Source organism: Geobacillus thermocatenulatus (assembly GCF_002217655.1).
Lineage (GTDB): Bacteria > Bacillota > Bacilli > Bacillales > Anoxybacillaceae > Geobacillus > Geobacillus thermocatenulatus.
This window is the reverse complement of record NZ_NEWK01000002.1, coordinates 576,271-691,613: the sequence shown is the minus strand read 5'-3', so window position 1 is coordinate 691,613 and position 115,343 is coordinate 576,271. Positions and strand designations below refer to the sequence as shown.

The 115,343-nt window shown below is 54.2% G+C and carries 105 protein-coding genes and 2 pseudogenes (1 of these 107 running past the window's edge); 102 read left to right on the top strand and 5 right to left on the bottom strand.

The genetic code is table 11. From position 1 onward, the window contains the following. The 37 genes from fliQ to B9L19_RS12110 all read left to right on the top strand — a co-directional run. Positions 1-183: the 3' portion of a flagellar biosynthesis protein FliQ gene (gene fliQ, locus B9L19_RS12290; protein WP_025951095.1), read on the top strand. Its footprint begins 87 nt before the window's first position; only the last 183 of its 270 coding nucleotides appear in the window; its start codon lies off the left edge, out of view; the stop codon is at positions 181-183. A gap of 6 nt (positions 184-189) precedes the next feature. Beyond that, positions 190-963 carry a flagellar biosynthetic protein FliR gene (gene fliR / locus B9L19_RS12285; RefSeq protein ID WP_025951096.1) on the top strand — a complete coding sequence of 258 codons (774 nt, stop codon included), beginning with the start codon at positions 190-192 and terminating at the stop codon, positions 961-963. Between the two features lies 1 nt (position 964). Further along, entirely contained in the window at positions 965-2,047 is a 1,083-nt protein-coding gene (flhB, locus tag B9L19_RS12280; protein ID WP_047753352.1) for a flagellar biosynthesis protein FlhB, read from the top strand. A gap of 18 nt (positions 2,048-2,065) precedes the next feature. Further along, a complete protein-coding gene (flhA, locus tag B9L19_RS12275; RefSeq protein ID WP_047753351.1) occupies positions 2,066-4,111 on the top strand; it encodes a flagellar biosynthesis protein FlhA in 2,046 nt (681 codons plus the stop codon). Next, a complete protein-coding gene (gene flhF / locus B9L19_RS12270) occupies positions 4,108-5,250 on the top strand; it encodes a flagellar biosynthesis GTPase FlhF (protein WP_025951099.1) in 1,143 nt (380 codons plus the stop codon). The genes flhA and flhF overlap by 4 nt, the downstream gene beginning before the upstream one ends. Continuing rightward, on the top strand, positions 5,244-6,110 hold the full coding sequence (locus B9L19_RS12265; RefSeq protein WP_033024375.1) for a MinD/ParA family protein: 867 nt from the start codon (positions 5,244-5,246) through the stop codon (positions 6,108-6,110). The genes flhF and B9L19_RS12265 overlap by 7 nt, the downstream gene beginning before the upstream one ends. A gap of 9 nt (positions 6,111-6,119) precedes the next feature. After that, positions 6,120-7,019: a protein-glutamate methylesterase/protein-glutamine glutaminase gene (locus B9L19_RS12260; RefSeq protein WP_089113950.1), complete on the top strand. Its 900-nt coding sequence runs from the start codon at positions 6,120-6,122 to the stop codon at positions 7,017-7,019. Between the two features lie 12 nt (positions 7,020-7,031). Continuing rightward, entirely contained in the window at positions 7,032-9,032 is a 2,001-nt protein-coding gene (locus B9L19_RS12255; RefSeq protein WP_047753350.1) for a chemotaxis protein CheA, read from the top strand. 82 nt (positions 9,033-9,114) lie between these two features. Further along, complete coding sequence (locus B9L19_RS12250; RefSeq protein WP_015374420.1) at positions 9,115-9,552, top strand: chemotaxis protein CheW; 438 nt, start codon at positions 9,115-9,117, stop codon at positions 9,550-9,552. Positions 9,553-9,574: 22 nt separating this feature from the next. After that, on the top strand, positions 9,575-10,207 hold the full coding sequence (locus B9L19_RS12245; protein ID WP_047753349.1) for a chemotaxis protein CheC: 633 nt from the start codon (positions 9,575-9,577) through the stop codon (positions 10,205-10,207). Further along, on the top strand, positions 10,204-10,701 hold the full coding sequence (locus B9L19_RS12240; RefSeq protein WP_014195468.1) for a chemotaxis protein CheD: 498 nt from the start codon (positions 10,204-10,206) through the stop codon (positions 10,699-10,701). The genes B9L19_RS12245 and B9L19_RS12240 overlap by 4 nt, the downstream gene beginning before the upstream one ends. Before the next feature lie 38 nt (positions 10,702-10,739). Beyond that, a complete protein-coding gene (locus B9L19_RS12235; protein WP_025951103.1) occupies positions 10,740-11,495 on the top strand; it encodes a FliA/WhiG family RNA polymerase sigma factor in 756 nt (251 codons plus the stop codon). Positions 11,496-11,511: 16 nt separating this feature from the next. Further along, on the top strand, positions 11,512-11,757 hold the full coding sequence (locus tag B9L19_RS12230) for a hypothetical protein (RefSeq protein WP_025951104.1): 246 nt from the start codon (positions 11,512-11,514) through the stop codon (positions 11,755-11,757). Positions 11,758-11,765: 8 nt separating this feature from the next. Beyond that, positions 11,766-12,383, top strand: coding sequence for a hypothetical protein (locus B9L19_RS12225; protein WP_025951105.1), 618 nt, complete (start codon positions 11,766-11,768; stop codon positions 12,381-12,383). Positions 12,384-12,545: 162 nt separating this feature from the next. After that, positions 12,546-13,253 (top strand): 30S ribosomal protein S2, encoded by a 708-nt coding sequence (gene rpsB, locus B9L19_RS12220; RefSeq protein ID WP_013145737.1) that lies wholly within the window; start codon positions 12,546-12,548, stop codon positions 13,251-13,253. Positions 13,254-13,410: 157 nt separating this feature from the next. Then, positions 13,411-14,295, top strand: coding sequence for a translation elongation factor Ts (tsf, locus tag B9L19_RS12215; RefSeq protein ID WP_025951106.1), 885 nt, complete (start codon positions 13,411-13,413; stop codon positions 14,293-14,295). Positions 14,296-14,363: 68 nt separating this feature from the next. Continuing rightward, a complete protein-coding gene (gene pyrH / locus B9L19_RS12210; protein ID WP_011230751.1) occupies positions 14,364-15,086 on the top strand; it encodes a UMP kinase in 723 nt (240 codons plus the stop codon). 2 nt (positions 15,087-15,088) lie between these two features. Beyond that, positions 15,089-15,646, top strand: a complete 558-nt coding sequence (gene frr / locus B9L19_RS12205; protein ID WP_011230752.1) for a ribosome recycling factor — start codon at positions 15,089-15,091, stop codon at positions 15,644-15,646. An 82-nt stretch (positions 15,647-15,728) separates the two neighbouring features. Further along, complete coding sequence (gene uppS, locus B9L19_RS12200) at positions 15,729-16,502, top strand: undecaprenyl pyrophosphate synthase (protein WP_047753348.1); 774 nt, start codon at positions 15,729-15,731, stop codon at positions 16,500-16,502. After that, positions 16,499-17,293 carry a phosphatidate cytidylyltransferase gene (locus tag B9L19_RS12195; RefSeq protein ID WP_025951108.1) on the top strand — a complete coding sequence of 265 codons (795 nt, stop codon included), beginning with the start codon at positions 16,499-16,501 and terminating at the stop codon, positions 17,291-17,293. The genes uppS and B9L19_RS12195 overlap by 4 nt, the downstream gene beginning before the upstream one ends. A 20-nt stretch (positions 17,294-17,313) precedes the next feature. Then, positions 17,314-18,462 carry a 1-deoxy-D-xylulose-5-phosphate reductoisomerase gene (gene dxr / locus B9L19_RS12190; RefSeq protein ID WP_025951109.1) on the top strand — a complete coding sequence of 383 codons (1,149 nt, stop codon included), beginning with the start codon at positions 17,314-17,316 and terminating at the stop codon, positions 18,460-18,462. A 2-nt stretch (positions 18,463-18,464) separates the two neighbouring features. After that, positions 18,465-19,730, top strand: coding sequence for an RIP metalloprotease RseP (gene rseP, locus B9L19_RS12185; RefSeq protein ID WP_198527173.1), 1,266 nt, complete (start codon positions 18,465-18,467; stop codon positions 19,728-19,730). A gap of 23 nt (positions 19,731-19,753) precedes the next feature. After that, complete coding sequence (locus B9L19_RS12180; RefSeq protein WP_025951111.1) at positions 19,754-21,457, top strand: proline--tRNA ligase; 1,704 nt, start codon at positions 19,754-19,756, stop codon at positions 21,455-21,457. Between the two features lie 102 nt (positions 21,458-21,559). Beyond that, positions 21,560-25,864: a PolC-type DNA polymerase III gene (locus B9L19_RS12175; RefSeq protein ID WP_033024384.1), complete on the top strand. Its 4,305-nt coding sequence runs from the start codon at positions 21,560-21,562 to the stop codon at positions 25,862-25,864. Between the two features lie 244 nt (positions 25,865-26,108). After that, complete coding sequence (rimP, locus tag B9L19_RS12170; RefSeq protein WP_025951113.1) at positions 26,109-26,582, top strand: ribosome maturation factor RimP; 474 nt, start codon at positions 26,109-26,111, stop codon at positions 26,580-26,582. Between the two features lie 24 nt (positions 26,583-26,606). After that, a complete protein-coding gene (gene nusA, locus B9L19_RS12165) occupies positions 26,607-27,758 on the top strand; it encodes a transcription termination factor NusA (protein WP_025951114.1) in 1,152 nt (383 codons plus the stop codon). Positions 27,759-27,771: 13 nt separating this feature from the next. Further along, the gene (gene rnpM / locus B9L19_RS12160) at positions 27,772-28,062 is read left to right on the top strand and encodes an RNase P modulator RnpM (protein WP_011230761.1); all 291 of its coding nucleotides are present in this window, start codon (positions 27,772-27,774) and stop codon (positions 28,060-28,062) included. Beyond that, a complete protein-coding gene (locus B9L19_RS12155; RefSeq protein WP_011230762.1) occupies positions 28,052-28,360 on the top strand; it encodes a YlxQ family RNA-binding protein in 309 nt (102 codons plus the stop codon). Before rnpM ends, B9L19_RS12155 begins: the two co-directional genes overlap by 11 nt. Positions 28,361-28,373: 13 nt before the next feature. Continuing rightward, the gene (gene infB, locus B9L19_RS12150) at positions 28,374-30,593 is read left to right on the top strand and encodes a translation initiation factor IF-2 (protein ID WP_047753346.1); all 2,220 of its coding nucleotides are present in this window, start codon (positions 28,374-28,376) and stop codon (positions 30,591-30,593) included. After that, positions 30,590-30,868 (top strand): DUF503 domain-containing protein, encoded by a 279-nt coding sequence (locus B9L19_RS12145; RefSeq protein ID WP_015374431.1) that lies wholly within the window; start codon positions 30,590-30,592, stop codon positions 30,866-30,868. Before infB ends, B9L19_RS12145 begins: the two co-directional genes overlap by 4 nt. 15 nt (positions 30,869-30,883) lie before the next feature. Further along, positions 30,884-31,267, top strand: coding sequence for a 30S ribosome-binding factor RbfA (rbfA, locus tag B9L19_RS12140; RefSeq protein WP_025951116.1), 384 nt, complete (start codon positions 30,884-30,886; stop codon positions 31,265-31,267). Positions 31,268-31,321: 54 nt separating this feature from the next. Then, on the top strand, positions 31,322-32,230 hold the full coding sequence (gene truB / locus B9L19_RS12135) for a tRNA pseudouridine(55) synthase TruB (RefSeq protein WP_025951117.1): 909 nt from the start codon (positions 31,322-31,324) through the stop codon (positions 32,228-32,230). A gap of 43 nt (positions 32,231-32,273) precedes the next feature. After that, complete coding sequence (gene ribF, locus B9L19_RS12130; protein WP_025951118.1) at positions 32,274-33,254, top strand: bifunctional riboflavin kinase/FAD synthetase; 981 nt, start codon at positions 32,274-32,276, stop codon at positions 33,252-33,254. An 87-nt stretch (positions 33,255-33,341) separates the two neighbouring features. Further along, the gene (gene rpsO / locus B9L19_RS12125; RefSeq protein ID WP_011230768.1) at positions 33,342-33,611 is read left to right on the top strand and encodes a 30S ribosomal protein S15; all 270 of its coding nucleotides are present in this window, start codon (positions 33,342-33,344) and stop codon (positions 33,609-33,611) included. Between the two features lie 140 nt (positions 33,612-33,751). Then, positions 33,752-35,923 carry a polyribonucleotide nucleotidyltransferase gene (pnp, locus tag B9L19_RS12120; RefSeq protein WP_011230769.1) on the top strand — a complete coding sequence of 724 codons (2,172 nt, stop codon included), beginning with the start codon at positions 33,752-33,754 and terminating at the stop codon, positions 35,921-35,923. 87 nt (positions 35,924-36,010) lie between these two features. Beyond that, positions 36,011-36,994, top strand: a complete 984-nt coding sequence (locus B9L19_RS12115; protein WP_047753342.1) for a polysaccharide deacetylase family protein — start codon at positions 36,011-36,013, stop codon at positions 36,992-36,994. After that, positions 36,981-38,228, top strand: coding sequence for a M16 family metallopeptidase (locus B9L19_RS12110; RefSeq protein ID WP_033024377.1), 1,248 nt, complete (start codon positions 36,981-36,983; stop codon positions 38,226-38,228). Before B9L19_RS12115 ends, B9L19_RS12110 begins: the two co-directional genes overlap by 14 nt. Positions 38,229-38,290: 62 nt before the next feature. On the opposite strand, the gene B9L19_RS12105 is transcribed toward B9L19_RS12110, so the two are convergent. After that, on the bottom strand, positions 38,291-38,533 hold the full coding sequence (locus B9L19_RS12105; protein ID WP_025951122.1) for a YlmC/YmxH family sporulation protein: 243 nt from the start codon (positions 38,531-38,533) through the stop codon (positions 38,291-38,293). 193 nt (positions 38,534-38,726) lie between these two features. Between B9L19_RS12105 and dpaA the strand changes: the two genes are divergently transcribed. The 50 genes and pseudogenes from dpaA to B9L19_RS11850 all read left to right on the top strand — a co-directional run bounded on the left by dpaA (position 38,727) and on the right by B9L19_RS11850 (position 98,107). After that, positions 38,727-39,632: a dipicolinic acid synthetase subunit A gene (gene dpaA, locus B9L19_RS12100; RefSeq protein ID WP_013145722.1), complete on the top strand. Its 906-nt coding sequence runs from the start codon at positions 38,727-38,729 to the stop codon at positions 39,630-39,632. Continuing rightward, the gene (locus tag B9L19_RS12095) at positions 39,629-40,234 is read left to right on the top strand and encodes a dipicolinate synthase subunit B (RefSeq protein WP_013145721.1); all 606 of its coding nucleotides are present in this window, start codon (positions 39,629-39,631) and stop codon (positions 40,232-40,234) included. The genes dpaA and B9L19_RS12095 overlap by 4 nt, the downstream gene beginning before the upstream one ends. Before the next feature lie 111 nt (positions 40,235-40,345). After that, a complete protein-coding gene (asd, locus tag B9L19_RS12090) occupies positions 40,346-41,389 on the top strand; it encodes an aspartate-semialdehyde dehydrogenase (protein WP_047753341.1) in 1,044 nt (347 codons plus the stop codon). Between the two features lie 20 nt (positions 41,390-41,409). Continuing rightward, positions 41,410-42,663 carry an aspartate kinase gene (gene dapG / locus B9L19_RS12085; RefSeq protein WP_047753340.1) on the top strand — a complete coding sequence of 418 codons (1,254 nt, stop codon included), beginning with the start codon at positions 41,410-41,412 and terminating at the stop codon, positions 42,661-42,663. 5 nt (positions 42,664-42,668) lie between these two features. Beyond that, positions 42,669-43,544, top strand: a complete 876-nt coding sequence (gene dapA, locus B9L19_RS12080) for a 4-hydroxy-tetrahydrodipicolinate synthase (protein WP_025951126.1) — start codon at positions 42,669-42,671, stop codon at positions 43,542-43,544. A gap of 167 nt (positions 43,545-43,711) precedes the next feature. After that, on the top strand, positions 43,712-45,382 hold the full coding sequence (locus B9L19_RS12075; protein WP_047753338.1) for a ribonuclease J: 1,671 nt from the start codon (positions 43,712-43,714) through the stop codon (positions 45,380-45,382). Positions 45,383-45,499: 117 nt separating this feature from the next. Further along, positions 45,500-46,240, top strand: a complete 741-nt coding sequence (locus B9L19_RS12070) for a ClpP family protease (RefSeq protein WP_025951128.1) — start codon at positions 45,500-45,502, stop codon at positions 46,238-46,240. After that, positions 46,237-46,461, top strand: a complete 225-nt coding sequence (locus B9L19_RS12065; protein ID WP_023634155.1) for a YlzJ-like family protein — start codon at positions 46,237-46,239, stop codon at positions 46,459-46,461. Before B9L19_RS12070 ends, B9L19_RS12065 begins: the two co-directional genes overlap by 4 nt. 108 nt (positions 46,462-46,569) lie before the next feature. After that, positions 46,570-48,900, top strand: a complete 2,331-nt coding sequence (locus tag B9L19_RS12055) for an FtsK/SpoIIIE family DNA translocase (RefSeq protein WP_047753337.1) — start codon at positions 46,570-46,572, stop codon at positions 48,898-48,900. Between the two features lie 209 nt (positions 48,901-49,109). Continuing rightward, a complete protein-coding gene (locus tag B9L19_RS12050; RefSeq protein WP_011230782.1) occupies positions 49,110-49,841 on the top strand; it encodes a GntR family transcriptional regulator in 732 nt (243 codons plus the stop codon). 84 nt (positions 49,842-49,925) lie between these two features. Next, positions 49,926-51,014 (top strand): BMP family lipoprotein, encoded by a 1,089-nt coding sequence (locus B9L19_RS12045; RefSeq protein WP_025951130.1) that lies wholly within the window; start codon positions 49,926-49,928, stop codon positions 51,012-51,014. 127 nt (positions 51,015-51,141) lie between these two features. After that, positions 51,142-52,668, top strand: a complete 1,527-nt coding sequence (locus B9L19_RS12040) for an ABC transporter ATP-binding protein (RefSeq protein WP_047753336.1) — start codon at positions 51,142-51,144, stop codon at positions 52,666-52,668. After that, positions 52,668-53,714 carry an ABC transporter permease gene (locus tag B9L19_RS12035; RefSeq protein ID WP_025951132.1) on the top strand — a complete coding sequence of 349 codons (1,047 nt, stop codon included), beginning with the start codon at positions 52,668-52,670 and terminating at the stop codon, positions 53,712-53,714. The genes B9L19_RS12040 and B9L19_RS12035 overlap by 1 nt, the downstream gene beginning before the upstream one ends. After that, on the top strand, positions 53,715-54,674 hold the full coding sequence (locus tag B9L19_RS12030; protein ID WP_011230786.1) for an ABC transporter permease: 960 nt from the start codon (positions 53,715-53,717) through the stop codon (positions 54,672-54,674). Positions 54,675-54,829: 155 nt separating this feature from the next. Then, a complete protein-coding gene (gene yfmF / locus B9L19_RS12025) occupies positions 54,830-56,125 on the top strand; it encodes an EF-P 5-aminopentanol modification-associated protein YfmF (protein WP_025951133.1) in 1,296 nt (431 codons plus the stop codon). Beyond that, positions 56,106-57,395 carry an EF-P 5-aminopentanol modification-associated protein YfmH gene (gene yfmH / locus B9L19_RS12020; protein ID WP_025951134.1) on the top strand — a complete coding sequence of 430 codons (1,290 nt, stop codon included), beginning with the start codon at positions 56,106-56,108 and terminating at the stop codon, positions 57,393-57,395. Before yfmF ends, yfmH begins: the two co-directional genes overlap by 20 nt. A gap of 60 nt (positions 57,396-57,455) precedes the next feature. Then, positions 57,456-58,172, top strand: a complete 717-nt coding sequence (ymfI, locus tag B9L19_RS12015) for an elongation factor P 5-aminopentanone reductase (protein ID WP_025951135.1) — start codon at positions 57,456-57,458, stop codon at positions 58,170-58,172. A 62-nt stretch (positions 58,173-58,234) separates the two neighbouring features. Beyond that, a complete protein-coding gene (locus B9L19_RS12010) occupies positions 58,235-58,483 on the top strand; it encodes a DUF3243 domain-containing protein (protein WP_011230790.1) in 249 nt (82 codons plus the stop codon). A gap of 131 nt (positions 58,484-58,614) precedes the next feature. Beyond that, on the top strand, positions 58,615-59,406 hold the full coding sequence (locus B9L19_RS12005; protein WP_015374447.1) for a DUF3388 domain-containing protein: 792 nt from the start codon (positions 58,615-58,617) through the stop codon (positions 59,404-59,406). A 26-nt stretch (positions 59,407-59,432) separates the two neighbouring features. Beyond that, complete coding sequence (locus B9L19_RS12000; protein ID WP_025951136.1) at positions 59,433-60,326, top strand: helix-turn-helix domain-containing protein; 894 nt, start codon at positions 59,433-59,435, stop codon at positions 60,324-60,326. A 77-nt stretch (positions 60,327-60,403) separates the two neighbouring features. Further along, a complete protein-coding gene (gene pgsA / locus B9L19_RS11995; RefSeq protein WP_305809646.1) occupies positions 60,404-60,985 on the top strand; it encodes a CDP-diacylglycerol--glycerol-3-phosphate 3-phosphatidyltransferase in 582 nt (193 codons plus the stop codon). Positions 60,986-61,012: 27 nt separating this feature from the next. Next, positions 61,013-62,257, top strand: a complete 1,245-nt coding sequence (locus B9L19_RS11990) for a competence/damage-inducible protein A (protein ID WP_047753335.1) — start codon at positions 61,013-61,015, stop codon at positions 62,255-62,257. A 177-nt stretch (positions 62,258-62,434) separates the two neighbouring features. Then, positions 62,435-62,722 (top strand): annotated as a pseudogene (locus tag B9L19_RS11985) (recombinase RecA); the annotation flags it as partial. Between the two features lie 836 nt (positions 62,723-63,558). Beyond that, positions 63,559-65,373, top strand: coding sequence for a group II intron reverse transcriptase/maturase (gene ltrA, locus B9L19_RS11980; RefSeq protein WP_020278219.1), 1,815 nt, complete (start codon positions 63,559-63,561; stop codon positions 65,371-65,373). Positions 65,374-65,505: 132 nt separating this feature from the next. Further along, a pseudogene (gene recA, locus B9L19_RS11975) lies at positions 65,506-66,261 on the top strand (recombinase RecA); the annotation flags it as partial. Between the two features lie 372 nt (positions 66,262-66,633). Next, positions 66,634-68,190: a ribonuclease Y gene (rny, locus tag B9L19_RS11970; protein ID WP_011230797.1), complete on the top strand. Its 1,557-nt coding sequence runs from the start codon at positions 66,634-66,636 to the stop codon at positions 68,188-68,190. A gap of 101 nt (positions 68,191-68,291) precedes the next feature. Beyond that, positions 68,292-69,086, top strand: a complete 795-nt coding sequence (locus B9L19_RS11965; RefSeq protein ID WP_025951141.1) for a TIGR00282 family metallophosphoesterase — start codon at positions 68,292-68,294, stop codon at positions 69,084-69,086. A 128-nt stretch (positions 69,087-69,214) separates the two neighbouring features. Beyond that, the gene (spoVS, locus tag B9L19_RS11960; protein ID WP_003251598.1) at positions 69,215-69,475 is read left to right on the top strand and encodes a stage V sporulation protein SpoVS; all 261 of its coding nucleotides are present in this window, start codon (positions 69,215-69,217) and stop codon (positions 69,473-69,475) included. 92 nt (positions 69,476-69,567) lie between these two features. Next, positions 69,568-70,491 (top strand): dipeptidase, encoded by a 924-nt coding sequence (locus tag B9L19_RS11955; RefSeq protein WP_015374450.1) that lies wholly within the window; start codon positions 69,568-69,570, stop codon positions 70,489-70,491. 155 nt (positions 70,492-70,646) lie between these two features. After that, on the top strand, positions 70,647-72,419 hold the full coding sequence (locus B9L19_RS11950) for a 2-oxoacid:acceptor oxidoreductase subunit alpha (RefSeq protein WP_047753334.1): 1,773 nt from the start codon (positions 70,647-70,649) through the stop codon (positions 72,417-72,419). After that, entirely contained in the window at positions 72,386-73,252 is an 867-nt protein-coding gene (locus B9L19_RS11945) for a 2-oxoacid:ferredoxin oxidoreductase subunit beta (protein ID WP_025951144.1), read from the top strand. The genes B9L19_RS11950 and B9L19_RS11945 overlap by 34 nt, the downstream gene beginning before the upstream one ends. Before the next feature lie 226 nt (positions 73,253-73,478). After that, the gene (miaB, locus tag B9L19_RS11940; protein WP_025951145.1) at positions 73,479-75,074 is read left to right on the top strand and encodes a tRNA (N6-isopentenyl adenosine(37)-C2)-methylthiotransferase MiaB; all 1,596 of its coding nucleotides are present in this window, start codon (positions 73,479-73,481) and stop codon (positions 75,072-75,074) included. Continuing rightward, a complete protein-coding gene (locus tag B9L19_RS11935; RefSeq protein WP_025951146.1) occupies positions 75,052-75,483 on the top strand; it encodes a YlbF/YmcA family competence regulator in 432 nt (143 codons plus the stop codon). Before miaB ends, B9L19_RS11935 begins: the two co-directional genes overlap by 23 nt. A gap of 222 nt (positions 75,484-75,705) precedes the next feature. Continuing rightward, on the top strand, positions 75,706-76,254 hold the full coding sequence (locus B9L19_RS11930; RefSeq protein WP_015374452.1) for an outer spore coat protein CotE: 549 nt from the start codon (positions 75,706-75,708) through the stop codon (positions 76,252-76,254). Between the two features lie 96 nt (positions 76,255-76,350). Beyond that, positions 76,351-79,062: a DNA mismatch repair protein MutS gene (mutS, locus tag B9L19_RS11925; protein ID WP_025951147.1), complete on the top strand. Its 2,712-nt coding sequence runs from the start codon at positions 76,351-76,353 to the stop codon at positions 79,060-79,062. 14 nt (positions 79,063-79,076) lie between these two features. Further along, positions 79,077-80,969: a DNA mismatch repair endonuclease MutL gene (gene mutL / locus B9L19_RS11920; RefSeq protein ID WP_025951148.1), complete on the top strand. Its 1,893-nt coding sequence runs from the start codon at positions 79,077-79,079 to the stop codon at positions 80,967-80,969. A gap of 209 nt (positions 80,970-81,178) precedes the next feature. After that, positions 81,179-82,204, top strand: coding sequence for a C40 family peptidase (locus B9L19_RS11915; RefSeq protein ID WP_025951149.1), 1,026 nt, complete (start codon positions 81,179-81,181; stop codon positions 82,202-82,204). 388 nt (positions 82,205-82,592) lie between these two features. Next, positions 82,593-83,942, top strand: coding sequence for an MDR family MFS transporter (locus B9L19_RS11910; RefSeq protein ID WP_047753333.1), 1,350 nt, complete (start codon positions 82,593-82,595; stop codon positions 83,940-83,942). Positions 83,943-84,154: 212 nt separating this feature from the next. Then, positions 84,155-85,852, top strand: a complete 1,698-nt coding sequence (locus B9L19_RS11905; RefSeq protein ID WP_025951151.1) for a methyl-accepting chemotaxis protein — start codon at positions 84,155-84,157, stop codon at positions 85,850-85,852. Positions 85,853-86,050: 198 nt separating this feature from the next. Next, the gene (gene miaA / locus B9L19_RS11900; protein ID WP_025951152.1) at positions 86,051-86,995 is read left to right on the top strand and encodes a tRNA (adenosine(37)-N6)-dimethylallyltransferase MiaA; all 945 of its coding nucleotides are present in this window, start codon (positions 86,051-86,053) and stop codon (positions 86,993-86,995) included. A 34-nt stretch (positions 86,996-87,029) separates the two neighbouring features. Then, positions 87,030-87,257 carry an RNA chaperone Hfq gene (gene hfq / locus B9L19_RS11895; RefSeq protein WP_011230812.1) on the top strand — a complete coding sequence of 76 codons (228 nt, stop codon included), beginning with the start codon at positions 87,030-87,032 and terminating at the stop codon, positions 87,255-87,257. 336 nt (positions 87,258-87,593) lie between these two features. Further along, a complete protein-coding gene (spoVK, locus tag B9L19_RS11890; protein WP_025951153.1) occupies positions 87,594-88,526 on the top strand; it encodes a stage V sporulation protein K in 933 nt (310 codons plus the stop codon). A gap of 260 nt (positions 88,527-88,786) precedes the next feature. Then, the gene (locus B9L19_RS11885) at positions 88,787-90,361 is read left to right on the top strand and encodes a fatty acid--CoA ligase (protein ID WP_025951154.1); all 1,575 of its coding nucleotides are present in this window, start codon (positions 88,787-88,789) and stop codon (positions 90,359-90,361) included. A 25-nt stretch (positions 90,362-90,386) separates the two neighbouring features. Further along, positions 90,387-91,532, top strand: a complete 1,146-nt coding sequence (locus B9L19_RS11880; protein WP_047753332.1) for an acyl-CoA dehydrogenase family protein — start codon at positions 90,387-90,389, stop codon at positions 91,530-91,532. 14 nt (positions 91,533-91,546) lie between these two features. Further along, a complete protein-coding gene (locus B9L19_RS11875) occupies positions 91,547-92,620 on the top strand; it encodes a CaiB/BaiF CoA transferase family protein (protein WP_047753331.1) in 1,074 nt (357 codons plus the stop codon). 3 nt (positions 92,621-92,623) lie between these two features. Next, positions 92,624-94,243 (top strand): long-chain fatty acid--CoA ligase, encoded by a 1,620-nt coding sequence (locus tag B9L19_RS11870; RefSeq protein WP_047753330.1) that lies wholly within the window; start codon positions 92,624-92,626, stop codon positions 94,241-94,243. Between the two features lie 14 nt (positions 94,244-94,257). Continuing rightward, complete coding sequence (locus B9L19_RS11865; RefSeq protein ID WP_025951158.1) at positions 94,258-95,109, top strand: 3-hydroxyacyl-CoA dehydrogenase family protein; 852 nt, start codon at positions 94,258-94,260, stop codon at positions 95,107-95,109. A gap of 151 nt (positions 95,110-95,260) precedes the next feature. Then, positions 95,261-96,412: a thiolase family protein gene (locus B9L19_RS11860; RefSeq protein ID WP_198527172.1), complete on the top strand. Its 1,152-nt coding sequence runs from the start codon at positions 95,261-95,263 to the stop codon at positions 96,410-96,412. 148 nt (positions 96,413-96,560) lie between these two features. Continuing rightward, positions 96,561-97,130, top strand: coding sequence for a Uma2 family endonuclease (locus tag B9L19_RS11855; RefSeq protein ID WP_047753329.1), 570 nt, complete (start codon positions 96,561-96,563; stop codon positions 97,128-97,130). Between the two features lie 98 nt (positions 97,131-97,228). Then, entirely contained in the window at positions 97,229-98,107 is an 879-nt protein-coding gene (locus B9L19_RS11850; protein ID WP_053915135.1) for a DMT family transporter, read from the top strand. A gap of 132 nt (positions 98,108-98,239) precedes the next feature. Here the strand turns inward: B9L19_RS11850 and B9L19_RS11840 are convergent, their stop codons facing one another. Beyond that, complete coding sequence (locus B9L19_RS11840; protein WP_047753326.1) at positions 98,240-98,857, bottom strand: trimeric intracellular cation channel family protein; 618 nt, start codon at positions 98,855-98,857, stop codon at positions 98,240-98,242. 160 nt (positions 98,858-99,017) lie between these two features. Between B9L19_RS11840 and hflX the strand changes: the two genes are divergently transcribed. The 4 genes from hflX to glnA all read left to right on the top strand — a co-directional run bounded on the left by hflX (position 99,018) and on the right by glnA (position 103,402). Beyond that, complete coding sequence (hflX, locus tag B9L19_RS11835) at positions 99,018-100,265, top strand: GTPase HflX (protein ID WP_089113949.1); 1,248 nt, start codon at positions 99,018-99,020, stop codon at positions 100,263-100,265. Positions 100,266-100,278: 13 nt separating this feature from the next. Further along, the gene (locus B9L19_RS11830) at positions 100,279-101,550 is read left to right on the top strand and encodes a methionine gamma-lyase family protein (RefSeq protein WP_025951164.1); all 1,272 of its coding nucleotides are present in this window, start codon (positions 100,279-100,281) and stop codon (positions 101,548-101,550) included. Between the two features lie 76 nt (positions 101,551-101,626). Next, positions 101,627-102,028 (top strand): MerR family transcriptional regulator, encoded by a 402-nt coding sequence (locus B9L19_RS11825; RefSeq protein ID WP_025951165.1) that lies wholly within the window; start codon positions 101,627-101,629, stop codon positions 102,026-102,028. A 39-nt stretch (positions 102,029-102,067) separates the two neighbouring features. Continuing rightward, entirely contained in the window at positions 102,068-103,402 is a 1,335-nt protein-coding gene (gene glnA / locus B9L19_RS11820; RefSeq protein WP_025951166.1) for a type I glutamate--ammonia ligase, read from the top strand. A gap of 64 nt (positions 103,403-103,466) precedes the next feature. Here glnA and lexA read toward each other — a convergent pair whose 3' ends face one another. Beyond that, a complete protein-coding gene (gene lexA, locus B9L19_RS11815; protein WP_025951167.1) occupies positions 103,467-104,084 on the bottom strand; it encodes a transcriptional repressor LexA in 618 nt (205 codons plus the stop codon). A gap of 152 nt (positions 104,085-104,236) precedes the next feature. On the opposite strand from lexA, the gene yneA reads away from it, so the two are divergent. The 8 genes from yneA to B9L19_RS11775 all read left to right on the top strand — a co-directional run bounded on the left by yneA (position 104,237) and on the right by B9L19_RS11775 (position 112,406). Then, entirely contained in the window at positions 104,237-104,542 is a 306-nt protein-coding gene (gene yneA / locus B9L19_RS11810) for a cell division suppressor protein YneA (RefSeq protein WP_025951168.1), read from the top strand. Positions 104,543-104,561: 19 nt separating this feature from the next. Beyond that, positions 104,562-105,215, top strand: coding sequence for a YneB family resolvase-like protein (locus B9L19_RS11805; protein ID WP_025951169.1), 654 nt, complete (start codon positions 104,562-104,564; stop codon positions 105,213-105,215). A gap of 129 nt (positions 105,216-105,344) precedes the next feature. Next, positions 105,345-105,575: a DUF896 domain-containing protein gene (locus tag B9L19_RS11800; RefSeq protein WP_025951170.1), complete on the top strand. Its 231-nt coding sequence runs from the start codon at positions 105,345-105,347 to the stop codon at positions 105,573-105,575. A 100-nt stretch (positions 105,576-105,675) separates the two neighbouring features. Continuing rightward, complete coding sequence (gene tkt / locus B9L19_RS11795) at positions 105,676-107,682, top strand: transketolase (protein ID WP_047753324.1); 2,007 nt, start codon at positions 105,676-105,678, stop codon at positions 107,680-107,682. Positions 107,683-107,934: 252 nt separating this feature from the next. Continuing rightward, entirely contained in the window at positions 107,935-108,372 is a 438-nt protein-coding gene (gene sirA / locus B9L19_RS11790; RefSeq protein WP_025951172.1) for a sporulation inhibitor of replication protein SirA, read from the top strand. Positions 108,373-108,461: 89 nt separating this feature from the next. Then, positions 108,462-108,674, top strand: a complete 213-nt coding sequence (locus B9L19_RS11785) for a YneF family protein (RefSeq protein ID WP_011230833.1) — start codon at positions 108,462-108,464, stop codon at positions 108,672-108,674. 124 nt (positions 108,675-108,798) lie between these two features. Further along, the gene (locus B9L19_RS11780; RefSeq protein ID WP_047753323.1) at positions 108,799-110,538 is read left to right on the top strand and encodes an ABC transporter transmembrane domain-containing protein; all 1,740 of its coding nucleotides are present in this window, start codon (positions 108,799-108,801) and stop codon (positions 110,536-110,538) included. 89 nt (positions 110,539-110,627) lie between these two features. Beyond that, complete coding sequence (locus B9L19_RS11775; RefSeq protein ID WP_047753322.1) at positions 110,628-112,406, top strand: ABC transporter ATP-binding protein; 1,779 nt, start codon at positions 110,628-110,630, stop codon at positions 112,404-112,406. 54 nt (positions 112,407-112,460) lie between these two features. On the opposite strand, the gene B9L19_RS11770 is transcribed toward B9L19_RS11775, so the two are convergent. Then, positions 112,461-112,640: an aspartyl-phosphate phosphatase Spo0E family protein gene (locus B9L19_RS11770; RefSeq protein WP_025951175.1), complete on the bottom strand. Its 180-nt coding sequence runs from the start codon at positions 112,638-112,640 to the stop codon at positions 112,461-112,463. A gap of 168 nt (positions 112,641-112,808) precedes the next feature. Here B9L19_RS11770 and B9L19_RS11765 point away from each other — a divergent pair, with 168 nt between their 5' ends. The 3 genes from B9L19_RS11765 (at position 112,809) to B9L19_RS11750 (ending at position 114,599) form a co-directional block, all read left to right on the top strand. Beyond that, a complete protein-coding gene (locus tag B9L19_RS11765) occupies positions 112,809-113,516 on the top strand; it encodes a cytochrome c biogenesis protein CcdA (RefSeq protein ID WP_025951176.1) in 708 nt (235 codons plus the stop codon). 45 nt (positions 113,517-113,561) lie between these two features. After that, a complete protein-coding gene (locus B9L19_RS11760; protein WP_047753320.1) occupies positions 113,562-113,918 on the top strand; it encodes a response regulator in 357 nt (118 codons plus the stop codon). Between the two features lie 201 nt (positions 113,919-114,119). After that, a complete protein-coding gene (locus B9L19_RS11750; RefSeq protein WP_371198483.1) occupies positions 114,120-114,599 on the top strand; it encodes a CcdC family protein in 480 nt (159 codons plus the stop codon). Positions 114,600-114,819: 220 nt separating this feature from the next. On the opposite strand, the gene B9L19_RS11745 is transcribed toward B9L19_RS11750, so the two are convergent. Next, positions 114,820-115,254, bottom strand: a complete 435-nt coding sequence (locus B9L19_RS11745; protein ID WP_025951178.1) for a DUF2621 domain-containing protein — start codon at positions 115,252-115,254, stop codon at positions 114,820-114,822. Between the last annotated feature and the right edge of the window lie 89 nt (positions 115,255-115,343).

Here is a 115,343-nt window from a genome sequence, read left to right as displayed (position 1 = left end):
GCCGTCGGGCTTGTCGTCAGCATTTTTCAGGCGGCGACGCAAATTCAAGAGCAGACGCTCGCGTTTGTGCCGAAAATCGTCGCTGTTTTGCTTGGGCTTGTATTTTTTGGGCCGTGGATGCTTACGAAAATGGTGTCATACGCGCACGATATTTTCAACAATCTTGCCTCGTTTATAGGCTGATCGGCGATGGAACAAGCATGGACTTATTTTCCAGCGTTTTTGCTCGTCTTTGTCCGCACTGCTTCGTTTTTTGCAGCGATGCCATTGTTTTCCTATCGGACCGTGCCGGCTTCGTATAAAGTTGGTTTGGCGTTTCTGTCCAGCTGGCTGTTGTTTTTGGCGATGCCCAAACCCGTGTTGGCGCTTGACGGTGTGTACGTTTTGCTCGTCGTGAAGGAAGCGCTCGTCGGCCTGGCGCTTGGACTGTTGGCAGCGATTCTCATGGCGGCGGTGCAAATTGCTGGCGGCTTGATCGATTTTCAAATTGGGTTTGCCATCGCCAATGTCATCGATCCGCAAACAGGAGCGCAAAGCCCGCTGCTTGGCGAATATCTTCATTTGCTCGCCCTGCTGCTTTTGCTCGCTCTCGATGGCCACCATTTGTTGCTTGCCGGCATGTTTGACAGCTATCATTGGCTGCCGATTGACCGTTTGCCGCATATTGCTGATGGGCGGGCGGTGGAATATGCCGTTCGGGCATTTGCAGCCATGTTCGCCGCTGCGTTCCAAATGGCGGCCCCGCTTGTCGGATCACTCTTTTTAGTGGATGTGGCGCTTGGCATCATCGCTCGGGCGGTGCCGCAAATGAACATTTTCGCGGTCGGCTTTTCAGTTAAAACGGCAGCGGCGTTTTTGCTCCTGTTGGCGGGGATTGGGACGATATTGCTTGCGGCGCGCAGTGTATTTCACTTCATGTTTGCCTCGTTGCGCGAGTTGATGCGGCTGTTGGGGGGCGGATAAGATGGGCGAGTGGCGGCTCGATTTGCAATTTTTTGCTGGGGAAAAAACGGAAAAGGCGACGCCTCGCAAACGGCAAGAAGTGCGGGAAAAAGGACAGGTGGCCAAAAGCGGCGATGTCGTCTCCGCTTCTGTGTTGCTTGCTTCATTTCTTGCTTTGTTTTTGGCCGGGGAGTATGAACGGGACGGCCTGTTGCGATTGTTCACCCGCGCCTTGTCCGATTCTGCCTCCCCTTCGCTGACGATTGATTCGCTTCACCGGCTGTTTCTTGACTGGCTTTCTCATGCCGCTTTGCTTTTGGCGCCGCTGTTCGCCGCCGCCGTGCTGGCGGCTGGGTTGGCCAACTTTTTGCAAATCGGTGCTTTGTTTACCGTTGAACCGTTAAAAATGGATGGGAACCGCCTCAATCCCGTGCAAGGAATGAAACGGCTGTTTTCGTTGCGCGCCTTGGTTGAGCTGTTGAAATCTGTGTTAAAAGCTGGAATCATCGGTGCGGTCGTGTTCGCGGCGCTGTTGGCCGAACGAAGCGAACTTGCGGCGCTCGTTTCCAAGACGCCGGGTGAGGCTTTGACTGTCATCGGCGGGCTGACGGTGAAAATGGGGCTGTACGCTGCGGGGGCGCTCTTGTGTTTAGCGCTGTTTGATTATTGGTATCAGCGGTTTGAATTTGAAAAAAGCATCCGCATGTCCAAACAGGACATTAAAGATGAATACAAAAAGACGGAAGGCGATCCGCTCATTAAATCGCGCATCAAGCAAAAACAGCGCGAGATGGCAATGAGGCGGATGATGCAGGAAGTGCCGAACGCGGATGTCGTCATTACGAACCCGACGCATTACGCTGTCGCCCTCAAGTATGAAGACGGCAAGATGGAAGCGCCGGTCGTCATCGCGAAAGGGGCGGATTATATGGCGTTGAAAATCAAGGAAGTGGCCAAAACCCATGGCGTCGTGACGGTCGAAAATCGCCCGCTTGCGCAGGCGCTCTATCGCCAGACGGAAGTCGGCGACATGATTCCAGAGGCGTTTTTTAAGGCAGTGGCGGAAATTTTGGCGTACGTCTATCGGCTCAAAGGAAACGTGTAGCAACAAGGAGAGAAAACCATGCAAGCGCAAATCAAAGATTTATCCGTATTGTTTCTTGTCGTGCTCATCGTCGCCATGCTCGTCATTCCGCTGCAGACATGGCTGTTGAGCGTATTGATCATCATCAATATTTCTCTTGCCTTGCTTGTCTTGCTGACGGCGATGAACACGAAAGAGCCGCTTGAGTTTTCTATTTTTCCGTCATTGCTTTTAGTGCTGACGCTGTTTCGGCTTGGGCTGAACGTGTCCACCACCCGCTCGATTTTAAGCAAAGGGGAGGCGGGTGGCGTCGTGGAAACGTTCGGAACGTTCGTCGTTGGCGGCGATGTCGTCGTGGGGTTTGTCGTGTTTTTGATTTTGGTCATCATCCAGTTTGTTGTCATCACCAAAGGGGCCGAGCGCGTCTCGGAAGTGGCGGCCCGTTTTACGCTCGATGCGATGCCCGGCAAACAGATGAGCATTGACGCCGATTTGAACGCCGGCATGATTTCGGAGCAAGAAGCGCGCAAGCGGCGGGAAAAAGTGGCGCAAGAAGCCGACTTTTACGGAGCGATGGACGGGGCAAGCAAATTTGTGAAAGGCGACGCCATCGCCGGCATCATTATCGTCGTCATCAACATGTTGTTTGGCATGGTGATCGGCGTTGTGGAGAAAGGAATGGATATAGCGGAGGCGGCAAAGCGCTACACGCTTTTGACGGTGGGCGATGGAATCGTCAGCCAAATTCCCGCGCTGCTCATTTCTACGGCCACTGGCATCATCGTCACTCGAGCGGCGTCGGACAGCAACTTGAGCGGCGATATTATGCGCCAGCTGTTCGCGTTTCCGAAAATGTTGTACGTCACGGCAGGAACGATTTTCCTGCTCGGCTTGTTCACGCCGATCAACGACTTGCTGACGATGCCGATTGCCGGGCTGCTGGCGCTTGGCGGCTACCGATTTATCGAGCGGCAAAAGCAAGAAGAAGCGGCATTGGCCGCTCCGGAAGAGGAGGCGGCGGCTGCCGATGAATTGAAAAGTCCGGAGAGCGTCATCCAACTGCTGCATATTGATCCGATTGAATTTGAGTTCGGCTATGCGCTCATTCCGCTTGCTGACGCCAATCAAGGCGGAGATTTGCTCGACCGAATCGTCATGATTCGCCGTCAACTCGCGCTCGAGCTCGGCATTGTCATCCCGGTTGTGCGCATCCGCGACAACATCCAGCTGCAGCCGAATGAATACCGGATCAAAGTGAAAGGCGAGGAAGTGGCGCGCGGCGAGCTGCTGCTTGACCATTATTTGGCGATGAGCCCCGGAGTTGACGATGATTCGATTGATGGCATTGACATCATCGAGCCGGCGTTTGGTCTGCCGGCGAAATGGATTTCCGAGACCGTAAAAGACCGGGCGGAAATGCTTGGCTATACAGTCGTCGACCCGCCATCGGTTGTCTCGACACACTTAACGGAGGTGCTGAAAGCCCATGCTCACGAACTGCTGGGGCGTCAGGAAACAAAACAGCTGATCGATCATTTAAAAGAATCGTATCCGGTGCTTGTTGACGATGTGACGCCGAATCCGTTGTCTGTCGGGGACGTGCAAAAAGTGCTCGCCAAGCTGCTGAAAGAGAAAGTGTCGATCCGCAACTTGCCGCTCATTTTTGAGGCGCTTGCCGATTTTGCCCGCCTGACCAGCGACACCGATTTGTTGACGGAATACGTCCGCCAAGCGTTGGCGCGGCAAATCACCTCGCAGTACGCCGTGCCGGGCGAGCCGCTGCGCGTCATTACGCTGTCGGGCAGGGCGGAAAAAACGATCGCCGACGCCGTGCAACAAACCGAACACGGCCGCTATTTGGCGCTCGAGCCGGCGCGGGCGCAGGCGTTTGTGGAAGCGGTCGCCGCGGCGCTTGAACGCTATCCGTTCGCCGGCCAGACGCCGATTTTGCTCTGCTCCCCGGCGGTGCGCATGTACGTCCGCCAATTGACCGAGCGCCATTTTCCGACTGTTCCGGTGTTGTCGTACAACGAGCTTGAAGCGGATGTCGAAGTTCAAAGCGTGGGGATGGTGGAAATCGAATGAAAGTGAAAAAATTTGTCGCCCCGTCCATGAACGAAGCGATGAAAATGGTTCGCGCCGAACTTGGCCGCGACGCCGTCATTTTGCACTCGAAAGTGGTGCAGACCGGCGGATTTTTCGGTCTGTTTGCGAAAAAAAAGATCGAAGTGTTGGCCGGCGTTGATCCAGATCCGCTGCCGCGGCGCCAGCCGAGTGCCGCCGCGTCTTTGACGCGTCAGCCGAGTGCCGCCGCGTCTTTTGCCCCTTTGCCGGCGGCCGAGCGGGAGGGAGACGGCTCGCTTGTCAGTGAACTCGAGGAAGTCAAGGCGCTCATCCGTCAGTTCAACGCCCGCTCGTCTTCGCTTTTGTATCCTCCGCCGCTTGCGGAAGCGGAACGGCGCCTCGTTCGGCAAGGGATGGCGGAGGTGTACGTCCGCCAAGTGATGGATCGCCTGCTTGAACGGTGGTATGCCGACAAAGACGGCCGGTCGCCCGCTGCGGTTGCCGCTTGGACGAAAGAAGCGGTGCGCGATCTATTGTCGCCGCTTCCGTTTGTCAAAACGGCGGAGCAAAAAAAGTATACGATTTTGCTTGGTCCGACCGGGGTTGGAAAAACGACGACGCTCGCCAAAATGGCAGGGCGGGCCGTCCTCGAACAAGGGAAAAAAGTCGGGTTCATCACGGCCGACACGTACCGGATCGCCGCCATCGACCAACTGAAGACGTATGCCGACATTTTGCACGCTCCGTTGGAAGTATGCTACAATGCCGACGATTTTCGGATGGCGAAGCGGAATTTGGCCGGCTGCGATCTCGTGTTCATCGATACGGCTGGCCGCAACTTCCGCAATCCGCAATACGTGGATGAACTGCAGCAAACGCTCGAGTTTGACAGTGAAACGGAAACGTTTCTTGTATTCGCCGCCACGGGAAAGTATGACGATATGAAAACGGTTTACAACCACTTTTCCCGCCTGCCGATCGATCGGCTGATCGTGACGAAGCTTGATGAGACGGACTCGTTTGGAACGATCGTCAATATGTTGCTTGACAGCAGGCTTGCCGCCGCCTATTTCACGAACGGACAAAATGTGCCGGACGACATGGTGGAAGCGTCCGCAGACCGGCTCGTTCATCTGCTGTTTGGGGCGGAGCGATGGTGAGCGATCAAGCGGAACGGCTGCGCTATGAGCTGGGCCGCCGGCGCCAGCCGGCGGCGGGGCCGCGGACCATCGCGGTGACGAGCGGGAAAGGCGGAGTCGGCAAGTCAAACCTTTCGCTCAATTTTTCGCTGTCGCTCTCGAAGCTCGGGTTTCGCGTCTTGCTGCTTGATATGGACATCGGCATGGGCAACATCGACATTTTGCTCGGTCAGTCGTCGCCATTGACGCTTTCGGATTGGTTTTCCGCGCGGCTGCCGCTTTCCGAGCTGGTAAAAAGCGGACCGGAGCATCTATCGTATATTGCTGGAGGGACGGGCGCCGCGCAATGGTTGAGTCTCAATCGATCTGCGATCGACTATTTGTTGGACGAGCTGCAGACGGTGTCGTTGCGATATGATTACCTCATTTTTGATATGGGGGCGGGTGCCTCAGAAGAACGATTGTATTTTTTAAAGTCCGTCGACGATGTGTTTATTGTCACGACGCCGGAGCCGACCGCGATGACGGATGCCTACGCCATGATGAAATATATGCACACCGCTGGCAGCGAGGCGCCGTTTTCCGTCATCGTCAACCGCGCCGGCAGCGAGCGGGAAGGATATGGCGTCTTTTCGCGTCTGCAGCATGCCGCCAGTCGGTTTTTCCATAAAGACATCGCCTTGCTTGGCGTCGTTCCTGAAGACCGGACGGTGGCGCGCTGTGTCGTCCGGCAAACGCCGTTTGTTCTCTTTGATCCGGCGGCGAAGGCGAGCCGGGCCGTGCGTCAAATGGCATGCCGCTATGCGGCGGGAGGAGAAAAAGAGCCGGAGCGGGCTCCCCGCTTTTTTGCGAAGCTGCGTCAACTTTTGCTAGAAAGGTAGAGACGGAACATGAAGACGATCAAGGTGCTTGTCGTCGATGACTCGGCGTTTATGCGCAAATGGATCAGTGATTTTTTGTCCGAGCATCCGCGCCTCGAAGTCATCGGAACAGCTCGCAACGGCCGGGAGGCGCTCGAGAAAATCGCCGCCCTAAGGCCGGATGTCGTGACGCTTGATGTGGAAATGCCGGTCATGAACGGACTCGAAACGTTGCAGCGCATCATGCGGGATCATCCCGTGCCGGTCGTCATGGTGTCAAGCACGACGACCGAAGGGGCGGAAAACACGATCGCCGCCATGCAGTACGGGGCGGTCGACTTTGTCGCCAAGCCGTCCGGACCGATTTCGCTCGATTTGTACAAAGTGAAAGACGAGCTGATTGGCAAAGTGCTGCACGCGAGCGAAGCGAACGTGGCTGCCTTGACTGCTCCGCGCCGCCAACGTCCGTCTTGGCGCCCATCGTTCAAAGCGGCGGGGCGGCCGCAACAGGCCATCGTCGCGATCGGCACTTCCACCGGCGGCCCGCGCGCGCTCGAGACGGTGCTGACGCAGCTTCCGCCCGATCTAGCCGCTCCGATCGTCGCTGTCCAGCATATGCCCAAAGGATTTACGACATCGCTCGCCAATCGGCTTCATGCGCTCGCCGCGATCACCGTCAAGGAGGCGGAAGACGGGGAAGTGCTGCAAAATGGCACCGCCTATATCGCGCCAGGCGGCGTCCATCTCATCGTTCGCGAAGAAGGCGGCGCGCTTAAAGCCCGTTTCGACGAATCGCCGCCGCGCGCCGGCCATCGACCGGCTGTTGACGTATTATTTGAGTCGCTTGCTGCCATTGAGGCTGGCGTCGTTGATGTCATCGCACCGCTTGACAGCATCGCTGCTGCCATCGTCCAATCGATCGGGGAGTAGGGGGGAAACGGCATGGACATGAGCCAATATTTGGATTTATTTATTGATGAAAGCAAAGAGCATTTGCAGACGATCAACGAACGGCTGCTGGAACTTGAAAAAACGCCGGAGGACATGTCGGTGGTGAACGATATTTTCCGTTCGGCCCATACGTTGAAAGGCATGTCTGCCACGATGGGGTTTGAGGACTTGGCCAATTTGACACACCAAATGGAAAACGTGCTCGATGGCATCCGCAATCGGCGGCTTTCCGTCACCCCGGAATTGCTTGACGTCATTTTTGAGGCCGTCGACCATTTGGAGACGATGATCAGTTCCATTGCCGCAGGCGGCGACGGAACATGCGATGTAAGGGGAACAATCGAGCTGTTGAAACAAATCGAGCAAGGGGAGATGCCGAACAAGCAGGCAGCAAGGGAAGAACCGCCTCTTGAACATGCCTATGGGGAATTTGAATACCATGTGCTTGAACAGGCAATGGAGCAAGGATTTTCCGTCTACGAAATCCTCGTTCGGCTTCGCGATGACTGCTTGTTGAAAGCGGCGCGCGTCTATATGGTGTTTGAACAGCTGAATGAAGTCGGAGAAATTGTGAAAGCAACGCCGCCGGTCGAGATGCTGGAGGAAGAACAGTTTGACCGGGAGTTTCTCGTTACGGTCGTATCCAAAGCGCCAGCCGATGAGTTGCAAAAGCGGCTGATGAGCATTTCGGAAATTGATGACGTCAAGGTGTCTAGGCTATCGAGCGATGGACCGCCGTCAGAAAGTGAGAAAGCGGCCGCTTCCCAACAACCGGCCGCTATGGAGCAGGCCGCGGCCGTTCAAGCCGAAGCAGAGGCGCCGGAAAAACAAACAGTAAAACAGGCGACGAAAACGATCCGCGTCAACATTGAACGGCTCGATCGGTTGATGAACCTATTTGAAGAATTGGTTGTTGACCGCGGTCGGCTTGAGCAAATTTCCCGCGAGCTGAACCATGCCGAATTGACGGAAACGGTCGAGCGGATGTCTCGCATCTCGAGCGATTTGCAGACGATCATTTTAAATATGCGCATGGTGCCGGTCGAAACGGTGTTCAACCGCTTTCCGCGCATGGTGCGCCAGCTCGCCCGCGAGCTCGGCAAAAAGGTGCGTCTTGACATCATTGGCGCGGATACCGAGCTTGATCGGACGGTGATTGATGAAATCGGCGACCCGCTTGTCCATTTGATCCGCAATGCGCTCGACCACGGCATCGAAGCGCCGGACGTCCGGGCGGGGCGCGGAAAGCCAGAAGAAGGGATCATTCAATTGCGAGCGTACCATAGCGGCAACCATGTCTTTATTGAAATCGAAGATGACGGCGCCGGCATTTCCCGGGAGAAGGTGCTGCAAAAGGCGAAAAGCCGCGGCATTGTCTCGCCGCAGGCGGCGGAGCATTTGAACGATCAGCAAATTTACGAGCTTATTTTCGCTCCCGGCTTTTCGACTGCTGAAAAAGTTTCGGACATTTCCGGCCGCGGCGTCGGTTTGGATGTCGTCAAAAGCACGATTGAATCGCTCGGCGGCACCGTTTCGGTCGATTCGCAGCCTGGAAAAGGGTCGCTCTTTTCCATTCAGCTGCCGCTCACATTGTCGATCATTTCGGTGTTGCTCGTTCAAATCGTTGAGGAAACGTACGCGATTCCGCTGTCATCGATCATTGAGACGGCGCTGGTGAAAAAAGAAGAGATTTTTTCCGCCCACAACCAGCCGGTTATCGATTTTCGCGGCAAAATTGTGCCGCTCGTCCGCCTGAAAGACGTCTTCGCTGTTCCCGGAGCGGCCGATGACGGAGATGTGATGGCGGTCGTGATTGTCCGGAAAGGAGAAAAACTGGCGGCGCTGGCGGTTGACTCGTTTATCGGGCAGCAAGAAGTCGTGTTGAAATCGCTTGGAAACTATTTATCTTCCGTTTTTGCCATCTCGGGGGCGACGATTTTAGGAGACGGCCGAGTGGCGCTGATTATCGACTGCAACGCGCTCGTGAAGTAGGGGACGGCCGTGTCGGTGCGAGGGAGACTATAGTGTTGATCTGCCGTTTTCAGTGGCATGTCGAAAAAAAGGGGAGGATTGGATGACGGCCAGTGTGCAAGCAGACTGGAAAGTGATTGCGTTTCGCCTGAAAGATGAAGAATATGCTCTGCCGGTGCAGCATGTCCGTTCCATCGAGAAAATGCAGCCGATCACGCGCGTGCCGGGGACGGCCCATTATGTCAAAGGGGTCATCAACTTGCGCGGTGTTGTGACGCCGATCATCGATTTGCGCGAGCGGTTTGGATTTGCCCCCGAACCATATGGGGAGCAGACGCGGATCATTATCGCCGCTCTTGAAGATATGGAAGTTGGGCTTATCGTCGATGCTGCGAATGATGTCCTTGATCTGCCGACGGAAAGCATCGAACCGCCGCCAGAGGCCATTGGCTCCGTTGAGGCAAGTTACATCGACGGCGTGGCGAAAGTGGAGAATCGGCTCCTCATTTTGCTCGATTTGGCGAAAGTGCTCGACCGATAACCTGTAGAGAGGAGCATTGACCTTGGACGATATTCGCAACTTGACGGGGATGCATATTGACATTTTGCGCGAAATCGGCAACATTGGCGCCGGCAACGCGGCGACGGCTTTGTCGACGTTGCTGAACAAAAAAATTGAAATGGCGGTGCCGCGCGTTCAAATTGCGACGTTTGCCGAAATGATGGAATCAATCGGTGGACCGGAACAAATAGTGGCGTGCGTCTATTTGCGCATCGAAGGAGAAGCGCCGGGAAACATGTTTTTCGTGCTGCCGCCGGAACAGGCTGAGCGTTTTGTCCGCCGGATGATTGGCGATGACTCATTTTCATTTCAAGGAGAAGCCCATGAGCTTGGCTGCTCGGCGCTTCAGGAGCTCGGCAATATTTTAGCCGGCTCGTATTTGTCGGCATTGGCTGACTTTACGCGGCTCAACTTGCACCCGTCTGTGCCGGCATTGGCCGTTGACATGATCGGAGCTGTGCTGTCGTTTGGGTTGCTTGAGCTGTCGCGCGTTGGCGATTACGCCATTTTGATTGACACAGCCATTTATGATGAACGGCGCCCGGACGAAAGCATCAACGGCCATTTCTTTCTTCTGCCTGATCCCGAGTCGTTTTCCACTATCTTTCGAGCACTAGGTGTGGATGGTCTATGAGCACAGCGCAGGCTGTCAAAATCGGCATTGCGGAAATGGAGGTCGTCATAGCGCCGAATGTCATCCGCACGTGCGGGCTTGGGTCGTGCGTCGGCGTCGTCATTTACGATGCAGGCAAGGCGGTTGCCGGCATGGCGCATGTCATGCTTCCGCATTCCTCGATGGCGCGCGGCGGAGTCATCAATGCGGCCAAATACGCTGATACGGCGGTCGAGGCGCTCGTTCAGCTTGTCATGGCCGCTGGCGGGCGGAAAGGGATGCTGAAAGCGAAGCTGGCTGGCGGGGCACAAATGTTTTCGTTTTCGGCAGTTGGCGGCGATATGATGCGCATTGGCGCGCGCAATGTGGAGGAAGTGAAAAAGCAGCTCGAGCGGCTTCACATTCCAGTCGTCGCCGAAGATGTCGGGGGCCATAGCGGCCGCACGATCGAATTTAATCCGCAGACGGGCGTGCTCTCCATCCGCACCGCCGCTCAAGAAATAAAGGAAATATGACTAGGATGCGCCGTTTCCGCAAGGCAAGGGGGAGAAGAATGGGAAGCGCGCTAAAAGGAGAAGAACGGAAATATTGGGATGAGTGGATCCATGGCCGCGACCGTCGCGCGGCCGAGGAGCTGGTGCAGCGCTATATGCCGCTTGTTTTCTACCACGTACAGCGGCTTTCGGCGACGCTGCCGAGCTCCGTGCCGAAGGATGAGCTCGTCAGCCTTGGACTCGTCGGCTTATACGATGCGTTGGAGAAATTTGATCCATCGCGTGATTTGAAGTTCGACACGTACGCCTCGTTTCGCATCCGCGGCGCCATCTTAGACGGTTTGCGCAAAGAAGACTGGCTGCCGCGCAGCATGCGCGATAAGGCCAAAAAAATTGAGGAAGCGATCGAGCGGCTTGAACAGCGGCACATGCGATCGGTGACGGCGAAAGAGATCGCCGCTGAGCTCGGGATGACGGAAGAGGAAGTGCAGGCGGCGGCGAGTGAAACGTTTTTTTCCCATTGGCTGCCGCTCGGGCAGACGACCGTCGACGAAGATGAAGGACTGCTTTCGGTTCGCGACGACCGCGCTCCGCTTCCCGAGGAGCAAATCGTCAAGCAGGAAATGATCGAAAAGCTGGCTGAAGCCATTGGACAGTTGAATGAAAAAGAGCAGCTCGTCATCAGTTTGTTTTACAAAGAGGAGCTGACGTTTACAGAAATCGGGAGCCTTTTGCATTTGTCGACATCAAGAATTTCACAAATTCATGCGAAAGCGCTTTGGAAACTGCGCCGCTTCTTTGAAAAAGAGCTATGAGGGGAGAGAAAACGCGATGGACATCCAGCTTCCAGCGTTGCAAAGCGTCATGCCGAAAGCGCCCGACGCGGAAAGGTTTCAAACCTCAACGCAACAACACTCCTATGCCGTGCAGGCGCAAATGGCAGCTGCCGGCCAAAAGCGGGCGGAGCGTGCGCGCCGTCGGGTGACGGATAAACGAACGAGCGCCCGTCTTGAGCAGGAGGCGTCCCGTTTTGGAGGACACCCTTATAAAGGAAAAACGATCGACATTCAAGGATAGTGAACATCATGATGGCATTTTGGCTAACGATCAGTTTGCTGCTGCACGCCTTGTCGTTTTGGTTGATCATTGTGCTTTTCCTTCGCCTGTCGCGGCTTGGCGAGGCGGAGAGGCGGGCCGAGGAGCTCGAGGAAGCCATGACCGCTTATCTCGCTTCTTGGAAGGAAGAAAACGAGCGATTTTTGGCTGAACTTGACTCGTTGCTTAATAGCGGCGCGGCTCCATTCGTTTCTGCACCGGAAACGAACGATGCGCCCAGTGTGCAACGGGGCGCGAGCGGGAAAGAGACGGCGTCCATGCCGGGGGCAGGAGGCGGTGAAATCGGAGCGGGGTTCGAAAAGCGAACAGCGGAAGCAAAAAAGGGGGGAAACGAGCCGGCGGAGCGGGGAGAAACCGAAAAACGCGCCAAAACAAGCCGTCCAAGCGCCGCTCCGGGCTATTTCCCAGACATCGAAGCGGTCAAGGATGTGCTCGAACTTTCACACGCCCGATCGGCCGACGCGAGTGAGCATGCTCGCCGCCTATATGAGGAAGGAAAGACGGTTGAGGAAATTGCCAAACAGCTCGGCAAAGGGAAAACGGAAGTCGAGCTATGGCTCAAATTTGCGCAAAAAACGAATCAATAGGCGAATAACAGCTTGATTTGCCGCTTGCAGTTGTGATATATTTTTTCATGGTGTGAATACACACGCCTGGTGATTTCAGCAACGGTGCTGGCAACGCCAGTCTTGCTGAAAGATGAGGCAGGCGGAGGACCAAAAACCACTAAGGAAACAGGAGGAGCATACATGTCGGTTATTTCGATGAAACAACTGCTTGAAGCTGGCGTCCACTTTGGACATCAGACGCGCCGTTGGAATCCGAAGATGAAAAAATACATTTTCACGGAGCGCAACGGCATCTATATCATCGACTTGCAAAAAACGGTGAAAAAAGTCGAGGAAGCATACAACTTCGTCCGCGAATTGGCGGCGAATGGCGGCAAAATTTTGTTCGTCGGCACGAAAAAACAAGCGCAAGAGTCGGTGAAGGAAGAAGCGGAACGCTGCGGCATGTTTTATGTCAACCAACGCTGGCTCGGCGGCACGCTGACGAACTTCGCGACGATCCAAAAGCGGATCAAACGGCTGCGTGAAATTGAAAAAATGGAAGAAGATGGAATATTTGATGTTCTGCCGAAAAAAGAAGTCATTCGCTTGAAAAAAGAAAAAGAGCGTCTTGAGAAGTTTTTGGGCGGCATCAAAGACATGAAAGAGCTGCCGGATGCGTTGTTTGTCATTGACCCGCGCAAAGAGCGGATCGCGGTGGCGGAAGCGCGCAAGCTGAACATCCCGATCATCGGCATCGTCGATACGAACTGCGATCCGGATGAAATTGACTATGTCATTCCGGCCAACGACGACGCCATCCGCGCTGTTAAGCTGTTGACTTCGAAAATCGCCGACGCCGTGCTTGAGGCGAAACAAGGCGAAGAAGCGGCCGTCGCAGCAGAGTAACGATGCACAAGAAAGGTGATAAGAGGGGAAAGCCTTTTATCACCTTTTTTTGAGACAGAAATGAGCAACTTTTGGCTATACTAACGAATAAGGGCAAAACGGGAAGCCGCTGCCGGCACCGATACATATACGGGACAATGAGAAGGAGGATTTTTTTATGGCGATTACAGCACAAATGGTGAAAGAACTGCGCGAAAAAACAGGCGCAGGCATGATGGACTGCAAAAAGGCGCTCACCGAAACAAACGGTGACATGGAGAAAGCGATCGACTGGCTGCGCGAAAAAGGAATCGCCAAAGCGGCGAAAAAAGCGGACCGCATCGCGGCCGAAGGGATGGCGTACATCGCGGTGGAAGGCAATACCGCCGTCATTTTGGAAGTAAACTCGGAAACGGACTTCGTTGCGAAAAACGAAGCATTCCAAACGCTTGTCAAAGAGCTGGCCGCCCACTTGCTGAAACAAAAGCCGGCTTCGCTTGATGAAGCGCTCGGTCAAACGATGGACAACGGCTCGACCGTCCAAGACTACATCAACGAAGCGATCGCCAAAATTGGTGAAAAAATTACGCTTCGCCGCTTTGCCGTCGTCAATAAAGCGGACGGCGAAACGTTCGGTGCGTACTTGCACATGGGCGGGCGCATCGGCGTATTAACGTTATTAGCCGGCAATGCGAGCGAAGACGTCGCCAAAGATGTCGCCATGCACATTGCCGCACTTCATCCGAAATACGTCTCGCGCGACGACGTGCCGCAGGAAGAGATTGCGCATGAGCGTGAAGTGTTGAAGCAGCAAGCCTTAAACGAAGGCAAGCCGGAGAAAATCGTTGAAAAAATGGTCGAAGGCCGGCTGAACAAGTTTTACGAAGATGTCTGCCTGCTCGAGCAAGCGTTCGTGAAAAACCCAGATGTGACGGTGCGCCAATACGTCGAATCGAACGGAGCAGCAGTCAAGCAGTTCATCCGTTACGAAGTCGGCGAAGGGCTCGAAAAACGCCAAGACAATTTTGCAGAAGAAGTCATGAGCCAAGTCAGAAAACAATGACGGACCGCAACAGGGAACACGCGCGTGTTCCCTGTTTTTCAAAGCGACTCGCATCATGGAGGTTGGACATGGAACAGCCAAAATACAAACGCGTCGTGTTAAAGTTGAGCGGGGAAGCGCTCGCCGGAAAGCAAGGGTTTGGCATTCAACCGGCGGTCATTCAGTCGATCGCCAAACAAGTGAAAGAAGTGGTTGAACTGGGCGTCGAGGTCGCCATCGTCGTCGGCGGCGGCAACATTTGGCGTGGAAAAACGGGAAGCGAAATGGGCATGGATCGGGCGACGGCTGATTACATGGGCATGTTGGCGACGGTGATGAACGCCCTCGCCTTGCAGGACAGCCTTGAGCAGCTCGGCGTGGAAACGCGGGTGCAAACATCGATTGAAATGCGGCAAGTGGCCGAACCGTACATTCGCCGCCGGGCGATTCGCCATCTTGAGAAAAAACGAGTTGTCATTTTCGCCGCGGGCACAGGCAACCCGTACTTTTCGACCGATACGACCGCGGCCTTAAGGGCGGCGGAAATTGAAGCGGACGTCATTTTAATGGCGAAAAACAACGTCGATGGCGTCTACAGCGCCGACCCGAACGTCGACGCCAATGCGGTCAAATACGATGAGCTGTCGTACTTGGATGTCATCAAGCAAGGGCTCGGCGTCATGGATTCGACTGCTTCCTCGCTTTGCATGGATAACAACATTCCGCTCATCGTCTTCTCGATTATGGAAGAAGGCAATATTAAACGCGCTGTGTTAGGTGAAAACATCGGAACGATCGTAAGGGGGAAATAACGATGGCAAAGCAAGTGATCCAACAGGCGAAAGAAAAAATGGATAAAGCGGTGCAAGCGTTCACCCGCGAGCTGGCAAGCATTCGCGCCGGACGGGCAAACGCCGGGCTGCTTGAGAAAGTAACCGTTGACTATTACGGCGTGCCGACGCCAATCAACCAACTGGCCTCCATCAGCGTGCCGGAAGCGCGGCTGCTTGTCATTCAGCCGTACGACAAATCGGCCATTAAAGAAATGGAAAAAGCGATTTTAGCATCGGATTTAGGGCTGACGCCATCGAATGATGGATCCGTCATTCGTCTTGTTATTCCGCCGCTCACCGAGGAACGGCGCCGCGAGCTCGCGAAGCTTGTCAAAAAGTATTCAGAAGACGCGAAAGTCGCGGTGCGCAACATCCGCCGCGATGCGAACGATGAATTGAAAAAGCTCGAGAAAAACGGCGAGATTACGGAAGATGAGCTCCGCAGCTACACGGACGAAGTGCAAAAGCTGACCGATGACCACATCGCCAAAATTGACGCCATCACAAAAGAAAAAGAAAAAGAAGTGATGGAAGTATAGGCAAAACCATGCAAACCCTCTATGTTGATGGAGGGTTTTTTTGCTATAATGGAAAGGCAAAACACGATCCCGGAGGACTCGTATGTTCAATAAAATGCGAAAAACAAAAGAGAAAGACGTCCCGGTGACGAAAGAAGAGGTGCTCAGGCATCCAATGCCGAACCACGTCGCCATCATTATGGACGGAAACGGGAGATGGGCGAAAAAGCGGGCGCTGCCGAGGGCGGCCGGCCATTACGAAGGCATGCAAGTTGTGCGCAAAATCACTCGTTTTGCGAATGAGCTGGGGATTCAGATTTTGTCGCTTTACGCGTTTTCGACAGAAAACTGGAAACGTCCGAAAAGTGAAGTCGATTATTTGATGAAGCTGCCCGAACAGTTTTTGACGACGTTTCTTCCCGAGCTCGTCGCCGAAAATGTCAAAGTCCAAGTGATCGGTCATACGGAGGCGCTGCCCGATCATACGCGTCGGGCGGTCGAGAAAGCCGTGGAGGAAACAAGCGGCAACACCGGACTTGTGTTAAACTTTGCCCTTAATTATGGAAGCCGGGCGGAAATCACTGCCGCCGTAAAGCAGATCGCCAAAGACGTCGAACGCGGGATGCTCGCGCCGGAAGACATCACCGAGCCGCTCATTTCCTCGTACTTGATGACGAGCGGGCTCGCTGACCCTGACTTGCTCATCCGTACGAGCGGGGAGATTCGCTTGAGCAATTTCATGCTTTGGCAGTTGGCGTATACGGAACTTTGGTTTACGGATGTCTTATGGCCGGATTTTACGGAGCAACATTTCTTAGAGGCGATTGCCGCTTACCAGCGGCGCGACCGCCGATTTGGAGGAGTGTCAGCGCGATGAAGCAGCGAATCATCACCGGAGTCATAGCGGCGGCGCTCTTTTTGCCGATTGTTATTTTTGGCGGATTTCCGTTTATAATAGTAACATATATATTGGCCACGATTGGGCTGTTTGAATTGTTGCGGATGAAAGGGATGCACCCGTTGTCGTTTGTCGGAGCGGCTGGATTGATCGCCCTTTGGCTGTTGCTTGTTCCCGCCCGTTACGGCGGCGAGTGGTTGGCGTCTGGGACCGCCAAATTTGGCGTGCTCGCCGCTTTGGCTTTTTTGTTGCTTGTCGGTACGGTCGTGACGAAAAATGCGCTCTCGTTCGATGAGGCGGCGTTTGTCGTTTTGGCGGTCGTCTATGTCGGCGTAGGGTTTTTCTGTTTCGGTGCTGTTCGTTTGGTTGGGTTCGTGTACTTCGTTTATGCGTTGTTTGTCATTTGGGCGACTGACATTGGGGCGTATTTCTTTGGCCGCGCGTTTGGCCGGCGCAAGCTATGGCCGGAGATCAGCCCCAAAAAAACGGTGGAAGGCGCCATCGGCGGCATCGCTTCCGCGGCTGTTGTCGCCGCGATTTACGAGTGGGCGGCGGGGCCGTTTGGCAGTTTGGCGGCCGCGCTTGGCGTCGCGTTGCTGCTGTCTATGTTCGGTCAGCTCGGCGATTTGATCGAATCGGCATTTAAGCGCCATTACGGCGTCAAAGATTCCGGGGCGATTTTGCCGGGACATGGCGGCATTTTAGACCGGTTTGACAGCTTGCTGTTCGTGCTGCCGATATTGTACATATTGCTTGAAATCGTACGATAAGCGGGTGAGGAGTGAAACGATTGAAATATATTAGTATATTAGGGGCGAGCGGATCGATCGGCACACAGACGCTCGATGTCATCCGCGCCCATCCGGACGAATTCCGCTTGGCCGCCGCATCGGTCGGGAAAAATATCGAGGCGGCGAGGCGGCTGATCGCTGAATTTTCCCCAAGTCTTGTCGCCGTCGCTGACCGTGATGCGTATGAAGTTCTTTATCGCGAGTACCGGGGGCGGACGACGATCGTGTACGGAGAGGAAGGATTGATTGAAGCAGCCGTTTGCCCACAAGCCGATGTTGTCGTCACCGCTGTCGTCGGCAGCGTCGGCCTTGTGCCGACGCTGAAGGCGATTGAAGCGGGAAAAGCGATCGCCCTCGCCAACAAAGAGACGCTCGTTGTCGCCGGACATCTCGTCATGGCTGCAGCCAAGCGGCGCGGTGTGCCGCTGTTGCCGGTTGACAGTGAACATTCCGCCATTTTTCAATGTCTGCAAGGGGAAAGGATGGAACACGTTGACAAACTCATTCTGACCGCATCCGGCGGCAGCTTCCGCGACAAGACGCGCCGAGAGCTCGCTCATGTGACGGTTGAGGAGGCGCTTTGCCATCCGAACTGGTCGATGGGGGCAAAAATTACGATTGATTCGGCGACCATGATGAATAAAGGATTTGAGGTCATTGAGGCTCATTGGCTGTTCGGGCTGCCGTATGAGCGGATTGAGGTTGTTTTGCATCGAGAAAGCATCATCCATTCGCTCGTTCAGTTCCGTGACACAAGTGTATTGGCGCAGCTTGGAACGCCGGATATGCGCGTTCCGATCCAATATGCGCTTGCGTATCCAAAGCGGTTGCCGCTCCCATCCGCCAAGCCGCTTGATTTCATCTCGCTTGGGGCGCTCCATTTCGCCCCGGTTGATTTCGACCGCTATCGCTGTTTGCGTCTCGCCTATGAGGCTGGCAAGCGCGGCGGCTCGCTGCCGACGGTGTTGAATGCGGCCAATGAGGAGGCGGTGGCGGCGTTTTTAGCCGGGCGCATTCCGTTTTTGGCCATCGAGGAGTGGATTGAACGCGCGCTCGAGCGCCATCGGCCAGTGAGCGATCCGCAGCTTGAGGACATTCGTGAAATCGATGCGGACGCGCGCGCCTACGTCCGCTCACTACTATCATAAAGGTGGTTGAAACGTTGGAATCGATCATTTCATTTATCGTCGTCTTTGGTGCTCTTGTCTTTTTTCACGAGCTCGGCCACTTGCTGCTAGCAAAACGGGCCGGCATTTTGTGCCGCGAATTTGCCATCGGCTTCGGGCCGAAAGTGTTTTCGTTCAAGAAAAACGAAACGGTGTACACGATCCGCCTGCTCCCGCTTGGCGGCTTCGTCCGCATGGCCGGTGAAGACCCGGAGACGATTGAATTGAAGCGTGGGCAAGTCGTCGGTCTTTTGCTTGATGAGAGCGGCCAAGTGGAAAAAATCGTCCTCAACCATAAGGACGATTATCCGAATATCCGCGTAGTGGAAGTGGAAGAGGCCGATTTAGAGCATGGCATGTATGTGACCGGCTATACGGACGGCGAGCGGTTCGAGCGGTTTACGGTCAAGGAGCCGGCGTTTTTCGTCGTCGACCGCCAAGAGATTCAAATTGCTCCGTACCATCGCCAATTTGCGGCAAAAACGCTCGGGCAGCGAACGATGACGATTTTGGCCGGACCGCTCGCCAACTTTCTCTTGTCGCTCGTTGTCTTTATCATCATCGGTCTTTTGCAAGGCTATCCGGTCGACAAGCCGGTGATCGGCGAGCTGACGCCGGAAGGAGCGGCGCGCGCCGCCGGCTTGAAGCAAGGGGATGAAGTGATCGCCATTAACGGCGAACGGATGGAAACATGGACGGAAATCGTCAACACGATTCGCGCCCATCCGGGAGAACCGCTTCAGTTTCAAATTGAGCGGAATGGGAAAGAACGGAGTGTGATGGTCACTCCGGAGGCGAAAACGGTGCAAGGGGAGACGATCGGCTTGATCGGCGTCTATCAGCCGATGGAAAAATCGGTGTTAGGCTCGATCAAGCAAGGGCTGGTTGAGACGTATTACTGGACGCGGGAAATTGTAACGGGGCTCGGCCAATTGATCACCGGCCAGTTTCAGCTTGATATGCTGTCCGGACCGGTCGGCATCGCCGTATCGACCGGCAAAGTTGCGGAGTCTGGGATCTACTACTTGATGAAATGGGGCGCGATTTTAAGCATCAACCTGGGGATTGTCAACTTGTTGCCATTGCCGGCGCTAGACGGCGGGCGGCTCCTCTTTTTCGCCATTGAAGCGGTGCGCGGCAAGCCGGTCGACCGGCAAAAAGAAGGAATGGTTCATTTTATCGGCTTTGCCTTGCTTATGTTGCTGATGCTTGTGGTGACATGGAATGACATTCAAAAATTTTTCCTATAGAGAGAAAACGAGGTGGCTAATGGATGAGACAAAGTCAAGCATTTATTCCGACGTTGCGTGAAGTGCCGGCGGATGCGGAAGTAAAAAGCCATCAGCTCCTGCTGCGGGCCGGCTTCATTCGTCAAAGCGCAAGCGGCGTCTATACGTTTTTGCCGCTTGGGCAGCGTGTTTTGCAAAAAGTGGAAGCCATCATTCGCGAGGAAATGAACCGGATTGGAGCGATGGAGCTCTTCATGCCGGCCTTGCAGCCAGCTGAGCTTTGGCAGCAGTCCGGCCGCTGGTACTCGTACGGGCCGGAGCTGATGCGCTTAAAAGACCGGCACGAGCGCGATTTCGCCCTCGGGCCGACGCATGAGGAAATGATCACGGCGATCGTCCGCGACGAGGTGAAAACGTACAAGCGGCTGCCGCTTGTCTTGTATCAAATCCAAACGAAATTCCGCGATGAAAAGCGTCCGCGTTTTGGGCTGTTGCGCGGCCGCGAGTTCATGATGAAAGACGCCTACTCGTTCCATACGTCGAAAGAAAGCTTGGATGAAACGTACAACAACATGTATGAGGCGTATGCGAACATTTTCCGCCGCTGCGGATTGAACTTCCGCGCCGTCATCGCGGATTCGGGGGCGATCGGCGGCAAAGACACGCACGAGTTCATGGTGCTCTCGGACATCGGCGAAGATACGATCGCCTACTCCGATGCGTCTGACTATGCCGCCAACATCGAGATGGCGCCGGTCGTGGCGACGTACGAAAAAAGCGATGAGCCGCCGGCCGAATTGAAAAAAGTGGCGACGCCGGGGCAAAAAACGATCGATGAAGTCGCTTCCTACTTGCAAGTTTCGCCGGAGCGCTGCATCAAATCGCTTTTGTTCAATGTGGACGGCCGCTATGTGCTCGTTCTCGTCCGCGGCGATCATGAAGCGAACGAGGTGAAGGTGAAAAACGTGCTCGACGCGACGGTCGTCGAATTGGCGACGCCGGAAGAAACGGAGCGGGTGATGAACGCTCCCATCGGTTCGCTCGGCCCGATCGGCGTCAGCGAAGACGTCACGGTGATCGCGGACCATGCTGTCGCCGCCATCGTCAACGGCGTTTGCGGCGCGAACGAGGAAGGATACCATTACATCGGAGTCAACCCGGACCGCGATTTTGCCGTCAGTCAATACGCCGATTTGCGCTTCGTAAAAGAAGGCGACCCGTCTCCAGATGGCAAAGGGACGATCCGCTTTGCCCGCGGCATTGAAGTCGGGCATGTGTTTAAGCTGGGGACAAAATACAGCGAAGCGATGAACGCCGTCTATTTGGATGAAAACGGCCAAACGCAGACGATGATCATGGGTTGCTACGGCATCGGCGTCTCCAGGCTGGTGGCGGCGATCGCCGAGCAGTTTGCTGACGAACACGGGCTTGTGTGGCCGGCTTCGGTCGCACCGTTTCACATCCATTTGCTTACAGCGAACGCAAAAAGCGATGAACAGCGCGCGTTGGCGGAAGAGTGGTATGAAAAGCTCGGACAGGCTGGGTTTGAAGTGTTGTATGACGACCGCCCCGAACGGGCCGGAGTGAAGTTTGCCGACAGCGATTTGATCGGCATTCCGCTCCGCGTCACCGTCGGCAAGCGAGCGGGCGAAGGCGTTGTGGAAGTAAAAGTGCGGAAAACAGGCGAGACGTTCGATGTGCCGGTCAGCGAGCTTGTCGACACTGCGCGCCGTCTCCTTCAATCATGAGTGCCGGCGCTGGCGAAAAAGAATTCTGTCTTTTTCGCCGGCGCTTTTGTTATGGTATGATATAGAAAGAGAATGATGTTGAGAGGGGAACAAACGGACGTCATGGTGACAAAAGAGCAAAAAGAGCGGTTTCTCATCCTGCTTGAGCAGCTGAAGATGACGTCGGACGAATGGCTGCCGCATTTTCGTGAGGCAGCCATTCGCAAAGTCGTGATCGATAAAGAGGAGAAAAGCTGGCATTTTTATTTTCAGTTCGACAACGTGCTGCCGGTTCATGTATACAAAACGTTTGCCGATCGGCTGCAGACGGCGTTCCGCCATATCGCCGCCGTCCGCCATACGATGGAGGTCGAAGCGCCGCGCGTAACTGAGGCGGATGTGCAGGCGTATTGGCCGCTTTGCCTTGCCGAGCTGCAAGAAGGCATGTCGCCGCTTGTCGATTGGCTCAGCCGGCAGACGCCTGAGCTGAAAGGAAACAAGCTGCTTGTCGTTGCCCGCCATGAAGCGGAAGCGCTGGCGATCAAACGGCGGTTCGCCAAAAAAATCGCTGATGTGTACGCTTCGTTTGGGTTTCCCCCCCTTCAGCTTGACGTCAGCGTCGAGCCGTCCAAGCAAGAAATGGAACAGTTTTTGGCGCAAAAACAGCAAGAGGACGAAGAGCGAGCGCTTGCTGTACTGACCGATTTAGCGAGGGAAGAAGAAAAGGCCGCATCTGCGCCGCCGCCCGGTCCGCTTGTCATCGGCTATCCGATCCGCGACGAGGAGCCGGTGCGGCGGCTTGAAACGATCGTCGAAGAAGAGCGGCGCGTCGTGGTGCAAGGCTATGTATTTGACGCCGAAGTGAGCGAATTAAAAAGCGGCCGCACGCTGTTGACCATGAAAATCACCGATTACACGAACTCGATTTTAGTCAAAATGTTTTCGCGCGACAAAGAGGACGCCGAGCTCATGAGCGGCGTCAAAAAAGGCATGTGGGTGAAAGTGCGCGGCAGCGTGCAAAACGATACGTTCGTCCGTGATTTGGTCATCATCGCCAACGATTTGAACGAAATCGCCGCAAACGAACGGCAAGATACGGCGCCGGAAGGGGAAAAAAGGGTCGAGCTCCATTTGCATACCCCGATGAGCCAAATGGACGCGGTCACCTCGGTGACAAAACTCATTGAGCAAGCGAAAAAATGGGGGCATCCGGCGATCGCCGTCACCGACCATGCCGTTGTTCAGTCGTTTCCGGAGGCCTACAGCGCGGCGAAAAAACACGGCATGAAGGTCATTTACGGCCTTGAAGCGAACATCGTCGACGATGGCGTGCCGATCGCCTACAATGAAACGCACCGCCGTCTTTCGGAGGAGACGTACGTCGTCTTTGACGTCGAGACGACGGGCCTGTCGGCTGTGTACAATACGATCATTGAGCTGGCGGCGGTGAAAGTGAAAGACGGCGAGATCATCGACCGGTTCATGTCGTTTGCCAACCCTGGACACCCGTTGTCGGTGACAACGATGGAGCTGACTGGGATCACCGATGAGATGGTGAAAGACGCCCCGAAGCCGGACGAGGTGCTAGCCCGTTTTGTTGACTGGGCCGGCGATGCGACGCTTGTTGCCCACAACGCCAGCTTTGACATCGGTTTTTTAAACGCGGGCCTCGCTCGCATGGGGCGCGGCAAAATCGCGAATCCCGTCATCGATACGCTCGAGCTGGCCCGTTTTTTATACCCGGATTTGAAAAACCATCGGCTCAATACATTGTGCAAAAAATTTGACATTGAATTGACGCAGCATCACCGCGCCATCTACGACGCGGAGGCGACCGGGCGTTTGCTGATGCGGCTGTTGAAGGAAGCGGAAGAGCGCGGCATACTGTTTCATGACGAATTAAACAGCCGCACGCACAGCGAAGCGTCCTATCGGCTTGCGCGCCCGTTCCATGTGACGCTGTTGGCGCAAAACGAGACTGGATTGAAAAATTTGTTCAAGCTTGTGTCATTGTCGCACATTCAATATTTTCACCGTGTGCCGCGCATCCCGCGCTCCGTGCTCGTCAAGCACCGCGACGGCCTGCTTGTCGGCTCGGGCTGCGACAAAGGAGAGCTGTTTGACAACTTGATCCAAAAGGCGCCGGAAGAAGTCGAAGACATCGCCCGTTTTTACGATTTTCTTGAAGTGCATCCGCCGGACGTGTACAAGCCGCTCATCGAGATGGATTATGTGAAAGACGAAGAGATGATCCAAAACATCATCCGCAGCATTGTCGCCCTTGGTGAGAAGCTTGACATCCCGGTTGTCGCCACTGGCAACGTTCATTACTTGAACCGAGAAGATAAAATTTACCGGAAAATCTTAATCCATTCGCAAGGCGGGGCGAATCCGCTCAACCGCCATGAACTGCCGGATGTATATTTCCGTACGACGAATGAAATGCTTGACTGCTTCTCGTTTTTAGGGCCGGAAAAAGCGAAGGAAATCGTCGTTGACAACACGCAAAAAATCGCTTCGTTAATCGGCGATGTCAAGCCGATCAAAGATGAGCTGTATACGCCGCGCATCGAAGGGGCGGACGAGGAAATCAGGGAAATGAGCTACCGGCGGGCGAAGGAAATTTACGGCGACCCGTTGCCGAAAATTGTTGAAGAGCGGCTTGAGAAGGAGCTAAAAAGCATCATCGGCCATGGCTTTGCCGTCATTTATTTGATCTCGCACAAGCTTGTGAAAAAATCGCTCGATGACGGCTACCTTGTCGGATCGCGTGGATCGGTCGGCTCGTCGTTTGTCGCGACGATGACGGAAATCACCGAGGTCAATCCGCTGCCGCCGCATTACGTCTGCCCGAACTGCAAGCATTCGGAGTTCTTTAACGACGGTTCAGTCGGCTCAGGGTTTGATTTGCCGGATCAAAACTGCCCGCGATGTGGGGCGAAATACAAAAAAGACGGGCACGACATCCCGTTTGAGACGTTCCTCGGCTTTAAAGGCGACAAAGTGCCGGATATTGATTTGAACTTTTCCGGCGAATACCAGCCGCGCGCCCACAACTATACGAAAGTGCTGTTTGGCGAAGACAACGTCTACCGCGCCGGGACGATTGGCACGGTCGCTGACAAAACGGCGTACGGATTTGTCAAAGCGTATGCGAGCGACCATAACTTAGAGCTGCGCGGCGCGGAAATCGACCGGCTCGCGGCCGGCTGCACCGGGGTGAAGCGGACGACCGGGCAGCATCCGGGCGGCATCATCGTTGTCCCGGATTATATGGAAATTTACGATTTTACGCCGATTCAATATCCGGCCGATGACACGTCCTCTGAATGGCGGACGACCCATTTCGACTTCCATTCGATCCACGACAATTTGTTGAAGCTTGATATTCTCGGGCACGACGATCCGACGGTCATTCGCATGCTGCAAGATTTAAGCGGCATCGATCCGAAAACGATCCCGACCGACGACCCGGATGTGATGGGCATTTTCAGCAGCACCGAGCCGCTTGGTGTTACGCCGGAGCAAATCATGTGCAATGTCGGCACGATCGGCATTCCGGAGTTTGGCACGCGCTTCGTTCGCCAAATGTTGGAAGAGACAAGGCCAAAAACGTTTTCCGAACTCGTGCAAATTTCCGGCTTGTCGCACGGCACCGATGTGTGGCTCGGCAACGCGCAAGAGCTCATTCAAAACGGCACGTGCACGTTATCGGAAGTCATCGGCTGCCGCGACGACATTATGGTCTATTTGATTTACCGCGGGCTTGAGCCGTCGCTTGCATTTAAAATTATGGAATCGGTGCGCAAAGGGAAAGGATTGACGCCGGAGTTTGAAGCGGAGATGCGCAAGCATAACGTGCCGGAGTGGTACATCGATTCATGCAAAAAAATCAAGTACATGTTCCCGAAAGCGCACGCCGCCGCCTATGTGTTAATGGCGGTGCGCATCGCCTACTTTAAGGTGCACCATCCGCTTTTGTATTACGCGTCGTACTTTACGGTGCGGGCGGAGGACTTTGACCTTGACGCCATGATCAAAGGATCAGCCGCCATTCGCAAGCGGATTGAGGAAATCAACGCCAAAGGCATTCAGGCGACGGCGAAAGAAAAAAGCTTGCTCACGGTTCTTGAGGTGGCCTTAGAGATGTGCGAGCGCGGCTTTTCCTTTAAAAATATCGATTTGTATCGCTCGCAGGCGACGGAATTCGTCATTGACGGCAATTCTCTCATTCCGCCGTTCAACGCCATTCCGGGGCTTGGGACGAACGTGGCGCAGGCGATCGTGCGCGCCCGCGAGGAAGGCGAGTTTTTGTCGAAGGAGGATTTGCAACAGCGCGGCAAATTGTCGAAAACGCTGCTCGAGTATCTAGAAAGCCGCGGCTGCCTTGACTCGCTTCCAGACCATAATCAGCTGTCGCTGTTTTAGTGGAAACGCCGCCACTGAAGGAAGCGGACAGCGCTCTTTCGCCCGAGCGGCAGTTTCCCGTTGCAATATATTTCCCAATGTGTTATAGTTTTAGTGGAATTGGCAAAGATAATGGCAAGCAGAGAGTGGGGAAACCCACTCTTTCGTCTTGAATGGGCACCCGTCTCTCGTTCATTCCCCGCCTTGTGCAGGGGATTTTCTCATTATGCCACGCATGCACGTTTGCTCGGTAAGGAGGAACACAATGAGCAAAAAGGTGACAGAAACGGTCGAACAACTCGTCACACCGATTTTGGACGAAATGGGGCTTGAACTCGTCGATATTGAATATGTGAAGGAAGGGAAAAATTGGTTTTTGCGCGTCTTCATTGACTCTGACGATGGCGTCGATATTGAACAATGCGGTGCTGTCAGCGAAAAATTGAGCGAAAAGCTGGATGAAGTCGATCCGATTCCGCATAACTATTTTTTGGAAGTATCATCGCCCGGAGCGGAGCGGCCGCTGAAAAAGGCAAAAGATTTTGCCAAGGCCATTGGGAAACATGTATATATCAAAACGTATGAGCCCATTGAAGGAGAAAAGCAGTTTGAAGGCGAACTAACCGCTTTTGACGGAACGACCGTGACGCTGTTGATCAAAGACCGCGGACGGCAAAAAACGGTCGCCATTCCGTATGAAAAAGTGGCAAGCGCCCGATTAGCCGTCATTTTCTTCTAATCGCAAAAGGGGGATTTTTGTTGCATGAACACGCAATTGCTTGAGGCGTTAGCCGATCTGATGCGGGAAAAAGGCATCAGCAAAGAAGTGGTGATGGAAGCGATCGAAGCGGCGATCGTTTCGGCGTATAAACGCAATTTCGGCCAGGCGCAAAACGTGCGCGTCGATCTCAATATGGACACCGGCACGATCCGCGTGTTCGCGCGCAAAGATGTCGTCGAAGAGGTGGCCGATCCGCGCCTTGAAATTTCGCTTGAGGAGGCGCAGCGGATCAATCCGAATTATCAAATCGGCGACGTCGTCGAGCTCGAAGTGACGCCGCGCGATTTCGGGCGCATCGCCGCACAGACGGCGAAGCAAGTCGTCACCCAGCGCGTGCGCGAGGCAGAGCGGAGCATCATCTACGCCGAATTTGTCGACCGTGAAGAGGACATTATGACCGGCATCGTTCAGCGCGTCGACCCGCGCTTTGTCTACGTCAGCCTCGGCAAGGCGGAGGCGCTCCTGCCGGCAAACGAACAAATGCCGAATGAAATATATAAGCCGCACGACCGGTTGAAAGTATACATTACGAAAGTGGAAAAAACGACAAAAGGGCCGCAAATTTTCGTCTCCCGCACCCACCCGGGACTGTTGAAACGGCTGTTTGAGCTCGAAGTGCCGGAAATTTACGACGGAACGGTGGAGATTAAATCGATCGCCCGTGAAGCCGGCGATCGTTCCAAAATTTCCGTCCACTCCGACAACCCGGAAGTCGATCCGGTCGGTGCATGCGTCGGACCGAGAGGGCAACGCGTGCAGGCCATTGTTGATGAGCTGAACGGAGAAAAAATCGATATCGTCCGCTGGTCGGCCGATCCGGTGGAGTTTGTCGCCAATGCGTTAAGCCCGGCGAAAGTGTTGCGCGTTATTGTCAACGAGGAGCAAAAGGCGACAACGGTCATCGTTCCGGACTATCAGCTGTCGCTCGCCATCGGCAAACGCGGGCAAAACGCGCGGCTGGCGGCGAAATTGACCGGCTGGAAAATTGATATTAAAAGTGAATCGGAAGCGCGGGAGATGGGCATTGATCCGCATGCGCCATCCACTTCGCTTGATTTCAGCGATGCGGCGGCCGATAATGAAAATAGCGAAGAAAACGGCCCATCGTTTGATCAATCGGCGGAAATCGAGTGAGGGGGAATGAAAAATGGCAGCGCAAAAGAAAATTCCGTTGCGCAAATGCGTCGTCACTGGAGAGATGAAGCCGAAACGGGAGATGGTGCGCATTGTCCGCTCGAAAGAGGGGGAAGTGTCGATTGACCCAACCGGCAAAAAGGCAGGGCGCGGCGCGTATATTACCCTTGATCCGGAATGCATTTTGCAGGCGAAAAAGAAAAACATTTTGGCCCGCCATTTAAAAGCAGACATCGATGATGCGATTTATGACGAATTGCTCGCCTTGGCGGAAAAGGAGAAACAGGCCGGACATGAAGCATAACCGTTGGGCATCGCTGCTTGGATTGGCGCAGCGGGCGGGCAAAGTCGTCTCCGGCGAGGAGCTTGTCGTCAAAGAAGTGCAGCGGGGCCGGGCGCGGCTCGTCTTGCTTTCGCAAGACGCATCGGTCAACACCGAAAAAAAAGTGACGGACAAATGCACGTTTTATGGCGTCCCGCTTTGCAAAGTGCCGGACCGGTATGTGCTTGGCGGCGCGATCGGCAAGGACGCCCGCGTCGTTGTCGCTGTCATCGACGAAGGGTTTGCGCGCCAATTGCAAACGATGCTCGACCGATCTTAATGGGGGTGACTGTATGTCGAAAATGCGTGTGTATGAATACGCGAAAAAACAGAACGTTCCAAGCAAGGACGTCATTCATAAATTGAAAGAAATGAATATTGAAGTGAACAACCATATGGCGATGCTGGAGGCTGATGTCGTCGAAAAACTCGACCATCAATATCGCCCGAACACCGGGAAAAAAGAAGAGAAAAAGGCGGAAAAGAAAACGGAGAAGCCGAAACGGCCGACGCCGGCGAAAGCGGCCGATTTTGCTGATGAGGAAATGTTTGACGACAGCAAAGAAGCGGCGAAAATGAAACCGGCGAAGAAAAAGGGAGCGCCAAAAGGGAAGGAAACGAAAAAAACCGAGGCGCAACAGCAAGAAAAGAAACTGCTCCAAACGGCGAAAAAGAAAGGAAAAGTGCCGACGAAAGGGAAAAAGCAGGCAGCACCAGCCGCCAAACAAGCGCCGCAGCCGGCGAAAAAAGAAAAAGAGCTGCCGAAAAAAATTACGTTTGAAGGCTCGCTTACCGTGGCCGAACTGGCGAAAAAGCTTGGCCGCGAACCGTCGGAAATTATTAAGAAGCTGTTTATGCTCGGCGTGATGGCGACAATCAACCAAGATTTAGACAAAGACGCCATCGAGCTCATCTGCTCGGATTACGGCGTTGAAGTCGAAGAAAAAGTGACGATCGATGAGACGAACTTTGAAGCGATCGAAATTGTCGATGCGCCAGAAGATTTGGTTGAACGGCCGCCGGTCGTGACGATCATGGGGCACGTCGACCACGGGAAAACGACGTTGCTTGATGCGATCCGCCATTCCAAAGTGACGGAGCAAGAAGCCGGCGGTATTACGCAACACATCGGTGCGTATCAAGTGACGGTCAATGACAAAAAAATTACGTTCCTTGATACGCCGGGGCATGAAGCGTTTACAACGATGCGGGCGCGCGGCGCGCAAGTGACCGATATCGTCATTCTTGTCGTTGCCGCGGATGACGGGGTGATGCCGCAGACGGTGGAAGCGATCAACCACGCCAAGGCGGCAAACGTGCCGATTATTGTCGCCATCAACAAAATCGATAAGCCGGAAGCGAACCCGGACCGCGTCATGCAAGAATTGATGGAATACAACCTCGTTCCGGAAGAATGGGGCGGCGATACGATTTTCTGCAAGTTGTCGGCGAAAACGAAAGAGGGCCTTGATCATCTTTTGGAAATGATTTTGCTTGTCAGTGAGATGGAAGAATTAAAAGCCAACCCGAACCGGCGTGCGGTCGGTACGGTGATCGAAGCCAAGCTTGATAAAGGGCGTGGCCCGGTGGCAACGCTTTTGATTCAAGCGGGAACGTTGCGTGTCGGCGATCCGATCGTCGTCGGCACAACATACGGGCGCGTGCGCGCGATGGTGAACGACAGCGGCCGGCGCGTCAAAGAGGCGACTCCGTCGATGCCAGTCGAAATTACTGGGCTGCATGAAGTGCCGCAAGCCGGCGACCGCTTCATGGTGTTTGAGGATGAGAAAAAGGCGCGGCAAATCGCGGAGGTGCGGGCGCAGCGGCAGCTGCAGGAGCAGCGAAGCGTCAAAACGCGCGTCAGCTTGGATGATTTGTTTGAACAAATTAAGCAAGGCGAAATGAAAGAGCTGAATTTGATCGTCAAAGCCGATGTTCAAGGATCGGTTGAGGCGCTTGTCGCCGCCTTGCAAAAAATCGATGTGGAAGGCGTGCGGGTGAAAATCATCCACGCGGCTGTCGGCGCCATCACCGAATCGGATATTTCGCTGGCGACGGCATCGAACGCCATCGTCATTGGATTTAACGTCCGTCCGGATGCAAACGCAAAGCGCGCCGCTGAATCGGAAAAAGTCGACATCCGCCTCCATCGCATCATTTACAATGTCATCGAGGAAATTGAAGCGGCGATGAAAGGGATGCTCGATCCGGAGTACGAAGAGAAAGTGATCGGTCAGGCGGAAGTGCGGCAAACGTTCAAAGTATCGAAAGTCGGCACGATCGCCGGTTGCTATGTCACGGACGGCAAAATTACCCGCGACAGCAAGGTGCGCCTCATTCGCCAAGGCATCGTCGTCTACGAAGGGGAAATCGATTCGCTCAAGCGGTATAAAGACGATGTGCGCGAAGTGGCGCAAGGATATGAATGCGGGCTGACGATCAAAAACTTCAATGATATCAAAGAAGGAGATGTCATCGAAGCATACATTATGCAGGAAGTGGCCCGGGCATGATCGGCTTCGCCGCGTGCGAATGCATCATCTACAACGCCCGCTCGCTCAAGGATAAACGGGCCGTCCTGCAACGGGTCATGACAAGAATCCGGCAAAAATATAACGTCTCTGTGGCTGAAATCGATCATCAAGACGCATGGCAGCGGGCCAAAATCGGCCTTGTTGCCATTACATCCAGCCGCCGGGCGACCGAACGGGAGCTCGAGCGGGCGCTTGCTTTGATCGACTCGTTCCCTGAGCTGGAGCGGGCGGCCACATCATTCGAGTGGTTGTAACCGAGGTGATGGGTGATGAATATACGGGCAACTCGCGTTGGCGAGCAAATGAAAAAAGAGTTGAGCGACATCATCAGCCGCAGGCTGAAAGACCCGCGCATCGGCTTTGTCACGGTGACCGATGTGCGGGTCACCGGTGATTTGCAGCAGGCGAAAGTGTACATCAGCGTCCTTGGCGATGACAAGCAGCGGGAAGAGACGTTGAAGGCGCTCGAGAAAGCGAAAGGGTTTATCCGCTCGGAAATCGGGCAGCGCATCCGCCTTCGCAAGACGCCGGAAATTTTCTTTGAAATCGATGAAACAATGGAATACGGCAGCCGCATCGAACAGCTGATCCGGCAAATTTCAAGCGATGATCAACCGGCGAAAGAGGCGGATGGGGAGCCGAACAATGGATAGACGAACCGTCTATCCATTTCCATTCATGATCATGGAAACGGAAAGGGTGCGTCGATGGACGGGGTATTGCTGCTGAATAAACCGAAAGGGATGACGTCTCACGACTGCGTGGCCAAAGTGCGCCGTCTGCTTGGCGTAAAAAAAGCGGGACACACCGGCACGCTTGACCCAAACGTGTCCGGTGTGCTGCCCATTTGCCTTGGCAAGGCGACGCGCATCGCCGAGTTTTTGACCGGGACGAGGAAAACGTATGAAGGAAAAGTGACGCTTGGCGCCGCGACGACAACCGAAGATGCGGACGGCGACATCATCGCCGCCCGTCCGGTTGACCGGCCGATTGCGCGCGCGGAAATCGAAGCGGTGTTTGACAGCTTGACCGGAGAAATGGAGCAAACGCCGCCGATGTACTCCGCGGTGAAAGTGGGCGGCAAGAAACTGTATGAATATGCGCGCGCCGGCATCGAAGTCGAACGTCCGACGCGGCGCGTGACCATTTATGAGCTCGAACTGCTTGATGAACGTGAACAATTCTTTGGGGAAACGGTGTCATTTCGCTTTCGCGTCACGTGCAGCAAAGGCACGTACGTGCGTACGCTTTCGGTGATGATCGGCGAGCGGCTCGGCTATCCGGCGCATATGTCCGACCTCATCCGTACGGCGTCCGGGCCGTTTCGGCTTGAAGATTGCGTAACGTTTGAAGACGTTGAGCGCCGGGCGGCCGACGGGACGGCTGATGCCTTGCTCATCCCGATTGAGCGGGCGCTTTTTCATTTGCCGAAATATGAAATCAATGATAAAGTAGCAGAGAAGGTAAAAAACGGGGCGCTGCTCCGGCTTCCCGCTTTTTTAGAGAAACTTGACGGACCGGTCGTGCTTGTTTCGCCCGAGCGGGAAGCGCTGGCCCTGTACGTGAAGCATCCGGCGCGCCCCGGCTTGATGAAACCGCTCAAAGTGTTTCGTTAACGCCGCGGGTGCAGCGCGGAAATAAAGAAGGCAGGTCATGGACATGGAAACGCTGTTTCTTTCGCATCCGCACCGTCTCGAACGCCAGGCGCTCCCTCCGACGGTGATGGCGCTGGGCTATTTCGACGGCATCCATCTCGGCCATCAAAAAGTGATCCGCACCGCGGTCGAGATCGCCAACGAGCGTGGGTACGAAAGCGCGGTGATGACGTTTCATCCTCATCCGTCCGTTGTGCTTGGCAAACAGTCCGAGCTCTACTCGATCACGCCGCTTGGCAAAAAGGAGCAGCTGATTGCATCACTTGGCGTCAACCGGCTGTACATCGTTGAATTTACGCCGACGTTTGCTGCGCTGTCGCCAGAAGCGTTCGTTGACCAATATTTGGACGGGTTGCACGTGAAACATGTCGTCGCCGGCTTCGATTTCACTTATGGGCGGTTCGGAAAAGGAACGATGGAGACGATGCCGATTCATGCGCGCGGCCGCTTTGGACAGACGGTCATTCCGAAGCTCGAGGTCGACGGGGAAAAAGTGAGCTCGTCCCGGGTGCGGAAACTGCTCGAAGACGGGGCGGTCGAACAGCTTCCCCGCCTGCTCGGCCGCTTTTACGAGCTTGAAGGAACGGTCGTTGCCGGGGAACGGCGCGGGCGGATGATCGGCTTTCCAACGGCGAACATCGCGTTAAACAGCGATTATGCCTTGCCGGCAGTCGGCGTCTATGCAGTCAAGGCGGTGATCGGCGGGCAAGTATATGAAGGGGTGGCGAACGTCGGCTACAAACCAACGTTCCATCAAACGCGCGAAGGATTGCCGAATATTGAGGTGCACTTGTTCGAGTTTTCCGGCGATCTTTATGGACAAACGATGACCATTGAGTGGCACCGCCGTCTGCGGAGCGAGCAGAAGTTCGCCAGTGTCGACGAACTGACGGCGCAAATCGCCCGCGACAAGAAAGAGGCGGAGCAGTATTTCCGCTGTTTCAACGAAAAGACTTGCATTTTGCCGGAAAAAGAGGTATTCTAATCAATGTATGCGAACCATTGCTTGGCTAGGCGAGTCACCGACGCCCGCTCGGCAATCGGGGATCTAGGACTAGGGAGGTGAACAAGGATGGCATTGACGCAGGAGCGCAAACGCGAAATCATCGAGCAATTTAAAATCCATGAAAACGACACCGGTTCTCCGGAAGTGCAAGTTGCGATCCTGACGGAGCAAATCAACAACTTGAATGAGCATTTGCGCATTCATAAAAAAGACCATCATTCACGGCGCGGCTTGCTGAAAATGGTCGGGAAGCGCCGCAACTTATTGGCTTATTTGCGCAAGAAAGATGTGGCGCGCTACCGTGAATTGATTGAGAAACTTGGATTACGTCGATAAAAAAGCGGGAGCATTCCCGCTTTTTTGCTAGTTTATAGGCGTGATGGACACGACGATGATAACAATGGTGCCAATTCGTCTATACTAATCATCAGCGGATTGATCATTTCATCTGTACATAGAGAGGAGTACTCGTCTGTATGGAACAAGAGAAACGCGTGTTTTCCATCGATGTGGCTGGGCGGCCGCTCATCATTGAGACCGGCGAGCTGGCGAAACAGGCGAATGGCGCGGCACTCGTCCGCTACGGCGATACGGTCGTGTTGAGCACAGCCACCGCGTCGCGAGAGGCGAAAAACGTTGACTTTTTCCCGCTCACCGTCAACTACGAGGAACGGTTGTATGCGGTTGGAAAAATTCCTGGCGGATTTATTAAGCGCGAAGGTCGCCCGAGCGAGAAAGCCATTTTGGTGAGCCGTCTCATCGACCGACCGATTCGCCCGCTGTTTGCCGAAGGATTCCGCAACGAAGTGCAAGTCGTCTCGATGGTCATGAGCGTGGATCAGGACTGCGCGCCGGAAGTAGCGGCCTTAATCGGTTCGTCGGTGGCGCTGACGATTTCCGACATTCCGTTTGAAGGGCCGATCGCCGGTGTCATCGTCGGCCGCGTCGACGGCCAGTTTGTCATCAATCCGACGGTCGAGCAAATGGAAAAAAGCGATCTGCATCTTGTCGTCGCCGGCACAAAAGATGCGATCAACATGGTGGAAGCCGGGGCAGATGAGGTGCCGGAAGAAGTGATTTTGGAAGCGATCATGTTCGGCCATGAGGAAGTAAAGCGGCTCATCGCCTTCCAAGAGGAAATCGCCGCCCAAGTCGGCAAAGAAAAAATGGAAGTCGTCCTTTACGAGCCGGATCCAGCGCTGGAGGCGGAAATCCGCCAGCTTGCTGAAGCGGACATTAAGCGAGCGGTGCAAGTGCCGGAGAAATTGGCGCGCGATGCTGCCATTGAAGATGTGAAAGCTGGCGTCATCGCCAAATATGAGGCGGAAGAAGCGGATGAGGAGAAGCTCAAGCAAGTACAGGAAATTTTGCATAAACTCGTAAAAGAGGAAGTGCGCCGTTTGATCACGGTTGAGAAAATCCGTCCGGACGGGCGCAAAGTCGATGAAATTCGTCCGCTTTCATCGGCGGTCGGCGTCCTGCCGCGCACGCACGGCTCCGGTTTGTTTACGCGCGGGCAGACGCAAGTGTTGAGCGTTTGTACGCTTGGGGCGCTTGGCGACGTGCAAATTTTGGACGGGCTTGATCTTGAAGAATCGAAGCGATTTATGCACCATTACAACTTCCCGCCGTTTTCCGTCGGAGAAACCGGGCCGATGCGCGGGCCGGGGCGTCGAGAAATCGGACACGGGGCGCTTGGCGAGCGGGCGCTTGAGCCGGTCGTGCCGTCGGAACGCGAATTCCCGTATACGATCCGTCTCGTTTCAGAAGTGCTTGAGTCGAACGGTTCGACATCGCAGGCCAGCATTTGCGCCAGCACGCTGGCGATGATGGATGCTGGGGTGCCGATTAAAGCACCGGTCGCCGGCATTGCCATGGGGCTGGTGAAAAACGACGACCATTATACGATTTTGACGGACATTCAAGGCATCGAAGACCATCTTGGCGATATGGATTTTAAAGTCGCCGGCACGAGAAAAGGCGTGACGGCATTGCAAATGGACATTAAAATCAAAGGATTGACGCGCGAGATTTTGGAAGAGGCGCTCATGCAAGCGCGCAAAGGGCGGCTCGAGATTTTGGATCATATGATGCAAACGCTCAGCGAACCGCGCAAAGAGCTGTCTAAATATGCACCGAAAATTTTGATCATGCACATCAATCCGGACAAAATCCGGGAGGTGATCGGACCAAGCGGCAAGCAGATCAACAAAATCATCGACGAAACCGGCGTCAAAATCGACATCGAACAAGACGGCACGATTTTCATCTCGTCTGTGGATGAAGCGGCCAACCAAAAAGCGAAGCAAATCATTGAAGACATCGTCCGTGAAGTCGAAGTCGGCCAAGTGTACTTAGGCAAAGTGAAACGGATTGAAAAATTCGGAGCCTTCGTTGAGTTGTTCAACGGCAAAGACGGGCTTGTCCACATTTCCGAGCTCGCTGAAGGGCGGGTCGGCAAAGTCGAAGACGTCGTTTCGATCGGCGATGAAATTTTAGTAAAAGTAACGGAAATTGATAAGCAAGGGCGCGTCAACCTGTCGCGCAAAGCGGTGCTGCGCGATGCCCGCAACATTGGAGGGGAATTGCCGCGGGAATCTAGGGAAAAACGGGGAAGACGGCCGGAGCGCCATCGCATGAAGCCTTAGGAATTTGTTTCTTAAGGCTCTTTTGTTATGTTCTATCCTGTCCCCCTAAGACATATGTTGTAGTAGTAAAAAAGGAGGGGGACAAGGGTGAACAACGGAATTGCCCGCTATATGGCGCTAGCGGTCATGTTTCTTGCCGCCTGGGCGGCAGTTCATTGGCCTCCGGTTGGCGATTACATCGCGAGCTGGCGCCCGATGGAAACGACCGCGATGAAAGAGCGCGACAAGCTGTACGACACGATCGTCAAACAAGCGAAGCAATATGAAATTCCCGCCCAAGATGCGGTCATCGATAAAGTATGGAAGGCGACGCCCGGCTACAACGGGCTCGCCGTCGACATTGACGCCTCCTATCAAAACATGAAGAAAACGGGGATGTTTGATGAGCGAAAACTCGTGTTCCGTCAAGTGCCCCCGCGCGTCCATTTGGACGATTTGCCGCCGGCGCCGATTTACCGCGGCCATCCTGACAAGCCGATGGTGGCGTTTGCGGTCAATGTCGCTTGGGGGGAAGAATACCTCCCCGACATGCTGGAGACGATGAAAAAATACAATGTCAAGGCGACGTTCTTTTTGGAAGGACGATGGGTAAAAAAACACCCGGAGATGGCAAAAATGATAGCAGACGCCGGCCATGAAATCGGCAACCACTCCTACAGCCATCCCGATATGAAAACGCTCGCTGTCGATGACATCCGCCGCGAGCTCGAGAAAACAAACGAAGTGATTGAGGCGGCGACATCGGTGAAATGCAAATGGTTTGCCCCGCCAAGCGGCAGCTACCGCGACGAGGTCGTCGAGGTCGCCGCGGAACTCGGCATGAAAACGATTCTATGGAGCGTCGATACAATTGATTGGCAAAAACCGTCGCCATCTGTTATAGTGAAACGGGTGACATCGAAAGTCCATCCTGGCGCCATCATTTTGATGCACCCAACGATGCCGACGGCGGCGGCGCTTGATGAGCTGATCGTCTCGATCAAGCGCCGAGGCTATGCCCTAGGCAGCTTGACGGCCTTATTCGATGAGAAAAGACTGGCAAACAAACAGGAGGAACATGGAGTTGATTAACAAATATACGTGCAAAAACGGTGTGCGAATTGTGCTCGAGCAAATCCCGACTGTAAGGTCGGTGGCTATCGGCATATGGATCGGGACCGGTTCGCGCAATGAAACGGAGCAAACCAATGGCATTTCCCATTTTTTAGAGCATATGTTTTTCAAGGGTACAACGACGCGTACGGCCCGGGACATTGCGGAAGCATTCGACAGCATCGGCGGGCAAGTAAACGCCTTTACATCGAAGGAGTATACGTGTTACTACGCCAAAGTGTTGGATGAACATGCGCCGCTGGCGCTTGAAATGCTCGCCGATATGTTTTTCCACTCGACATTTGTCGAGGATGAGCTGCAAAAGGAGCGCAACGTCGTGCTCGAGGAAATCAAAATGTATGAAGATACACCGGATGACATCGTCCACGATTTGCTCGGCAAAGCGTGCTATGCGGGTCATCCGCTCGGCTATCCGATTTTGGGCACGGAAGAGACGCTGCGCACGTTTACTGGCGACACGCTGCGCCAATATATGGCGGACTACTATACACCGGATCGCGTCGTCATTTCGGTCGCCGGCAACGTCGACGAACGGTTTATGGATGAGGTCGAGCGCTATTTCGGCTCGTTCGCCGCAGAGAGCAAGCCGCCTTCTTCAGGGACGCCGGCGTTTGTGCCGCAAAAGATCGCGCGCAAAAAGGACACGGAGCAGGCGCACGTCTGCATCGGATTCAACGGGTTGCCGATCGGCCATCCGGACGCGTACCCGCTCCTCATCTTGAACAATATTTTAGGCGGCAGCATGAGCAGCCGGCTGTTTCAGGAAGTGCGCGAACAGCGCGGATTGGCGTATTCGGTGTTCTCGTACCATTCCGCCTACCAAGACAGCGGCCTGCTCGCCATTTACGCCGGCACCGGAAGCAGCCAGCTTGATGTGCTGTTCGAAACGATCCAGCAGACCATTCGCCAGCTGAAGGAGGACGGAGTGACCGAAAAAGAGTTGCATAACAGCAAAGAGCAGATGAAAGGAAGCCTGATGCTTGGGCTCGAGAGCACGAACAGCCGGATGAGCCGCAACGGCAAAAATGAACTCCTTCTCGGCCGCCACCGCTCGCTTGATGAGATCATTGAAGAGATTGAAAGTGTCACGGTGGAAAAAGTAAACGAACTGGCGCGCACGGTTTTCACGGACGATTACGCGCTCGCCTTAATCAGTCCGGACGGCGTGCTGCCGCGCCCGCTCCGTTCATAGACCGAGCTCAAAAAAGCTAACGACCTTTCGCTAGGTTGTTAGCTTTTTCGTTTCCGCCTCTTTCACCCTTCCTCGGGGACGTCGATCATCACCATATCGGCGCCGATTTTGCGAATATATTTCCACGGCACGCGAATTTCCTGTCCGTCTTTGCGAAACCCGAACCATTTTCCGATTGGGATGAGCAGCGCCTCGATCTGCCCCGTTTGCTCGTTGATTTCCAAATCGGTCTGCCCGAGCACCCCGAGCCGCTCGGCTCGGCTTACATCGACAATTTCTTTTCCGCTTAACTCGCTCAGCCTCATGCTGGTTTCCCTCCTTTTTCGCTTCTTTACTTTATATGTAAGGAACAAAAACAGAAAACATGACTGCCTCTTGTCAGCTTTGGGCGCATATCGCCCATTTTTTCCTGCAAGGATATTCACCTATATTTTCCTTCCAACATAAGATGGGAAAGGAAACGGAGCAGTTTGCCAGAAAAGAAGGTGAGCGTACAACATGATGCTGACAGGAATGCATATCGCCATCATCGGCGGCGATGCTAGGCAGCTTGAAGTCATTCGCAAACTCGTTGAACTCGACGCGAAGTTGTCGCTTGTCGGCTTCGACCAGCTCGCCCATCATTTCACCGGGGCGATGAAGCTGCCGATTGGCGAAGTCGATTTTGCCGATTTGGATGCGATCATTTTGCCGGTTCACGGCACGACGCTGGACGGAAACGTCAACAGCGTGTTTGCCCACGAACCGATTCCGTTTACAGAAGAGATGGTGCAAAAAACGGCGCGGCAATGCACGATTTATTCCGGCATCAGCAACGCGTATTTGGACGAATTGGTGAAAAAAACAGGGCGCAAGCACGTGCAGTTGTTTGAGCGCGACGATGTCGCCATTTACAACTCCATTCCGACCGCGGAAGGCACGGTGATGATGGTCATTCAGCATACGGATTTTACGATCCACGGCTCATGCGTTGCCGTCTTGGGGCTTGGACGCGTTGGCATGACCGTCGCCCGGACGTTCGCCGCGTTGGGGGCGAAAGTGAAAGTCGGGGCGCGCCGGTCGGAGCATCTCGCCCGCATTACCGAAATGGGGCTCGTGCCGTTTCACTTAAACGATTTGGAAAAAGAAGTGCGTGACATTGACGTCTGCATCAACACCGTGCCTCATCTCATCGTGACGGCGAGCGTCATCGCCAAAATGCCCCCCCATACGCTGATTATCGATTTGGCGTCAAAACCGGGCGGCACTGACTTCCGCTATGCCGAAAAACGCGGAGTGAAAGCCATTTTGGCGCCCGGGCTTCCGGGGATCGTCGCGCCGAAGACAGCTGGGCAAATCATCGCCAACGTCTTGGCGCAGCTGTTATATGCAGATTTACAAAAACGGGAGGAGAATCATGCATGAGCGGAAACAGCTTGAAAGGAAAACGGATCGGCTTTGGCCTCACCGGGTCGCATTGCACATATGATGCGGTGTTCCCGGAGATCGAGAAGCTTGTCAACGAAGGAGCGGAGGTGCTGCCGATCGTCACCTATACGGTGAAAACGACGAACACCCGCTTCGGAGAAGGAGAAGAATGGGTGAAAAAACTGGAGCAACTGACTGGAAACGAGGTGATCGATACGATCGTCAAAGCGGAGCCGCTCGGACCGAAAATCCCGCTCGACTGCATGGTGATCGCCCCGCTCACCGGCAACTCGATGAGCAAGCTGGCCAATGCCATGACGGATTCCCCCGTTTTGATGGCCGCCAAAGCGACGATGCGCAACCACCGCCCGGTCGTGCTTGGCATCTCTACAAACGATGCGCTCGGCTTAAACGGCGTCAATCTTATGCGGCTTATGGCAGCAAAAAACATTTATTTCATCCCGTTCGGCCAAGACGCCCCGCAGGCGAAGCCGAACTCCATGGTCGCCTACATGCCGCTTTTGCGCGATACGATTCTCGCCGCGCTTGAAGGAAAGCAACTGCAGCCGGTCATAATCGAGCGGTTCCGCTACAACTGAATCAAAAATCAATGTTCCGCATAAAAATGTTCTCTCGTCCACAGCGGAATGTGATAAAATAAAGACTATGAATTCACTTCTTAGAGTGACGATGTGGAAGGAGAATGGTTGATGGCTCAAAAACAATATCATGTCGCTGTCGTCGGAGCAACGGGGGCAGTTGGGCAGCAAATGGTGCGGACGCTTGAAGACCGGAACTTCCCGGTTGGAAAATTGACTTTGTTGTCATCGGAGCGGTCAGCCGGCAAAAAAATGCGTTTCCGCGGCGAGGAGATCGAAGTGCAGGCGGCATCGCCCGAGCGCTTTGACGGGGTCGATATCGCCTTGTTCAGCGCCGGCGGCGCCGTATCGAAAGCGCTGGCGCCGGAAGCGGTGCGGCGCGGGGCGATCGTGATCGACAATACGAGCGCATTTCGAATGGAGGAAAACGTGCCGCTTGTCGTTCCGGAAGTGAACGAAAGCGATTTGACGTGGCATAACGGCATTATCGCCAATCCGAACTGCTCGACGATTCAAATGGTCGTGGTGTTGGAGCCGATTCGAAAAACGTTTGGCTTAGAGCGCGTCATCGTCTCGACGTACCAGGCCGTCTCCGGGGCGGGAGCACAGGCCATTGAAGAGCTCAACGAGCAGACGAAAGCCGTGCTCGAAGGCAAGCCGGTTGAGGCGAACATTTTGCCAGTGAAATCGGACCAAAAGCATTACCCCATTGCGTTCAACGCCATTCCGCAAATCGATAAGTTTCAAGACAATGGGTTCACGTTTGAAGAGATGAAAATGATCAATGAAACAAAAAAAATCATGCATATGCCTGAGCTGAAAGTGGCGGCGACGTGCGTGCGCATTCCAGTGGCGAGCGGCCATTCGGAATCGGTGTATATCGAAATTGAACAAGACGGCGTCACCGCCTCTGACTTGCAGGCGGTGCTCCGCGAAGCGCCGGGCGTCGTGCTTCAAGATGATCCGAGCGAACAGTTGTACCCGATGCCGGCCCATTGCGTCGGCAAGTACGACGTGTTTGTCGGCCGCATCCGCCGCGATTTGGACAACCGCCGCGGCTTCCATCTATGGATTGTCGCTGACAATTTGCTAAAGGGTGCAGCCTCGAACTCGGTGCAAATCGCGGAAAGTTTGTTGAAGCTTGGGCTCATTTGAAAAAGCATCGGGGGGTTAGCATGAAGCTTATTGTTCAAAAGTTCGGCGGCACGTCCGTCCGCGATGAGCGCGGGCGGAACTTGGCGCGCCGCCATATTGAACGGGCGCTGGAAGATGGCTATAAAGTCGTGGCCGTCGTATCGGCGATGGGGCGTCGCGGCGATCCATATGCGACCGATACGCTGCTTAGTTTGATCGGCGGCGTTCATCACCATGTCACCAAACGAGAGCAAGATATGCTTATGGCGTGCGGAGAAATCATCTCAAGTGTTGTGTTCAGCAACTTGTTGAACGAACACGGCATCAAAGCGACGGCGTTCACCGGCGCCCAGGCTGGATTTTGCACGAACAGCGATCATACGAACGCGAAAATTCTCGAAATGCGCTGCGACCGCCTCCTTGAGGCGCTCGAGCAGTACGACGTTGTCGTGGTCGCCGGCTTTCAAGGCATGGCGGAAAACGGCGACATCACAACGCTCGGCCGCGGCGGGAGCGATACGTCGGCGGCAGCGCTCGGTGCGGCGTTAAACGCGGAGTGGGTCGATATTTTCACCGATGTCGACGGCGTCATGACCGCCGACCCGCGCATCGTGGAGAGCGCCCGGCCGCTTGACGTCGTGACGTATACGGAAATTTGCAACATGGCGTACCAAGGGGCGAAAGTGATCCATCCGCGCGCGGTGGAGATTGCCATGCAGGCGAAAGTGCCGCTGCGCATCCGCTCCACGTACTCCGATGCCCCCGGGACGCTCGTCACTTCATCGGTGCGCAACCGAAAAGGAAGCGATGTGAAAGAGCGGCTTGTCACCGGCATTACGTACGTCGCCGACGTCACACAAATCAAAGTTCTGGCGAAAGAAGGCCGCTATGAGCTGCAGTCTGACGTGTTTCAAGCGATGGCCCATGAAGGGATCAGCGTGGACTTTATCAACATTTCCCCTTACGGTGTTGTGTACACCGTAAGCGGCGACATGACGGAAAAAGCGGTGGCCGCCCTGCGCCGCATCGGCTACGAACCGGCCGTGACGCCCCGGTGCGCCAAAGTGTCGGTCGTCGGCGCCGGCATTGCCGGCGTACCAGGGGTGACGGCGAAAATCGTCACGGCCTTGTCGGAGCAAGGCATTCAAATTTTGCAGTCCGCCGACAGCCATACGACGATTTGGGTGTTAGTGAAGCAAGACGATATGGAAAAAGCGGTCAACGCCTTGCATGACGCCTTCTGCTTGTCTGAGGCGGATGCGGGCTTAGATGAAGCGATTGGGAGCGAGGAGTGAAAACCGTGGTTCAGTTCGGGAACATCATAACGGCGATGGTGACGCCATTTGACCGAAAAGGGAATCTCGACTTGGCAAAAACAACGGAGCTTGTCAACTATTTGCTTGACAATGGCACAGATGCGCTCGTTGTCGCCGGCACGACCGGCGAGTCGCCGACGTTGACGACCGAGGAAAAAATCGCGCTTTTTCGCCATGTCGTCTCCGTCGTCAACGGCCGGGCGCCGGTCATTGCGGGAACGGGCACGAACAATACGCGCGCGTCGATCGAGCTGACGAAAAAGGCGGAAGAGGCGGGCGTCGATGCGGTCATGCTTGTGGCGCCGTATTACAACAAGCCGAATCAAGAAGGGCTGTATCAACATTTCAAAGCGATTGCCGAAAGCACATCGCTGCCGGTGATGCTGTATAACGTTCCAGGGCGCACGTCGGTGAGTCTTGCTCCGGAGACGGTCATCCGGCTGTCCGAAGTTCCGAACATTGTCGCTGTCAAGGAAGCGGGCGGCAATTTGGACGCCATGGCGGAAATCATTGAGCGTACGCCGGACGACTTTTTGCTCTACAGCGGCGACGACAGCTTGACGCTTCCAGTGCTGGCGATCGGCGGCAATGGCGTCGTCTCGGTCGCGTCGCACATCATTGGCAATGAAATGCAGGAAATGATTCGTTCGTTTTTAGCGGGTGATCATCAGAAGGCGGCGGCGCTGCATCGAAAATGGCTGCCGATCATGAAAGGCTTGTTTGCCGCCCCAAGCCCGGTGCCGGTGAAAACGGCGCTGCAGCTGCGCGGGCTGGACGTTGGTTCGGTGCGCCTTCCGCTTGTGCCGCTTGTCGAACAAGAGCGGAAGGAGCTAAGCCGCCTGCTCGCTGCGCTGTCGTAACGAAACGATTCCCCAACGCTTTGCTTGCGCGTTGGGGCTTTTTTTGCCCTCCGCCCGGAAACCCATTGGCTGGTGAATGAACCATCTTGTGTTTTTCAGCATCGATTCGTTATAATAAAAGCAAGTGACTTTGAGCGGGTTAGCATCACAATTGGGAGGACGCAGCCTTGAAATCAAAAATAAAGCCGGTAGAGAAAATACGCATTTTTGCCCTTGGGGGAGTCGGAGAAATCGGCAAAAACATGTATGTTGTCGAATTGGATGAGGACATTTTTGTCATCGACGCCGGAGTGATGTTTCCGGAAGACGAAATGCTCGGCATCGACAAAGTGATCCCAGACATCACCTATTTAATTGAACGGCAGCATCGCATTCAGGCCATTTTTCTCACCCATGGGCACGAGGAGCATATGGGGGCGATCGCCTATGTGCTCAAGCAGCTGTCTGTGCCGGTATACGGAACGAAGTTGACGATTGGGTTGGCGGAGGCGCTGTTAAAAGAACAAGGGGTGTCGGGCGCGAAGCTCAACGAAGTTCATCCGGATGCGGAGCTCGTGTTTGATAAGGCAAGAGTAACGTTTTTCCGCACGATCCACAGCATCCCCGATTCGATCGGCATCAGTCTGCATACATCGCAAGGTGCGATCGTGTACACGAGCGATTTTAAATTTGACCAAACCCCGTACGGCAACAACCGCACCGACTTGGGAAAAATGGCGCAAATCGGCGAAGAAGGGGTGCTGTGTCTTTTGTCCGACAGCACAAACGCCGAGCGCCCCGGCTACAGCGGCTCCGATACAGTCGTTGCCTATGAGATCGCTGACGTGATCAGCCATGCGAGAGGCCGTGTGTTTGTTGCCTGCTACGCTTCCAACATCACCCGCATCCAGCAGGTGCTGTACGCCGCCCGCCAATCCGGGCGTAAAGTGGCCGTCATCGGCAAAACGCTGCATAAAGTAATGGACATCGCCGTGCGCCTTGGTTATTTGCACGTTCCAGACAAGGTGACGATTTCTGCGCACGATCTCGATCGCTACCATGACCGCGAGCTCGTCATTTTGACAACCGGCGGGCATGGCGAGCCGATGAGCGCGCTTTGGCGCATGGCGCGTCAAACGAACAAACAAGTGAACATCAAAGAAGGGGATACCGTCATCGTCGCCGCATCCGTCATGCCGGGCTATGAGCTTGGGTTCGCGAAAACGATCGACGCCTTGTATCGGGCCGGCGCCAACGTGATTTACCGCGACCGGCAAGTGCACGTATCTGGGCACGGTTGCCAAGAAGAATTAAAGTTGATGCTCAATTTAATGAAACCAAAATACTTTATTCCGGTGCATGGGGAATATCGGATGCAAAAAGCGCACGCTCGGTTGGCGAAGGCGGTCGGCATCTCGGAGGAGCGGACGTTTTTAATCGACAAAGGGGAAGTGATCGAGTTCCGCGGCGGCGCCGCCCGCCCCGGCGGCAAAGTGGCGTACGGCAACATTTTAATTGATGGCCTCGGCATTGGCGATGTCGGCAACATTGTGTTGCGTGACCGCCGCTTATTGTCCCAGGACGGCATTTTGATTGCGGTTGTCACACTGAACAAGGCGACAAAAACGATCGCCGCGGGGCCGGAAATCATTTCGCGGGGGTTCGTCTACATGCGCGAGTCTGAGACACTGCTTGAGGAAGCAGAGAAAATGGTGGCGGCGATCATCGAGCGTTGCCTTGAATCGTACATGCTTGAATGGTCGTCGTTGAAAGCGAACATCCGTGAAGCGTTAAGCCAGTTTTTGTTTGAAAAAACGAAGCGCAGACCCATGATTTTGCCTATTATTATGGAAGTATAATGCAATCATGCTCAAAGTCAAATGGAAAATGCTGGAAACGGTCAGCCGTTGCCGGCATTTTTCTTTTTCCTTTCGGTCATACTAAGTGTATGATCGACAAGAAAGGAGACGAAATGGATGGAGAAGGAACATGATGTTCAAGCGGAAACCGAGGGCGAACAGCCAGAAACAAAGGCCGAGGAAGCGGCTGCCGCCATCACCCAGCTTGGGCAGACGAACGTCCCGCAAATGGATCCCGATACGAACATTCATTGTTTGACGATCGTCGGTCAGATTGAAGGGCATATTCAGCTGCCTCCGCAAAATAAGGCGACGAAATACGAGCACGTCATTCCGCAGATTGTGGCTATCGAGCAAAACCCGAAAATTGAAGGGCTGCTCGTCATTTTAAATACGGTCGGAGGCGATGTGGAAGCAGGGCTCGCCATTGCGGAAATGCTCGCCTCGCTCTCGAAACCGACTGTTTCCGTGGTGCTTGGCGGCGGCCATTCGATCGGCGTGCCGATTGCTGTGTCGTGCAACTATTCGTTCATCACCGAGACGGCGACAATGACGATTCATCCGATCCGTTTGACGGGGCTTGTCATCGGCGTGCCGCAGACGTTTGAGTACTTGGATAAAATGCAGGAGCGCGTCGTTCGCTTCGTGACGAAACATTCGAAGATCAGCGAGGAAAAGTTTAAAGAGCTCATGTTTTCCAAAGGCAATTTGACGCGCGACATCGGCACGAACGTCGTTGGACCTGACGCCGTCCGGTACGGGCTCATCGATGAAGTCGGGGGCGTGTCCCAAGCGATGGCGAAGCTGCGCGAGCTGATCGCGATGAGGAAAAACGGGGAAGGGAAGATGATCCAATGATTTTGTATACGATCATGCCCGAACATTTGATTTTTCCGGTCGATGCCGCTGTTTATGAGAAGCGGAAAATGGTGTATTACGAGGGCATTCCGTTTCTCGTCCAAGCTGTCGAAACGGGAGAATATGAAATCGTGCAAAACTTAAGCACGAATCCGTTCCATTTTTTAAACGCCAAATATGCGCCTGGGGCGCGATTTCCGGCTTCTCTGGCAACATCGTAATGAATTGTTCAGCCGTTCATGATATAATAGAAAACAAACGGAAAAAAGCAGCCAACAATGGCTGCTTTTTTCCGGCTTGCCAATTCATTCATGCTGGAGTGAACGATCATGGCGAAACGAAAGCGAAGAAGAAAAGGGAAGCCGTCAAAAACACAGCCATGGACGGAAACCATCCGCTTTGAATTGATCGGCCTTGGCTTGCTCGCGGTCGCTGTCGTGGCGATGGCCCGCCTCGGGCTTGTCGGGGAGACGCTCGTGCTTGTGGGCCGCTTTTTTTTCGGCGAATGGTACATGCTATTAGTAGGCGGACTTTTCCTATTATCGCTCATCCTCATGTGGCGGCGGGAGTGGCCATCATGGACGGGCCGCCCGTTTGTCGGCGCTTCGTCCATCGCCGCGGCGCTTCTGCTTTTGAGCCATGACAAGCTGTTTGAACTCATGTCGCGGCGCGGCGAGCTTGATCCGAGCATCATTCGGACGACGTGGGGGCTGTTTTGGAACGAAGCAAGCGGCAAGGCGGCCGATGTGGATTTAGGGGGCGGAATGGTCGGCGCGCTGTTATTTGCCGCCAGCTATCAACTGTTCGATTCGCCCGGGACGAAATGGATTTGTTTCCTTCTGTTCATCGTCGGCTTCGTCGTGCTAACCGGGAAATCGCTGCGCGAGACGGCCGGCAAATGGGGTGCTTTTGCCGCAGCGTTTTTGCGAAAGGAATGGTTGGCGTTTGTTGAAGATATCAAGCAATGGCGGGCGGGGAGGAAGCGCAAGGAAAGCCGCGGCCGAAGCCGGCGCTCGCGGCGGTCGGCCGCGAAGCGAGAAGACGAGCCGGCTGAAGCAGTCAGCGTCGAGCCGGATGAGGAACTGCTTTCCCCGCCGCCGATCATTTCCGATTTTGCCGCGGTCCGGTCGGCCGCTGAGCCGGAAGAAGAGAAGAATCCACTGGTAGAAGGCGACAGTGGGGGGGAGGAGGACAAACCGGCGCCGCCGCTTGCGTTTTCCGAGCATGAAAACACCAATTACGACCTGCCGCCGCTTGATTTGCTTCGCCTGCCGAAGCCGGCCGGGCAATCGGCCGATCATGCGAACATTTACGCCAACGCGCGAAAACTGGAGAAGACGTTCCAAAGCTTCGGCGTCAAGGCGAAAGTGACGCAAGTGCACCTCGGTCCGGCGGTGACGAAATATGAAGTGTATCCGGACGTCGGGGTGAAAGTAAGCAAAATTGTCAGTTTAAGCGACGATTTGGCGCTCGCTTTGGCGGCGAAAGACATCCGCATTGAAGCGCCGATCCCCGGCAAGTCCGCGATCGGCATCGAAGTGCCAAATGAAGAGATCGCCACTGTTTCGCTGCGCGAAGTGCTGGAAGCCATTGAGCATACACGGGACAAGGCGAAGCTGTTGATTCCACTTGGACGCGACATCTCCGGTGAAGTCGTCGCTGCAGAACTAAACAAAATGCCGCATTTGTTGATCGCCGGCGCGACCGGCAGCGGCAAAAGCGTCTGCATCAACGGCATTATCGTCAGCCTGCTCATGCGCACGAAGCCGCATGAGGTGAAGCTGATGATGATCGATCCGAAAATGGTGGAGTTAAGTGTGTACAACGGTGTTCCTCATTTGTTGACGCCGGTCGTCACCGACGCGAAAAAAGCGGCTCAGGCGCTGAAAAAAGTCGTCCAAGAAATGGAGCGGCGCTACGAGCTGTTCTCGCATACCGGCACGCGCAACATTGAAGGGTATAACGAGCATATCCGCCACCATAACGAAACGGCGTCGGAACAGCAGCCGCTTTTGCCATATATCGTGGTGATCATTGACGAATTGGCCGACTTGATGATGGTGGCTTCCTCGGATGTGGAAGAGGCGATCACCCGTTTGGCGCAAATGGCGCGCGCCGCCGGCATCCACTTGATCATCGCCACCCAGCGCCCGTCGGTGGACGTCATCACCGGCGTCATCAAAGCGAACATTCCGTCGCGCATCGCCTTCAGTGTATCATCCCAAATCGACTCGCGCACCATTTTGGATATGGGCGGGGCGGAAAAACTGCTCGGCCGCGGCGATATGCTGTTTTTGCCGATGGGAGCCTCAAAACCAGTGCGCGTCCAAGGGGCGTTTGTCTCCGACCAAGAGGTGGAAGACGTCGTTCGGTTTGTCATCGGACAGCAGCAGGCGCAATATTATGAGGAGATGTTCGTCGAAGACAGCGAACCCTCTTCCTCAGTCCTTGAAGACGAGTTGTACGATGAGGCGGTCCGTCTTGTCGTTGAAATGCAAAGCGCCTCCGTCTCCATGCTGCAACGCCGCTTCCGCATCGGTTACAATCGCGCTGCTCGGCTCATTGATGCCATGGAGGAGCGCGGCGTCGTCGGCCCGTATGAAGGAAGCAAGCCGCGCGCCGTTCTTTGGTCGAAGGAAGATTTAAAAAAGACATCATAAATGAAAAAAAGGGCGGGCGAAAAAAGCCTGCCCGCTCAATCATACATCTTATTGGAAGCGTTGCCAATCCTATTTCGTTTTCTTCGACAAAATTTGATATCACCTATTTATTTGCCCAGTAAAAAATGATATAGTAATCTCAAAAAGGTTATATGTCTAATGTCAGAGGTCTGATCTCAACGGAAATGCGTAACACGGAGGACGTTGTCATGTCAATCAAATCAGACAGCCGCCACCTTTACTTGCAAGTGATTGATCGCATCAAGCGCGATATTGAAACGGGAGTGTACAAAGAAAAACAAAAACTGCCGTCCGAGTTTGAACTTGCCAAACAGCTTGGCGTCAGCCGGGCGACATTGAGGGAAGCGCTCAGGGTGCTTGAAGAAGAAAACATTATCATCCGCCGCCACGGCGTCGGAACGTTTGTCAACGCCCGTCCGCTGTTTACGTCCGGCATCGAACAGCTCTCAAGCGTCACGGATATGATTCGTCAAGCGGGACGCAAGCCAGGAACGATTTTTTTGTCTTCCTCCATCCAACAGCCGACGGAAGACGATATGCGCCGCTTTCAATGCCGGCCGGACGAAAATTTGCTGCTCATTGAGCGGGTGCGTACCGCCGATGGAGAGCCGGTCGTTTATTGCTTGGATAAAATTTTATGCAAATATTTGCCCAAAGGGATCTCTTATGAGCAAGAGTCGTTGTTTGAAAACTTGCACAACCAAACGCATCGCGACATCGCCTATGCGGTCGCGCGCATCGTGCCGCTCGGCTATCATGAAAAAGTGTCACCGATTTTGCAATGCGACCCGGAAACGGCGCTGCTTGTGCTCAAGCAAATGCATTTCGATAAAAACGATGAGCCGATTTTTTATTCTGTCAACTATTTCCGCTCCGACAAGTTCAGTTTCCATGTCATGCGGAAGCGGTTCAGCTTTTAAGGAGGTGAAAAGGGTACATAGAAAGAAGCCGGAAGTTTCATACTACATGAAGGAACCAATTTTCAAAGCAGGGGGTAGTGATGGATGAAAAAGCGAATGGGATTGCTTTTGTCCACTTTGTTCGCCGCCAGCACGCTGCTTGCCGCTTGTGGCGGTCAAGGGGGAAATAATGCCGGGGGTGGAAAAGACACGTTCAGCGTCGCCATGGTCACCGACGTCGGCGGCATTGACGACAAATCGTTCAACCAGTCGGCTTGGGAAGGGCTGCAAAAGTTCGGCAAAGACAACGGGCTTGAAAAAGGCCGCGGCGGCTACGACTACTTGCAGTCATCGAGCGACACGGACTATGCCACGAACTTAAACAAGCTTGTGCGTAGCGATTTTGACTTGATTTTCGGCATCGGGTATTTGATGGGCGATGCGGTGAAAGAAGTCGCGAAGCAAAACCCGAAAAAACATTTCGCCATCGTCGACACGGTTGTTGACGAGCCCAATGTCGCCAGCATCACGTTCAAAGAGCATGAAGGCTCATTCCTTGTCGGTGTTGTCGCCGGACTCATGACGAAAACGAATAAAATCGGCTTTGTCGGTGGAATGGAGATTCCGTTGATCGAAAAATTCGAAAGCGGATTCCGCGCCGGCGTGAAAGCGGTCAATCCGAAGGCGACTGTGGAAGTGCAATACGCCGGGGCATTCGACCAAGCGGATAAAGGGAAAGCGATCGCCTCGAGCATGTACGCGTCTGGCATCGACATCATCTACCATGCCGCTGGGGCGACTGGGAACGGCGTCTTCTCGGAAGCGAAAGATTTGAAAAAGAAAGATCCGAACCGCGAAATTTGGGTCATCGGTGTTGACAAAGACCAAGCGCCGGAGGGAGAATTGAAAGTCGGCGGCAAAACGTACAACGTAACGCTCACTTCGATGGTGAAGCGCGTCGACGTCGCTGTCTATGACACGGCGAAACGGGCGAAAGAGGGCGACTTCCCGGGCGGCAAAACGATTGAGTACGGGTTGCCGGAAAATGGGGTTGGCATTGCCCCGACGCAAGACAACATTCCGGAGAACGTGTTAAAAACCGTTGACGAATGGAAGCAAAAAATCATCAAAGGCGAAGTGAAAGTTCCGACAAACCGAAAAGAGTACGAGCAATTCGCTGCGACGATCAAGTGACGAACAACGGCGAAGAAGGCTAGCGCGAGCCGCTAGCCTTCTTCAAAATCATGAAATGAAGGGCGGCTGTTTCGCTGTCGCCTTTCATTTTGTGATTTTGACCTTGCTTGAGTAAGGAGTGAATCGCTTGGAATACGTGATTGAAATGCTCAATATCCGCAAGGTGTTTGGCACGTTTGTCGCCAATGACAACATTACGCTGCAAGTGAAAAAGGGGGAGATACACGCTCTGCTTGGCGAAAACGGGGCCGGCAAATCGACGCTCATGAACGTGCTGTTCGGTTTATACCAGCCGGACGGCGGCGAAATCCGTGTGAAAGGAAATCCGGTGCGCATCACCGACCCGAACGTCGCCAATGATCTTGGCATCGGCATGGTGCATCAGCACTTTATGCTCGTCGATACGTTCACGGTGACGGAAAATATCATCTTAGGCAGCGAACCGACGCGGGTCGGAACGATCGATATGAAGCGGGCGGAGCGGGAAGTGCGCGAATTGTCGGAACGATATGGACTCGCGGTCGATCCGACAGCGAAGATCGCCGACATTTCCGTCGGCATGCAGCAGCGCGTGGAAATTTTAAAGACGCTTTACCGCGGCGCCGATATTTTGATTTTTGACGAACCGACAGCGGTGTTGACGCCGCAGGAAATTCGCGAGCTCATGCAAATTATGCGCACGCTCGTCCGCGAAGGGAAATCGATCATTTTAATTACGCACAAACTCAAAGAAATTATGGAAGTGTGCGACCGCGTCACCGTCATCCGCCGCGGCAAAGGAATTGCGACGCTCAATGTGGCGGAGACGAATCCGAACGAACTGGCGGCGCTCATGGTCGGCCGCGAGGTGCAGTTTACGACCGCTAAGAAACCGGCTGAGCCGGGAAAACCGGTGTTGGAAATTAAAGACTTAGTCGTCAAGGACGCGCGCGGGATCAAAGCGGTCAACGGTTTGAACTTGACGGTGCACGCCGGCGAGATCGTCGGCATTGCTGGAGTCGACGGCAACGGCCAGACCGAGCTCATTGAAGCCATAACCGGCTTGATCAAAGCGGAATCAGGGACCATCCGCCTCAACGGCCGAGACATTACGAATTTGCCGCCGCGCAAAATCATCGAAGCCGGCGTCGGCCATATTCCGCAAGATCGGCATAAACACGGGCTTGTCCTTGACTTTCCGATCGGCGAAAACATGGTGCTGCAAACGTACTATCAGCCGCCGTACTCGAAACGGGGTCTGTTGAATTTTCAAGCCATTTACGAAAAAGCGCGCCAGCTCATCCGCGAATTTGACGTGCGCACGCCGGATGAATATACGAAGGCGCGGGCGCTATCGGGCGGAAACCAGCAAAAAGCGATCATCGGCCGTGAAGTCGACCGCGATCCGGACTTGTTGATCGCCGCCCAGCCGACGAGGGGGCTTGATGTTGGAGCGATCGAATTTATTCATAAGCGGCTCATTGAACAGCGAGACCGCGGGAAAGCGGTGCTGCTCGTCTCGTTTGAGCTTGACGAAGTGATGAACGTCAGCGACCGGATCGCTGTCATTTATGAAGGAAACATCGTCGCCATCGTCGATCCGAAAGAAACAACCGAACAGGAGCTCGGGTTGTTGATGGCCGGAAGCAAACGGAAGGAAGCAGGTGTGTCGTGATGAAGTCGAATCGTCTCCAGCAATTTTTGATACCATTGTTGGCCGTTCTTCTTGGCATGATCGCCGGTTCGATCGTGATGCTTGCCAGCGGCTACAACCCGATCGCTGGGTTTTACGCTCTCGTGTACGGGGCGTTTGGCGATACGTACTATATCGGTGAAACGATCCGCCAGACGACGCCATACATTTTAACGGGCTTGGCGGTGGCGTTTGCCTTTCGCACCGGGTTGTTTAACATCGGGGTTGAAGGGCAGCTGATCGTCGGCTGGCTCGCTGCCGTCTGGGTCGGGGTGTCCTTTGATTTGCCCAAAATCATCCATTTGCCGCTTGCCTTGTTGGCCGCCGCGTTGGCCGGGGCGCTATGGGGCTTGATTCCGGGTGTGCTGAAGGCGTATTTAAAAGTGCACGAAGTCATTATTACGATCATGATGAACTATATTGCTTTGCATGTAACGAACGCCATCATCCGTTCCGTTTTGTCTGATGAGGGATTTAAATCAAAGCCGGTGAAAGAAAGCGCATCGCTTCACTCCGACTTTTTTGATGCCATTACGCATCATTCCACCATGCATTACGGCATTTTCATCGCTGTCGCCGCCGCATTTGTCATGTGGTTTTTGCTTGAGCGGACGACGAAAGGGTTTGAGCTGCGGGCGGTCGGTTTCAATCAGCACGCGTCACAGTACGCGGGCATGAATGTGCGCGCCAACATCATTTTAGCGATGGTCATCTCCGGCGCTTTTGCCGGCGTCGCCGGGGCGATGGAGGGGCTTGGCACATTTGGAAATATCTCGACGAAAGCCGGCTTTACCGGCCTTGGATTTGATGGCATCGCGGTTGCCTTGATCGGAGGAAACAACGCGTTTGGCATTTTGCTCTCCGCCTTGTTGTTTGGCGCCTTAAAAGTCGGGGCGTTGGAAATGCCGTCAAGCGCCGGCGTGCCGACCGAACTCGTCGATATTATTATCGCGCTCATCATTTTCTTTGTTGCATCCAGCTACATGATCCGCTGGCTGCTATCTCGTTGGCAAAAGGGGGCGGAGTAAGTGAGCGTGTATGACGTCTTGCAAACGATTGTCCCGACAACGATTTTCTTTGCGGCTCCTCTCATTTTCACCGCCCTTGGCGGCGTGTTTAGCGAACGGTCCGGCGTCGTCAACATCGGGCTTGAAGGATTGATGACCATCGGCGCGTTTGTCGGCATCGTCTTTAATTTGACGTTTGCCGATCGGTTTGGCGAATGGACGCCGTGGCTTGCCTTATTGGCTGCCATGGTGGTGGGCGCTGTATTTTCCCTGCTGCACGCTGTCGCGTCGGTCACATTTCGCGCCGACCAAGTCGTAAGCGGGGTGGCGATCAACTTTTTGGCGCTTGGTCTGTCGCTGTTTTTAGTGAAGAAAATGTACGGCAAGGGGCAGACGGACCAAATTCAAGTTGGGTTTGACAAAATTGACGTGCCCGTGTTAAGCGACATTCCCGTCATTGGGCCGCTGTTGTTTTCCAACGCGTACGCGCCGTCGTATATCGCCATTGCGCTGGCGTTTGTATCATGGTATGTCATTTACAAAACGCCGTTTGGCCTGCGGCTGCGTGCGGTCGGCGAACATCCGATGGCGGCGGATACGATGGGGATTCATGTCGCCAAAATGCGCTACATCGCCGTCATGATCAGCGGCGCGCTCGGCGGCTTGGGCGGTGCGGTATACGCGACGATCATTTCCCGCGATTTCAGCCATGCGACGATTTCCGGGCACGGATTTATGGCGCTTGCCGCCATGATTTTTGGCAAATGGCATCCGATCGGCGCGATGGGGGCGGCGCTCTTTTTCGGGTTGGCGCAAAGCTTAAGCATCGTCGGGCAAACGATTCCGTTCTTGAAAAACGTCCCGACCGTTTACTTGCTCATCGCCCCGTATGCACTCACGATTTTGGCGCTGGCGGGCTTCATCGGCCGCGCTGAGGCGCCGAAAGCGGCTGGCACGCCATACATCAAAGGAAAACGGTGATGAAAGCGGCTGTCCGAAAAAACGGACGGCCGTTTTTTGCTGAATGGAATGATTTGCATTTTTTCATTGGCAAAAGGTATATTGTTGATAAGACGCTTTACAATAAATGAAAGATAGTGCATATCTGCAAAGAGAAAAAGTAAGGAGGAGTTGGATTGGTCGACGAAAAAGTCACAGCGGTCGGACCGGTTCGCGTCCATACGATTTCAACCGATAAGTACAAAACGAACACGATCGTTTGGAAAATGAAGGCCCCTCTTGCTAAAGAGACGGTCACGCTGCGCGCGCTTTTGCCATACGTCTTGCAAAGCGGCACGGCCGACTATCCGAGCGTTAAGGCGCTGCGCACCTATTTGGATGAACTGTATGGGGCGACGCTGAACGTCGATTTAACGAAAAAAGGCGAACATCATATCATGACGATTCGCATCGATGTCGCCAATGAACGATTTTTGCCGGAGCAAACGCCGCTTCTTGCGAAAGCGTTTCAGTTCTTGGCTGATCTTCTGTTCCGCCCGGCGCTTGATGGCGGCCGGTTTGTCACTGACATTGTTGAGCAGGAAAAGCGGGCGCTCCGTCAACGCATTCAGGCGGTGTATGATGACAAAATGCGCTATGCGAACATGCGCCTTGTCGAAGAAATGTGCAAAGGCGAACCGTACGCCCTCTCTCCAAACGGCGAGCTTGAAGACGTGGACGGCATCACGGCGGAAGGGCTGTATCGCTATTATGAACGAGCGCTGGCCGAGGATGAGCTGGATCTATATGTCATTGGCGACGTGGCTGAAGAGGCGGTGCTCCATGCGGTGAAGCAGCGTTTTTCTCTGCCGGATCGTCCAAAGCGGGAGCGCGCATCGTCGGTTTCTGTCAAGCCGCAAGGGGAAGTTCGCGAAGTCATCGAGCGGCAAGACGTGAAGCAAGGAAAGCTCAACATCGGCTATCGGACAAATGTGACGTATGAAGATGACGATTATTACGCATTGCAAATGTTTAACGGCATTTTTGGCGGTTTTTCCCATTCGAAGCTGTTCATCAACGTCCGCGAGAAGGCAAGCCTTGCCTATTATGCCGCCTCAAGGCTTGAGAGCCATAAAGGGCTTTTGATGGTCATGTCCGGCATTGAACCGGCCAACTATGAGAAGGCGCGCCGCATCATCGATGAGCAAATGCAGGCGATGAAAAACGGCGATTTCACAGATGAAGAAATGGCGCAGACGAAAGCGGTCATCCGCAACCAGCTGCTTGAGACGCTCGATACGCCGCGCGGGCTTGTGGAGGTGTTGTACCATAACGTCGTCTCAACGCGAAAGCGCCCGATCGATGAATGGATGGCCGGCACCGATCAAGTGACGCGCGAGGATGTGGTGCGCGTCGCTGACAAGGTGGAGCTTGATACGGTGTACTTTTTGACCGGAATGGAGGCGACGAAAGATGGAAAAACGGGTGTATGAGACGCTGCACGAAGAGCTGTTTTATGAAAAAATGGACAACGGCCTTGACGTGTACATTTTGCCGAAAAAAGGATTTAACAAAACGTATGCGACATTCACCACGAACTACGGTTCGGTCGACAACCAGTTCGTCCCGCTCGGTAAAACGGAGATGAAGCGCGTTCCGGACGGCATCGCCCACTTTTTGGAGCATAAGCTGTTTGAAAAAGAAGACGGCGACGTGTTTCAGCAGTTCAGCAAACAAGGCGCCTCAGCGAACGCCTTTACGACCTTCACTCGCACCGCCTATTTGTTCTCGAGCACCGACAACGTCGAGAAAAACTTGGAAACGCTGATCGATTTTGTGCAAACGCCGTATTTTTCCGACAAAACGGTGGAAAAAGAAAAAGGCATTATCGGGCAAGAAATCCGCATGTATGACGACAACCCGGACTGGCGCGTCTATTTTGGCGCCATCGAAAGCATGTATCACAACCATCCGGTCAAAATTGACATTGCGGGCACAGTCGAATCCATCGCCCAAATTACGAAAGAACTGTTGTACGAATGCTATGAAACGTTCTACCACCCGAGCAACATGCTTTTGTTTGTCGTCGGCCCGGTTGATGAACAAAAAATGATGCAGCAAATCCGCGACAACCAGGCGAAAAAGTCGTTCCCGCAAGCCCCGGAAGTGAAGCGGTTTGCATATGAAGAACCGAGCGTAGTAGCGGAAAAGAAAAAAGTGATTCCGATGCATGTGCAGACGAACAAATGCTTTGTCGGCATCAAGGCGCCGTCCGTTCCTGAAGCCGGCGAACAAAAACTTCGGCATGAGCTTGCCTTCCACGTCGCATTGGACTATTTGTTTGGAAAAAGCTCGCCGCATTATGAACGGCTGTACCGCGAAGGATTGATCGATGATACATTTATGTACGATTATACAGAAGAGCGCGGGTTCGGCTTCGCGTTGATCGGCGGCGATACAAGGGACGCTGAACGGCTCGCTTCGGAAATTCAAACGGTGCTGCTGTCGTTTTCATCGGAAGCAGTCAAAAAGGAAGAGTTTGAACGGGTGAAAAAGAAAAAAATCGGCGCCTTTTTGCGCGCGCTCAACTCGCCGGAATACATCGCCAACCAGTTTACGCGCTACGCGTTTTACGGATCCAACTTGTTTGACATTTTGCCGGCGCTTTCATCCCTTGCCATGGACGATATCGCGGCGGTTGCCTCTTCTTGCTTCCGCGATTCGCAAATCGCGGTTTGCGAAGTCGTTCCAAAAGGGCAATAAGAATAAGGCATCCTTCCAGAGAAGGATGCTTTTTTGCGGCAAAAAGGAGAGGATGGTTTTATGCGCTACGCTTTGATTACGGGAGCCTCTGGAGGCATCGGACAAAGCATCGCCCGTGTGCTCGCTCGGGAGGGGTACGGACTTTTTCTCCATTACTATCGGCGACGGGCGCCTGTTGAAGCGCTGAAAGAAGAGCTTAACGATGTGCATATTGTGCCAATTGAGGCTGATTTGTCGGCACCGGATGGGGTGGAAAAGCTCGTTTCGCCAATCGATCGCCCGGTTGATGCCATCGTTTACAACAGCGGTGCAAGCTATTACGGATTGTTGACCGACATGAACGATGAATTAATCGAGCGGATGGTGCGGCTTCACATGACAAGCCCGGCGTTGCTCATCAAAAGGCTGATCCCATCAATGGTGGCGAGAAAGCGCGGTCATATTGTGTTCATTTCCTCGATTTGGGGATTGTGCGGCGCTTCGTGCGAGGCGGTGTACTCGATGACAAAGGGAGGGCAGAACGCGTTTGCCAAGGCGCTCGCCAAGGAGCTTGCCCCAAGCGGCATTCGCGTCAACGCTGTTGCACCGGGGGCGATTGATACCGATATGCTGCGGGTGTTTCGTCCTGAGGAGCTGGAAGCGCTCACTGACGAAATTCCAGCCGGCCGGCTCGGCACCCCGGATGAGGTGGCGGAAACGGTGGCGTTTTTGCTGTCTGATGCCGCTTCGTATATTACCGGCCAAGTCATTTCCGTCAACGGCGGCTGGTATTGTTGAACGTATATTTTCCGGTTCGGCAGGCAAACTATCCTTGAAACATTCAACAAGGAGGGATTGACATGTCGGTACTGGATAACTTTGAACAATGGAAAGACTTTTTGGCGGAACGTTTAGAACAAGCGCAACAGCAAGGATTGACCCAGCAAGTGATCACAGATGTCGCTTACCAAATCGGGGATTATTTGGCGAAACACGTCGACCCGAAAAACCCGGAAGAACGGGTGCTCGCTGATCTTTGGAGCGTCGCGGATGAAAAAGAGCAGCACGCCCTTGCCAACATGATGGTCAAGCTGGTCCAACAAAAATAATCACCCGGTAAAAGAGAGGGGCCTCCCTCTCTTTTTTCGTCCTCCTTTTCGGTTGCTTTTCCATTTATAATTATAGTAGTATGAACTTAGCATAAGGCGTTCGTGCGGACACCGGCAAGGGAGGAGACGGGATGGGCAAGCAGGAATGGTACTTGGAATATGAAATTCATGTCAACCGCCCGGGGTTGCTTGGCGACGTTGCTTCGCTACTCGGTATGTTGTCCATTAACATCGTGACGATCAACGGTGTCCGGGATTCGCGCCGCGGCATGTTGCTTTTGTGCGACAATAACGAGCAAATTGAACGGTTGGCGACGATCTTGCGGACGATGGACAACATTACGGTGACGAAGCTGCGCCAGCCGAAGCTGCTCGACCGCCTCGCTGTCCGCCACGGCCGTTATATCCAGCGCGATGCCGATGACAAAAAAACGTTCCGCTTCGTCCGTGATGAACTTGGACTGCTTGTCGATTTTATGGCGGAACTTTTTAAAGAAAAAGGGCATAAGCTAATCGGCATCCGCGGGATGCCGCGCGTCGGCAAGACAGAGTCGATCGTCGCCGCCAGCGTGTGCGCCAACAAACGATGGCTGTTTGTTTCATCGACGCTGATTAAACAGACGGTTCGCACGCAGTTGATGGAAGATGAGTATAGCGAGGACAACATTTTCATTATCGACGGCATCGTCTCAACGCGCCGCGGGAACGAGCAGCACTGGCAGCTCATCCGTGAGCTCATGCGCCTTGAGGCGACGAAAGTCGTGGAGCATCCGGACATGTTTGTTCGCCATACGGAATACACGCTCGATGATTTTGATTATATGATTGAGTTGCGCCATGAACCGGACGAAGATATTTCCTACGAAGCGATTGACCGCCCGTCCTTGTTGGGCGATGACGGGTTTTCCGAATTTGGGTTTTAATTTAAAAAAGTGGAAGGTGTTGGCCGTTGACGGAACTAGGAAAACGTTTGCGGGAAGCACGGGAAGAAAAAAAGATGAGTTTGGACGAGCTGCAGGAGATGACGAAAATTCAAAAGCGGTATTTGATCGGCATCGAAGAAGGCAACTATGCCATCATGCCTGGAAATTTTTATGTGCGTGCCTTCATCCGGCAATATGCTGAAGCGGTCGGGCTTGATCCGGATGAGCTGTTTGAACAGTATAAACAGGACATTCCCCAGTCTTATCAAGATGACATTCCGCAGACGCTGTCGCGCGTGAAGACGCGCCAGCAACTGTCTGCCGAGGGGGCGAAATGGCTCGATTGGCTGCCGAAAGTGATTGTCGCGGCGGTCGTCATCGGGGCGGCTGTCCTCGTTTGGGTGCTGCTCCAGCACGGCTCCGCAAATGAGCCGCCGACAAAGACAAGCCCAAAAACAGCGGAGGTCGAAAAGCCGAAACATTCGCCGCTTGAGCAAGCGAAACAAAAGCAGCCGGCGAAGGAAACGGACGAGAAGGCAACGAAGGAAAACGGGCAGCAAAATGAACAGCCAGCGCCGACTGGCGAAGAAGAACAGCCGGCTGCGGCGATGAATGTGACGGAAAAGCGCGGCAACACGGCGACGATTGAAGTCGAAAGCTCCGGCGCGTTTTCCATCGAGCTTTCATCCAAAGGAACGTCATGGGTTGAAGTATACAATACGAAAGGCCATACGTTTTACCGCGGAAACTTGACAAGCGGGCAGACGAAAACGTTCGATCTGTCGGCCGAAAGCGAAGTATGGGTGAAAATCGGGCGTACGCTGGACGTCGACATGAAGGTAAACGGCCAGCCGTTTGCCTATCCGTTTGCCCCGAAAGAGGAAGTATACCAAAAGCTGCATTTCGTGTTGAAGAAATGATGGAACAGGGCGCTTTTCCGCAGGAAGGCGCCTGCTTTTCGCACGGACTGAACGATGTTGAATGAGCGGAGGTATTTGTGGTGAACTTGCCGAATAAAATTACGGTAGCGCGCATTATGCTCATCCCGTTTTTCTTGATCGTGATGCTCGTTCCGTTCGGGTGGGGAAGCATCCAAATCGGCGGGACAGAGCTTCCGGTTGCCCATCTTGCCGGCGCGCTCATTTTCATCATCGCCTCAGCGACGGACTGGATCGATGGCTACTATGCCCGCAAATACGGGTTGGTGACGAATTTAGGAAAATTTTTAGATCCGCTTGCCGATAAATTGCTTGTGTCGGCGGCGCTGATCGTGCTTGTCGAGTTCGGGGCCGTTCCGGCGTGGATGGTGATTGTCATCATCAGCCGCGAGTTTGCCGTCACCGGCTTGCGGCTCGTGCTTGCCGGCGAAGGGGAAGTCGTCGCTGCCAACATGCTTGGCAAAATCAAGACATGGACGCAAATTGTCGCCATTTCCGCTTTATTGTTACATAACTTCCCATTCTCGCTCATTTCGTTTCCGTTCGCTGAATTGGCGCTGTGGGTGGCGGTCATTTTCACGATTTGGTCTGGCTGGGATTATTTTGCGAAAAATAGACATGCGTTTTCCCATTCGAAATAGCCGGCCACAAAGGGGGAGAAAAGTCTGTTGAACGCGGAGATCATTGCCGTTGGCTCTGAGCTGTTGCTTGGGCAAATCGCCAATACGAACGCCCAGTTTTTGTCGCAGCAGCTGGCGATGCTTGGCATTAACGTCTATTTCCATACCGTCGTCGGCGACAACGCTGGCCGCCTTGAGCAGGCGGTGAAAACGGCGCAAACAAGAGCGAACCTCATCATTTTCACCGGCGGCCTCGGCCCGACGAAAGACGATTTAACGAAAGAGACGATCGCCCGTTTGCTTGGCCGCCGGCTCGTGATCGACGAGGAAGCGCTCCGAGCGATTGAGGTGTATTTTGCCCGCACAAACCGGCCGATGACAGAAAACAATAAAAAGCAGGCGCTCGTCTTGGAAGGATCGACGGTGCTGAAAAACGAGCACGGCATGGCGCCAGGGATGGCGCTTGTGGCAGACGGCATTACGTACATGCTGCTGCCCGGGCCGCCGAAAGAAATGCGGCCGATGTTCAAAAAATACGGAAACGCCTTTTTGCGCCGTACGTTTTCGCTTTCCGAGCGCATCGAGTCGCGCGTGCTCCGCTTTTTTGGCATCGGTGAATCAGCGCTCGAGACGGCGATTGCGGATTTGATCGACGCCCAGTCGAATCCGACGATCGCGCCGCTGGCCGGCGACGGTGAAGTGACGCTTCGTCTGACAGCGAAGCATCAGGATGAGGCGGAGGCGAAGCGGCTTCTTGACGAAGTGGAAGCGGCCATTTTGGCGCGCGTCGGCCGCCACTGCTACGGATATAACGATGAAACGTTGTTTACAAAGACGCTCGAGCGGTTAAAAGAAAGAGGATGGACGATCGCGTCGGCTGAAAGTTTGACCGGCGGCTTTTTCCTCGAACAGCTCACCGCCATCCCCGGCGCGTCGCAAGTCGTGCAGGGCGGTGTCGTCTGCTACACAAACGGCGTCAAAGAACAGGTGCTTGGCATACCGCGCTCGCTGCTTGAGGCAGAAGGGGCGGTGAGCGAGCCGTGCGCCCGTTTGCTTGCTGAAAACGTCCGCGCGATGTGCGATGCGGATATCGGCATCAGCTTCACCGGCGTGGCCGGACCCGATCCGCTTGAGGGCCACCCGCCCGGCACCGTGTATATCGGCATCGCCGTCCGCGGGCGCGATGCGGCTGTCCACCGTCTGACGCTTTCCGGCACGCGTGATGCCATTCGCATCCGCACCGCCAAATACGGCTGTTTTTTTCTGCTTGAGATGCTCGCGGCCGACGGCTGATCGGCCGCCCCTTTCCTTCTCCATTCCCCACCGCACATCATTTTGTCCACCGCATCAGTATGGCGATTGTTGCTAGTTTCTCCACCGAAAAAACGAATGGACGTTCGTTTTTTGCTTGGCAATGGCCGCAAAACGCGGTATAGTATAAGTAGTCCTAGAATAAGGAGGAGTAGGTTAGTGAACCAAGATCGTCAAGCTGCATTGGAGCAGGCATTAAAACAAATTGAACGACAGTTTGGCAAGGGGGCCATCATGAAGCTCGGCGAGCAAGTCGACCGCAAAGTGTCGGTCGTGCCGAGCGGTTCGCTGGCGCTCGACATCGCGTTAGGCGTCGGCGGCTATCCGCGCGGGCGGATTGTGGAAATTTACGGCCCGGAATCGTCCGGGAAAACGACCGTTGCCCTTCACGCGATCGCGGAAGTGCAAAAGCGGGGCGGGCAAGCAGCTTTCATCGACGCAGAGCACGGTGCGACCTGTTGCTGACTGAAGTATGGCGGAAACGCCGTGCGAAAAGTCAGCGGGACTGAGCATGAGTAGGTCCTAACTGCATCACCGAGAGCTCGGTGAAAATCCGAGACGGGAATGAAGGTTGGCATTCCCGCCCTAATACCCCGACGTGCGGTCATGGTGCGCAACATGGCTGTACGAAGCTCGGAGAGGACGGCGAAAAGCAGACCTGAGAAGCGGTTAGCGAAGTAGCCGGGGGTCCATAAAGCTCCTATGGCTAGAGAACGCATAGCGTTGGAACGAACCACCGGAAGTACGGCTCGTAAGGCGTGGGGCGCCGAAAAAAGAAGGCGCTCACCTCCTAAGTGAGGTTCAGCCCTGGATGAGGTATTCGTGTTTGCCGAGTCTGGATTGATCCCGTAGAGGATCTTTGCCTTGAGCCCTCCAACCATGGGCAGAAAGGCGGCTGACGGGTCAGAGGTGGAGCCTAAGGGAGCATGCAAGGATAGGTGATGCGGTACAGGTGAACCACCCCAGCGGATGCCAAGGGATGCGCATCCCGATGCCGCTAAGCAGGAGGAAATGACTGCTGAAGGGGTGGGGCAGCAGCCCGTAGTAGTGATGAAGCAGGGTAACTCCTGCGGAGCGAAGGGGCATAGTCGAGTACCCTAGGTTACTAACCCAGACAATGATTAGGAAGCCGTGAGGAAATCCGTAAGGGTTTCGGTGAGCAAAACTGACTAAAAACGTGTATGGTACAAATCCGCTAGAAAGGATTTGATACTATCAACCAAACGTTTCAAGAACTAATCATTCCTAGGTCGGAGCAGGAATTCCGCGACCTACAAGACAAGGTGTACGCCATTACAAAGGAATGTCTGGAAAAAGGTGATGTTCCAAGATTTAAGGGATTGGTCGAAATAGCAAGCAGCGATGTCGTGATCGTATCCGCCATTCACAAAATCAAATCAAACCAAGGAAATAGTACAGCGGGTACAGATGGGAAAACCATCAGCGACATACTAACGCTGAACTATGACGAAGCGATAAACTTCGTTAAAAGATGCTTTAAGAAATATACACCTAACCCGATCAGAAGGGTCCATATCCCAAAACCCGGGAAAAAGGAAAAGAGACCTTTAGGCATTCTGACGATCGCAGACCGAATAATCCAAGAATGTGTGAGGATGGTCATTGAACCAATTCTTGAAGCACAATTTTTTCAACACTCATATGGGTTCAGACCCTACCGAGACGCAAAACAAGCCATCGAAAGATGTGTATTTATATGTAACCGAATAGGGTACAATTGGGTGATAGAGGGAGATATAAAAGGTTTCTTCGATAACGTGAACCACACTATCCTGATCAAGCAGCTTTGGCACATGGGTATACGTGATAGACGAATGCTCATGATTATCAAAGCCATGCTGAAAGCAGGAGTTATAAAAGAAACCAAGATAAATGAAATGGGCACGCCACAAGGTGGAATTATCTCCCCACTATTAGCCAATGTGTATCTTCATAAACTCGACCAATGGATAACAAGAGAATGGGAAGAGAAGAAAATGCGAAATGGTACAACCATTCGCACGGCAAAATACAAGTCCCTCCGAGATCACTCAACAATAACCAAACCAGAGTTCTACGTAAGATACGCAGACGACTGGGTACTGTTCACCAATAGCAGGGGGAATGCCGAAAAATGGAAATATCGAATCAAGAAATATCTAAAAGAAAACCTTAAACTTGAACTATCCGATGACAAAACACTCATAACCAACATTAAGAAGAAACCAATGAAATTCCTAGGTTTCAAAATTAAAATGATACCACACGGTAAAGGTGGAAAATACATCGGATACGCGAGTGCAGACACGGAAAAAATTAAAGGGAAAGTTGAACAGATCAGGAAAGATCTGCGTAAACTAAAATTCGCCACGAATCAAGAATGGCTTATAACGGACATCAACCGAATTAACAGTAAAATTAGAGGTATCATTAATTATTACTCAAGTGCTCCTAGCGTCAACAGAGATGTAAGGCCATTTAAGGAAAAACTTAAATATGCGTCCTACAAAGCACTAAAGAGATATGGAGCGAAATGGATACCTGCTAATCAATGCTACAACTTAGCACCCCTGTACCCAGATAGAACAGAACAAGTGCCTGCAATCAAAATAAATGGAAGATGGCTTGGTATAATGAGTATTGGGTTCGCAACTTGGATTAAAACAAACCAGAAAAATCAGAAGGAAACACCATACACAGCGGAAGGAAGAAGAATTAGGCTTCAAAACACGGGTAAGAAGCCGCTGACCGTAAGAGCACAATGGTTATTAGACAGTGGTTACCTAAACCTAATTCAAGGAGTTAAGTCTAGTAAAATTTACAACTTCGAATTCTTCATGAATCGGTGTTATGCGTTTAACAGAGATAAAGGAAAATGTAAAATATGTGGTGACATTCTGCAGCCATTTAACACTAGAACCCACCATATCAATACGAAACTTCCGCTGAACGAAATTAATAAGGTAAGCAATCTCGTAACGGTCTGCGACAAATGTCATACATTGATCCATTTAAAGGATCTAAGTGATGTCAACCTCAGTCGCTTAAAAACAAACGCAATAAGGAAACTCGAGGAATACAGAAAGTGCGTACACTAGTAAAGTCTAGAGCGGATTAGTAACCGGGGTACTCGATGGAACGCCGTGTGCGGGGAAACTCGCACGCACGGTGTGAAGCGGGGGAAAATAGCCCCTCCGGGTAATGCCGAGGGTGACTATTACCTATCGCTATCGCTCGACCCCATCTATGCACAAAAATTAGGGGTCAATATCGATGAATTGCTGCTTTCCCAGCCTGACACGGGCGAGCAGGCGCTCGAAATCGCGGAAGCGCTCGTGCGAAGCGGCGCGGTCGATATTATCGTCATCGACTCGGTGGCGGCGCTTGTGCCGAAAGCGGAAATTGAAGGGGAGATGGGCGACGCCCATGTCGGCTTGCAAGCGCGGCTTATGTCCCAGGCGCTTCGCAAGCTGTCTGGCGCCATTAACAAATCGAAAACGATCGCCATCTTCATCAACCAAATTCGCGAAAAAGTGGGCGTCATGTTCGGCAATCCCGAGACAACGCCGGGCGGTCGGGCGCTCAAGTTTTACGCTTCTGTCCGTCTAGAGGTGCGCCGCGCTGAGCAAATTAAGCAAGGCAATGATATGGTCGGCAACAAGACGAAAATCAAAGTCGTCAAAAACAAAGTGGCGCCGCCATTTAAAACGGCTGACGTCGACATTATGTACGGCGAAGGCATTTCCCGCGAAGGGGAAATTCTCGACATGGCGTCCGAATTGGACATCGTGCAAAAAAGCGGTTCGTGGTATTCGTACAAAGACGAGCGGCTTGGCCAAGGGCGGGAAAACGCGAAGCAATTTTTGAAGGAAAACCCGCACATCGCTGATGAGATCGCCCGCGCCATCCGCCAGCATTACGGCATCGACGTTGAAGAGGAAACGAGCGAACCGCAGCAAGACGGGTTCGGATTGCTTGAAGAATAACGGCACAAGGCGTCCTGGCAAGCGGCCGGGGCGCCTTTTTCCATCCGTTCGGCCTGCAAGGAGAGCGGTAAGCCTAAAAAAGACGGCGTGCGGAACGGTCTTGTTCCGTTGTCATCCTCTAGGCGCGTGGGTGTAATATCTTGACAATTCCTATTGCCGCCTTTACAATGAACATGTATATTTGTCCATACGCGCGGCAGGGCCATACGCCCGCCCGCTGCGGCGGACCGCCTTCGTGCGGAAGGCTGCGCGGGCGATTGCTATGCCAAGCGACTGAGCTAATGGATTGAAAACGGGAATGTCCATCTGCGCCGGTCATGGCGGTGAGAAGAGAGAGCGAAAGGAAACCGAACAGCAAGAGGAGGTGAAACGATGGGTTCGATCATCATCTCCGCTTTGCTTGCCTTAGTCATTGGTGCCGTTGTTGGCTTTTTTGTTCGCAAATCGATTGCCGAAGCGAAAATCGGCGGGGCGAAAGCCGCTGCCGAACAGCTGATTGAGGAGGCGAAACGCGAGGCGGACGCCTTGAAAAAAGAGGCGCTTCTCGAAGCGAAAGACGAGATTCATAAACTGCGTACGGAGGCGGAGCGTGATATCCGCGACCGGAGAAGCGAGCTCCAAAAACAAGAAAACCGCCTGATGCAAAAGGAGGAAAATCTCGACCGCAAAGATGAAGCGCTCAACAAACGTGAGGCGTTGCTTGAGGCAAAGGAAGAAGCGTTGAACGAAAGACAACAGCATATTGAACAAATGGAAAGCAAAGTGGAAGCGCTCGTCAAACAACAACAAGCCGAACTTGAACGCATTTCCGGCCTGACGCGCGACGATGCCCGCCAGCTCATTTTAGAGCGCGTTGAGAAAGAGCTGTCGCATGAGATTGCGATGATGATCAAAGAGGCGGAAACGCGGGCGAAAGAGGAGGCAGACAAACGGGCAAAGGCGATTTTGTCGCTTGCCATCCAACGTTGCGCCGCCGACCATGTCGCCGAAACGACGGTTTCCGTCGTCAATTTGCCAAACGACGAAATGAAAGGGCGGATCATCGGGCGCGAAGGGCGGAACATCCGCACGCTCGAGACGTTGACCGGCATCGATTTGATCATCGACGATACGCCGGAAGCGGTCATTTTGTCCGGATTTGACCCGATTCGCCGCGAGACGGCGCGCATCGCGCTCGATAAGCTTGTGCAAGATGGCCGTATCCATCCAGCGCGCATTGAGGAAATGGTCGAAAAGGCGCGCCGCGAAGTGGATGAGCATATCCGCGAAGTCGGCGAACAGACGACGTTTGAAGTCGGCGTTCACGGCTTACATCCGGATTTGATCAAAATTTTAGGGCGGCTCAAGTTCCGAACGAGCTACGGACAAAACGTGCTGAAACATTCGGTGGAAGTGGCGTTTTTAGCCGGACTGATGGCGGCCGAGCTAGGGGAGGACGAAATGCTGGCGCGCCGGGCCGGCTTGCTTCATGACATTGGCAAAGCGATCGACCACGAAGTGGAAGGAAGCCATGTGGAAATCGGCGTTGAGCTGGCGACGAAGTATAAAGAACATCCGGTCGTCATCAACAGCATCGCTTCCCACCATGGCGATACGGAACCGACGTCGGTCATCGCTGTGCTCGTCGCGGCGGCCGATGCGCTGTCGGCGGCGCGGCCGGGAGCGCGCAGCGAAACGCTGGAAAACTATATCCGTCGTCTAGAGAAGCTTGAAGAAATCGCCGAATCGTACGAAGGCGTGGAAAAATCGTACGCCATTCAAGCTGGGCGTGAAGTGCGCATTATGGTCAAACCAGATATGATCGACGATTTGGAAGCGCACCGGCTGGCGCGTGACATCCGCAAACGAATCGAAGAAGAGCTCGATTACCCGGGTCATATTAAAGTGACGGTCATCCGCGAAACGCGGGCGGTCGAATACGCGAAATAAAGTGGCTATTGCCACTTTCTTTTTTTGTGCGTAAAATAGGAGGGTATAGCGATGCGGAGATAGATGCAAGGCGATATGTTTCGTTTAGAAAGGGATCAAGGATGAGAATTTTATTTATCGGCGACGTCGTCGGTTTGCCGGGGCAAAAAATGGTGGAGCACTATTTGCCAAAGCTGAAGGAAAAACATCGGCCGGACGTTGTGGTGATCAACGGCGAAAACGCCGCCGGCGGGAAAGGAATCACCGAGCCGATTTATCGGACGCTTCTCTCTTGGGGGGCTCATGTGATCACGTTGGGCAATCACGCATGGGACAAACGCGATATTTTTGAGTTTATCGACCAAGCGAAGGCGCTGATCCGCCCGGCGAATTACCCGCCCGGCACGCCGGGAAAAGGCATCGCCTTTGTGCCGACCGAGCATGGCGAAGCGGCGGTCATCAATTTGCAAGGGCGGGCGTTTTTGCCGGCGATTGACTGCCCATTTCAAAAGGCGGACGAATTGATCGCCGCCGCCTCCGCGCGCACGCCGGTCATCATCATCGATTTCCATGCCGAGGCGACGAGTGAAAAACAGGCGATGGGCTGGTACTTAGACGGCCGCGTATCCGCGGTCATCGGCACGCATACACACGTCCAGACGGCCGATAACCGCATTTTGCCAAGAGGGACGGCGTACATTACCGACGTTGGCATGACCGGTCCATACGACGGCATTTTAGGCGTCGATCGAGAGGCGGTGCTGCGCAAATTTTTAACCGGGCTGCCAGTTCGTTTCGACGTCAAGGAAGGACGAAGCCAATTGAATGCCGTCTTTGTTGATGTCGACGAAAAAAGCGGACGGGCGTTTCGCATTGAACGGTTGATCATTAACGATGACCACCCTTATTTTGAATAGTCCATCTTTTAAAAATTTTTTAAAATGTCCTCCTCCCATGCAGGAATAGTTGTCGAAACAGTGAATATAGTTACAATGAAGACCTTTTACCGAAATCATTTTCCAAGGAAACGAGGGAGGAGCTAGGAATGGAAATATTAAAAGTTTCAGCAAAATCGAATCCGAACTCTGTAGCTGGTGCACTTGCCGGGGTGCTGCGCGAGCGCGGCGCGGCGGAAATTCAAGCTATCGGCGCAGGTGCATTGAACCAAGCCGTTAAAGCAGTAGCGATCGCACGAGGGTTTGTGGCACCGAGCGGCATGGACTTGATTTGCATTCCGGCGTTTACGGATATTATCATCGACGGAGAAGAGCGGACAGCGATCAAATTGATTGTCGAACCTCGTTAACTGGATGATCAGACAATGGCGGCTATAACCTGTTGGCGCCTTCGGCTGCGAAGGCAGGCAGGTTATTTTTGCTTTTTCAAGGGGGGAACGGAATGATCTTCGATGCACATTGCGATGTGTTGATGAAGTTATGGCAAGATCGGTCTCTGTCGTTTTACGACGGAGCTTCGCTTCACGTCACTCTTTCCGGGATGGCGGAAGCAGGGGTGAAAGTGCAATGCTTTGCCATCTACATACCGGAAACGGTGCCGGAGGAAGCCCGGTTCACTGTTGCGCTGGAGATGGTGGATATCTTCTTTACCCATGTGATCGAGGCGTTTCCGTCTGTGAAGTTCGTGCGGACGAGACGGGATATCGCCGCCCTAAAAAAAGAGGAAGTCGGCGCCATGTTGACGCTGGAAGGGTGCGACGCCATCGGCGCCAACCTTGTCAAGCTAAAGACGCTCCTCCGCCTCGGCGTCGCTTCCGTAGGGTTGACATGGAACTTCCCGAACGCTGTTGCTGACGGAGCGTGGGAGAAGCGCGGCGCCGGGCTGACGGCGTTTGGCCGGCAAGTCGTTGCGCTTCTTAATGAAGCAAAACGATGGGTCGATGTGTCCCACTTATCGGAGAAAGCGTTTTGGGATGTCATCGAGATGGCTCGGTTCCCCATCGCTTCCCATTCCAACGTGCATCGTCTATGCCCGCATCCACGCAACTTAACCGACGAGCAGATTAAAGCGTTGATCGAAAAAGACGGCATGATCGGCATTAATTTCGTTCCGTATTTTTTGACGGCGAAGAAAAACGAGGCGATGATCGCTGATGTGCTTCGCCATCTCGACCATATATGCGCGCTCGGGGGGGAAAACAACGTCGGGTTCGGTTCCGACTTCGATGGCATCACGGAGACGGTCGCCGGCCTTGGAACGGTAAGGGAATATGCGCGGCTTGTCAACGAGTTGTACAAGCATTACTCCACCGAGCAAGTATCCCGCTTTTTATTCGGCAACTTCTACGCCCATTTGCCGGAGTGACGAATATCACGGAGTATCGGCTCTGCGTATCCTAGAATAGAAGACAGGGCATAGGCGGCGCCGGCTGAAAAAGGCGTCCAAAATGGTAGTTTCCTTGTCAGAAAAGTGGTACAATAGTAGCGAAAGGCTGGAGTGAATATAAAGGGGTGTAATGCATGATCGAACAGCTGTCATGGAAGGTAGGCGGCCAGCAAGGGGAAGGAATTGAAAGTACAGGGGAAATTTTCTCCACAGCGCTGAACCGCCTCGGATATTACTTATATGGATACCGCCATTTTTCTTCACGCATCAAAGGGGGTCATACGAACAACAAAATTCGCGTCAGCACAAAACCGGTGCGGGCGGTCGCTGATGATTTGGACATCTTGGTGGCGTTCGACCAAGAGACGATCGACTTCAACTTCCACGAGCTGCGTGACGGCGGCATCGTCATTGCGGACGCCAAATTCAATCCGGTGATTCCGGAAGGAAAAGGAGTGGCGCTTTACGCCGTTCCGTTCACCGATATCGCCACACAGCTTGGCAATCCGCTGATGAAAAACATGGTTGCCATCGGCGCGACAAGTGCGGTGCTCGATTTGGACGCCGCCGTGTTCGAAAGTGTTGTCGTTGATACATTTGGGCGCAAAGGGGCGCAAGTCGTTGAGAAAAACATGGAAGCGATTCGCGCTGGAGCGCAATATATGAAAGAGCTGCTCGATGGTTCGAAGAAAACGATGAAACTAGCCAAAGCCGACGGCAAACGGCGGATGTTCATGATTGGCAACGATGCCATCGCCTTGGGCGCCATTGCCGGCGGGGCGCGCTTTATGGCCGCCTATCCGATCACCCCAGCTTCGGAGATTATGGAGTATTTGATTAAAAAGCTGCCTGATTTTGGGGGCGCGGTCATCCAGACAGAAGATGAAATCGCAGCCTGTACGATGGCGATCGGCGCCAACTATGCGGGCGTGCGGGCGTTCACCGCTTCCGCCGGACCCGGGTTGTCGCTTATGGCCGAAGCGATTGGACTGGCCGGGATGACGGAAACACCGCTTGTTGTCGTCGATACGCAGCGGGGCGGCCCAAGCACCGGCTTGCCGACAAAGCAAGAGCAGTCGGATTTGCTCGCGATGATCTATGGCACGCACGGGGAAATTCCCAAAATTGTCATGGCGCCAAGCACGGTCGAAGAAGCGTTTTACGATATGGCGGAAGCGTTCAACTTAGCTGAGGAATACCAATGCCCGGTCATTTTCCTGTCGGATTTGCAGCTGTCGCTCGGCAAGCAGACGGTTGAGCCGCTTGATTACGAGCGGATCGAGATCCGCCGCGGCAAGCTGATGAATGGTGAACTGCCGCCGCTTCCGGACAAAGACAACTTCAAACGGTATGAAATCACGCCGGACGGTGTTTCGCCGCGGGTGCTGCCGGGAATGAAATATGGCATCCACCATGTCACCGGGGTCGAACACGCCGAAACAGGCCGCCCGTCAGAGACGGCGGCAAACCGCCGGGCGCAAATGGAAAAACGGATGCGCAAACTCGAGCACATCCACTTCCCGACGCCGGTGCACAAGCAACTCCGCCACGAAGAACCGGATTTGCTCCTTGTTGGCTTTTTATCGACGCGCGGAGCCATTGAAGAAGCGATGGAGCGGCTCGAGCAAGATGGCGTCAAAGTCAACCATGCGCACATCCGTCTGCTTCATCCGTTCCCGGTTGACGACGTGCGGCCGCTTGTCGAGAAAGCGAAACGAGTCGTCGTCGTCGAGCAAAACGCCACCGGGCAGCTGGCGAACTTGTTGAAAATGAACGTCGGGCACGCTGATAAAATCGCCAGCGTCTTAAAATTCGACGGCAATCCGTTCTTGCCGGGCGACGTCTATACTAAATGCAAGGAGTTGTTAGCGCAATGGCCACCTTTAAAGATTTCCGCAATGATGTGAAACCGAACTGGTGTCCGGGATGCGGCGACTTTTCCGTGCAGGCCGCCATCCAGCGCGCGGCCGCCAATCTCGGGTTGGAGCCGCACGAACTCGCGGTCATTTCCGGGATCGGCTGCTCGGGCCGCATTTCCGGCTACATTCACTCTTACGGCTTTCACGGCACGCACGGCCGTGTTTTGCCGCTGGCGCAAGGAGTGAAAATGGCGAACCGCGATTTGACGGTCATCGCCGCCGGCGGGGATGGCGACGGATTCGCGATCGGCATGGGGCACACGGTTCATGCCATTCGCCGCAACATCGACATCACATACATCGTCATGGACAACCAAATTTACGGGTTGACGAAAGGACAAACATCGCCGCGCAGTGCTGCCGGCTTCCAAACAAAAAGCACGCCGCACGGGTCGATCGAGCCGGCTTTATCGCCGCTCGAAATCGCGTTAAGCGCCGGAGCGACGTTTGTCGCGCAAGGTTTCTCAAGCGATTTAAAAGAATTGACGAGCTTGATTGAGGAAGGCGTCAAGCATACAGGATTTGCGCTCATCAACGTCTTCAGCCCGTGCGTGACGTACAACAAAGTGAATACGTACGAGTGGTTCAAAGAGCGGCTCATCAAGGTGAGCGACATCGAAGGATACGACCCGTCCGACCGGGAGATGGCGATGCAGACGGTCATGAAATACGATGGTCTCGTCACCGGGATCATTTATCAAAACAAAGAACAAAAGTCGTACCAAGAGCTTGTGCCAGGCTACAGCGAGGCGCCGCTTGCCGAGGCGGAGCTGAAAATGAGCAAAGAAAAGTTCGCCGAACTCGTAGCAGAGTTTATGTAAAAATGGAAACCATTTGCACCCGATGGAGGCTTGCCTCATTGGGTGTTTTTTGTTATCATGACATGTTCCGGTCCTCCGGAACAAACCCCATTGTGTTTCCTTGCCGCTCGCGATATACTATGGTAGTGTGTGGTTGGAAGAAATTTGCCGAGGCGAGGCCGGCTGCACAGAAAAGGCGGCCCTCGTCCTGGAAGATCGAATGATTTTGCGAAGAAAGGAGATTGCTATGAACGAAAAACAACGTTTGGAGCAAACGGGACAAATCAAAACCGAAAGCCATCCAGCGGACAGAAAATCCGCCTTGGACCGGCTGAAAGAAAAAACGACGAAAGACTATGAGAAATATTTCACGAGCGTGTTTCTCCCGCCGAATTTAAAAGAGGCGAAGAAACGCGGCAAAGAGGAAGTCAAGTACGTCAAAGACTTTGCGATTCCTGAAGAGTTTCGCGGCATGGGGCGCGGACGGAAGTTTTACATCCGCACATATGGCTGTCAAATGAATGAGCACGATACGGAAGTGATGGCCGGCATTTTCATGGCCCTCGGCTATGAGCCGACCGACCGTCCGGAAGAGGCAAACGTCATTTTGCTCAACACGTGCGCGATTCGTGAAAACGCGGAAAACAAAGTGTTTGGCGAGCTCGGCTATTTAAAGCCGCTCAAAACGACGAACCCGGACTTATTGCTCGGCGTGTGCGGCTGTATGTCGCAAGAAGAATCGGTTGTCAAGAAAATTTTAAAGCAATACCAATACGTCGACCTTATTTTCGGCACGCACAACATCCATCGCCTGCCGTACATTTTGCATGAGGCATACATGTCGAAAGAAATGGTCGTCGAAGTATGGTCGAAAGAGGGCGACGTTGTTGAAAACTTGCCGAAAGTGCGCAAAGGGAAGATTAAAGCATGGGTCAACATTATGTACGGCTGCGACAAGTTTTGCACGTACTGCATCGTTCCGTACACGCGCGGCAAAGAGCGAAGCCGCCGTCCGGCAGACATCATCCAAGAAGTGCGCCAGCTCGCCGCCCAAGGCTATAAAGAAATTACGCTCCTTGGGCAAAACGTCAACGCTTACGGAAAAGATTTCACCGACATCCAGTACGGCCTTGGCGATTTAATGGATGAGCTGCGCAAAATTGACATTGCGCGCATCCGCTTCACAACAAGCCATCCGCGCGACTTTGACGACCGGCTCATCGAAGTGCTCGCCAAACGCGGCAACTTGGTTGAGCATATCCATTTGCCGGTGCAATCGGGCAGCACGGAAATTTTAAAAATGATGGGCCGCAAATATACGCGCGAGGAGTACTTGGAGCTCGTTCGCAAAATCAAAGCCGCCATTCCGGATGTCGCGTTGACGACGGATATTATCGTCGGCTTCCCGAACGAGACGGACGAGCAGTTTGAAGAAACGCTGTCGCTTTACCGTGAAGTCGAATTTGACTCTGCCTACACGTTCATCTATTCACCGCGCGAAGGCACGCCAGCGGCGAACATGAAGGACAACGTGCCGATGGAAGTGAAAAAAGAGCGGCTCAAGCGTCTCAACGACCTTGTTCAAGAAATCGCGGCCAAGAAAATGAAGCAATACGAAGGGCAAGTCGTCGAAGTGCTTGTGGAAGGCGAAAGCAAAACGAATCCGGATGTATTGGCGGGTTATACGCGCAAAAACAAGCTCGTCCACTTTACGGGTCCGAAGTCGCTCATTGGCCAATTGGTCAACGTGCGCATTACGCAGGCGAAGACGTGGACGCTGACGGGCGAGCTAGTCAATGAAGCGATCGAGGTGAACGAACATGGCAAAATATACGCGGGATGATATCTTGGCCCAGGCGAAGCAGCTGGCGAAAATGATCGCCGAAACGGAAGAAGTCGACTTTTTCAAACGAGCGGAAGAAAAAATCCACCAAAACGAAAAAGTGCGCACGTTGATCAACGAGCTGAAATCGCTGCAAAAGCAAGCGGTCAACCTTCAGCATTACGGAAAACATGAAGCGCTGAAACAGGTTGAGGCCAAAATTGACGCCATTTACGAAGAGTTGTCGCAAATCCCGATCGTCAGCGAATTCCAGCAGTCCCAATCCGATGTGAACGACCTGCTTCAGCTCGTCGCCTCGACGATTTCGAATACGGTGACCGATGAAATTCTCGCTTCGACGGGCGGCGACGTGCTGCGCGGCGAAACCGGCGCCGCGCTTCGCTACCACAAACACGGCGGCTGCCATTAATGGCATGCGGCTCAAAAGCGTCCTTCGGGGCGCTTTTTTCTTATGGGCGCGCTCTCCCTTTCCCCGAACCGCGGGCGGCTATCTGGCGGCAAAAAAGAAGGCACATCGAACGGAGCAGGCGCATACAATGAACTATACGGAATAATGATTCATTTGCTGTGCACATTAGCGGAGATGGCGCATAGGATGAAATGAAGATTCATTTGAGGAGGGTTCCGTTCGATGTCTGAATACAGAGAAATTATTACGAAAGCTGTTGTCGGCAAAGGCCGCAAGTTTACACAATCGACCCATACGGTGACGGCGCCGAACCGCCCGTCAAGCATTCTCGGCTGCTGGATCATCAACCACCGTTATGAAGCGAAAAAATGCGATAAAACGGTCGAAATTCACGGCCATTATGACATCAACGTCTGGTATTCGTACAACCACAATACAAAAACCGAAGTCGTCACCGAAACGGTGTCGTATACGGACGTCGTCAAATTAAAATATCGCGACAAAGATCATTTAATCAGCGATGACACCGATGTCATCGTCCGCGTCATCCAGCAGCCGAACTGCCTCGAATGCACGATTTCGCCAAACGGCAATAAAATCGTCGTCGATGTTGAGCGGGAGTTTGTCGCCGAAGTGATCGGCGAAACGAAGGTGTGCGTTGCCATCAATCCGGAAGGCTGCGGCAAGGACGACGATTTTTGCGACGAGGATGACCTTGATGAAGAATTAGAAGATTTAAGCCCAGATTTGCTGCTTGGCGAAGAAGAATAAAACTAGGAAATTTCTTTCCTAGTTTTTTCTTTTGCCGCTTGTTATAATAGTAGCGCAATCAACGAGCCTTCGGGCCGAAAAGGTTGGGGAGAAGCGATGCCATCGTATACACCGATGATCCAGCAATATTTGCACATTAAAGCGCAATATCCGGACGCGTTTTTATTTTTCCGGCTTGGCGATTTTTACGAACTGTTTTTTGACGACGCCATCAAGGCGGCGCAAGAGCTGGAAATTACGCTCACAAGCCGCGATGGCGGCGGCGATGAACGGGTGCCGATGTGCGGGGTGCCGTACCATTCGGCGCAAGGATATATTGAACAGTTAATCGAAAAGGGATATAAAGTCGCCATTTGCGAACAAGTCGAAGACCCGAAAACGGCCAAAGGCGTCGTTCGCCGCGAAGTGGTGCAGCTGATCACCCCAGGGACGCTCATGGAAGGCAAAGGGCTCACCGAGAAGGAAAACCACTACTTGGCGGCCTTGACGCCGTTTGCTGATGGTACATACGGATTGGCTTACGCCGATTTGTCGACCGGCGAGGTCCGGTTGACGCTTCTTTCTTCGTGGGAGGAAGCGGCAAACGAATTGCACGCCGTTGGAGCGCGGGAGATCATCGTGGCCACAGACAGCGGCGAAGAGTGGGTGCGCGAGCTAAAAGAGCGGTACGGGGCGGCGGTCTCTTATGAGGACGACACATCTCTATGCGACGAATGGAACGGCGTCATCGGCCATGTGGCGCAAGAAAAGCTGCGGACGGCCACAGCCCGCTTGCTTCATTACCTCGTCCGCACGCAAAAGCGGCGGCTCGATCATTTGCAGCCGGCTGAGTTGTATCAAGTTGACCACTATATGAAAATGGACCGACATTCCAAGTTGCATTTGGAATTGGTCGAAACGGTGCGGTCAAAAGGAAGGAAAGGCTCGTTGTTATGGCTTTTGGATGAAACGGTGACCGCGATGGGCGGGCGGCTCTTAAAACAATGGCTCGACCGGCCGCTCATTGATCGGCGCGAAATCGAACGGCGCCTCGATTTTGTGGAAACGTTGAAAACGAGCTATTTTGAACGGCAGGAGTTGCGCGACAGGCTGCGCGGCGTTTACGACATTGAGCGCCTTGTCGGCCGTGTCTCCTACGGCAACGCCAATGCCCGCGATCTCGTGCAGCTGAAAAAGTCGCTTCTTCAAGTGCCGGCGCTCCGCCAGACGGTCGGCGCACTGCCGCTTGCGGAAGCGGACAAGCTGTGCGAGCGCCTTGACCCGTGCGAAGAGCTCGTCGATTTGCTCGAGCGCTCGATTCAAGAACAGCCGCCGCTTTCCGTCAAAGAAGGGAACCTCATCAAAGATGGGTATGACAAGCAACTCGACCGCTACCGCGATGCGAGCCGCAACGGCAAAGCGTGGATCGCGGAACTTGAGGCGAAGGAGCGGGAAGCGACCGGCATCAAATCGCTCAAAGTCGGCTACAACCGAGTGTTTGGCTACTATATTGAAGTGACAAAGCCCAATCTCCCCCTTGTTCCGGAAGGACGTTACGAGCGGAAGCAGACGCTCGCCAACGCCGAGCGCTTTATCACCCCGGAGTTGAAGGAAAAAGAGGCGCTCATTTTAGAAGCGGAAGAAAAAAGCATCGAACTCGAATATGAACTGTTTGTCGCCATTCGCGAGCAGGTGAAGCAATACATCCCGCGCCTGCAGACGTTGGCGAAAGCCATTGCCGAGCTTGATGTGCTTCAATCATTCGCAACGATCAGCGACGAGTATCGCTACGTGCGTCCCCAGTTTTCCACGGAGCGCGTCTTGGTGATTCAAGGCGGCCGCCATCCGGTTGTCGAAAAAGTGCTCGGCGCGCAAATGTACGTGCCGAATGACTGCTACATGAACCGCGAGCGGGAAATGCTGCTCATCACTGGACCGAACATGGCTGGAAAAAGCACGTACATGCGGCAAGTGGCGCTCACCGCCGTCATGGCGCAAATCGGCTGTTTCGTTCCCGCCGAGCGGGCGGTGCTGCCCATTTTTGACCAAGTGTTCACCCGCATCGGCGCTGCTGACGACCTGTCGGCAGGACAAAGCACGTTTATGGTCGAAATGTTGGAGGCGCGCCACGCCATCGCTCATGCGACGCAAAACAGCCTCATTTTGTTTGATGAAATCGGGCGCGGCACATCGACGTACGACGGCATGGCGCTCGCCCAGGCGATCATTGAGTACATTCACGACCATATCGGCGCGAAAACACTATTTAGCACCCACTACCATGAACTCACCGCCTTGGAGCGTTCGCTCCCGCGGCTTTCGAACGTCCATGCCCGCGCCATCGAGGAAAACGGCAAAGTCGTCTTTTTGCATCAAATCGCCGACGGGCCGGCCGACAAGAGCTACGGCATTCACGTGGCTGAGCTGGCTGGGCTGCCGGCTTCGCTCATTGAACGCGCGCGAGCCATTTTAGCGGAACTGGAGAAAGCGGCGGGAAAGCAGGAAGCCGCCGCAGGCAGGATGGACGATGGCGCTTTGGCGGAAGCGAGTTTGGCTGTTCAGGGGAACGAAGCGTTAGACGTCGGCAGCAAGGTTGAGCGCGAGAAGGCCTCCCGTCCGTCAGCCGGCGCGGCGCGGGAGGGCGTTTGGGCGGAAGCGGCGTTTGAGCAGCTGAGCATGTTTCCTGACCTTGCCCCGGCGCCTGTGGAGCCGCCTCTTTCAAGCAAAGAGAAAAAGGCGCTCGCGGCGCTGAAAGAGATCAATTTGCTCGAGATGACGCCGCTTGAGGCGCTCAACAAACTGTATGAACTGCAAAAGCTCCTCAAGTAAAGGAGGGAGGCCCGATGGGACGCATCCGCAAGCTCGATGACCTGCTGGCAAACAAAATCGCCGCCGGCGAGGTCGTCGAGCGGCCGGCTTCGGTCGTCAAGGAGTTGGTGGAAAACGCCATTGATGCCCATAGTACGGTCATCAACATCGAGCTTGAAGAGGCGGGAATGGCGAAAATCCGCGTCATCGACAACGGCGATGGCATGGAGGAAGACGACTGCTTGCTCGCTTTTGAACGCCATGCGACAAGCAAAATTCACAACGAGCACGATTTGTTCCGCATCCGCACGCTCGGGTTCCGCGGTGAGGCGCTGCCGAGCATCGCTTCTGTATCCGAAGTGGAGCTGACGACCGGCACGGGCAGCGGACCGGGAACGAAGCTTGTGCTTCAAGGCGGCGCACTCGTCTCCCGCGAGCGGGCGGCGGGGCGCAAAGGGACGGATATTACCGTATCGAACTTGTTTTTCAACACCCCAGCGCGCTTGAAATATATGAAAACGATCCACACCGAGCTCGGCCATGCGACCGACGTCGTCAACCGGCTGGCGCTTGCCCATCCGGACGTATCATTTCGCCTCCGCCACCAGGGCAAAACATTGCTTGCCACCAATGGCAGCGGCGATGTCCGGCACGTGCTCGCCGCTATTTACGGCGCCGAGACGGCGAAACAAATGATCCCCATCGAAGCGGAATCGCTCGATTTTACCGTTCGCGGCTACATTTCGCCACCTGATGTGACGCGCGCCTCGCGCAACTACATCTCGCTTGTGGTCAACGGCCGCTATGTGCGCAGCGCGCCGCTCATGAAAGCGATTGAAGCCGGCTACCATACGCTCTTGCCGATCGGCCGCTATCCGATTGTGTTTTTATCCATTGAAATGGATCCGGTGCTTGTCGATGTCAACGTCCATCCGGCAAAGCTTGAAGTCCGTTTTAGCAAGGAAACAGAGCTGAATGAGCTCGTCACAGACGCCATCCGTCAGGCATTTCGCGAGCGGACGCTTATTCCGTCCGTATCGGCCGACAGCAAGATGGCAAAACCAAAGGCGGAGCAGGCGGCTTGGACGTTCACTCATCGCGTCCGCGAGCCGTCTATCTTATCGAGCGACATCGGCGGCGGGGAAGATGCGACCACCTCTTTTGCGCCGCTAACAGGTGACGCACCGGCTGAGCGGCCATCCGCGGCTGTGCAGACGGATGAATGTGGAATACCGGACGAACATGGGCCCGCTTTCGAGCAAAAGCAGGAGGAAGAGGTGGGGGAAGAACGTCGTGCCCTCCGCTTGCCGACAGATGGGCAAGCGACGAAGAAACCGGCGGCCAATCGCCTGCCGCCGCTTTATCCGATCGGACAATTGCATGGGACGTACATTTTGGCGGAGAACGAACATGGACTGTATATGATCGATCAGCATGCGGCGCAAGAGCGGATCAACTATGAATATTTCCGGGAAAAACTCGGCGAAGCCACGAAGGAAGTGCAGGAGCTGCTCGTTCCGTTGATGTTTGAATATCCAGCCGACGAGTACGAGCGGATCGCCGCCTGCCGCGATGAGCTGGCGCGCTGCGGCGTGTTTCTTGAACCGTTTGGGCCGCGGGCGTTTCTCGTTCGCTCCCATCCGACGTGGTTTCCGAAAGGGAGAGAAAAGGAAATCATCGAGGAAATGATCGAACAAGTGCTGGCGGCCAAAACGGTTGATGTCAAGCAATTGCGCGAACAAGCGGCGATCTTAATGAGCTGCAAACGCGCCATTAAAGCAAACCGACATTTGCGCCGAGATGAGCTGTTCGCTTTGCTTGAGGCGCTGCGGCAGACGACAGACCCATTTACTTGTCCGCACGGCCGGCCGATCATCGTTCATTTTTCGACATATGAAATTGAAAAACTATTTAAACGGGTGATGTAGCCTGCGCCCCCTTTGCACGGCAAAGGGGGCGCTTTTTGTAATCGTTTTGTAATCTACTTTTATTCTTTCTGTTACAGACGGATTACTTTGATTTTACTATAATAGCTCATGTGCAGGCATACATGGTGAATTTTGTAGAGTGATAGCGAATTTTGTATAAACATGGATACATAAAGATGGAGACAATCGACGTCATAGGGGGATGCAGCATGAAAAAAACAGTGGTATTGACAAGCACGTTGATCGGTTCCCTGTTGGCCGGCCACGCGGCATCGGCGGCGAGCTATACGGTGCAAAAAGGCGATACGCTTTGGAAGATTGCCCGGCAATCCGGCACGACGGTCGCAGCGTTAAAACAAGAAAACGGTTTGTCTTCGGATTTGATTTTTCCCGGACAAGTATTGCAAGTCAACGAGCAGGCAGAATCAGAAGAAATTTCTTCCCGTACGTATACGGTGCAGCCTGGCGATACGTTAAGCGGAATTGCCCGCCAATTTGGCACGACTGTGGATGCGCTGCTCAAGCTCAATCCAAGCATTGCGGATCCAGACTTCATTCGCGCCGGGCAGAAGTTGCAAGTAGCAGGGGGACAGGAACGTTCCAATACATACAATGTAGAGCCGGCGGCCGTGCCGACAAACGGCCGGTATATCGTGCAGGCGGGGGATACGCTGCTTGGGATTGCGAACAAGTTTCAAACGACGGTCGACCGTCTATTGGCACTGAATCCACAAATTACAAACCCGAACACCATCCGCATTGGCCAAGCCATTAAAGTGGCGGGCGGAACGGCTGATGTCTGGGAGGCCAAGCAGCAGGTGTCGGCCGCCAACTCGGCTGCCGCTGAGTCCTCCGCATCGCTTGCCGATCAAATCATCGATATTGCGGAAAAATATTTAGGGGCGCGCTATTTGTATGGAGCAAGCCCGTCGCGCACCGATGTGTTTGACTGCTCATCGTTTACGATGCGCGTTTTTGGCGAAGCCGGCATTTCGCTGCCGCGCACATCCATCGCTCAGGCGCAAGCGGGAAGAACGGTGTCGTTTGGCCAGTTGCAAAAAGGCGATCTCGTCTTTTTTGACACCGATTCAAATGGGACGATCAACCATGTCGGCATTTACGCTGGCAACGGGCAAATGATCAACGCGACCGTTTCGTTGGGTGTTGCGTATTCGTCGCTGACGTCATCCTATTGGAAAACGCGGTATGTAAAAGCGGTTCGGGTGCTTAATTAATAAAAGGACAGCCGAGGGCAGCGTTTTGTTCAGCGCTGCCCCGTCTTTTTTTCAGCGTGAATCGAAACCCAGCCGAATGTACCGATCGGAAATGTGTGCACCGGGCTGCTGACCGCGTTTAACTTGCAGCGCCGCAGTGAGGGTTCCCCTAAATCCTAAACATTTATGGCGATCACAACGGAAATAAAAAGACGGTTGTGGTGTTTTTCCTCTCTCCCCCTTATTGTGCGACGATATCATGGAAGCCGCGTCAGTGGTTTTGGGAATTTCCCGACTTTTCGGGCAACAAGTGCAAATGATTCTGACTTTCGACGCATATCATTTGTGCAATGATTTTTTATCGCGTAAAATAAAATATTCGTAGCTTATCAAAAAGGAGGTTATTTGTATGAACAGCCGCCTATCTGTCATGATCAGCATCGTGCTCGCGATGCTCGTCGCCTCGATGGATACGACGATCATGAACACGACGATGCCGATCATCGCCAAAGAGCTTGGAGGGTTTTCTTTGTACGCCTGGGCGTTTGCGTCATACATGATTACAACGACCGTTCTGTCGCCGATTGCCGGCCGTCTGTCCGACTTGTTTGGCCGCAAAAACGTATTCAGCTTTGGCATCCTGTTATTTTTGATCGGCTCGCTTCTTTGCGGTTTGTCGCAAAATATGGTGCAGCTCGTCCTGTTCCGCGCCATGCAAGGGATCGGCGCCGGGTTTATGATGCCGTTTCCAGCCATTATCGCCGGCGATTTGTTTCCAATGGAAAAGCGTGGAAAGATCCAGGCGTTTTTTACTGCCATGTGGGGCATTTCCGCTGTCTTGGCGCCGCTTTTAGGCTCGCTGTTTGTCGAATACGCGACATGGCGCTGGATTTTTTATGTCAACATTCCCATCTGCTTGCTCTCGCTTGTGACGTTGCTTCCATATAAAGAGGTATATGAACCGAAGCGGGCGGCGGTCGATTACATGGGAGCTATGTTGTTTGCGGTGGCGGTCAGTTTGCTTTTGCTCGTCACCGTTGTTGAACAGGGGCAATGGTGGTACGGGGCGGCCGGTGCGCTCTTGCTTGTTGCGTTTTACGTTTTCGAAAAACGGCAGCCGTCTCCGCTCGTGCCGCTGTCGCTTGTCCAGCACCGGACGCTCAAATGGATGAACATTAACGGCTTTGTCAGTTGCGTCGCGTTGTTTGGAACGTCAAGCTACATCCCGCTCTTTTTGCAAAACGTCGCCCATTTGTCCGTATTTATAAGCGGCGTTGCTTTGCTTGGTTCGTCCATTGGCTGGATGATCGCCGCCGTGCCGGCCGGGAAATGGATTTTGCGCTATGGCTACCGTCCGCTTCTGATCATCGGCAATGTGCTGCTCGTTGCGTCCGGCTTGCTTCTTGCTCTGCTCCGCGAAAGCCACGGGTTTTGGTACGTTTTCTTCGTTATGTTTGTCCAAGGGCTGTCGTTCGGGTTGACGTCGACCGTTGGGATCATCGGTTCGCAGCAGCTTGCCGACGCTCATGAAAAAGGAATTGCGACGTCCTTTTTTATGTTTTGCCGCAATATCGGCACGGCGATCGGCGTGACCGTCATGGGAGCGTTTTTGACGAAGGCGCCGACGTTTATGACCGGCATCCATCATTTGTTTTTATTCGGCCTCATTGGCAGCATCGCAGCGCTTGTCACCTCGCTTTTCATTCATGATGAAGCCGAAGCCGGCCGAAACACGTGGCAGCCGGAAGGAACGGCGTAAGGAGGGAAAGCGGCATGGGTGCGGCCTGTTTGCTCTTTGCGAGTTGACGGTGAAAGAGGAGGCTCATGGAGACAATCCAGTTGGCTTTTTCAATGAAGCAGGCCTTTTCATCAAGATGGCGAAAGCGCAAAAAAAAAATACTAAACATTGTCTGTGATCATCCGATAATGTAGATGGAACAACATACTGATTCACAGACGGAGGATTTGCCAATGAACATGAAAATGACCGTGCGCAAAAAACTGCTGGCTGGGTTTGGCCTTGTCTACGTATTGATTGTATGGCTAGTCGGCTTTTCTTATTACGAAATTTCCAAACTGAACGGTACATATACCGATGTCATTGACAAACGGGTGCCGAAGCTCGTCAACGTCAAGGAGCTGGAGGTGCTCATCCGCCGCCAAGTCGGCAGCATGCGCGGCTATTTGTTGACTGGCGATGAGACGTCAAGGAAAAACTTTGAAAAAGCGCATGAGGAGTACAAGAAAATAAGCGAAAAACTTAGGGCGGAGTTGACGCAAGCCCAAACAAAACAATGGCTGGCTCAGCTTGATTTATTGGAGCAGCAGTTTTACGAACTGGGGCAAAAAACGTTTGATTTAAAGGATCAAAACAAAACGGCGGAATACAATGCACTCATTGTGACGACGGGTCGAGACATTACAAATCAGTTCGATGACGTCGTTTCCCGGCTCATTTCCAGCCAGCAGTCGGAGATGAACAAAGCAAGCAAAAAAGCGGATGATGAAGCTTCGGATGTGCAGAAGTTCATTATCGTTGTGGGCATATTGACCGTGGCGGTCGGCGCGATTGCCAACTATTGGATCAGCCGCTCGCTTTCCCGCCCGCTATTGGCGCTGTCGGAAGCGGCTGGTCGAATCGCTGCCGGCGATTTGACCAAGACGAAAACCGGCGTCCGCAACCGCGACGAAATCGGCGAGCTGGCCGCTTCGTTTGAACAAATGGCCCAAAACTTGCGCGAAGTGCTTCAGGAAGTAGCGCAAAACGCCGAGCAAGTGGCTGCCTCGTCTGAGGAGCTGGCAGCGAGCGCCGAACAGACGAGCAAGGCGACCGAACAAATCGCCATGACGATTCAGGACGTTGCTTCCAGCATGGACAAGCAAATGCAAAGCGTGGAAGAAACGTCCGCCGCCGTCAATGCGGCGTCTGAACAGATCGAGCAAATTTCCGGACGGGCGCAAAGCGTATCCGCCATCGCTAGTGAGGCGTCAAGACAAGCGGCTGAGGGTGGGCAAACGATCGAGGCGGGCGTCGCGCAAATGAACAAAGTGAACAATACGGTTGAGCGGCTGGCTGACCTCATGAAAGGGCTCGGCCACCGTTCCGAGCAAATCGGTTCGATTATCGAAGCAATCCGCAGCATTGCGGCGCAGACGAACTTGCTCGCCTTAAACGCCGCCATTGAGGCGGCGCGCGCCGGCGAGCACGGGCGTGGCTTTGCCGTGGTCGCCGATGAGGTGCGGAAGCTCGCCGAGCAATCGGCGCAATCGGCCCAGCAAATCGCGGAACTGATCGCGGCCATTCAAGAAGAAACGATCCATGCCGTCCAATCGATGGAGTCGGTTGTGAACGAAGTGACGGCCGGAACGAACGTCATTCGCGCCTCGGGTGAAACGTTCGCCCGCATTCGCGCCGCCGTGGACGAAGTGGCGGCGCAAATCCGCGACGTATCGGCCGCTGTTAGCGAGATGGCCTCTTCTTCGGAACAAATTGTGCGCACCGTCCGGCTTGTCGCCGATGTGGCCGAGTCGACATCGGCCGGTGCGCAGGAGGTGTCGGCGGCGACCGAGGAACAGCTGGCGTCGATGCAGGAAATTTCAGCTTCGGCCGCGTCGCTCTCGAAAATGGCGGACGATTTGCAGGCGATTGTCAACAAATTTTCATTATGATGAGCGCCTTTTATGGCGTTCATTTTTTTCCATATGGTTATGGCGAAAGGGAAGAAAGGCGATTTTTCGTGTTGCCACGTATAAAACGATTTGCGGATGGCGAAAACGTATGAAAGAAATTAATTGTTTTCATGGATGACGGTTTTTATGTATAATGTTGGTTGACACAAGTTCAACAATGGAAAGCAGTGACGCGCTATGGCTGAAAAAGTCGCCGTCATCGTCGGGCCGACGGCCGTCGGCAAAACGAAGCTCGGCATCGAGTTGGCGAAAAAGCTGGGTGGAGAGGTCATCAGCGGCGATTCGATGCAAATTTATAAAGGGATGGACATTGGCACGGCGAAAGTGAAGCCCGATGAGATGGAAGGAATCCCGCATCATTTACTGGACATCAAAGAGCCGTGCGAACCGTTTTCCGTCGTCGAATTTCAGCGGCTTTGCCGTACGCTCATCACCGAGATTTCGGCGCGCGGCCGGCTGCCGATCATCGTCGGCGGCACCGGGCTGTACATTCAGGCAGCTCTTTACGATTACCAATTTTCCGCCGCCCCTTCCGATGAAGCGTACCGCCGGGCGCTCAAACAGCTGGCGGCCGAGCAAGGAGCCGAAGCGCTTCACCGCCGGCTTGAGGCCGTTGACCCAACCAGTGCAGCTCGCATTCATCCGCACAACATTCGTCGCGTCATCCGCGCCTTAGAGGTGTACCATTGCACCGGAAAGCCGTTCAGCGAGTGGCAGCAAACAGAAAAGCGGCTTTTGTATGAGGCGGCCATCGTTGGCTTGACGGCGGAGCGGAAGGTACTTTACCGCCGCATCAACGAGCGGGTCGATGAGATGATCGCCGCAGGGTTGATCGAGGAGGCAAGGGCGCTTTATGACCGCGGCCTGCGCGACTGCCAGGCGGTGCAAGCCATCGGCTACAAGGAGCTGTACGACTATTTTGACGGCCGCGTTTCCTTTGATGAAGCGATCGAGCAGCTGAAACAACATTCGCGCCGCTATGCGAAACGGCAGCTCACTTGGTTTCGCAACCAAATGCCGGTGAAATGGTTTGACATGACCGACGCCGAGCAGTTCGCCGCCAAGGTGCAGGAAATTTCTCGCTATGTAGCAGGAAAGCTTCAACTTGAAGCGAATATATAATTATATCCTTAGAGAGAAAAGAGGAGGACGTTTGATGAAAAATACGATCAATATTCAAGACCAGTTTTTAAACCAGCTGCGCAAAGAGGGCATTCAAGTGACCGTCTTCTTATTGAACGGCTTCCAACTGCGCGGGTACATTAAAGGGTTCGACAACTTCACCGTGCTTTTGGAAGTGCAAGGAAAACAACAGCTCATTTACAAGCACGCCATTTCGACGTTTGCGCCGGAGCGGAACATCCATTTTGAAACCGAACAGTAAGACCGACGGTACATATGCCGCCGAAAAAAGGCGCCTTCCTTCGCGGAGGGCGCCTTTTGCCATTTCCCGTTTTCCTTCCGCGCCCGCTATTTGATCGACAAGCTCCTGCGCCACCCGAAGGGAAGTGAGGGACGAGTTGAATTCAGATGCGTAAACCGCTGCTTTTGTGAATAAACATATACAAACTTTTTCCGCTATAGCCGACCTGCTCTCTGTTTGGGCGATTGTCACGGATCGGCGGTGGCGTACGTATACTAGGTAACGAAAAGGCAAGGCGTCAAAAGCCAAGTCGGAACCGGTGCGGATGGCAGAAAACGGGAAGCGAGGTGACGCCCCTTGTCAGAATTGACGATGAACAAGGCGAAAGGGCAAATCAACATCGTGTTGAACTCCAAAACGGTCAACCATTTAGTAAAAGAAGAGCGAAACGACTGGCTCGATGGAGAAGAGCATCAGGCGCTCCGCCATATTCAAAAGGAGCTTGATCAACTGATCGGCCTTGATCATGTCAAAAAAATCATCAAGGAAATTTACGCCTGGCTGTACATCAACCGGCTGCGCAAGGAGAACGGCTTAAAGGCCAACCGCCAGGCGCTCCATATGATTTTCAAAGGCAATCCCGGCACCGGCAAAACGACGGTGGCGCGCTTGCTCGGCAAGCTGTTTTTTGAGATGAACGTGCTGTCCAAAGGGCATTTCATCGAGGCGGAGCGGGCCGATTTGGTCGGAGAGTACATCGGGCATACGGCGAGCAAAACGCGCGATTTGATCAAAAAAGCGCGCGGCGGCATTTTGTTCATCGATGAAGCGTATTCGCTCGCCCGCGGGGGCGAAAAAGATTTCGGCAAAGAAGCGATTGACACGCTTGTCAAAGGGATGGAAGACTATTGCGACGACTTGGTTGTGATTTTGGCCGGCTATCCGAAAGAAATGGACTACTTTTTGTCGCTAAATCCCGGCTTGCCGTCGCGCTTTCCTCTCACGATCGAGTTTCCCGATTATACCGTCGAGGAGCTTGTGCAAATCGCCAAGCAAATGCTGCGCGAACGCGAGTATGAAATGACGCCGGAAGCGGAGCGGAAACTGTACATTCATCTCGAAGGGACGCTGGAAGCGACCGGCCGCCTCAAGTTCAGCAACGGCCGCTATGTGCGCAACTTAATCGAAAAAGCGATCCGCAAGCAGGCGGTCCGCCTTCTTCATGAAGGGCGCTACGACAAAAAAGAGCTGATGACGATTCGTGACCGCGATTTCGTGATTCATGCTTGAACGCTCTCCCACCTACGCTCACGCGTAGAAGTGGGGGTCTTCTCGGCGCGAGATGATAAAAAAGCAAAGGAGGCGCCTCTTTCTTTTTCTTGTCGAAAGAAAGAGGTCTTCCTTATCTTTTTTGTGCCGCAAAAAAGAGGAATGCGATCAAAAAGAGCGAATACATAAACAGCGAGGGCATCATACACCTATTTATCTGAATTATCTGTCTATTGAATCTGCACGCCCTGCGTCCATTCGGAGAAAAGGGGGAAAGGCGCTTGTATGTGACGATTGGGGAGATGTTTTCCCAGACAGCGCGAAAATTTCCAAACCGGGAGGCGGTCGTCGAGGTGACGACTGGACGCCGCTATACGTATGCTGAATGGGAGAGGGAAGTGAACCGGTGGGCAAATGCGTTTCAGGAAGCTGGCGTGCGCAAGGGAGATCGCGTTTCGACCGTTCTGTACAACACGTTTGAATTGGCAACCGCTCTGTTTGCTTGCGCCAAAATCGGTGCCGTGTTCAATCCGATCAACTTTCGGCTGAGGGCGGAAGAAATCGCCTATATTTTGACGGATGCCGAGCCGAAAATCGTGTTGTTTGAACGGGCGGTGGAACCGGAACTTGCCGCGATTCACAGCCGTTTCCCGCACGTGTCATTTTGGTCGATCGACCGCGATCCGCCGCCGTTTGCCAAAAACGCTCACGAGCAGGCCACGCGGGCTGGAGAGGAAGCGCCGCGCGTGCATGTGGAAGAGACTGATCTGTACGCCATTATGTATACAAGCGGCACAACGGGACGTCCAAAAGGAGTGATGCACCGTCACCGCGACATGATCGAGCAAAGCGTCATTTGCCATGGCGTCATGCGCATCCGCGAGACGGATCGCGGGCTGGCGGCAGCGCCGCTGTTCCATTGCGCCGAGCTGCATTGCTGCTTGCTGCCGCGCGTGCATGCCGGAGCGGCGAGCGTCATTTTGCACCATTTTGACGCCAAGCACGTTTTGGAAACGATCGAACGGGAGCGGATTACGATCCTATTCGGAGCCCCAACGATGTGGAACATGATGTTGCAGGAGAATGTAAGCGGTTACGATTTATCTTCGCTTCGCCTCGGCCTATACGGCGCCGCCCCGATGGCGCCAGCGCTTGTCAGGCAGTGCCAAGAGCGGCTCGGCATCGAGCTGATTCAAGCGTACGGCATGACCGAGATGGGGCCGGCGGTGACGTTTTTGCTGGAAGACGAGCAGCTGAAAAAAGCCGGTTCCGCTGGACGCGCCTGCCTGAACCATGAGATCCGCGTCGTCCGCGCGCGTGAAGACGGGCCGTCCGACCCAGATGATGTGCTGCCGCCATATGAAGTCGGTGAAATTGTGATGCGCGGGCCGTGCATGATGGCCGGCTACTACAAGCGCGAGGAAGCGACGGAAAAAGCGTTGTACAAAGGCTGGTATCATTCGGGCGATCTCGGCTACCTTGATGAAGACGGCTACTTGTATGTCGCCGACCGAGTCGATGACATGGTGATCAGCGGCGGGGAAAACGTCTATCCGCGCGAAGTCGAGGACGTGTTGTACGAGCATCCGAAAGTGCTTGATGTCGCTGTGCTCGGCGAGCCGGATGAGCTGTGGGGCGAAAAAGTCGTCGCCTTCGTCGTCAAAAAAGATGACCTCCTGACCGCCGATGAGCTCGAGCAGTTTTGCAAAACGAGCGACCGCCTCGCTCCATACAAACGTCCGCGCGCCTACTATTTCATTGATGCCCTGCCCCGCAACGCGAGCGGGAAAATCCAAAAGTTTTTGCTGCGCGAACAGCTGAAAAAACAGGCGGCGGGCGGAACAGAGAAAAAGTGACCGAACAGAAGAGAGGGATGAACGGGTGACGGCTCGCTATTTGCGTGAGGAGCACCATATGTTCCGCGCGGCGTTTCGCAAGTTTTTGGAAAAAGAAGCGTACCCGCATTATAACGATTGGGAGAAGCGCGGTATCATTCCGCGTTCGTTTTGGGCGAAGATGGGCGAGAACGGCTTTCTTTGCCCGTGGGTCGATGAGAAGTATGGGGGTCTAAACGCCGATTTTGCCTATTCGGTCGTCATCAATGAAGAACTGGAAAAAGTGGGAGCGAGCCTCGTCGGCATCGGCTTGCACAACGACATCGTCACGCCGTATATTGCATCGTACGGAACGGAGGAGCAAAAACAAAAATGGCTGCCAAAATGCGTCACCGGCGAGCTCATCACGGCGATCGCCATGACCGAGCCGGGGGCGGGTTCGGATTTGGCCAACATTTCGACAACGGCAGTAAAAGACGGTGACTACTACATCGTCAACGGACAAAAAACGTTTATCACGAACGGCATTCATGCCGACTTGATCGTCGTCGCCTGCAAAACCGACCCGCACGCGAAACCGCCGCACCGCGGCATCAGCCTGCTCGTCGTGGAGCGGGATACGCCGGGGTTTACGCGCGGTCGGAAGCTCGAGAAAGTCGGGCTGCACGCCCAAGATACCGCCGAACTGTTTTTCCACGATGCGAAAGTGCCGGCGCATAACTTGCTCGGCGAAGAAGGAAGAGGATTTTACTACTTGATGGAAAAGCTCCAGCAGGAGCGGCTCGTTGTCGCCATCGCCGCCCAAACGGCGGCGGAAGTGATGTTCTCCTTGACCAAACAATACGTGAAACAGCGGTCCGCATTCGGCAGGCGGGTGAGCGAGTTTCAAACCGTTCAGTTCCGCCTTGCCGAAATGGCGACCGACATCGCCCTCGGGCGCACGTTTGTCGATCGTGTCATCGAGGAGCATATGGCGGGAAAACAGATCGTCACGGAAGTGTCGATGGCGAAATGGTGGATCACCGAGATGGCGAAACGCGTCGCCGCCGAGGCGATGCAGCTGCACGGCGGCTACGGCTATATGGAGGAGTACGAGATCGCCCGGCGCTATCGCGACATTCCCGTAAGCGCCATTTACGCTGGGACGAACGAGATGATGAAAACAATCATCGCCCGGCAGCTAGATTTGTAGAGAGAGGGAAAGATATGCTTCATGGCATTGTAGTCGTTGATTTTTCCCATTACTTGCCCGGCCCGTTTGCGAGCTGGCGTCTCGCCCAACTAGGAGCGGAAGTCATCAAAATTGAGCCCCCATCCGGCGACCGGCTGCGCCCGTTCGCCGAGGGCCGGTTGTTTGCCGCCTATAACGTCGGTAAACAAAGCGTCGCTCTTGATTTAAAGACGGAGGCGGGACGCGAGCAAGCCCGGCGGCTCGCCGCCCGCGCCGATGTGGTGATCGAAAGCTTCCGCCCGGGAGTGATGGCGCGGCTTGGGCTCGGTTATGACGATATGTGCCGCATGAACGAACAAATCATCTATTGCTCGATCAGCGGCTTCGGTCAACAAAGCGGCCGCTCATTGCTTGGCAGCCATGATTTAAACTATATGGCGCTCTCCGGCTTATTGGCGCAGCTGGCCGATGAACGCGGCCGCCCGGTTCATCCGAAAGTGACGCTTGCCGATTTTATCGGCGGCATGGCGGCGGCCGAGCGCATTTTGGCTGCCCTCTTTGCACGCGAGCGAACCGGCAAAGGCGCCCATCTTGATGTTTCGCTTGTCGATGGGTTGACAGCGATGATGGCTGGCCATTTTGCCATTGAACACGGCGGTGGGCCGAAGACCGGTCTTTCCGAGTTGTCTGGGGAGGTGGTGTGCTACCAGCTGTATGAGACAAAAGACGGCCGTTATATGAGTTTAGCGGCGCTCGAGCCGCACTTTTGGCGGCGGTTTTGCGAGGCGGTCGGCCATCCGGAATGGACGGAGGCGCAATGGGCGCCGGCGCGGCCGGGAGAGGAGGTGTATGATGGACTTGTCGCTTTGTTTCGCGAAAAAACGCTTTCTGAATGGAGCGCCTTCGCGGAAACGGTGGACGCTTGCCTCGCCCCGGTGCTTGAAGCGGATGAAGCGAAGCGGCTGTTTGCCGGCGGCCAAGTTCGCCGCCTTGTCGCGATGCAGCCGGATGGCGTGTGGACGGCTGCGCATGGGCCGGATGGCCGGTGGGACGTCGAAGCGCCGCCTAAGGTCAATGAACATGCTTATTTGTTGAAGGGGGAGGAATAACCGATGATGAAAACACCGTTGAACATTTCGATGATGCTCGAGCGGGCGGAAATGTTTTTTCCGAAAAAACAAGTCATCTCCCGCATGAAAGGCGGCATCGTCCGCCATACATATAAGGAGATCGGCGAGCGGACACGCAGGCTGTCAAGCGTGTTGAAGCGGATCGGGGTGGAAGTCGGCGACCGCGTTGGCACGTTCGCTTGGAATCATCACCGCCATTTGGAAGCGTATTTTGCCATTCCCGGCATCGGGGCGGTGCTCCATACGATCAACATCCGCCTTTCGCCGCAGCATATCGCTTACATCATCAACCATGCCGATGACCGTGTGCTGCTGATCGATGATGATTTGCTGCCGGCAATTGAAGTGATCAAGGACGAGATCCCGAATGTACGTGCTTTCATCGTCATGACCGATGCCGACGAGCTGCCGGAAACGAAGCTTTCGCCGGTGTACCATTACGAGAAACTGCTTGCCGAGGGCGACCCAGCGTTTCCGTTCTTGAAAGACCTCGATGAATACCAACCGGCTGGTATGTGTTATACGTCGGCGACAACGGGAAATCCAAAAGGGGTTGTGTATACGCACCGCAGCACCGTCTTGCACGCGATGGCGTTAGGGCTGGCTGATACGCAAGGGCTGTGCGAGCGCGATGTCGTCATGCCGGTCGTACCGATGTTCCATGTCAACGCGTGGGGGCTCCCGTTTGCCGCTACTTGGTTCGGTTCGACGATCGTCATGCCGGGTTCGGCGTTTACGCCGAAAGTGCTTGCCGAGCTGATTGACGCCGAACGGGTGACGATCACCGCTGGCGTGCCAACGATTTGGCTCGGGCTGTTGCAAGAATTGGAGAAAGGGAACTACGATGTCAGCAGCTTAACGCGCGTCATTTGCGGCGGTTCAGCTGCGCCGAAAGGAATCATCCGCGCGTTTGAAGAAAAATACGGCATTCCGTTCATTCACGCGTACGGCATGACCGAAACGAGTCCGCTGGTGCTCGTCTCGCGCCCGAAAAGCTATCAAGACGGGCTGTCGTACGAGGAGAAACTGGATATTCGCGCCAAGCAAGGGCTGCTTGCGCCAGGGCTTGAGATGAAAGTGATCGGCCAAAACGGCCCGGTTCGCTGGGACGGCCAGGAAATGGGCGAGCTTTGCTTGCGCGGTCCGTGGATTGCGGCCGAATATTACAACGATGAGAGAACGAACGAAGCATTTCGCGATGGCTGGCTCCATACCGGCGATGTCGTCACCGTGGACGAAGAAGGGTTTGTGAAAATTGTCGACCGGACGAAGGATGTCATTAAAAGCGGCGGCGAATGGATTTCATCGGTTGATTTGGAAAACGCGCTCATGGCCCATGAGGCGGTGTTCGAAGCGGCGGTCGTCGCTGTGCCGCATCCGAAATGGCAAGAGCGGCCGATTGCCTGCGTCGTGCTGAAAGAAGGCAAAAGCGTGACAAAAGAAGAGCTGTATGACTTTTTGCGCCCGCAATTTACGAAATGGTGGCTGCCGGATGACATTGTGTTTCTCGATGAAATTCCGAAAACGAGCGTCGGCAAGTTTTTGAAGCGGAAGTTGCGCGATGAGATGGCGGCGCGCTATGCCGACGCGGCAACGGAGTAAAGGAGGCGGACACCGTGGCCGAAACGATTGCGGTCATCGGCGCCGGGGTGATGGGAAGCGGCATCGCGCAAACGGCGGCGATGGCGGGAAAAACGGTGTATTTATATGACGTGTCCGAAGCGGCCTTGCAAAATGGGCTCGCTTCGGCGGAAAAAAGCTTGCGCCGCTTTGTCAAAACCGGCGGGCTGTCCGAGTCGGAGGCAGCGGCGGCGCTTGGGCGCATCCGCTCGACCGTCGATTTGGCCGAAGCGGTGCGCAGGGCGGATGTTGTCATCGAAGCCGTGCCGGAAAACTTGGCGCTGAAAAAAGACGTGTTTCAGCAGCTTGATCAATTGGCGAAGCCGGACGCCATTTTAGCGACCAACACATCCGAGCTGAGCGTCACGGCGCTTGCCGCCGCGACGAAGCGGCCGGAAAACGTCATCGGCATGCATTGGTTCAATCCGGCGCCAGTGATGAAGTTGATCGAAATTGTGAAAGGTGAGACGACTTCTGACGACACAGTCGACGCCATCCGTCGGCTGTCTGTGGAGCTTGGCAAAGAAACGGTCGTCGTGAAAGACCGGCAAGGGTTTGTGACGACAAGAGCGATCGCCGCTCATATGATCGAGTGCATCCGCATGTACGAAGAGGGAGTAGCCTCTGTGGAAGACATCGATAAAGCGGTGCGCCTTGGGCTCAATTACCCGATGGGTCCCTTTGAGCTCGCCGACATGGTCGGGCTTGATACGCTTCTGTTTGTGAGTGAAAACATGACGGAAGCATACGGGGACCGGTTCCGGGCGCCGCAGCTTTTGCGCAAGCTCGTCGAAGCCGGGCATTTAGGACGGAAGACGGGGAAAGGGTTTTACACGTATACAAAATGAACAAGCGCCTCTTCACAGGAAGAATCAGGAGAGCAGAAACGCGCCAATTTGGCAGCGCCCGCGGCTTGTCGGTCGGCGGGCGCCATTGGGATAAAAGGTGCGGTTTGCACTGTCAAGGCATGGTGATGGCAAAAACAACAAGGGGGAGAAAATGGTGCGTGAAGCAGTCATTGTCGAAGCGGTCAGGACGCCGGTCGGCAAGCGGAACGGCGTCTTCCGGGACGTTCATCCGGTGCATCTCGCCGCGGTCGTGCTCGATGAAGTCGTGCGCCGGGCAGGCATTGAAAAGCGGATGGTCGAAGACATTGTCATGGGTTGCGTGACGCCGGTCGCCGAACAAGGGTACAACATCGGCCGGCTGGCGGCGCTTGAGGCCGGATTCCCGATCGAAGTGCCGGCCGTGCAAATCAACCGAATGTGCGGCTCGGGGCAGCAGGCGATCCATTTCGCCGCCCAAGAAATCCGCTCCGGCGATATGGATGTCACGATCGCCGCCGGAGTCGAAAGCATGACGAAGGTGCCGATTTTAAGCGATGGCAACGAGCGGACGATTCCGCCGTCGCTTCATGAAAAATACGAATTCATTCACCAGGGCGTCTCGGCTGAGCGGATCGCCAAAAAATACGGCCTGACGCGCGCGGAGCTCGACGCCTACGCGTACGAAAGCCATCAGCGCGCCTTGGCGGCCTTGCGCGAAGGGAAGTTTCGCGCGGAAATCGTCCCGGTGAAAGGGCTTGACCGCGATGGGCGTGAGATCCTCGTCGCCCTTGACGAAGGGCCGCGGGCCGATACATCGCTAGAAGCGCTCGCCGCGCTCAAGCCGGTGTTTCAAGAAGACGGCGTCATCACCGCGGGCAATGCGAGCCAAATGAGCGACGGGGCGGCCGCTGTGCTTTTGATGGAACGGGAGGCGGCGAGGCGGCTTGGGCTCACGCCGAAAGCGCGCATTGTCGCGCAAACGGTCGTCGGCTCCGATCCGACGTACATGCTTGATGGCGTCATTCCGGCGACGAGGCAAGTGTTGAAAAAAGCCGGCCTCTCGATCGATGACATCGACCTCATTGAAATCAACGAAGCGTTCGCCCCGGTCGTACTCGCCTGGCAAAAAGAAATCGGCGCTTCGCTTGAGAAGGTGAATGTCAACGGCGGCGCCATTGCGCTTGGCCATCCGCTCGGCGCCACCGGTGCGAAGCTCATGACGTCGCTTGTTCATGAACTGGAACGGCGCGGCGGCCGCTATGGGCTATTGACGATTTGCATCGGCCACGGGATGGCGACGGCCACGATCATCGAGCGGGAGTAAGAGCAACGCGTGGAAAAAACATTTGTTTGACACACACTCGACAGCGGTGGCGGCCGCTGTTTTCTCTTTGAAAATAAAAATATGCCATGGAGCTGGAACATTGTGATAAGATGAAAGAAAAGCAAGTGAAAGGAGGAGCGCAAGCACAGTGCAGAAGGAGAAGCCGTTTTACACGTATGGCGACATTCAACATTGGGAAGGGAATTGGGAACTGATCGATGGCGTTCCCTATTTATTGGCGTCTCCGTCGTTTGAGCACCAGTATGTGGTCGGACAACTGCACCTTGCATTGGCTTCGCATTTTCAGGCGCGTGGCTGTCATGTCATTCTTGCCCCGTTTGATGTTCAGCTTGATCCTGAGGAGCCGGAACGGATGGCGAAAACGGTTGTTCAGCCGGATTTATCAGTCGTTTGTCGGGGTGAGCAAATCGGGAATCGGCGAATGAAAGGGGCTCCCGATCTCGTTGTGGAAGTGCTGTCACCAAGCACCGCCCTGCGCGATCGAAACCAGAAATACTATTTATACGAAAAATATGGTGTGCATGAATATTGGATGGTAGACCCCAGCAATCGAACGATCGAAGTGCTCAGCTGGCAAGATGGACGATTTCAACAGCGAGCGGTTTTCGGGCCAAGCGATGAGCTGGTTTCGTTTTGGCAACCGGATTTGACGGTTTCGCTCGCCCCCGTGTTTCCTCCGGAAGAAAGCGATGTCTAGCTGATGGAGAACCGCCTTGTTTGGCTGTTATCTCTGAAAATAACGGCTTTGCTTTTGGCGTCAGCAGCAGAAAGAAGAACGCATAGGGGATCGATGCCATGAAACAACCTGTTCTCGCTTCCTTCTATTTATCTCTTGCCGCTGGCATTTGGGGCGGGATGTACGTCGTGAGCAAATACGTGTTGGACTACATTCCGCCGTTTACGCTTGTCTGGCTTCGTTATGCCATTGCCTTAATCGTGCTTGCCGCGATCGCCGCGGCGAAACGGGAGCGTCCTCCAAAGAGCGGGCGCGACTGGGGGATGGTCATCGCAATCGGAATCATCGGCTACATCGTTTCCATTTCGCTGCAGTTTGTCGGCACGAAATGGTCGAACGCCCATACCGCTTCACTCATTACCGCCTCGACACCGGCGTTTGTCGTTTTGTTTGCCCGCTGGCTGCTTGGTGAGGCGCTCACATGGCGAAAGACAAGTGCACTCCTGTTGGCGACATCCGGGGTGATTGTCATCGTTGGACTTGGAGGCGGCGGGGAATCGACGCTTGCCGGAAATATGGCTTTAGTCGGTGCGGCGGTCACTTGGGCGCTGTTGTCGGTGCTTGTGAAAATCGCTTCGGCCCGCCTGTCCGTGCTTTCGATCACCATGTACGCTATTTTCACTGCGTTTATCGGCATGACGCCGATGATGCTTGCCGAAGGGCCGGGGCTTGCCGCGAGCCATTGGAGCGTTCCCGTCGCCCTTGGAGTGTTGTATCTTGGTGTCGTATCGACAGCGGGGGCATTTTTTCTTTGGAACAAAGGGATGGAAATGATCGACGCCGGCATCGGCTCGCTCTTTTTCTTTTTCCAGCCGCTCGTCGGCTCGTTCTTTGGCTGGCTTCTGTTGCATGAGGAGCTCGCTGCCTCGTTTTGGCTCGGCGGGGCGCTCATTGTTGCCGGCGTGGCCGTGGCGGTGCGAAGCGAGCAAAGTGCGTAAGGAATGCGGCGGCAAATGAAATGACCGGTAAAAAAGAAAAATGGTAAAGCTTTAAATGGCATCTATATAAAAGCGAGGAGCCGTCTATCTTTTCGTACGAATCAATGAGTAGATGTTGTTTTTGCCGTTTTATCATGGCTCGCCCACTTTTTCTCCAACCGCCCGCCGCGGCAGCTTCCAACCGTATGTGTACGACAAAATGCGGAGGGCGGTGACGACAATCAACAACACATACAGCTCCATGGGCGATTCGGCCCATTTCAGCCCAATGGCGAGGCCGGCGAGAATGGCCCAGGCGGCATAAATTTCTGCGCGCAACACGAGCGGCTTTCTTCCCGCCAACACGTCACGGATCATGCCGCCACCGCTGCCGGTCAACACAGCCGCGACGATCACTGCGCTTAACGGATGACCCATGTTGACGGCATACAGCGCCCCTTGGATGGCGAACGCCGATAACCCAAGGGCGTCAAAAAAGTTGCCCCACCGCTTCCACGGCGGCAGCATTTGCTTTGGGAACAAATACACAACTGTCATGGCCGCCAAAGCGACAAGAAAGAGCGGCTGCTGTTCCCATAACGCCGACACGGGAACCCCGATCAGCAAATTGCGCACCGCCCCGCCGCCAAAAGCGGTGACAATCCCTAAAATGTACACCCCAAGCAAATCGTACTCCTCTTCCATCGCGACGATCGCCCCGCTAATGGCAAAGGCGATCGTGCCGATGATGCTCAATACTTCCCAGGTCATTCTTGCTGTTCCTTTCCGTGCGTTGTTCTTGTATCATTGTAGAGGCAAAAGCGGCGGAAAATCAATCATTTTTTTGGAACGAACTAGCAGACCGACGATGGGATTTGGTATCATGAACGTAGAGAACATGTTCGCCGCGAGGGAAAGGAAGGGGGATGCCATGAGTCGTGAACAAGCGATCCTTGTCGGTTGCCAGCTCGCTGGTGTCGATGATGAACGGTTTCGCTATTCGATGGAAGAGCTCGCTTCGCTCGTTGCGACGGCGAACGGCGAGGTTGCGGCAGAATTGACGCAAAAACGCGAAGCGCCGCATCCGGCGACCTATATCGGCAAAGGAAAAACGGAAGAGCTCGCCGCCCTTGTGAAGGAGCTCGAGCCGGATCTTGTCGTTTTCAACAGCGAGCTTTCTCCAAGCCAGGCGCGCAATTTGACAAGAATGCTTGGCGATGTGAAAGTGATTGACCGAACACAGCTCATTTTAGATATTTTTGCCCAGCGCGCCCGTTCAAAAGAAGGAAAGCTGCAAGTCGAGCTCGCCCAGCTGGAGTATATGCTGCCGCGCCTTAGCGGCCAAGGGGAGGCGCTGTCTCGCTTGGGTGGCGGCATTGGCACGCGTGGCCCGGGGGAGACGAAGCTCGAGACCGACCGCCGCCATATTCGCCGCCGTATTGATGACATTAAAGCGGAACTGCGGCGCGTCGCCGAGCACCGCGGGCGGTACCGCGAGCGCCGGCAAAAAAACCAAGCGTTTCAAGTGGCGCTCGTCGGCTATACGAACGCTGGCAAGTCAACGATTTTCAACCGGCTGACCGCCGCTGATTCATTGGAAGAAAACTTGTTGTTTGCCACACTCGATCCGTTGACGCGCAAATGTGTCTTGCCGTGCGGCTACACGGTGCTTGTCACCGATACGGTCGGGTTCATTCAAGACTTGCCGACGGCGCTTGTCGCCGCGTTCCGCTCGACGCTCGAGGAAGTGACGGAAGCCGATCTATTGCTTCACGTCGTCGATTCGTCTCATCCGGATTACGTTGCGCACGAGCGAACGGTGTCGCGGCTGCTCGCTGAATTAGGGGCTTCTTCCATTCCGATGGTCACGGTGTACAATAAAAGCGATCAAAAAGCGTCGGAATTCATTCCGACAACGACTGCTTCCATCATGATCAGCGCGCTTTCCGCCGCCGACATTGACCGGCTCCGCTGTTTTCTTGAAGAGGCGGTGAAACGGCAAATGGCCCGTTACGACGTGTCGATCCCAAGCGGTGAAGGAAAATTGCTCGCTCGGTTAAAATCGGACACCATTTTGCACGAATGGCATTATAATGAACAGGGAGGCACGTACGACTGCCAAGGGTACGTGCTGCCGACGCACCCCTTGTATGGGGAGCTGCAATCATTCCAACGGTAGAAAGGGTTCATCTATGTTTTGGACACAGTGGAGACACGGAGAAACCATCGCTCTTCTCATCGAGGAAATCGAAGCACAAATCGCGCCGATTCACCGCCGCATCGATGAACTGGTCGACGTCAACCAATACCGCGTGCTTGAGAGCTTCCGTCGCCATCAAGTGAGCGATGCCCACTTCATCCCGTCAACCGGTTATGGGTATGACGATGCGGGCCGCGATACGCTCGATCGCATTTTCGCTGATGTGTTTGGAGCGGAAGCGGGGCTTGTGCGCCCGCAAATCATTTCCGGCACGCACGCGATTGCGATCGCGCTGTTTGGCGTGTTGCGCCCGGGTGATGAATTGCTTTACATCACGGGCGCTCCGTACGATACGCTTGAGGAAATCGTCGGCGTCCGCGGCCGCGGCGTCGGCTCGCTGAAAGAGTTTGGCATTCGTTATCGCAGCGTGCCGCTTACAGCGGAAGGGATGGTCGATTTTGCGGCCGTTCGCGAAGCGATCCATGAGCGGACGAAAATGATCGGTATTCAACGTTCGCGCGGCTATGCGGATCGGCCGTCGTTTACTGTCGAAGAGATCGGCGACATGATTGCATTCGTCAAGTCGATCAAACCGGATGTTGTCGTGTTTGTCGACAATTGCTACGGCGAATTCGTCGAGGAGAAAGAGCCATGTCATGTCGGCGCCGATTTGATGGCCGGCTCGCTCATTAAAAACCCGGGCGGGGGATTGGCGAAAACGGGCGGCTATATTGTCGGCAAGCGGGAATATGTGGAGGCGTGCGCCTATCGGATGACCTCGCCGGGCATTGGAGCGGAAGTCGGTCCGTCGCTTTACAGCTTGCCGGATATGTATCAAGGCTTTTTTCTTGCGCCGCACATCGTGGGCCAGGCGCTCAAGGGGGCGGTTTTTACGGCGGCGATGCTCGAGCGGATTGGACTCAAAACCTCGCCATCGTGGAAGGCGAAGCGCACGGATTTGGTTCAGTCCGTCCGTTTTGACGATCCGGAACAAATGGTGGCGTTTTGCCAAGCGATTCAGGCTTCCTCCCCGGTCAACGCTCATTTCACTCCATATCCGAGCGACATGCCCGGCTATGAAGACAAAGTGATCATGGCCGCCGGCACGTTCGTCCAAGGGGCAAGCATTGAGTTGACGGCCGACGGGCCGTTGCGCCCCCCATATATCGTGTATGTGCAAGGCGGGTTGACGTATTCGCATGTGAAAATCGCCGTCTGTTCCGCCATTCAGCGTTTGCTTGAACAGCGGTTGATTTGTTTGTAAGGAAACGTCACGTTTCATTGACTCATTTCCTAACATTATGGTAAAATAAAGGTATCAAAAGCGAGGAGGAATTGGCATGAGCAGCCAAATTCGTCGTTCCATGCCATTGTTTCCGATTGGGATTGTGATGCAGCTGACCGATTTGTCGGCTCGGCAAATCCGCTATTATGAAGAGCACGGCCTCGTTTCGCCAGCGCGCACGGAAGGCAACCGGCGGCTGTTTTCGCTCAATGACATTGACCGCTTGCTCGAGATTAAAGATTTGATCGACCAAGGCGTCAACTTGGCGGGCATTAAGCAAATTTTTGCCGCGCGGGAGGAAGGGCGCCACCAGCAGGCGGAGAAAGTCGAAAAAGTAGGAAAACCGAGGCTGTCGGACGAAGAACTGCGCGAAATCTTGCGGAATGAATTGCTGCAGGCCGGGCGGTTCCAGCGCGCATCGCTTCGCCAAGGAGATCTCGCTCGCTTCTTTCATTAATGACGGAACATGATTTCCGAGCCGGGGAGGAGTTTGGACATGGCAAAATATACGCGTGACGACATTCTGCACATCGTCAAAGAGGAAAATGTCAAGTACATCCGCCTGCAATTCACCGATATTTTGGGCACGATCAAAAACGTCGAAATTCCGATCAGTCAGCTGGAGAAAGCGCTTAACAACAAAATTATGTTTGACGGGTCGTCGATCGAAGGATTTGTCCGCATTGAAGAGTCGGATATGTATTTGTATCCGGACTTGGATACGTTCGTCATTTTCCCGTGGACCGCAGAAAAAGGGAAAGTCGCCCGCTTTATCTGCGACATTTACAACCCGGACGGCACGCCGTTTGAAGGTTGCCCGCGCTATAACTTGAAGCGGGTGCTGAAAGAGATGGAGGCGCTTGGTTTTAACGCCTTTAACTTAGGAGCTGAGCCGGAATTCTTCCTCTTCAAGCTTGACGAAAAAGGACACCCGACGATGGAGCTGAACGACCGCGGCGGCTATTTCGATTTGGCGCCGACGGACCTTGGGGAAAACTGCCGGCGCGACATTGTGCTCGAGCTTGAGGAAATGGGGTTTGAAATCGAAGCGTCCCATCACGAAGTCGCCCCGGGCCAGCATGAGATCGATTTTAAATACGCCCATGCCATTAAAGCGTGCGACGACATTCAAACGTTTAAGCTCGTCGTCAAAACGATCGCCCGCAAACACGGATTGCATGCGACCTTTATGCCAAAGCCGATTTTTGGGATTAACGGTTCAGGAATGCATTGCAACCTGTCGCTATTCCGCAACGGTGAAAACGCCTTTTTCGACCCAAACGGCGACTTGCAGTTGAGCGATACGGCGCGGCAGTTTATCGCCGGCGTGCTGAAGCATGCGCCGAACTTTACGGCGGTGACGAACCCGACCGTCAACTCGTACAAGCGGCTTGTTCCAGGCTATGAAGCGCCGTGCTACGTCGCTTGGTCGGCGCGCAACCGCAGCCCGCTCATCCGCATTCCCGCTTCGCGCGGCATGAGCACGCGCATCGAAGTGCGCAGCGTCGACCCGTCGGCCAACCCGTATTTGGCGATGGCAGTCCTCCTTGCTGCGGGGCTTGACGGCATTCGCAACAAGCTCACTCCTCCGGCGCCAGTGGATCGAAACATTTACGTCATGACGAAAGAAGAACGGCTCGAAGAAGGCATTGTCGATTTGCCGGCAACGCTCTATGAAGCGTTGGAAAACTTGAAGTCCGATGAGGTGATGATTCACGCGCTCGGCAAACATTTATTCGAGCATTTCGTCGAAGCCAAGGAAATCGAGTGGGATATGTACCGGACAACGGTCCATCAATGGGAATTGGATCAATATTTGGAACTTTACTGATGCATAAAAAAGCTGCCCTGTTTTTCGGGCAGCTTTTGTTATGGTGCGCGTCCCGATCGGACTCTTAGTCGAACAGGCGATAGACGCCGATCACTTTGCCGAGAATCGTGCAGTCGCGGACGATGATCGGCTCAAGATGGGCGTTTTCCGGCTGCAGGCGGATGTGGTCTTTTTCTTTGAAAAATCGCTTCACCGTCGCCTCGTTGTCTTCCGTCATGGCGACGACGATGTCGCCGTTGTTGGCCGATGACTGCTGGCGGACGATGACGTAGTCGCCGTCGAGAATGCCGGCTTCGATCATGCTGTCGCCCATCACTTCAAGCATAAACAGCTGTTCTTCGCCTGAGGCGAGCCGCTTCGGCAACGGAAAGTAGCCTTCGATGTTTTCCACTGCGGTAATCGGCTGGCCGGCCGTCACCTTGCCGATGATCGGCACAGAGATCGTTTCCTCTTTTTCCTTCGCCATGTCGGGGTCCAAAATTTCAATGGCGCGCGGCTTCGTCGGGTCGCGGCGGATGTACCCTTTGCTTTCTAGGCGCGCGAGATGCCCATGAACGGTTGAGCTTGACGCCAATCCAACCGCTTCCCCAATTTCCCGCACCGACGGCGGATACCCCTTCGTTCTGACTTCCTGTTTAATAAATTCTAAAATTTGCTGTTGTCGTTTTGACAGTTTCGTCATGGTTTCACACCTCTCGCCACATCATTTGCCTTCATTATACCATGCGGAAGACGAAAAAACAAACATAAGTTCGAGTTCTTTATTGACACAAACAAATGTTCCTGGCTATAATGAAGGAAAGCGAACAAATATTCTAGAAAGGGTGGGAGGGAATGAGGAAAACGTTGCTGCACTACGTTTTGTTTTCATTTTTGTTTGCGCTCGTGTTGGCAGGGTTCGTTTACGCCAGCAACCCGGTCGATAAAAAAGAATACGTGACGATCACGGTCGCTCCCGGCGATACGCTTTGGGGGCTGGCAAAACAGTACGAACAGGAACACCATATGCCGCCTAATGAGTTCATCCGCTGGGTCGTCGATGTCAACCATTTGCCGAGCCCGCGTCTTGCCGCTGGTGAACAAATTGTCATTCCTGTGTTAAAATCAAAGCAGGGCGGCTCGGTGGCCGTCAATCAGTGATGGAAAGAAGGGATTGGCCATGAGGGCGGTCATTTACTGCCGCGTCAGCACGGACAAAGCTGAACAGGAAACGTCGCTCGCGAGGCAACGAGATGAGCTCGAGCAGCTGGCGGCCGAGTGTGGATTTGAAGTCGTGAACGTGATCGCCGAGCAGGCGAGCGGTTATGAAGCCGACCGCGACGGCGTGTTGGAGCTGCTTTCGCTTTGCGAGGAAGGCGAGGTCGATGTGCTGCTCATTCAAGATGAAACGCGGCTTGGGCGCGGCCATGCGCGCATGGCGTTGCTGCACTGCTTGAAAAAGCAAGGGGTGAAAATATACAGCGCCAGCCACCGAGGGGAAATGCCGCTGTCGGAAGCCGATGAGATGGTGTTGTCCATTATCGCGATTGTCGAGGAGTACCAAAGAAAAATCCATAACGCCAAAATTAAGCGTGGCATGCAGCGAGCCATCGCCCGCGGTTACCGACCGGAGCGAAACTTGAGGCGCCGCGGTGAAAACGCCGGGCGCGATCGAATCGATCTGCCGGTTGAGGAGATCGTCCGCTTGCGCGAGCGCGGACTGACGTTTGCCGATATCGCTGCGACGATGCGAAGCTTCGGCTACGAGGTGTCCAAGGCGACCGTCCATCGGCGTTACCAGGAATATATGGACGAGCAACAAAGGCGGCGTTGATCGTGTACTGCGCCTGACCTTAAAGCGGCGAGCGGGCAAAGGAAGCCAAGATGCCATCGTTGCCATCTTCCCGGTTGATCAGATAAGATAGAACAGAGTGAGAATATGGCAGATAGGAGAAGATGATCAATGCTTGCCAAACATAAATTAGCCCGCATCAATGAACTGGCAAAAAAAGCGAAAACGTCCGGCTTGTCGGCCGAAGAGGCCTTCGAGCAAGCGAAGCTTCGCCGTGAATACATTCAAGCGTTCCGCAAGGCCATGACCGACATGCTCCATACAGTGACCGTCATCGACCCGAACGGCAATGACGTGACGCCGAAAAAATTAAAGGAAAGCCAGCGGCGGCGCTTCCATTAAACGGTCGAAAGAGGGGTGGCCCGGAAAATAACGTTGTACAAGCCGATCGATTTTCTATATGATAGTAAATGACACCATGTTGATGAAAGGGAGGAAGACGATGGCGCATTCAATCGAGGAATTGGCGATTACGACGATTCGAACGCTGTCGATTGACGCGATCGAAAAAGCGAAATCCGGTCACCCGGGCATGCCAATGGGCGCGGCGCCGATGGCGTACACGCTTTGGACGAAATTTATGAATCATAACCCGGCGAATCCAAACTGGTTCAACCGCGACCGGTTTGTCTTGTCAGCGGGACACGGATCGATGCTGCTTTACAGCTTGTTGCATTTAAGCGGCTACGATGTCACGATGGATGACTTGAAGCAGTTCCGCCAATGGGGAAGCAAAACGCCGGGGCATCCGGAATACGGCCACACGCCGGGGGTGGAAGCGACGACGGGACCGCTCGGCCAAGGGATCGCGATGGCGGTCGGCATGGCCATGGCGGAGCGGCATTTGGCGGCTACATACAACCGCGACGGGTTTGAGATCATCAACCATTATACGTACGCCATTTGCGGCGACGGCGACTTGATGGAAGGCGTGGCGAGCGAAGCGGCGTCACTCGCCGGCCACTTGAAGCTCGGTCGTCTGATCGTCCTGTATGACTCGAACGACATTTCGCTGGACGGGGAGCTCAATCTGTCGTTCTCGGAAAACGTCGCCCAACGTTTCCAAGCGTACGGTTGGCAATATTTGCGCGTTGAGGACGGCAACAATATTGAAGAAATTGCCAAAGCGCTCGAGGAGGCGAGGGCGGACCTTGACCGGCCGACGCTCATTGAAGTCAAAACAACGATTGGCTATGGCGCGCCAAATAAAGCGGGCACGTCCGGCGTCCACGGCGCTCCGCTCGGCGCCCAAGAGGCGAAGCTGACGAAGGAAGCGTACCGCTGGACGTTTGCTGAAGATTTTTATGTACCGGAAGAAGTATATGCCCATTTCCGAGAAACAGTGCAAGAGGCCGGTGCGAAAAAAGAAGCGGAATGGAACGAACAGTTCGCCTCGTACGAACGGGCGCATCCGGAGCTGGCCGCCGAGCTGAAGCGGGCGATTGAAGGGAAGCTTCCGGATGGCTGGGAGGCGGCGCTGCCGGTGTATGAAGCGGGCAAAAGCCTGGCGACCCGCTCATCGTCCGGGGAAGTGATCAACGCCATCGCCAAAGCGGTGCCGCAATTGTTTGGCGGTTCGGCGGACTTGGCAAGCTCGAATAAAACGCTCATCAAAGGCGGCGGCAACTTCTTGCCGGACAGCTACGAAGGGCGCAACGTTTGGTTTGGCGTGCGCGAATTTGCCATGGGGGCGGCGCTGAACGGCATGGTGCTTCACGGCGGGTTGAAAGTGTTCGGCGGCACGTTCTTCGTGTTCTCTGACTATTTGCGTCCGGCGATCCGCTTGGCGGCGCTGATGGGCTTGCCGGTCATCTACGTCTTGACGCACGACAGCATCGCCGTCGGCGAAGACGGCCCGACGCACGAGCCGATCGAACATCTCGCTTCACTTCGGGCGATGCCGAACTTGTCGGTCATCCGACCGGCTGATGCCAATGAAACGGCGGCCGCATGGCGGCTGGCGCTCGAATCGACGGACAAGCCGACTGCGCTCGTCTTGACGCGTCAAGATGTGCCGACGTTGGCGGCAACAGCTGAGTTGGCGTATGAAGGCGTGAAAAAAGGTGCGTACGTCGTTTCACCGGCGAAAAACGGCGCTCCGGAGGCGCTGTTGTTGGCGACTGGCTCGGAAGTCGGTCTGGCCGTCAAAGCGCAAGAAGCGCTTGCCGCTGAGGGCATCCATGTCTCCGTCATCAGCATGCCATCGTGGGACCGCTTCGAAGCGCAGCCCAAATCGTACCGCGATGAAGTGCTTCCGCCGGCCGTGACGAAGCGGCTCGCCATTGAAATGGGCGCGTCGCTAGGTTGGGAGCGCTACGTTGGCGCCGAGGGCGACATTTTGGCCATCGACCGATTCGGTGCTTCCGCTCCGGGAGAGAAAATCATGGCTGAGTATGGCTTTACGGTTGACAACGTCGTCCGCCGCACAAAAGCGCTGCTCGGCAAGTAACCGGAAAGCTGCCCTTGCGTTGTTGCAGGGGCAGCTTGTTTTTGTGAAAGATGGCTGCGCCTTGGTCAAGTATTTTCGAGGTTGAATCGAGGGCGAAGGCTTGTTCATGGCGTGTTGGCCTGTTTGCGGCCGCATGGCTGTCTTAAACAAAAATCGACAATGTTAGTGAAAAAACTTGCCGTCAATAGACATATTTTTCCCCTTTCCTTTTCTATAATAGAAAATAGATTGAACAGAAATGGGGGATGGGGCATGGTCCGCTATTGGATTTATTTGTTGAATGACGATGTGGCATCGCATTACCGTCATCGGGCGGAAAAAATTGTCGAACTGCTTCGTGAGCATCAATACGCGAAAGCGCCGCTGAAGGCGATTTGCCGCAAGCAAGTTGAATTTATCACCGAACGGCTGTCCTTTTCGCGTCTGGAACTTGGCTTAAAGCAACATTTTGCCGGTCGCGTCGGCAAAAATTTGGAGCGCAATATGTTTGTTTTGCAAACCGATGCCGGCGAGGAAGCGCTGCTTGTCGTGCAAAAGCGCCGCTTGCTTCTTGTCGCCGACAGCGCGCCGCTTGCCGCGGACATCGGGCGGGCGCTCGCTCGGCTTTCGCCGACGTTTTTGGCGGTCGATGCCGATTTTGCCGACTACTACTGGCTGTCTGCGCCTCGGCAAGGAAGAAAATTTGCGTAATGACAAGATTTTTGTCGCGAAATATTGTCTAATGGCGCATCGTTTAGTACACTGTTAGGGAGACAACAAGAAGGAGGAAAATCGCTGTTATGTGGGGTACGATTCTCGTTGGCGTGCTGGCGCTCATCGCCGGGGTGGCGATCGGATTTTTCGTCGCCCGCAAAACGATGATCAATTATTTGAAGAAAAACCCGCCGATCAATGAACAAATGATTCGCATGATGATGATGCAAATGGGAATGACGCCATCCCAGAAGAAAATCAATCAGATGATGAAAATGATGAACAATCAACTGAAATAAGCGAAACGGACACTCGATCGAGAGTGTCTTTTTATTTTGCTAAAATGTTCTTTCAAAATTTTTCTAGTTTTGTTACAATAATATGGCGATTGTTCGTCAGCCAAATGAAAGGAGGGCGGGCCTTATGCGCGTATTTCGCGATTTGTTTTGGTTTTTCCGCCAAGAAAAGAAGGCGTATATCACTGGCATTTTCGTGCTTGTCATCGTGGCGTTTTTGGAGACCGTCCCGCCGAAAGTGATCGGCTTGTTGGTCGATCATATGAAAAACGGCACGATGACAAAAGAAGTGCTCATCCGTTGGATCGCCGTCCTCGCCGCCGTTGCGGCGGCGCTTTACGGGCTCCGCTACGCTTGGCGCATTTTCATTTTCGGTTCAGCGGTCAAGCTTGCCCGCCAGCTGCGAAACGAGCTGTATCAGCATTTTACGAACATGTCGCCGTCGTTTTACCAGCGGAAGCGGATCGGCGATTTGATGGCCCATGCGACGAACGATTTGCAGGCGATTCAGCAGACGGTCGGAAGCGGAATTTTGACGCTTGTTGACTCAGTGACGCTTGGCGGGTTCGTGTTGGCGACGATGGCGTTTTCGATCAGCTGGAAGCTGACGCTCATCAGCCTATTGCCGATGCCCGTGATGGCGGCGGCGACAAGCCGCTACGGAACGATGCTCCATCGCCGGTTTTTGACGGCGCAAGAAGCGTTTTCGTCGCTGAACGACAAGGTTCAGGAAAGCATCAGCGGCATTCGCGTGATCAAGGCGTTCGGTTATGAGAAACAAGATGTGGAAGCGTTTCGCCGTCAATCGGAAGACGTCGTGGCGAAAAACATCGCTGTCGCCAAAATTGACGCCTTGTTCGACCCGACGATCGGCCTGCTTGTCGGGCTGTCGTTTTTTCTTGCTGTGGCGTTTGGCAGTCAAATGGTTTTGGCGGGCGAATTGACGATCGGCGAGCTTGTGTCGTTTACGACCTACCTTGGCCTGCTCATTTGGCCGATGCTGGCGTTCGGCTGGCTGTTCAACATCGTGGAGCGAGGGCGCGCTTCGTACGACCGAGTGAGGGCGCTGTTGGCCGAGCGGGACGAAATCGTCGAGCGCCTTGATGCCGTGGATGTTCCGCCAAAAGGGGACATTGAATACCGTGTTTGCCGGTTCGTCTATCCGGGAGAGACAAAGCCGGCGCTCGAGGACATTCATTTTTCGCTGGAGCGCGGGGCGACGCTTGGCGTGGTCGGCAAAACAGGGGCGGGCAAAACGACGCTGCTTCGCCTGCTGTTGCGCGAGTTTGACGGCTATGACGGCGAGATTCGCTTCGGCGGCCGCGACATCCGCGATTATACGCTTTTCGCGCTCCGTTCGGCGATCGGCTACGTGCCGCAAGACCATTTCTTGTTTTCTGCCTCTGTCCGCGACAACATCGCCTTTGCCAAGCCGGAAGCCAGAGAGGACGAGGTCGTCCGGGCGGCGCGGCTGGCCGACATCCATGAGGACATTTTGCAGTTTCCCGACGGGTATGAGACAGTCATCGGCGAGCGCGGAGTTTCCCTATCCGGCGGGCAAAAACAGCGGCTGTCCATCGCCCGGGCGCTTCTCATTGACCCAGAAGTGCTCATTTTTGATGACGCGTTGTCGGCTGTGGATGCGAAGACCGAGGCGCGGATTTTAGCGGCGCTCAAACAGGAGCGGCGCGGAAAAACGACGATCATCGCCGCTCATCGTTTAAGCGCGGTTGAGCATGCCGATTGGATTCTCGTCCTTGACGGGGGACGAATTGTGCAGGCCGGAACGCACGAGCAGCTGATGACAGAAGACGGCTGGTATCGTGACATGCACCGGCGCCAACAGCTTGAGGCGCTTGCGGAGTAACAACAGACCTGAACGTTCGAGCTCCCGCCAAAAACGAGCGGAGCAAAAAGCTTGAAAATACAAGTTGTTTGTGAAATAGGGGGAAGTGGATGAACGACCGATGGTTGACAACAAAAGAGCAGCGGCGCGTTTTATGGCGGCTGCTCGCTTATATGGGAAGATACAAAAAAGAAACGGCGCTTGCCTTTACGCTTCTTCTGTTGGCAACGGCCGGGGAGCTTTCCGGCCCGTATTTGGTGAAAGTGTTCATTGACGACTATTTGGTGCCGGGCCGCCTTGCTTTTGGACCGGTGGCGGCGCTGGCCGCCGCCTATCTCGGCGTGCTCGTCTTGAAAACGATCATTTCCTACTTCCAGCTTGTCGAGTTTCAGCGGCTCGCTTTGCACGTCATTCAAGCGCTGCGGATGGATGTGTTTGCGAAAGTGCACCGGCTCGGGATGAGCTATTTTGACCGGACGCCGGGCGGAAGCATCGTTTCGCGGGTGACGAACGATACAGAAGCGATCAAGGACATGTTCATCAGCGTCCTAGCGGCCTTTGTGCAAAACGGCTTGTTTGTCATCGGCGTGTTTGTCGCCATGTTTTCGCTTGATGCTAAGCTTGCGTTGTTTTGCCTGTTCATCCTCCCGGCGATCGCGTTCATCATGCACACATACCGACGCTACAGCTCGGTGTTTTATCAAGAGATGCGCGAACGGCTGAGCGAACTGAACGCCAAATTGAACGAATCGCTGCAAGGAATGGCCGTCATTCAAGCGTTTCGCCAGCAGCATCGTTTATATCGAGAGTTTGCCGCCGTCAATGAAGCGCACTACAAGGCGGGGATGAAAAACATCCATCTCGATGGCCTGCTGCTTCGGCCGGCGATCGATGTGGTGTATATGTTGTCAATCATAGTGGTTCTCAGCTTTTTTGGCATCACGGCGCTTGATGGCCCAGTTGAGATTGGCGTGCTGTATGCGTTTGTCAACTATTTGGAGCGCTTTTTCGAACCGGTGACGCAAATGATGATGCGCCTGTCTCTTTACCAGCAGGCGATCGTTTCCGCCTCTCGCGTGTTTGCCCTTCTTGATCATCAAGAAGAAGCGCCGGCCAATCCAAATTGGTCGCCGCATGCGATCGAGCGCGGGGAAATCGAATTTCGGGATGTCAGCTTTTCCTACGACGGCAAACGGGATGTGCTGAAACGGCTGTCGTTTGTCATCCGTCCAGGGCAGACGGTCGCGTTTGTCGGCCATACCGGTAGCGGCAAAAGTTCGATCATCAACTTGCTCATGCGTTTTTATGAGTTTGACCGCGGCGATATTTTGCTTGACGGCCGGTCGATCCGCGATTACTCGCGCGCCGAGCTGCGCCGCCGCCTCGGCCTTGTCTTGCAAGATCCGTTTTTGTTTTATGGGACGGTCAAAGAGAACATTCGCATGTATCATCAGGAACTGGACGACGAAGCCATTCAGGAGGCCGCTCGGCTCGTGCAGGCCGATGCGTTTATTGAGCAATTGCCTGATCGTTACGACCATGTGCTCGCCGAGCGCGGGGCGACGTTATCAAGCGGTCAGCGCCAGCTTCTTTCCTTTGCTCGCACGATCGCTGCTGATCCGAAAATTTTGGTGCTCGATGAGGCGACCGCCCATATTGACACCGAAACAGAGGAAGCGATTCAAGATGCGCTCATGCGCATGCGGAAAGGGCGGACGACGATCGTCATCGCCCACCGTCTATCAACGATTCAAGACGCCGATCAAATTTTCGTCCTCCACCGCGGCGAAATCATCGAGTGCGGCACGCATCAGCAACTGCTGGGGCAAAAAGGGCTTTACTACCAAATGTACTTGCTGCAAAACGGCCTTGTCGACATTCATGCGTAAATGGCGGCGTTTTGTCCCTGCTTGGAATAAAAAGAAGAAAGCGCCACATCCCGCCTAGCGGGAGGCGCTTTGTTTTCGCTGTTTCATTTGTTCACGCTGATAGGCGTTGAGCAGTGTGTCGAGCTCTTTGCTGATTTTCATGGCCGCCGCCGAGTTTAACCCCGTTTTGGCCACCGTGTCGACAAGCTCCATCCGCTTTTGTTCAATCAAGGTCAACAATTTGCATTTCGGCACGAATCGACCGTCCTTTGCTTGAAGTATTGTGTATGGTGCTTTATACTATTTTATCAGTGAACGCCAAAATGGAAAATAGAAAAATTGACCAGGAACACTGAGAAACACGTTACGGGAAGAAGGAATTCTGCTAAAATAAAAAGTAAAAAAGCAGGGGCTGGTTCACCAATGAATGATCTCAATCTATTTTTAGCGTTCGGCGCCGGGTTTTTGTCGTTTATTTCCCCGTGCTGCTTGCCGCTTTATCCGGCGTTTTTATCGTATATCACCGGCGTGTCGGTCAGCGAGTTGAAAGAGGAAAACGCGATGCTGAACCGCCGCAGCTTATGGCATACGCTTTGCTTTTTGCTTGGCTTCTCGCTCATTTTTATCTCGCTTGGCTTTGGCACCTCGCTGCTTGGGAGGCTGTTTGTTGATTATCAAGATGCGATCCGGCAAATCGGCGCGGTCGTGATCGTCGCTCTCGGCCTCGTCGTCGCCGGGCTGTGGAAGCCGGCGTTTTTGCTGAAAGACCGGCGCATTTCGTTTCGTGAACGGCCATCGGGATATGTCGGCTCCGTGCTGATCGGCATGGCGTTCGCTGCCGGTTGGACGCCGTGCATGGGGCCGATTTTGGTGGCGGTTGTCGCTCTAGCCGCCACCAATCCGGGCTCAGGAATGGTGTATATGCTTGCTTATACGCTCGGATTTGCCGTTCCGTTTTTCATGTTGTCCTTTTTTATCGGCAAGCTGCAATGGATCCGCCGCCATAGCGCATCCATCATGAAGGCGGGCGGCTATGTCATGGTGGCGATGGGCATCCTTTTGTATTTTGACTGGATGACAAAGCTGATTGCTTATACGACAAGCTTGTTTGGCGGTTTCACCGGTTTTTAGCGGCTGTTGTTGGAGGAATATCGTTGAGGAGAGGGCGATGGAAAGATGGCTGCCATTTTAATTGCTGACGATGCGAAATTTATGCGGGTGACGCTCACTCGCATACTGGAAAAAACGGATCACACCGTAGCCGGTGAGGCGGAAAACGGCAAAGAGGCGGTCGAGCTGTATCGCCGTCTGCGCCCCGATCTTGTCATCATGGACATTACGATGCCGGTCATGAATGGGATTGAAGCGGTGCGGGCGATTAAAGAGATCGATCCCAGGGCAAAAATCATCATCTGCTCGGCGCTCGGGCAGCAGCGTATGGTCGTTGAGGCCATTGAAGCCGGAGCGGCCGATTTCATCGTCAAGCCGTTTGAAGAAACCCGCGTGCTCGAGGCGATCGCCCGTCTTTTGTAAGCGGTCTTCGGCTCTGTACGGCATAGGAAGACGCCGTTTATGAGCGCCGGGAAGACAGCTGGCTGCGTTCCGCTTGGCAACCGAGAGGGATGAAGCGAGCGCGATATTTGGCGAGGGTGGAGGCGGCTTTAGAGGACGGTAGGCAAGCGAAGTGTTTTTTGCTATAATGGCGTTGTTCGTGAATTTTGTCGGAAGAAGGTGATGGCTTTGGCGCTTGTTACATCGCTCATCGCCGTTGTGATGGCGTTTTTCATCTTTTTTGTGCGCATGAAGGCGTCGGAAAAGCCGACGAATGCCAAAAAAATTATTTTGCCACCGCTGTTTATGAGCACCGGAGCGCTGATGTTCATCGATCCGGTCTTTCGCGTTACGCGCGGGGAACTGATCGAGGCGGTCATTCTCGGCCTGTTCTTCTCGCTGTTTCTCATTAAAACGTCGAAATTTGAAATCCGCGGCAATGAGATTTATTTGAAACGCTCAAAATCCTTTATTTGGATTTTGCTCGGGTTGATTGTCATTCGTCTTGGCTTGAAAACGTATTTAGGACGAACGATCGACTACCGCCAGTTAAGCGGCATGTTTTATTTGCTCGCGTTTTCGATGATCGTCCCATGGCGGATTGCGATGTATGTTTCGTATCGAAAGCTGGCGGCGCAGCTGAAACCGCCCGTGCTGACCTAAAGAGGGTGTCCCAAAACGATCGGGCACCCTTCTTTATCTTCATAATATCGCCACAAAATATGGAATCATGTTGCATTTCGTTTAAGAGGAATGACGCTTTTGGGTCAGCTCCTTTTGGCTGGGCAGGCTGCCATGGCGAAGGCTCCCCCTGTCTCTGCTTGCCGTGCAGCTTTGTGCATAAAAAAAGCCGCTTATATCCAGTTCCCAATCTTAAGGCTGGTCAGCGGCTTTCCAATAAATGTTGATAAGGGGCGAGATCGATGTTTTTCGCTTGCAATGTCCGGATCAAAAATTTATGATCGCGCTTCGGCGTTGCCATGATATAGCCGCGGATCAGCAAGTCGCGTGTGATGCGCGGCGCCTGCTCCTTCAAGGCAAGCTCGCCGATTTTGCCGGCAATCTTTTGCCGCGCGACGTCGCGGAACAATTCCGGCACAGGGCGAACCAATTCCTCAAGCAGCGCTTTTTCTTCTTCCCCCCATAAATGGCGCGTCTGTTCAATGTAATATTCCTGCCAGTCGAGCTCCGATTTTCCATCTTCTTTCGGCAGCCGCTTCAAAAACTTGCGGAACATGAAAAAGCCGCCGATCGACATCATGACAAGCAAAAAGACGACCCAAAGCAAAATAAACCAAAGAAACCATCCGGTCAGCACGATTCCCACCCCAACATGATGATCAACTGGTTTGCCATCGGCAAGATTCGTCTACTATTATGTCGAAAAGCTTGCTGTTTGGCAAGTTT

Bases quoted from the DNA above. Each gene is read 5' to 3' on its own strand.
- B9L19_RS11785 (WP_011230833.1), top strand. From the start codon at position 108,462: ATGTGGGGTACGATTCTCGTTGGCGTGCTGGCGCTCATCGCCGGGGTG.
- B9L19_RS12035 (WP_025951132.1), top strand. From the start codon at position 52,668: ATGAAGTCGAATCGTCTCCAGCAATTTTTGATACCATTGTTGGCCGTT.
- B9L19_RS11850 (WP_053915135.1), top strand. From the start codon at position 97,229: ATGAAACAACCTGTTCTCGCTTCCTTCTATTTATCTCTTGCCGCTGGC.
- rimP (WP_025951113.1), top strand. From the start codon at position 26,109: ATGAGCAAAAAGGTGACAGAAACGGTCGAACAACTCGTCACACCGATT.
- yfmH (WP_025951134.1), top strand. From the start codon at position 56,106: ATGGAAAAACGGGTGTATGAGACGCTGCACGAAGAGCTGTTTTATGAA.
- flhF (WP_025951099.1), top strand. From the start codon at position 4,108: ATGAAAGTGAAAAAATTTGTCGCCCCGTCCATGAACGAAGCGATGAAA.
- pyrH (WP_011230751.1), top strand. From the start codon at position 14,364: ATGGAACAGCCAAAATACAAACGCGTCGTGTTAAAGTTGAGCGGGGAA.
- B9L19_RS12155 (WP_011230762.1), top strand. From the start codon at position 28,052: ATGAAGCATAACCGTTGGGCATCGCTGCTTGGATTGGCGCAGCGGGCG.
- fliR (WP_025951096.1), top strand. From the start codon at position 190: ATGGAACAAGCATGGACTTATTTTCCAGCGTTTTTGCTCGTCTTTGTC.
- B9L19_RS11930 (WP_015374452.1), top strand. From the start codon at position 75,706: ATGTCTGAATACAGAGAAATTATTACGAAAGCTGTTGTCGGCAAAGGC.
- B9L19_RS12045 (WP_025951130.1), top strand. From the start codon at position 49,926: ATGAAAAAGCGAATGGGATTGCTTTTGTCCACTTTGTTCGCCGCCAGC.
- uppS (WP_047753348.1), top strand. From the start codon at position 15,729: ATGTTCAATAAAATGCGAAAAACAAAAGAGAAAGACGTCCCGGTGACG.
- B9L19_RS11915 (WP_025951149.1), top strand. From the start codon at position 81,179: ATGAAAAAAACAGTGGTATTGACAAGCACGTTGATCGGTTCCCTGTTG.
- ymfI (WP_025951135.1), top strand. From the start codon at position 57,456: ATGCGCTACGCTTTGATTACGGGAGCCTCTGGAGGCATCGGACAAAGC.
- dpaA (WP_013145722.1), top strand. From the start codon at position 38,727: ATGATGCTGACAGGAATGCATATCGCCATCATCGGCGGCGATGCTAGG.
- sirA (WP_025951172.1), top strand. From the start codon at position 107,935: ATGGTCCGCTATTGGATTTATTTGTTGAATGACGATGTGGCATCGCAT.
- B9L19_RS12095 (WP_013145721.1), top strand. From the start codon at position 39,629: ATGAGCGGAAACAGCTTGAAAGGAAAACGGATCGGCTTTGGCCTCACC.
- B9L19_RS11955 (WP_015374450.1), top strand. From the start codon at position 69,568: ATGATCTTCGATGCACATTGCGATGTGTTGATGAAGTTATGGCAAGAT.
- B9L19_RS11945 (WP_025951144.1), top strand. From the start codon at position 72,386: ATGGCCACCTTTAAAGATTTCCGCAATGATGTGAAACCGAACTGGTGT.
- B9L19_RS11780 (WP_047753323.1), top strand. From the start codon at position 108,799: ATGCGCGTATTTCGCGATTTGTTTTGGTTTTTCCGCCAAGAAAAGAAG.
- B9L19_RS12065 (WP_023634155.1), top strand. From the start codon at position 46,237: ATGATTTTGTATACGATCATGCCCGAACATTTGATTTTTCCGGTCGAT.
- rbfA (WP_025951116.1), top strand. From the start codon at position 30,884: ATGAATATACGGGCAACTCGCGTTGGCGAGCAAATGAAAAAAGAGTTG.
- B9L19_RS12055 (WP_047753337.1), top strand. From the start codon at position 46,570: ATGGCGAAACGAAAGCGAAGAAGAAAAGGGAAGCCGTCAAAAACACAG.
- rnpM (WP_011230761.1), top strand. From the start codon at position 27,772: ATGGCAGCGCAAAAGAAAATTCCGTTGCGCAAATGCGTCGTCACTGGA.
- hfq (WP_011230812.1), top strand. From the start codon at position 87,030: ATGAAAAATACGATCAATATTCAAGACCAGTTTTTAAACCAGCTGCGC.
- hflX (WP_089113949.1), top strand. From the start codon at position 99,018: ATGAGTCGTGAACAAGCGATCCTTGTCGGTTGCCAGCTCGCTGGTGTC.
- miaA (WP_025951152.1), top strand. From the start codon at position 86,051: ATGGCTGAAAAAGTCGCCGTCATCGTCGGGCCGACGGCCGTCGGCAAA.
- rpsB (WP_013145737.1), top strand. From the start codon at position 12,546: ATGTCGGTTATTTCGATGAAACAACTGCTTGAAGCTGGCGTCCACTTT.
- pnp (WP_011230769.1), top strand. From the start codon at position 33,752: ATGGAACAAGAGAAACGCGTGTTTTCCATCGATGTGGCTGGGCGGCCG.
- B9L19_RS12010 (WP_011230790.1), top strand. From the start codon at position 58,235: ATGTCGGTACTGGATAACTTTGAACAATGGAAAGACTTTTTGGCGGAA.
- B9L19_RS11950 (WP_047753334.1), top strand. From the start codon at position 70,647: ATGATCGAACAGCTGTCATGGAAGGTAGGCGGCCAGCAAGGGGAAGGA.
- B9L19_RS11840 (WP_047753326.1), bottom strand. From the start codon at position 98,857: ATGACCTGGGAAGTATTGAGCATCATCGGCACGATCGCCTTTGCCATT.
- B9L19_RS11760 (WP_047753320.1), top strand. From the start codon at position 113,562: ATGGCTGCCATTTTAATTGCTGACGATGCGAAATTTATGCGGGTGACG.
- B9L19_RS12250 (WP_015374420.1), top strand. From the start codon at position 9,115: ATGACGGCCAGTGTGCAAGCAGACTGGAAAGTGATTGCGTTTCGCCTG.
- B9L19_RS12180 (WP_025951111.1), top strand. From the start codon at position 19,754: ATGAGACAAAGTCAAGCATTTATTCCGACGTTGCGTGAAGTGCCGGCG.
- B9L19_RS12195 (WP_025951108.1), top strand. From the start codon at position 16,499: ATGAAGCAGCGAATCATCACCGGAGTCATAGCGGCGGCGCTCTTTTTG.
- B9L19_RS11830 (WP_025951164.1), top strand. From the start codon at position 100,279: ATGTTTTGGACACAGTGGAGACACGGAGAAACCATCGCTCTTCTCATC.
- mutL (WP_025951148.1), top strand. From the start codon at position 79,077: ATGGGACGCATCCGCAAGCTCGATGACCTGCTGGCAAACAAAATCGCC.
- B9L19_RS11825 (WP_025951165.1), top strand. From the start codon at position 101,627: ATGAGCAGCCAAATTCGTCGTTCCATGCCATTGTTTCCGATTGGGATT.
- B9L19_RS12110 (WP_033024377.1), top strand. From the start codon at position 36,981: ATGGAGTTGATTAACAAATATACGTGCAAAAACGGTGTGCGAATTGTG.
- B9L19_RS11910 (WP_047753333.1), top strand. From the start codon at position 82,593: ATGAACAGCCGCCTATCTGTCATGATCAGCATCGTGCTCGCGATGCTC.
- B9L19_RS12175 (WP_033024384.1), top strand. From the start codon at position 21,560: ATGGTGACAAAAGAGCAAAAAGAGCGGTTTCTCATCCTGCTTGAGCAG.
- tsf (WP_025951106.1), top strand. From the start codon at position 13,411: ATGGCGATTACAGCACAAATGGTGAAAGAACTGCGCGAAAAAACAGGC.
- flhA (WP_047753351.1), top strand. From the start codon at position 2,066: ATGCAAGCGCAAATCAAAGATTTATCCGTATTGTTTCTTGTCGTGCTC.
- B9L19_RS12260 (WP_089113950.1), top strand. From the start codon at position 6,120: ATGAAGACGATCAAGGTGCTTGTCGTCGATGACTCGGCGTTTATGCGC.
- B9L19_RS12005 (WP_015374447.1), top strand. From the start codon at position 58,615: ATGGGCAAGCAGGAATGGTACTTGGAATATGAAATTCATGTCAACCGC.
- B9L19_RS11965 (WP_025951141.1), top strand. From the start codon at position 68,292: ATGAGAATTTTATTTATCGGCGACGTCGTCGGTTTGCCGGGGCAAAAA.
- B9L19_RS11905 (WP_025951151.1), top strand. From the start codon at position 84,155: ATGAACATGAAAATGACCGTGCGCAAAAAACTGCTGGCTGGGTTTGGC.
- mutS (WP_025951147.1), top strand. From the start codon at position 76,351: ATGCCATCGTATACACCGATGATCCAGCAATATTTGCACATTAAAGCG.
- B9L19_RS11750 (WP_371198483.1), top strand. From the start codon at position 114,120: ATGGCTTTGGCGCTTGTTACATCGCTCATCGCCGTTGTGATGGCGTTT.
- rpsO (WP_011230768.1), top strand. From the start codon at position 33,342: ATGGCATTGACGCAGGAGCGCAAACGCGAAATCATCGAGCAATTTAAA.
- B9L19_RS12240 (WP_014195468.1), top strand. From the start codon at position 10,204: ATGAGCACAGCGCAGGCTGTCAAAATCGGCATTGCGGAAATGGAGGTC.
- B9L19_RS12105 (WP_025951122.1), bottom strand. From the start codon at position 38,533: ATGAGGCTGAGCGAGTTAAGCGGAAAAGAAATTGTCGATGTAAGCCGA.
- nusA (WP_025951114.1), top strand. From the start codon at position 26,607: ATGAACACGCAATTGCTTGAGGCGTTAGCCGATCTGATGCGGGAAAAA.
- B9L19_RS12265 (WP_033024375.1), top strand. From the start codon at position 5,244: ATGGTGAGCGATCAAGCGGAACGGCTGCGCTATGAGCTGGGCCGCCGG.
- B9L19_RS12235 (WP_025951103.1), top strand. From the start codon at position 10,740: ATGGGAAGCGCGCTAAAAGGAGAAGAACGGAAATATTGGGATGAGTGG.
- B9L19_RS12070 (WP_025951128.1), top strand. From the start codon at position 45,500: ATGGAGAAGGAACATGATGTTCAAGCGGAAACCGAGGGCGAACAGCCA.
- truB (WP_025951117.1), top strand. From the start codon at position 31,322: ATGGACGGGGTATTGCTGCTGAATAAACCGAAAGGGATGACGTCTCAC.
- B9L19_RS11765 (WP_025951176.1), top strand. From the start codon at position 112,809: ATGAATGATCTCAATCTATTTTTAGCGTTCGGCGCCGGGTTTTTGTCG.
- B9L19_RS11800 (WP_025951170.1), top strand. From the start codon at position 105,345: ATGCTTGCCAAACATAAATTAGCCCGCATCAATGAACTGGCAAAAAAA.
- B9L19_RS11935 (WP_025951146.1), top strand. From the start codon at position 75,052: ATGGCAAAATATACGCGGGATGATATCTTGGCCCAGGCGAAGCAGCTG.
- lexA (WP_025951167.1), bottom strand. From the start codon at position 104,084: ATGACGAAACTGTCAAAACGACAACAGCAAATTTTAGAATTTATTAAA.
- frr (WP_011230752.1), top strand. From the start codon at position 15,089: ATGGCAAAGCAAGTGATCCAACAGGCGAAAGAAAAAATGGATAAAGCG.
- infB (WP_047753346.1), top strand. From the start codon at position 28,374: ATGTCGAAAATGCGTGTGTATGAATACGCGAAAAAACAGAACGTTCCA.
- miaB (WP_025951145.1), top strand. From the start codon at position 73,479: ATGAACGAAAAACAACGTTTGGAGCAAACGGGACAAATCAAAACCGAA.
- dapG (WP_047753340.1), top strand. From the start codon at position 41,410: ATGAAGCTTATTGTTCAAAAGTTCGGCGGCACGTCCGTCCGCGATGAG.
- B9L19_RS11775 (WP_047753322.1), top strand. From the start codon at position 110,628: ATGAACGACCGATGGTTGACAACAAAAGAGCAGCGGCGCGTTTTATGG.
- B9L19_RS12230 (WP_025951104.1), top strand. From the start codon at position 11,512: ATGGACATCCAGCTTCCAGCGTTGCAAAGCGTCATGCCGAAAGCGCCC.
- spoVS (WP_003251598.1), top strand. From the start codon at position 69,215: ATGGAAATATTAAAAGTTTCAGCAAAATCGAATCCGAACTCTGTAGCT.
- flhB (WP_047753352.1), top strand. From the start codon at position 965: ATGGGCGAGTGGCGGCTCGATTTGCAATTTTTTGCTGGGGAAAAAACG.
- B9L19_RS12255 (WP_047753350.1), top strand. From the start codon at position 7,032: ATGGACATGAGCCAATATTTGGATTTATTTATTGATGAAAGCAAAGAG.
- asd (WP_047753341.1), top strand. From the start codon at position 40,346: ATGGCTCAAAAACAATATCATGTCGCTGTCGTCGGAGCAACGGGGGCA.
- glnA (WP_025951166.1), top strand. From the start codon at position 102,068: ATGGCAAAATATACGCGTGACGACATTCTGCACATCGTCAAAGAGGAA.
- tkt (WP_047753324.1), top strand. From the start codon at position 105,676: ATGGCGCATTCAATCGAGGAATTGGCGATTACGACGATTCGAACGCTG.
- B9L19_RS11870 (WP_047753330.1), top strand. From the start codon at position 92,624: ATGATGAAAACACCGTTGAACATTTCGATGATGCTCGAGCGGGCGGAA.
- yneA (WP_025951168.1), top strand. From the start codon at position 104,237: ATGAGGAAAACGTTGCTGCACTACGTTTTGTTTTCATTTTTGTTTGCG.
- B9L19_RS12050 (WP_011230782.1), top strand. From the start codon at position 49,110: ATGTCAATCAAATCAGACAGCCGCCACCTTTACTTGCAAGTGATTGAT.
- B9L19_RS12145 (WP_015374431.1), top strand. From the start codon at position 30,590: ATGATCGGCTTCGCCGCGTGCGAATGCATCATCTACAACGCCCGCTCG.
- B9L19_RS11805 (WP_025951169.1), top strand. From the start codon at position 104,562: ATGAGGGCGGTCATTTACTGCCGCGTCAGCACGGACAAAGCTGAACAG.
- B9L19_RS11860 (WP_198527172.1), top strand. From the start codon at position 95,261: ATGGTGCGTGAAGCAGTCATTGTCGAAGCGGTCAGGACGCCGGTCGGC.
- rny (WP_011230797.1), top strand. From the start codon at position 66,634: ATGGGTTCGATCATCATCTCCGCTTTGCTTGCCTTAGTCATTGGTGCC.
- B9L19_RS12225 (WP_025951105.1), top strand. From the start codon at position 11,766: ATGATGGCATTTTGGCTAACGATCAGTTTGCTGCTGCACGCCTTGTCG.
- ribF (WP_025951118.1), top strand. From the start codon at position 32,274: ATGGAAACGCTGTTTCTTTCGCATCCGCACCGTCTCGAACGCCAGGCG.
- B9L19_RS11875 (WP_047753331.1), top strand. From the start codon at position 91,547: ATGCTTCATGGCATTGTAGTCGTTGATTTTTCCCATTACTTGCCCGGC.